Annotated in this window: 114 protein-coding genes, 1 tRNA gene, 1 other RNA gene and 4 pseudogenes (2 of these 120 cut by a window edge); 83 read left to right on the plus strand and 37 right to left on the minus strand. The window is 31.2% G+C overall.

Annotation, left to right across the window (positions count from 1 at the left end):
- The 5 genes from PG912_RS03275 to mdh all read left to right on the plus strand — a co-directional run.
- Nucleotides 1-3,435, plus strand: the 3' portion of a protein-coding gene (locus PG912_RS03275; RefSeq protein WP_275688464.1) for a pyruvate carboxylase. 18 nt of this gene lie to the left of the window's left edge; the window shows 3,435 of its 3,453 coding nt (coding positions 19-3,453); its start codon lies beyond the left edge, outside the window; its stop codon occupies nucleotides 3,433-3,435.
- Nucleotides 3,436-3,704: 269 nt separating this feature from the next.
- Entirely contained in the window at nucleotides 3,705-5,642 is a 1,938-nt protein-coding gene (gene gyrB, locus PG912_RS03280; RefSeq protein WP_275688465.1) for a DNA topoisomerase (ATP-hydrolyzing) subunit B, read from the plus strand.
- A gap of 86 nt (nucleotides 5,643-5,728) precedes the next feature.
- On the plus strand, nucleotides 5,729-6,328 hold the full coding sequence (locus PG912_RS03285) for a DUF6588 family protein (RefSeq protein ID WP_275688466.1): 600 nt from the start codon (nucleotides 5,729-5,731) through the stop codon (nucleotides 6,326-6,328).
- On the plus strand, nucleotides 6,313-6,768 hold the full coding sequence (locus PG912_RS03290; protein ID WP_275688467.1) for a DUF6588 family protein: 456 nt from the start codon (nucleotides 6,313-6,315) through the stop codon (nucleotides 6,766-6,768). Before PG912_RS03285 ends, PG912_RS03290 begins: the two co-directional genes overlap by 16 nt.
- 123 nt (nucleotides 6,769-6,891) lie before the next feature.
- Nucleotides 6,892-7,818, plus strand: a complete 927-nt coding sequence (gene mdh / locus PG912_RS03295; protein ID WP_275688468.1) for a malate dehydrogenase — start codon at nucleotides 6,892-6,894, stop codon at nucleotides 7,816-7,818.
- Between the two features lie 206 nt (nucleotides 7,819-8,024).
- Here mdh and PG912_RS03300 read toward each other — a convergent pair whose 3' ends face one another.
- Entirely contained in the window at nucleotides 8,025-8,708 is a 684-nt protein-coding gene (locus tag PG912_RS03300) for a cell division ATP-binding protein FtsE (protein WP_275688469.1), read from the minus strand.
- A 159-nt stretch (nucleotides 8,709-8,867) separates the two neighbouring features.
- Between PG912_RS03300 and PG912_RS03305 the strand changes: the two genes are divergently transcribed.
- From PG912_RS03305 to PG912_RS03350, 10 genes are all read left to right on the plus strand, one after another.
- The gene (locus PG912_RS03305) at nucleotides 8,868-11,855 is read left to right on the plus strand and encodes a tetratricopeptide repeat protein (RefSeq protein WP_275688470.1); all 2,988 of its coding nucleotides are present in this window, start codon (nucleotides 8,868-8,870) and stop codon (nucleotides 11,853-11,855) included.
- 27 nt (nucleotides 11,856-11,882) lie between these two features.
- Complete coding sequence (locus tag PG912_RS03310) at nucleotides 11,883-13,676, plus strand: hypothetical protein (protein ID WP_275688471.1); 1,794 nt, start codon at nucleotides 11,883-11,885, stop codon at nucleotides 13,674-13,676.
- Nucleotides 13,677-13,827: 151 nt separating this feature from the next.
- The gene (locus tag PG912_RS03315) at nucleotides 13,828-15,264 is read left to right on the plus strand and encodes a M20/M25/M40 family metallo-hydrolase (RefSeq protein ID WP_275688472.1); all 1,437 of its coding nucleotides are present in this window, start codon (nucleotides 13,828-13,830) and stop codon (nucleotides 15,262-15,264) included.
- Nucleotides 15,265-15,267: 3 nt separating this feature from the next.
- Entirely contained in the window at nucleotides 15,268-15,630 is a 363-nt protein-coding gene (locus PG912_RS03320; protein WP_275688473.1) for a DoxX family membrane protein, read from the plus strand.
- Entirely contained in the window at nucleotides 15,627-17,240 is a 1,614-nt protein-coding gene (locus tag PG912_RS03325) for an amidohydrolase (RefSeq protein WP_275688474.1), read from the plus strand. Before PG912_RS03320 ends, PG912_RS03325 begins: the two co-directional genes overlap by 4 nt.
- Nucleotides 17,241-17,562: 322 nt before the next feature.
- Nucleotides 17,563-18,102: a sigma-70 family RNA polymerase sigma factor gene (locus PG912_RS03330; RefSeq protein WP_275688475.1), complete on the plus strand. Its 540-nt coding sequence runs from the start codon at nucleotides 17,563-17,565 to the stop codon at nucleotides 18,100-18,102.
- A 254-nt stretch (nucleotides 18,103-18,356) separates the two neighbouring features.
- Nucleotides 18,357-19,394 (plus strand): hypothetical protein, encoded by a 1,038-nt coding sequence (locus tag PG912_RS03335; RefSeq protein WP_275688476.1) that lies wholly within the window; start codon nucleotides 18,357-18,359, stop codon nucleotides 19,392-19,394.
- A gap of 64 nt (nucleotides 19,395-19,458) precedes the next feature.
- On the plus strand, nucleotides 19,459-19,863 hold the full coding sequence (locus PG912_RS03340) for a hypothetical protein (protein ID WP_275688477.1): 405 nt from the start codon (nucleotides 19,459-19,461) through the stop codon (nucleotides 19,861-19,863).
- On the plus strand, nucleotides 19,817-22,630 hold the full coding sequence (locus tag PG912_RS03345; RefSeq protein WP_275688478.1) for a S41 family peptidase: 2,814 nt from the start codon (nucleotides 19,817-19,819) through the stop codon (nucleotides 22,628-22,630). The genes PG912_RS03340 and PG912_RS03345 overlap by 47 nt, the downstream gene beginning before the upstream one ends.
- A 181-nt stretch (nucleotides 22,631-22,811) precedes the next feature.
- Nucleotides 22,812-23,009, plus strand: coding sequence for a Lacal_2735 family protein (locus PG912_RS03350; RefSeq protein ID WP_260586200.1), 198 nt, complete (start codon nucleotides 22,812-22,814; stop codon nucleotides 23,007-23,009).
- Here PG912_RS03350 and PG912_RS03355 read toward each other — a convergent pair.
- Together PG912_RS03355 and pyrF are read right to left on the minus strand one after the other, a co-directional pair.
- Nucleotides 22,989-23,783, minus strand: coding sequence for an ABC transporter substrate-binding protein (locus PG912_RS03355; RefSeq protein ID WP_275688479.1), 795 nt, complete (start codon nucleotides 23,781-23,783; stop codon nucleotides 22,989-22,991). The two genes, PG912_RS03350 and PG912_RS03355, sit on opposite strands and share 21 nt — an antisense overlap.
- A 4-nt stretch (nucleotides 23,784-23,787) precedes the next feature.
- Entirely contained in the window at nucleotides 23,788-24,600 is an 813-nt protein-coding gene (gene pyrF, locus PG912_RS03360) for an orotidine-5'-phosphate decarboxylase (protein WP_275688480.1), read from the minus strand.
- Between the two features lie 63 nt (nucleotides 24,601-24,663).
- Between pyrF and PG912_RS03365 the strand changes: the two genes are divergently transcribed.
- The 9 genes from PG912_RS03365 (at nucleotide 24,664) to PG912_RS03405 (ending at nucleotide 31,923) form a co-directional block, all read left to right on the plus strand.
- Complete coding sequence (locus PG912_RS03365) at nucleotides 24,664-25,740, plus strand: ABC transporter permease (RefSeq protein ID WP_275688481.1); 1,077 nt, start codon at nucleotides 24,664-24,666, stop codon at nucleotides 25,738-25,740.
- A 1-nt stretch (nucleotide 25,741) separates the two neighbouring features.
- Nucleotides 25,742-26,224 carry a TlpA family protein disulfide reductase gene (locus tag PG912_RS03370; RefSeq protein WP_275688482.1) on the plus strand — a complete coding sequence of 161 codons (483 nt, stop codon included), beginning with the start codon at nucleotides 25,742-25,744 and terminating at the stop codon, nucleotides 26,222-26,224.
- 1 nt (nucleotide 26,225) lies between these two features.
- A complete protein-coding gene (locus tag PG912_RS03375; protein ID WP_275688483.1) occupies nucleotides 26,226-26,699 on the plus strand; it encodes a TlpA family protein disulfide reductase in 474 nt (157 codons plus the stop codon).
- Between the two features lie 54 nt (nucleotides 26,700-26,753).
- Entirely contained in the window at nucleotides 26,754-27,245 is a 492-nt protein-coding gene (locus PG912_RS03380; RefSeq protein ID WP_275688484.1) for a TlpA family protein disulfide reductase, read from the plus strand.
- Between the two features lie 24 nt (nucleotides 27,246-27,269).
- Nucleotides 27,270-28,028: a triose-phosphate isomerase gene (gene tpiA, locus PG912_RS03385; protein ID WP_275688485.1), complete on the plus strand. Its 759-nt coding sequence runs from the start codon at nucleotides 27,270-27,272 to the stop codon at nucleotides 28,026-28,028.
- On the plus strand, nucleotides 28,028-28,861 hold the full coding sequence (gene prmA, locus PG912_RS03390; protein ID WP_275688486.1) for a 50S ribosomal protein L11 methyltransferase: 834 nt from the start codon (nucleotides 28,028-28,030) through the stop codon (nucleotides 28,859-28,861). Before tpiA ends, prmA begins: the two co-directional genes overlap by 1 nt.
- A 5-nt stretch (nucleotides 28,862-28,866) precedes the next feature.
- Complete coding sequence (locus tag PG912_RS03395) at nucleotides 28,867-29,142, plus strand: ATP-dependent Clp protease adaptor ClpS (protein WP_260586191.1); 276 nt, start codon at nucleotides 28,867-28,869, stop codon at nucleotides 29,140-29,142.
- Between the two features lies 1 nt (nucleotide 29,143).
- Nucleotides 29,144-29,416, plus strand: coding sequence for a hypothetical protein (locus tag PG912_RS03400; protein ID WP_275688487.1), 273 nt, complete (start codon nucleotides 29,144-29,146; stop codon nucleotides 29,414-29,416).
- A 560-nt stretch (nucleotides 29,417-29,976) separates the two neighbouring features.
- Nucleotides 29,977-31,923 (plus strand): OmpA family protein, encoded by a 1,947-nt coding sequence (locus PG912_RS03405; protein WP_275688488.1) that lies wholly within the window; start codon nucleotides 29,977-29,979, stop codon nucleotides 31,921-31,923.
- 367 nt (nucleotides 31,924-32,290) lie between these two features.
- Here the strand turns inward: PG912_RS03405 and PG912_RS03410 are convergent, their stop codons facing one another.
- Complete coding sequence (locus PG912_RS03410) at nucleotides 32,291-34,063, minus strand: OmpA family protein (RefSeq protein WP_275688489.1); 1,773 nt, start codon at nucleotides 34,061-34,063, stop codon at nucleotides 32,291-32,293.
- Nucleotides 34,064-34,074: 11 nt separating this feature from the next.
- Complete coding sequence (locus PG912_RS03415; protein WP_275689008.1) at nucleotides 34,075-34,671, minus strand: PorP/SprF family type IX secretion system membrane protein; 597 nt, start codon at nucleotides 34,669-34,671, stop codon at nucleotides 34,075-34,077.
- Between the two features lie 25 nt (nucleotides 34,672-34,696).
- Here PG912_RS03415 and PG912_RS03420 point away from each other — a divergent pair.
- A pseudogene (locus tag PG912_RS03420) lies at nucleotides 34,697-35,089 on the plus strand (DUF6371 domain-containing protein); the annotation flags it as partial.
- Between the two features lie 484 nt (nucleotides 35,090-35,573).
- Here the strand turns inward: PG912_RS03420 and PG912_RS03425 are convergent.
- The 5 genes from PG912_RS03425 to PG912_RS03445 form a co-directional block, all read right to left on the minus strand.
- A tRNA-Arg gene (locus PG912_RS03425) sits at nucleotides 35,574-35,647 on the minus strand.
- A 77-nt stretch (nucleotides 35,648-35,724) separates the two neighbouring features.
- Entirely contained in the window at nucleotides 35,725-35,952 is a 228-nt protein-coding gene (locus tag PG912_RS03430) for a putative signal transducing protein (RefSeq protein WP_275688490.1), read from the minus strand.
- A gap of 12 nt (nucleotides 35,953-35,964) precedes the next feature.
- Complete coding sequence (locus PG912_RS03435; protein WP_260586183.1) at nucleotides 35,965-36,117, minus strand: SsrA-binding protein; 153 nt, start codon at nucleotides 36,115-36,117, stop codon at nucleotides 35,965-35,967.
- Nucleotides 36,118-36,212: 95 nt separating this feature from the next.
- The gene (locus PG912_RS03440) at nucleotides 36,213-36,431 is read right to left on the minus strand and encodes a hypothetical protein (RefSeq protein WP_275688491.1); all 219 of its coding nucleotides are present in this window, start codon (nucleotides 36,429-36,431) and stop codon (nucleotides 36,213-36,215) included.
- 383 nt (nucleotides 36,432-36,814) lie between these two features.
- Nucleotides 36,815-37,549, minus strand: a complete 735-nt coding sequence (locus PG912_RS03445) for a hypothetical protein (protein WP_275688492.1) — start codon at nucleotides 37,547-37,549, stop codon at nucleotides 36,815-36,817.
- A gap of 517 nt (nucleotides 37,550-38,066) precedes the next feature.
- Between PG912_RS03445 and PG912_RS03450 the strand changes: the two genes are divergently transcribed.
- Nucleotides 38,067-39,008, plus strand: coding sequence for a calcium/sodium antiporter (locus PG912_RS03450; protein WP_275688493.1), 942 nt, complete (start codon nucleotides 38,067-38,069; stop codon nucleotides 39,006-39,008).
- Between the two features lie 87 nt (nucleotides 39,009-39,095).
- Here the strand turns inward: PG912_RS03450 and PG912_RS03455 are convergent, their stop codons facing one another.
- On the minus strand, nucleotides 39,096-40,121 hold the full coding sequence (locus PG912_RS03455) for a glutamine synthetase beta-grasp domain-containing protein (protein ID WP_275688494.1): 1,026 nt from the start codon (nucleotides 40,119-40,121) through the stop codon (nucleotides 39,096-39,098).
- A 185-nt stretch (nucleotides 40,122-40,306) separates the two neighbouring features.
- Between PG912_RS03455 and PG912_RS03460 the strand changes: the two genes are divergently transcribed.
- The 8 genes from PG912_RS03460 to PG912_RS03495 all read left to right on the plus strand — a co-directional run bounded on the left by PG912_RS03460 (nucleotide 40,307) and on the right by PG912_RS03495 (nucleotide 49,711).
- Complete coding sequence (locus PG912_RS03460) at nucleotides 40,307-42,490, plus strand: glutamine synthetase III family protein (RefSeq protein WP_275688495.1); 2,184 nt, start codon at nucleotides 40,307-40,309, stop codon at nucleotides 42,488-42,490.
- A gap of 408 nt (nucleotides 42,491-42,898) precedes the next feature.
- Entirely contained in the window at nucleotides 42,899-43,897 is a 999-nt protein-coding gene (locus PG912_RS03465) for a hypothetical protein (RefSeq protein WP_275688496.1), read from the plus strand.
- A gap of 62 nt (nucleotides 43,898-43,959) precedes the next feature.
- Nucleotides 43,960-44,394 (plus strand): hypothetical protein, encoded by a 435-nt coding sequence (locus tag PG912_RS03470; RefSeq protein WP_275688497.1) that lies wholly within the window; start codon nucleotides 43,960-43,962, stop codon nucleotides 44,392-44,394.
- Between the two features lie 36 nt (nucleotides 44,395-44,430).
- Nucleotides 44,431-45,132 (plus strand): curli-like amyloid fiber formation chaperone CsgH, encoded by a 702-nt coding sequence (gene csgH, locus PG912_RS03475; protein WP_275688498.1) that lies wholly within the window; start codon nucleotides 44,431-44,433, stop codon nucleotides 45,130-45,132.
- 19 nt (nucleotides 45,133-45,151) lie between these two features.
- Complete coding sequence (locus PG912_RS03480) at nucleotides 45,152-45,559, plus strand: curli assembly protein CsgF (protein WP_275688499.1); 408 nt, start codon at nucleotides 45,152-45,154, stop codon at nucleotides 45,557-45,559.
- 7 nt (nucleotides 45,560-45,566) lie between these two features.
- Entirely contained in the window at nucleotides 45,567-46,907 is a 1,341-nt protein-coding gene (locus PG912_RS03485) for a CsgG/HfaB family protein (protein ID WP_275688500.1), read from the plus strand.
- 12 nt (nucleotides 46,908-46,919) lie between these two features.
- Entirely contained in the window at nucleotides 46,920-48,431 is a 1,512-nt protein-coding gene (locus PG912_RS03490; RefSeq protein WP_275688501.1) for a carboxypeptidase regulatory-like domain-containing protein, read from the plus strand.
- Nucleotides 48,432-48,532: 101 nt separating this feature from the next.
- The gene (locus PG912_RS03495) at nucleotides 48,533-49,711 is read left to right on the plus strand and encodes an AIR synthase related protein (protein ID WP_275688502.1); all 1,179 of its coding nucleotides are present in this window, start codon (nucleotides 48,533-48,535) and stop codon (nucleotides 49,709-49,711) included.
- Nucleotides 49,712-49,764: 53 nt separating this feature from the next.
- Here PG912_RS03495 and PG912_RS03500 read toward each other — a convergent pair whose 3' ends face one another.
- The gene (locus PG912_RS03500; protein ID WP_275688503.1) at nucleotides 49,765-50,352 is read right to left on the minus strand and encodes a hypothetical protein; all 588 of its coding nucleotides are present in this window, start codon (nucleotides 50,350-50,352) and stop codon (nucleotides 49,765-49,767) included.
- A gap of 56 nt (nucleotides 50,353-50,408) precedes the next feature.
- On the minus strand, nucleotides 50,409-50,987 hold the full coding sequence (locus tag PG912_RS03505; protein ID WP_275688504.1) for a hypothetical protein: 579 nt from the start codon (nucleotides 50,985-50,987) through the stop codon (nucleotides 50,409-50,411).
- Between the two features lie 159 nt (nucleotides 50,988-51,146).
- Here PG912_RS03505 and PG912_RS03510 point away from each other — a divergent pair, with 159 nt between their 5' ends.
- Nucleotides 51,147-52,013, plus strand: coding sequence for a winged helix-turn-helix domain-containing protein (locus PG912_RS03510; RefSeq protein ID WP_275688505.1), 867 nt, complete (start codon nucleotides 51,147-51,149; stop codon nucleotides 52,011-52,013).
- A gap of 124 nt (nucleotides 52,014-52,137) precedes the next feature.
- Here the strand turns inward: PG912_RS03510 and PG912_RS03515 are convergent, their stop codons facing one another.
- From PG912_RS03515 to PG912_RS03540, 6 genes are all read right to left on the minus strand, one after another.
- Nucleotides 52,138-52,731 carry a hypothetical protein gene (locus PG912_RS03515; RefSeq protein WP_275688506.1) on the minus strand — a complete coding sequence of 198 codons (594 nt, stop codon included), beginning with the start codon at nucleotides 52,729-52,731 and terminating at the stop codon, nucleotides 52,138-52,140.
- A 169-nt stretch (nucleotides 52,732-52,900) separates the two neighbouring features.
- On the minus strand, nucleotides 52,901-53,494 hold the full coding sequence (locus PG912_RS03520; RefSeq protein ID WP_275688507.1) for an NUDIX domain-containing protein: 594 nt from the start codon (nucleotides 53,492-53,494) through the stop codon (nucleotides 52,901-52,903).
- A 250-nt stretch (nucleotides 53,495-53,744) separates the two neighbouring features.
- Nucleotides 53,745-54,743: an NAD-dependent epimerase/dehydratase family protein gene (locus tag PG912_RS03525; protein ID WP_275688508.1), complete on the minus strand. Its 999-nt coding sequence runs from the start codon at nucleotides 54,741-54,743 to the stop codon at nucleotides 53,745-53,747.
- A gap of 64 nt (nucleotides 54,744-54,807) precedes the next feature.
- The gene (locus PG912_RS03530) at nucleotides 54,808-55,386 is read right to left on the minus strand and encodes a Crp/Fnr family transcriptional regulator (RefSeq protein ID WP_275688509.1); all 579 of its coding nucleotides are present in this window, start codon (nucleotides 55,384-55,386) and stop codon (nucleotides 54,808-54,810) included.
- A gap of 140 nt (nucleotides 55,387-55,526) precedes the next feature.
- On the minus strand, nucleotides 55,527-55,955 hold the full coding sequence (locus PG912_RS03535; RefSeq protein ID WP_275688510.1) for a DUF6265 family protein: 429 nt from the start codon (nucleotides 55,953-55,955) through the stop codon (nucleotides 55,527-55,529).
- Nucleotides 55,956-55,967: 12 nt separating this feature from the next.
- Nucleotides 55,968-56,624: an ATP-binding cassette domain-containing protein gene (locus PG912_RS03540; protein WP_275688511.1), complete on the minus strand. Its 657-nt coding sequence runs from the start codon at nucleotides 56,622-56,624 to the stop codon at nucleotides 55,968-55,970.
- A gap of 376 nt (nucleotides 56,625-57,000) precedes the next feature.
- Here PG912_RS03540 and prfA point away from each other — a divergent pair, with 376 nt between their 5' ends.
- A complete protein-coding gene (gene prfA / locus PG912_RS03545) occupies nucleotides 57,001-58,077 on the plus strand; it encodes a peptide chain release factor 1 (RefSeq protein ID WP_275688512.1) in 1,077 nt (358 codons plus the stop codon).
- 65 nt (nucleotides 58,078-58,142) lie between these two features.
- On the opposite strand, the gene ssrA is transcribed toward prfA, so the two are convergent.
- Nucleotides 58,143-58,537: a transfer-messenger RNA gene (ssrA, locus tag PG912_RS03550) on the minus strand.
- A 207-nt stretch (nucleotides 58,538-58,744) separates the two neighbouring features.
- Between ssrA and PG912_RS03555 the strand changes: the two genes are divergently transcribed.
- The 3 genes from PG912_RS03555 (at nucleotide 58,745) to PG912_RS03565 (ending at nucleotide 61,517) form a co-directional block, all read left to right on the plus strand.
- Nucleotides 58,745-59,953, plus strand: coding sequence for an NAD(P)-dependent oxidoreductase (locus PG912_RS03555; protein ID WP_275688513.1), 1,209 nt, complete (start codon nucleotides 58,745-58,747; stop codon nucleotides 59,951-59,953).
- Nucleotides 59,954-60,295: 342 nt separating this feature from the next.
- A complete protein-coding gene (locus tag PG912_RS03560) occupies nucleotides 60,296-61,279 on the plus strand; it encodes a mechanosensitive ion channel family protein (RefSeq protein ID WP_275688514.1) in 984 nt (327 codons plus the stop codon).
- Between the two features lie 16 nt (nucleotides 61,280-61,295).
- A complete protein-coding gene (locus PG912_RS03565) occupies nucleotides 61,296-61,517 on the plus strand; it encodes a DUF3820 family protein (RefSeq protein ID WP_275688515.1) in 222 nt (73 codons plus the stop codon).
- 44 nt (nucleotides 61,518-61,561) lie between these two features.
- Here PG912_RS03565 and PG912_RS03570 read toward each other — a convergent pair whose 3' ends face one another.
- From PG912_RS03570 to PG912_RS03590, 5 genes are all read right to left on the minus strand, one after another.
- Nucleotides 61,562-62,467, minus strand: a complete 906-nt coding sequence (locus tag PG912_RS03570) for a transporter (RefSeq protein ID WP_275688516.1) — start codon at nucleotides 62,465-62,467, stop codon at nucleotides 61,562-61,564.
- A 62-nt stretch (nucleotides 62,468-62,529) separates the two neighbouring features.
- A complete protein-coding gene (locus tag PG912_RS03575; protein WP_275688517.1) occupies nucleotides 62,530-62,892 on the minus strand; it encodes a ribosomal maturation YjgA family protein in 363 nt (120 codons plus the stop codon).
- Nucleotides 62,893-62,960: 68 nt separating this feature from the next.
- Nucleotides 62,961-64,343: a cell envelope integrity protein CreD gene (creD, locus tag PG912_RS03580; RefSeq protein ID WP_275688518.1), complete on the minus strand. Its 1,383-nt coding sequence runs from the start codon at nucleotides 64,341-64,343 to the stop codon at nucleotides 62,961-62,963.
- 60 nt (nucleotides 64,344-64,403) lie between these two features.
- Entirely contained in the window at nucleotides 64,404-64,700 is a 297-nt protein-coding gene (locus PG912_RS03585) for a winged helix-turn-helix domain-containing protein (RefSeq protein ID WP_275688519.1), read from the minus strand.
- Between the two features lie 2 nt (nucleotides 64,701-64,702).
- Entirely contained in the window at nucleotides 64,703-65,299 is a 597-nt protein-coding gene (locus PG912_RS03590; protein ID WP_275688520.1) for a hypothetical protein, read from the minus strand.
- A 78-nt stretch (nucleotides 65,300-65,377) separates the two neighbouring features.
- Between PG912_RS03590 and PG912_RS03595 the strand changes: the two genes are divergently transcribed.
- Entirely contained in the window at nucleotides 65,378-65,728 is a 351-nt protein-coding gene (locus PG912_RS03595) for a DUF1801 domain-containing protein (RefSeq protein WP_275688521.1), read from the plus strand.
- Between the two features lie 2 nt (nucleotides 65,729-65,730).
- On the opposite strand, the gene PG912_RS03600 is transcribed toward PG912_RS03595, so the two are convergent.
- On the minus strand, nucleotides 65,731-66,039 hold the full coding sequence (locus PG912_RS03600; protein WP_275688522.1) for a hypothetical protein: 309 nt from the start codon (nucleotides 66,037-66,039) through the stop codon (nucleotides 65,731-65,733).
- 23 nt (nucleotides 66,040-66,062) lie between these two features.
- Entirely contained in the window at nucleotides 66,063-66,683 is a 621-nt protein-coding gene (locus tag PG912_RS03605) for a transglutaminase domain-containing protein (protein WP_275688523.1), read from the minus strand.
- A 125-nt stretch (nucleotides 66,684-66,808) separates the two neighbouring features.
- Here PG912_RS03605 and PG912_RS03610 point away from each other — a divergent pair, with 125 nt between their 5' ends.
- The gene (locus PG912_RS03610) at nucleotides 66,809-67,801 is read left to right on the plus strand and encodes a M20/M25/M40 family metallo-hydrolase (protein ID WP_260584745.1); all 993 of its coding nucleotides are present in this window, start codon (nucleotides 66,809-66,811) and stop codon (nucleotides 67,799-67,801) included.
- A gap of 103 nt (nucleotides 67,802-67,904) precedes the next feature.
- Nucleotides 67,905-68,420: a DUF4136 domain-containing protein gene (locus PG912_RS03615; RefSeq protein ID WP_275688524.1), complete on the plus strand. Its 516-nt coding sequence runs from the start codon at nucleotides 67,905-67,907 to the stop codon at nucleotides 68,418-68,420.
- A gap of 62 nt (nucleotides 68,421-68,482) precedes the next feature.
- On the opposite strand, the gene PG912_RS03620 is transcribed toward PG912_RS03615, so the two are convergent.
- A complete protein-coding gene (locus PG912_RS03620) occupies nucleotides 68,483-68,938 on the minus strand; it encodes a hypothetical protein (protein WP_260584743.1) in 456 nt (151 codons plus the stop codon).
- A 46-nt stretch (nucleotides 68,939-68,984) separates the two neighbouring features.
- Entirely contained in the window at nucleotides 68,985-75,125 is a 6,141-nt protein-coding gene (locus PG912_RS03625; RefSeq protein WP_275688525.1) for an alpha-2-macroglobulin family protein, read from the minus strand.
- Between the two features lie 176 nt (nucleotides 75,126-75,301).
- On the opposite strand from PG912_RS03625, the gene PG912_RS03630 reads away from it, so the two are divergent.
- Nucleotides 75,302-76,654, plus strand: coding sequence for a UDP-N-acetylmuramate--L-alanine ligase (locus tag PG912_RS03630; protein ID WP_275688526.1), 1,353 nt, complete (start codon nucleotides 75,302-75,304; stop codon nucleotides 76,652-76,654).
- A gap of 53 nt (nucleotides 76,655-76,707) precedes the next feature.
- Here the strand turns inward: PG912_RS03630 and PG912_RS03635 are convergent.
- Nucleotides 76,708-78,206: pseudogene (locus tag PG912_RS03635) on the minus strand (TrkH family potassium uptake protein).
- Nucleotides 78,206-79,552, minus strand: a complete 1,347-nt coding sequence (trkA, locus tag PG912_RS03640) for a Trk system potassium transporter TrkA (RefSeq protein WP_275688527.1) — start codon at nucleotides 79,550-79,552, stop codon at nucleotides 78,206-78,208. The pseudogene PG912_RS03635 and the gene trkA overlap by 1 nt, the downstream one beginning before the upstream one ends.
- A gap of 97 nt (nucleotides 79,553-79,649) precedes the next feature.
- On the opposite strand from trkA, the gene radC reads away from it, so the two are divergent.
- The 5 genes from radC (at nucleotide 79,650) to PG912_RS03665 (ending at nucleotide 83,214) form a co-directional block, all read left to right on the plus strand.
- Nucleotides 79,650-80,336, plus strand: a complete 687-nt coding sequence (gene radC / locus PG912_RS03645) for a RadC family protein (protein ID WP_260584970.1) — start codon at nucleotides 79,650-79,652, stop codon at nucleotides 80,334-80,336.
- Between the two features lie 35 nt (nucleotides 80,337-80,371).
- Nucleotides 80,372-80,806, plus strand: a complete 435-nt coding sequence (locus PG912_RS03650; protein ID WP_275688528.1) for a DUF7033 domain-containing protein — start codon at nucleotides 80,372-80,374, stop codon at nucleotides 80,804-80,806.
- Between the two features lie 132 nt (nucleotides 80,807-80,938).
- Nucleotides 80,939-81,676, plus strand: coding sequence for a polysaccharide deacetylase family protein (locus PG912_RS03655; RefSeq protein ID WP_275688529.1), 738 nt, complete (start codon nucleotides 80,939-80,941; stop codon nucleotides 81,674-81,676).
- A 28-nt stretch (nucleotides 81,677-81,704) separates the two neighbouring features.
- Nucleotides 81,705-82,382 (plus strand): YjjG family noncanonical pyrimidine nucleotidase, encoded by a 678-nt coding sequence (locus PG912_RS03660; protein ID WP_275688530.1) that lies wholly within the window; start codon nucleotides 81,705-81,707, stop codon nucleotides 82,380-82,382.
- Between the two features lie 82 nt (nucleotides 82,383-82,464).
- Nucleotides 82,465-83,214: a hypothetical protein gene (locus PG912_RS03665; RefSeq protein ID WP_275688531.1), complete on the plus strand. Its 750-nt coding sequence runs from the start codon at nucleotides 82,465-82,467 to the stop codon at nucleotides 83,212-83,214.
- A gap of 47 nt (nucleotides 83,215-83,261) precedes the next feature.
- Here PG912_RS03665 and PG912_RS03670 read toward each other — a convergent pair whose 3' ends face one another.
- A complete protein-coding gene (locus PG912_RS03670) occupies nucleotides 83,262-84,533 on the minus strand; it encodes a replication-associated recombination protein A (protein ID WP_275688532.1) in 1,272 nt (423 codons plus the stop codon).
- 22 nt (nucleotides 84,534-84,555) lie between these two features.
- On the opposite strand from PG912_RS03670, the gene PG912_RS03675 reads away from it, so the two are divergent.
- The gene (locus PG912_RS03675) at nucleotides 84,556-85,314 is read left to right on the plus strand and encodes a rhomboid family intramembrane serine protease (protein ID WP_333780683.1); all 759 of its coding nucleotides are present in this window, start codon (nucleotides 84,556-84,558) and stop codon (nucleotides 85,312-85,314) included.
- Nucleotides 85,315-85,350: 36 nt separating this feature from the next.
- On the opposite strand, the gene rlmB is transcribed toward PG912_RS03675, so the two are convergent.
- The 5 genes from rlmB to PG912_RS03700 form a co-directional block, all read right to left on the minus strand.
- On the minus strand, nucleotides 85,351-86,088 hold the full coding sequence (gene rlmB, locus PG912_RS03680) for a 23S rRNA (guanosine(2251)-2'-O)-methyltransferase RlmB (protein ID WP_260584976.1): 738 nt from the start codon (nucleotides 86,086-86,088) through the stop codon (nucleotides 85,351-85,353).
- An 83-nt stretch (nucleotides 86,089-86,171) separates the two neighbouring features.
- Nucleotides 86,172-87,590, minus strand: a complete 1,419-nt coding sequence (locus tag PG912_RS03685) for a RagB/SusD family nutrient uptake outer membrane protein (RefSeq protein ID WP_275688533.1) — start codon at nucleotides 87,588-87,590, stop codon at nucleotides 86,172-86,174.
- An 11-nt stretch (nucleotides 87,591-87,601) separates the two neighbouring features.
- Entirely contained in the window at nucleotides 87,602-90,715 is a 3,114-nt protein-coding gene (locus PG912_RS03690) for a SusC/RagA family TonB-linked outer membrane protein (RefSeq protein WP_275688534.1), read from the minus strand.
- A 165-nt stretch (nucleotides 90,716-90,880) separates the two neighbouring features.
- The gene (locus PG912_RS03695) at nucleotides 90,881-92,341 is read right to left on the minus strand and encodes a RagB/SusD family nutrient uptake outer membrane protein (protein WP_275688535.1); all 1,461 of its coding nucleotides are present in this window, start codon (nucleotides 92,339-92,341) and stop codon (nucleotides 90,881-90,883) included.
- Between the two features lie 5 nt (nucleotides 92,342-92,346).
- Nucleotides 92,347-95,517: a SusC/RagA family TonB-linked outer membrane protein gene (locus PG912_RS03700; RefSeq protein WP_333780698.1), complete on the minus strand. Its 3,171-nt coding sequence runs from the start codon at nucleotides 95,515-95,517 to the stop codon at nucleotides 92,347-92,349.
- A gap of 220 nt (nucleotides 95,518-95,737) precedes the next feature.
- On the opposite strand from PG912_RS03700, the gene rpsL reads away from it, so the two are divergent.
- From rpsL to eno, 34 genes and pseudogenes are all read left to right on the plus strand, one after another.
- Complete coding sequence (rpsL, locus tag PG912_RS03705) at nucleotides 95,738-96,112, plus strand: 30S ribosomal protein S12 (protein ID WP_028887479.1); 375 nt, start codon at nucleotides 95,738-95,740, stop codon at nucleotides 96,110-96,112.
- A 32-nt stretch (nucleotides 96,113-96,144) separates the two neighbouring features.
- Nucleotides 96,145-96,621 (plus strand): 30S ribosomal protein S7, encoded by a 477-nt coding sequence (gene rpsG, locus PG912_RS03710; RefSeq protein WP_260584985.1) that lies wholly within the window; start codon nucleotides 96,145-96,147, stop codon nucleotides 96,619-96,621.
- A gap of 3 nt (nucleotides 96,622-96,624) precedes the next feature.
- On the plus strand, nucleotides 96,625-98,742 hold the full coding sequence (fusA, locus tag PG912_RS03715) for an elongation factor G (RefSeq protein WP_275688536.1): 2,118 nt from the start codon (nucleotides 96,625-96,627) through the stop codon (nucleotides 98,740-98,742).
- A gap of 12 nt (nucleotides 98,743-98,754) precedes the next feature.
- Nucleotides 98,755-99,060 carry a 30S ribosomal protein S10 gene (gene rpsJ / locus PG912_RS03720; RefSeq protein WP_275688537.1) on the plus strand — a complete coding sequence of 102 codons (306 nt, stop codon included), beginning with the start codon at nucleotides 98,755-98,757 and terminating at the stop codon, nucleotides 99,058-99,060.
- A 286-nt stretch (nucleotides 99,061-99,346) separates the two neighbouring features.
- Complete coding sequence (rplC, locus tag PG912_RS03725; protein WP_275688538.1) at nucleotides 99,347-99,964, plus strand: 50S ribosomal protein L3; 618 nt, start codon at nucleotides 99,347-99,349, stop codon at nucleotides 99,962-99,964.
- Nucleotides 99,964-100,593 (plus strand): 50S ribosomal protein L4, encoded by a 630-nt coding sequence (gene rplD / locus PG912_RS03730; RefSeq protein ID WP_260584998.1) that lies wholly within the window; start codon nucleotides 99,964-99,966, stop codon nucleotides 100,591-100,593. The genes rplC and rplD overlap by 1 nt, the downstream gene beginning before the upstream one ends.
- A gap of 8 nt (nucleotides 100,594-100,601) precedes the next feature.
- Entirely contained in the window at nucleotides 100,602-100,892 is a 291-nt protein-coding gene (gene rplW / locus PG912_RS03735) for a 50S ribosomal protein L23 (protein ID WP_260584999.1), read from the plus strand.
- An 11-nt stretch (nucleotides 100,893-100,903) separates the two neighbouring features.
- Nucleotides 100,904-101,728, plus strand: a complete 825-nt coding sequence (gene rplB / locus PG912_RS03740) for a 50S ribosomal protein L2 (RefSeq protein WP_260585001.1) — start codon at nucleotides 100,904-100,906, stop codon at nucleotides 101,726-101,728.
- A 3-nt stretch (nucleotides 101,729-101,731) separates the two neighbouring features.
- The gene (rpsS, locus tag PG912_RS03745) at nucleotides 101,732-102,010 is read left to right on the plus strand and encodes a 30S ribosomal protein S19 (protein ID WP_028887472.1); all 279 of its coding nucleotides are present in this window, start codon (nucleotides 101,732-101,734) and stop codon (nucleotides 102,008-102,010) included.
- Nucleotides 102,011-102,019: 9 nt separating this feature from the next.
- On the plus strand, nucleotides 102,020-102,424 hold the full coding sequence (gene rplV, locus PG912_RS03750) for a 50S ribosomal protein L22 (protein WP_260585003.1): 405 nt from the start codon (nucleotides 102,020-102,022) through the stop codon (nucleotides 102,422-102,424).
- A gap of 11 nt (nucleotides 102,425-102,435) precedes the next feature.
- Nucleotides 102,436-103,158, plus strand: coding sequence for a 30S ribosomal protein S3 (gene rpsC / locus PG912_RS03755; protein WP_260585004.1), 723 nt, complete (start codon nucleotides 102,436-102,438; stop codon nucleotides 103,156-103,158).
- 22 nt (nucleotides 103,159-103,180) lie between these two features.
- Nucleotides 103,181-103,612 (plus strand): 50S ribosomal protein L16, encoded by a 432-nt coding sequence (rplP, locus tag PG912_RS03760; RefSeq protein WP_218771188.1) that lies wholly within the window; start codon nucleotides 103,181-103,183, stop codon nucleotides 103,610-103,612.
- A gap of 11 nt (nucleotides 103,613-103,623) precedes the next feature.
- Complete coding sequence (gene rpmC, locus PG912_RS03765; protein ID WP_028887468.1) at nucleotides 103,624-103,815, plus strand: 50S ribosomal protein L29; 192 nt, start codon at nucleotides 103,624-103,626, stop codon at nucleotides 103,813-103,815.
- An 18-nt stretch (nucleotides 103,816-103,833) separates the two neighbouring features.
- On the plus strand, nucleotides 103,834-104,091 hold the full coding sequence (rpsQ, locus tag PG912_RS03770; protein WP_068703444.1) for a 30S ribosomal protein S17: 258 nt from the start codon (nucleotides 103,834-103,836) through the stop codon (nucleotides 104,089-104,091).
- 1 nt (nucleotide 104,092) lies between these two features.
- Nucleotides 104,093-104,461 (plus strand): 50S ribosomal protein L14, encoded by a 369-nt coding sequence (gene rplN, locus PG912_RS03775; RefSeq protein ID WP_275688539.1) that lies wholly within the window; start codon nucleotides 104,093-104,095, stop codon nucleotides 104,459-104,461.
- Between the two features lie 12 nt (nucleotides 104,462-104,473).
- A complete protein-coding gene (rplX, locus tag PG912_RS03780) occupies nucleotides 104,474-104,782 on the plus strand; it encodes a 50S ribosomal protein L24 (RefSeq protein ID WP_260585010.1) in 309 nt (102 codons plus the stop codon).
- 2 nt (nucleotides 104,783-104,784) lie between these two features.
- Nucleotides 104,785-105,330, plus strand: a pseudogene (gene rplE / locus PG912_RS03785) (50S ribosomal protein L5); the annotation flags it as partial.
- A 12-nt stretch (nucleotides 105,331-105,342) separates the two neighbouring features.
- A complete protein-coding gene (rpsN, locus tag PG912_RS03790) occupies nucleotides 105,343-105,612 on the plus strand; it encodes a 30S ribosomal protein S14 (protein WP_028887463.1) in 270 nt (89 codons plus the stop codon).
- Between the two features lie 363 nt (nucleotides 105,613-105,975).
- Complete coding sequence (gene rpsH, locus PG912_RS03795) at nucleotides 105,976-106,374, plus strand: 30S ribosomal protein S8 (protein WP_260585019.1); 399 nt, start codon at nucleotides 105,976-105,978, stop codon at nucleotides 106,372-106,374.
- Between the two features lie 12 nt (nucleotides 106,375-106,386).
- The gene (gene rplF / locus PG912_RS03800; protein ID WP_260585020.1) at nucleotides 106,387-106,932 is read left to right on the plus strand and encodes a 50S ribosomal protein L6; all 546 of its coding nucleotides are present in this window, start codon (nucleotides 106,387-106,389) and stop codon (nucleotides 106,930-106,932) included.
- An 18-nt stretch (nucleotides 106,933-106,950) separates the two neighbouring features.
- A complete protein-coding gene (gene rplR / locus PG912_RS03805; RefSeq protein WP_260585021.1) occupies nucleotides 106,951-107,301 on the plus strand; it encodes a 50S ribosomal protein L18 in 351 nt (116 codons plus the stop codon).
- 8 nt (nucleotides 107,302-107,309) lie between these two features.
- Nucleotides 107,310-107,834, plus strand: a complete 525-nt coding sequence (rpsE, locus tag PG912_RS03810; RefSeq protein WP_101903633.1) for a 30S ribosomal protein S5 — start codon at nucleotides 107,310-107,312, stop codon at nucleotides 107,832-107,834.
- Between the two features lie 11 nt (nucleotides 107,835-107,845).
- A complete protein-coding gene (gene rpmD, locus PG912_RS03815; RefSeq protein ID WP_260585025.1) occupies nucleotides 107,846-108,028 on the plus strand; it encodes a 50S ribosomal protein L30 in 183 nt (60 codons plus the stop codon).
- An 11-nt stretch (nucleotides 108,029-108,039) separates the two neighbouring features.
- Entirely contained in the window at nucleotides 108,040-108,489 is a 450-nt protein-coding gene (gene rplO, locus PG912_RS03820) for a 50S ribosomal protein L15 (RefSeq protein WP_260585026.1), read from the plus strand.
- A gap of 12 nt (nucleotides 108,490-108,501) precedes the next feature.
- Nucleotides 108,502-109,822 (plus strand): annotated as a pseudogene (gene secY, locus PG912_RS03825) (preprotein translocase subunit SecY).
- 1 nt (nucleotide 109,823) lies between these two features.
- Nucleotides 109,824-110,039 carry a translation initiation factor IF-1 gene (infA, locus tag PG912_RS03830; protein ID WP_104808455.1) on the plus strand — a complete coding sequence of 72 codons (216 nt, stop codon included), beginning with the start codon at nucleotides 109,824-109,826 and terminating at the stop codon, nucleotides 110,037-110,039.
- 12 nt (nucleotides 110,040-110,051) lie between these two features.
- Nucleotides 110,052-110,168, plus strand: coding sequence for a type B 50S ribosomal protein L36 (gene ykgO / locus PG912_RS03835; RefSeq protein WP_073316873.1), 117 nt, complete (start codon nucleotides 110,052-110,054; stop codon nucleotides 110,166-110,168).
- Entirely contained in the window at nucleotides 110,168-110,533 is a 366-nt protein-coding gene (gene rpsM, locus PG912_RS03840; protein WP_218771177.1) for a 30S ribosomal protein S13, read from the plus strand. Before ykgO ends, rpsM begins: the two co-directional genes overlap by 1 nt.
- Nucleotides 110,534-110,612: 79 nt before the next feature.
- On the plus strand, nucleotides 110,613-110,999 hold the full coding sequence (rpsK, locus tag PG912_RS03845; protein WP_028887452.1) for a 30S ribosomal protein S11: 387 nt from the start codon (nucleotides 110,613-110,615) through the stop codon (nucleotides 110,997-110,999).
- Nucleotides 111,000-111,132: 133 nt separating this feature from the next.
- Entirely contained in the window at nucleotides 111,133-111,738 is a 606-nt protein-coding gene (gene rpsD, locus PG912_RS03850) for a 30S ribosomal protein S4 (RefSeq protein WP_275688540.1), read from the plus strand.
- A gap of 95 nt (nucleotides 111,739-111,833) precedes the next feature.
- Entirely contained in the window at nucleotides 111,834-112,826 is a 993-nt protein-coding gene (locus PG912_RS03855; RefSeq protein ID WP_260585030.1) for a DNA-directed RNA polymerase subunit alpha, read from the plus strand.
- A gap of 60 nt (nucleotides 112,827-112,886) precedes the next feature.
- On the plus strand, nucleotides 112,887-113,360 hold the full coding sequence (gene rplQ, locus PG912_RS03860; RefSeq protein WP_218771174.1) for a 50S ribosomal protein L17: 474 nt from the start codon (nucleotides 112,887-112,889) through the stop codon (nucleotides 113,358-113,360).
- 98 nt (nucleotides 113,361-113,458) lie between these two features.
- Nucleotides 113,459-114,574 carry a glutamine-hydrolyzing carbamoyl-phosphate synthase small subunit gene (carA, locus tag PG912_RS03865; protein WP_275688541.1) on the plus strand — a complete coding sequence of 372 codons (1,116 nt, stop codon included), beginning with the start codon at nucleotides 113,459-113,461 and terminating at the stop codon, nucleotides 114,572-114,574.
- A 125-nt stretch (nucleotides 114,575-114,699) separates the two neighbouring features.
- A protein-coding gene (gene eno, locus PG912_RS03870) for a phosphopyruvate hydratase (protein WP_275688542.1) crosses the window boundary here: on the plus strand, nucleotides 114,700-115,343 show its 5' portion. It continues 646 nt past the right edge of the window; 644 of the gene's 1,290 nt are visible here — the first part of the coding sequence; its start codon is at nucleotides 114,700-114,702; the stop codon falls past the right edge of the window.

Below are 115,343 nucleotides of genomic sequence, written 5' to 3' on the forward strand. Positions count from 1 at the left end.
CTTGTCGCAAATAGAGGGGAAATTGCTATCAGAATTTTTAGAGCCTGTACAGAAATCAATGTTAAAACGGTAGGTGTTTACACCTTTGAAGATAGGTATTCATTACATAGATATAAAGCAGATGAGTCTTATCAAATAGGCGAAAATAATGCACCGCTGAAACCGTATTTAAATATTGACGAAATTATTAGGGTTGCATTAGAAAGTGGTGCCGATGCAGTGCATCCTGGTTATGGTTTTTTATCTGAAAATGCAGATCTTGCTCAGAAGTGTGAGGACAATGGTATTATTTTTATTGAATCCAAAGTATCTGTATTAAAATCTTTAGGAGATAAAATCACCGCAAAAGAAGTTGCTGTTGCAAATAATATTCCCGTAATAAGAAGTAACGAAAAGCCTTTAATAAATATTGATGTTGCTTTAAGTGAAGCTGAAATAATTGGATATCCGATTATGTTAAAAGCTGCTTCTGGTGGTGGCGGAAGGGGAATGCGTGTTATTAGAAAAGCCGACGAATTAAAAAGAGCTTTTAATGAAAGTAAACGTGAAGCGTTAAATGCTTTTGGTGATGACACTGTTTTTTTAGAGAAATTTGTAGAAAACCCGAAACACATAGAAATACAAATTGTTGCCGATAATTTCGGAAATACAGTACACCTTTTTGAGCGCGATTGCTCTGTGCAACGTCGTTATCAAAAAGTAATTGAATTTGCACCTTCATTCGATTTAAAGCAAGAAATAAAAGATGCGCTTTATAAATATGCAATCGATATTTGTAAAGCAGTTGATTATAATAATATTGGTACGGTAGAATTTTTGGTTGACGATGATGATTCTATCTATTTTATTGAAGTAAATCCAAGGGTTCAGGTAGAACACACGGTTACCGAAGTGGTAACAAACATCGATTTAATAAAAACTCAACTATTTATTGCTGGCGGATATAAACTAGCAGATCAACAAATAAAAATACCAAATCAAGAAGCTGTAAAAGTAAATGGTTATGCGCTACAATGTAGAATTACAACCGAAGATCCGCAGAACGATTTTAAACCGGATTACGGAGAAATTACCACTTACAGAAGTGCTTCTGGATTCGGAATTCGTTTAGATGCCGGTAGTGTTTATCAAGGTGCAGTTATTTCTCCATTTTTCGATTCGATGCTAGTAAAAGTTACTGCAAACAGCAGAACTCTTGATGGCGCCTGTAGAAAAGTTCGTAGAGCTTTGGCTGAATTTAGAATTAGAGGAGTAAAGACAAACATGCCTTTTCTTGATAACATTTTAAAGCACGAAACTTTTAGAAAAGGAGAAGTAACTGTTAATTTTATCAAAGAAACACCTGATTTATTTATTTTTAAAGCTCCTAGAAATAGAGCCACAAAATTAGTTACTTATTTAGGTGATGTTATTGTAAACGGAAATCCGGATGTAAAAAAAATAGACACAACAAAAACATTCGTAAAACCTATCGTTCCTAAGTTTGATGCAAATGCTAGTTTCCCTAAAGGAACAAAAGATTTATTAACAGAATTAGGACCAGAAAAATTTTCTCAGTGGTTAAAAAATGAAAAGAAAGTTCATTTTACAGATACCACAATGCGTGATGCTCACCAGAGTTTATTAGCTACCAGAATGCGAACTTTTGATATGTTAAAAGTAGCAGAAGGATACGCAAAAAACAATCCTGACATTTTTAGTATGGAAGTTTGGGGAGGCGCAACGTTTGATGTTTGTATGCGTTTTTTACAAGAAAATCCGTGGGAACGCTTACAATTATTGCGTAAATCAATGCCAAACGTATTACTTCAAATGTTAATTAGAGGTTCTAACGGAGTAGGATATACGGCTTATTCTGATAATTTAATTGAAAAATTTGTTGAGCAATCTTGGGAAAATGGAGTTGATATATTCAGAATTTTTGATTCTTTAAATTGGATGAAATCCATCGCTCCTTGTATCGAACATGTTCGTAATAAAACAAATGGTTTAGCCGAAGGATCAATCTGTTATACAAGCGATATTTTAAATCCGAAGAACAAAAAATACAATCTTAAATATTATACGCAATTAGCCAAAGATATTGAAAACGCTGGTGCACATATTCTTGCCATAAAAGACATGGCTGGTTTGTTAAAACCATACGCTGCTTTCGAATTAGTTTCGGCATTAAAACAGGAAATAAATATTCCAATTCATTTACATACACACGACACTTCATCTATTCAATCAGCCACCTATTTAAAAGCCATTGAAGCTGGGGTTGATGTGGTAGATGTCGCCCTTGGCGGATTATCAGGATTAACATCACAGCCTAATTTTAATTCGGTTGTAGAAATGATGAAATTTAATGACAGAGAAAGTAATTTAAATATTGATTCTTTAAATGAGTATTCTAATTACTGGGGAGCTGTTAGAGAATATTATTATCCGTTTGAATCTGGTTTAAAAGCAGGTTCAGGAGAAGTTTTTAAACATGAAATTCCGGGTGGTCAGTATTCAAACTTAAAACCACAAGCACAAGCATTAGGATTAGAAGATCGTTTTCATGAAATTACCAAAATGTATGGCGATGTAAATCATCTTTTTGGTGATATTGTTAAAGTAACTCCAAGTTCTAAAGTAGTTGGAGACATGGCGCAATATTTAGTAAGTAATAATTTAACGGTACAAGATGTTTTAGAGCGCGGTGATACAATTTCTTTTCCGCAATCTGTAGTTAGTTTCTTTAAAGGCGATTTAGGGCAGCCTGTTGGCGGATTCCCAAAAGATCTTCAGAAACTAATTTTAAAAGATCAAAAACCTTATACAGATAGACCAAACGCTCATATAGAACCTTTAAATATTGATAAAGAATACGCAGAGTTCAGAAAAATATTTGAGAACGATTTAAGTAGACCTATTGATATTACAGATTTTTTATCTTATAAGTTATATCCAAAAGTATTTACCGATGCTTTTAATAAACATTTAAAATATGATAGTTTATTAAACCTACCAACCAAAAATTTCTTCTATGGTATGGAAAGAGGCGAAGAAATTATTGTTGAACTAGACAAAGGAAAAACATTACTTATTTCTTTAGATTCTGTGGGACGACCAAATAACGACGGAATGGTAACGGTTTATTTTAAAGTGAATGGTCAAGGTAGATCTGTTCAAATAAAAGATGAATCCATAAAAATTGATAAAATCATTAACGCTAAAGCGGATAAAAGTAATTCAAAAGAAATAGGCGCTCCATTACAAGGAATGCTATCTGCTATTTTAGTAAAAGAAGGTGAAAAAGTTATAAAAAATCAACCTTTATTTATTATTGAAGCTATGAAAATGGAAACTACAATTACAGCTACTGAAGACTCAACAATAAAACAAATCGTTTTAAAAGGTGGAGTAATGGTAAATTCAGAAGATTTAGTTGTGAAACTGTCGTAAAAAAATAGAGCCTCAACAATAAAACCTCGCTTATGCGGGGTTTTATTGTTATTAATCATTTCAACTACCTTGCAAAAACACCAAAATCAACAATAAAGTGTTTTAACACTGTTTTAAAGCGTTTTTTATTTTTATCAAAAAACAATAAAAAAGCACTACTACTCTTTTAAACCCTTTTATTTCACCTTAAAAAAACGTAAGTTTGTTAAGTTAAACTTTCTTTATTTTAGGAAGTTTATTCAAATTAAAACTTAAATAATTCACTTATCATGAGCGAAGAAAATAAAAATAATTACGATGCTTCCAGTATTCAGGCATTAGAAGGAATGGAGCATGTAAGAATGCGTCCTTCAATGTATATTGGAGATGTTGGTGTTAGAGGTTTACACCATTTAGTATATGAAGTTGTAGATAACTCTATTGACGAAGCAATGGGAGGTCATTGTGACGCTATAGATGTTACAATTAATGAAGACAACTCTATTACAACAAAAGATAATGGTCGTGGTATTCCTGTAGGAATTCACAAAAAAGAAGGTGTTTCTGCATTACAGGTTGTAATGACAAAAATTGGTGCTGGTGGAAAATTCGATAAAGATTCTTATAAGGTTTCTGGTGGATTGCACGGTGTTGGTGTAAGTTGTGTGAATGCACTTTCAGACCTTTTAACAGCTACGGTTCATAAAGAAGGTAAAGTTTGGCAACAAGAATACTCTCAAGGAAAAGCTTTATACCCAGTTAAAACAATAGGAGAAACTGATTTTACGGGTACAATTGTAACCTTTTTACCAGATAAGTCAATTTTTAAGCAAACTACAGAATTTAATTACGATACATTGGCAACTCGTATGCGCGAGTTATCTTTCTTAAATAAAGGGATTACAATAACCTTAACAGATAAGAGAACAACAGATGATGAAGGTAATTTTATTTCAGAAACTTTTCATAGTGATGAAGGTTTACCAGAATTTATTAAATATTTAGATTCTACTCGCGAGCAACTTACAGCCACTGTAATTTCTATGGAAGGGGAGAAGAATGGTATCCCGGTAGAAGTTGCCATGGTTTATAATACCTCGTATTCAGAAAACTTACACTCGTATGTAAACAATATTAATACACACGAAGGAGGAACACATTTATCTGGATTTAGACGTGGTTTAACACATACATTAAAAAAGTATGCTGATGAATCAGGATTGTTAAAAAACGTAAAGTTCGAAATTGCTGGTGATGATTTCCGTGAAGGATTAACAGCTATTGTTTCTGTAAAAGTAGCAGAACCACAATTTGAAGGACAAACAAAAACAAAATTAGGAAATAGAGAAGTGTCTTCAGCTGTATCTCAAGCGGTTTCAGAAATGTTAACTGACTACTTAGAAGAAAATCCTAATGATGCAAAAATCATTGTTCAAAAAGTAATTTTAGCAGCCAATGCACGTCATGCAGCACGTAAAGCGCGTGAAATGGTACAGCGTAAAACTGTAATGAGTATTGGTGGTTTACCTGGTAAATTATCAGATTGTTCTGAAACTGATCCAGCACAATGTGAAATTTTCTTAGTTGAGGGAGATTCGGCAGGTGGAACAGCAAAACAAGGTCGAGATCGTAATTTTCAAGCAATTTTACCACTACGTGGGAAGATTTTAAATGTTGAAAAAGCGATGCAGCATAAAGTTTTTGAAAACGAAGAAATCAAAAATATGTTTACAGCTTTAGGAGTTTCTATCGGAACAGAAGAAGATCCAAGAGCATTAAACTTATCTAAAGTTCGTTACCATAAAGTAGTTATTATGTGTGATGCCGATGTAGATGGATCACATATTGCAACTTTAATTTTAACTTTTTTCTTTAGATACATGAAAGAAATGGTTGAACAAGGATATATTTATATTGCAACGCCACCTTTATATTTAGTTAAAAAAGGACAAAAAAGAGAATATGCTTGGGATGATAATCAACGTGATTTAATTGCTCAAAAACTAGGAGGAAACGTAAATATTCAACGTTATAAAGGTCTTGGGGAGATGAATGCAGAACAGTTGTGGGATACTACCATGAATCCAGAGTTTAGAACCTTACGTAAAGTAGTAATTGATAGTCCAACAGAAGCTGATAGAGTATTCTCTATGTTAATGGGAGATGAAGTACCACCACGTAGAGATTTTATTGAACGTAATGCAAAATATGCAAATATTGATGCGTAACAATCATAATTAAATAAAACTAAAAAGCTCAATCTAAAAAGGTTGAGCTTTTTTATTACATTTGTAGAAAATAAAAACCTAGTAAAATGAAAAAAATAATTTTATCATTAGTAGCAGTTTTCGCTTTAGCTTTTAATGCAAAAGCACAAGAATTAGAAACAATTCTTTTAGCAAAAGAAGATGCTTCTAAATTAACGAATGCTTATTTGAACCCGGCTATGAAAGGATTTATTTATAGTATGAATAATGGTTGGTATCACACCGCTAAAGTTCACAAAAAATTTGGTTTCGATATAACAATAGGAGCTAATATTTCTTTTGTTCCTTCAAAAGATGAAATTTTTAATATTGCTAAATTAAACCTATCAAATAACACAACAGTTACAAATGGGGTTACTTCATCTCCTACCGTTGTAGGGAGTGAAAATATTACACCCGCTGATTTAAGGTATGAAACTACAGTAAACGGACAAACAGTTTCTGCTGATTTCACAATGCCTAACGGAGTAAAAGAAGACTTACCTGCCAACGCTGTTCCTGCACCTTCTGTTCAAGTAGGTTTGGGGCTTCCTTTTAAATTAGAAGCAATGGTTCGTTATGTGCCAAAAGTTGGCTCTGACGATGTAAAGGGTAGCTTATTTGGTATTGGACTTAAAAAAGAAATTACTAGTTGGTTTGGCCTTTAGATAAACTGCCTTTACATGTTTCTTTACTAGCTGCATACACTAATATGAATGTAGATTACACTATCGGTGATGTTGATGGGGATATTGAAGTTAGAAATGGAGTTACTGAATTTAGATTAAACACATATACAGTACAAGCAATTGCGTCTATTAACTTTCCTATCATTAATTTTTATGGAGGAGTTGGGTACAACGGAGGGAGTACTGATTTAGATTTAAAAGGTGACAGCTTTGTTGCTAATTATGAATCTTCAACCATACCTTCAGTTGTTGTTAGAGAAGACCTTGGTAAAAACCCTTTATCTTTAAGTACAAGTACAGGTGGCTTTAACGCAACTATAGGTACACGTTTAAGTTTAGGTTTCTTTAAAATATTTGGAAGTTATACAATGCAAGAATATAATTCTGTAAATGCAGGTATTGCTTTTAGTTTTAGATAAAAAATAAATAACATAAAAACAAAACCTCATTGAAACTTCAATGAGGTTTTGTTTTTATATCCATAGCCAAATCGTTATTTTTGTGCAACTTAAATTAATCATCACAATTAAATATATAAAAAAATGAAAGTAACAGTTGTAGGAGCAGGTGCTGTAGGTGCAAGTTGTGCAGAGTACATTGCAATTAAAAATTTCGCATCAGAAGTTGTATTAGTAGATATTAAAGAAGGTTTTGCTGAAGGTAAAGCAATGGATTTAATGCAAACAGCTTCTTTAAATGGTTTTGATACTAAAATTACAGGTACTACTGGTGATTATAGTAAAACTGCAGAATCGGATGTTTGTGTAATTACTTCTGGTATTGCTCGTAAACCAGGTATGTCTCGTGACGAATTATTAGGTATCAATGCAGGTATCGTAAAAACGGTTGCAGCTAGTTTAGTAGCAGAGTCACCTAACACGATTATCATTGTGGTTTCTAACCCAATGGATACAATGACTTATTTAGTGCATAAAGCAACTGGATTACCTAAAAATAGAATTATTGGTATGGGTGGAGCTTTAGATTCTGCTCGTTTTAAATATCGTTTAGCAGAAGCTTTAGGAGCGCCTATTTCTGATGTAGACGGAATAGTTATCGGTGGTCACTCTGATAAAGGAATGGTACCTTTAACGCGTTTAGCGACTCGTAACTCTGTTCCTGTTTCTGAATTTTTATCAGAAGAAAGATTAGAACAAGTTATGCAAGATACTAAAGTTGGTGGAGCTACATTAACTGGTTTATTAGGTACTTCTGCTTGGTATGCGCCAGGTGCTGCAGTTTCTGGTATGGTACAAGCTATTGCTTGTGATACTAAAAAAATATTCCCTTGTTCTACTTTATTAGATGGTGAATACGGTTTAAACGATTTATGTATTGGAGTTCCTGTTGTTTTAGGTAAAAACGGAATTGAAAATATTGTTGAAATTAATTTATCAGCTGCTGAAAAAGAGCATTTAGCTGCTTCAGCTGAAGCTGTTAAAAATAACAATGCTGCTTTAAATTTATAAACAGTATTTAGTACAAATATTATAAAACCCCTGAATAATTTAATTATTCAGGGGTTTGTCTTTTTTTAATGTTAAAGTTGTAAGGTTCTTTAAAATGCAACGTCTTTATTATAGAGAAACATTAATAGTGTTTCTTTTTCATAGTTTTTCATAGCAATTTCCCGCTTCATTCGTGAAGTGGGTTATTTTTTATGAAAATTAATTTTTTATTGTTGTTGCTGTACAACTTCAAACAATTCTCCACCTTCACACTTAATTGTTTTTTGCTTAAATTTTACAATTAATTGATAATCATGAGTAGCCATTAAAATTGTTTTTCCGCTAATATGAATTTTATTTAAAAGTTGCATTACTTCTAACGAAGTTTTAGGGTCTAGATTACCAGTAGGTTCATCTGCTAAGATTAATTCAGGATCATTTAATAATGCTCTTGCAATAGCAACTCGCTGTTGCTCGCCTCCCGAAAGTTCGAATGTTTTCTTATAATACTTTTCTTTCATGCCGACCTTGTCTAAAACCTCATAGATTTTATCTTTCATATCGGTTTTGTTTTTCCAGCCAGTAGCTTTTAAAACAAACTCTAAATTTTCAAAAACATTTCGATCATTTAAAAGTTTAAAATCTTGAAAAACGATTCCTAGTTTTCTTCTTAAAAAAGGAATGTCATCTTCTTTCATTTTTTTTAAATCGAAACCAACAATTTCACCTAAACCACGTTGTAGGCGTAAATCACCATACAAGGTTTTTAGTAAGCTACTTTTTCCGCTTCCTGTTTTTCCTATCAAATAATAAAAATCACCTCTATTTAATTTGAAGTTAACTTTTGATAATACTAAATTATCTTGCTGATAAATATCAGCATTTTCAAGATGTAAAACAGGTCTTTCCATATATCGATTCGTTTTTACAAATCTAAAATTTTATTACTTAATTCTATAACATTTCTTACTTTTGATGCATCGTTTACCAACAAAAACAAAAAAAGAACGTTATAGTTCTTATATATCTAAAAAAACATGAGATTTATTTGTTATAATAAAAGCTGTTATTTGTTATTTTTAATAGTCTTTTCAACAACTATAATAGCACAAGAATCAGCTATTAATTCAGAAATTACATCCGATTATCATAAAGCAATAAAGCTTTATAATAACAAAGCTTATGCAGCCGCACAGGAGTTGTTTGTTGAGGTGTCTCAAAAATCAGGAGATCATAAAAATAGCAAAGCAGATGCCGACTATTATGATGCAATGTGCGCTATAAAACTGATTCAAGATAATGGAAATGATAAAGTGTTGGCGTTTGTAGAAAATCATCCATATAGTAACAAAAAAGAAAAGGCTTTTTTAAACGTAGGGAACTATTATTTTGCAAACAGAAAGGCGGCTCACGCATTAAAATGGTATCAAAAAGTAAATGAAAAACTATTAAGTCAGCCAGAAAGAGACGAGTTGAACTATAAAATGGGATATGCATTGTTGGTTTCTAATTATTTAAAAGATGCTAAGTCTCGATTTCAAACCTTATTAGGAAACCCTATTTATGGAAACGATGCGCGTTATTACTTCGGATATATTGCTTACAAACAAGAAAATTTTGGAGAAGCGGAGGATAATTTAAGTCAATTAGCAAATGATGCTACTTATCAAGCAAAAGCAAATTACTATATTTTAGATATCAGTTTTAAAGCCGGGCGTTTTGATAAATCAGTAAAAATTGGTGAAAAACTTTTAAAAGAATCAAAAGATGAAAAAGAGATATCTCAAATTTCTAAAATAGTTGGTGAGAGTTATTTCAATCTTAAAAAATATGACCAAGCAATTCCTTATTTAAAAGCTTATAAAGGTAAAAGAGGTAAGTTGACAAATACCGATTATTATTATTTAGGTTATGCTTATTATCAACAAAAAAACTACGAAGCAGCAATTGGTAATTTTAATAAAATTATAGGAGGTAACAATAAAGTAGCACAAAATGCTTACTACCATTTAGGAGAATGTTATTTAGAATTGCAGCAAAAACCAGCAGCTTTAAATGCATTTAAAAATGCGAGCGAGATGGAATTTGACCTTAAAATAACTGAAAGTGCATCGTTAAGTTATGCGAAATTAAGTTACGAGCAAGGAAATCCGTACGAAAGTGTTCCTGATGTTTTAAAAGGGTTTTTAGCAAAATATCCAAATTCACCAAATACTGCTGAAATAAACGAGTTGTTAATTACTTCTTATTTGCATCAGCAAGATTATCAAGGTGCTTTAGATTATTTAAATAGTGTTAAATCACCAGAAAACGAAAAGATAGCAAACGAAGTTTCGTTGTATAGAGGAATTCAGTTATTTAATGAAGGTAAATTATTAGCCGCGAAGCCTTATTTTTTACAGGCTACTTTATCAGAAAATAATATTGTTATTAATAAAGGAACTTTTTGGTTTGCAGAAACGGAATATTTATTAGGAAATTACAACGAAGCTTTAAAGAACTTTTTACTAATTACGGACACAAATTTAGAGGATACTAAAAAGTTAGAATACAACATTGCTTACACTTACTTTAAACAAAAGAAATATGAGGATGCAGCGAAACATTTTCAGCAGTTCTTAGATATTAAATATGATGATAATGATATAAATGATGATGCTTCAAACCGACTAGGTGATTCGTTTTATGCTTCCAAAAACTTTTCAAAAGCAATTAATTCATATAAAAAAGTAATTAATGAAGGTGGTGTTGGTGCAGATTATGCGCAATATCAAACTGGTATGAGTTACGGGTTTATGGGAGAAAACGAAACTAAAATCAAAAATTTAAAAACGCTAGTTAATAATTATGCGGATTCTCAATTACAAGATGATGCCTTGTTTCAGATAGCAACAACATATACAACGATAAATAACTCTAGCAAGGCGCAAGAAACTTACAATAGTTTGTTGTTAAAACACGCAAGTAGTAATTATGTACCTAATGTATTGTTACGTCAGGGTTTATTGTATTATAACAATAATAAAAACACAAAAGCTTTAGAGAAATATAAAGAGGTGGTAGCAAAACATCCAAATTCAAAAGAAGCAAAACAAGCGGTCACCAATATTAAAAATGTATATATAGATATTGGTAAAGTAGATGAGTATGCTGTATGGGTTAAGGGTGTGAAATTTATAAATGTTTCAGATGCCGAGTTAGATAATGCGACTTACCAATCTGCAGAGAATAAATTTTTAGAGAACAATAGCACTAAAGCAATCGAAGGTTTTAATAAATATCTTCAAACATTTCCTACTGGAATAAATGCTTTAAAAGCTCATTTTTATTTAGCACAATCGTATAATAATACACATCAATTTAAAAGTGCAGTTCCACATTATAGTTATGTAATTAGTCAAAATAAAAGTGAATTTTCAGAAGAATCGTTAACTAAATTGGCTAAAATTTATTTAGAAGAAGAAAACTGGGATAAGGGAATGCCTGTTTTAAAGCAACTTGAAAAAGAAGCTAACTATCCGCAGAATATCATTTTTGCTCAAAGTAATTTAATGAAAGGGTATTATAAAAAGAAAGAATATTCGAATGCGATTACCTATGCTGAAAAAGTTTTAGGAGCTGGTAAAATGGAAGCAAATATAACTGAGGATGCTAAAATAATTATGGCACGTGCGGCTTTTAAAACAAATGATTTTTTAACAGCTGAAGAGTTTTTTAACGAAGTTGGTAAAACAGCAACGGGCGAGTTAAAAGCAGAAACATTGTATTATAATGCTTTCTTTTTAAACGATTATAAAGATTACGAAACATCTAATAAAGCGGTGCAAAATTTAATAGCCAATTACTCATCATATAAATATTGGGGTGTTAAAAGTTATATTATAATGGCTAAAAATTATTACGCTTTAAAAGATGCATATCAGGCTACTTATATATTAGAAAATATTGTTAAGAATTTTACACAATATAAAGATGTTACCGAAGAAGCTACAAACGAACTTCGTTCGATAAAGAATAAAGAAGCAAAAACAAACGAATCAGTAAACACCCAAAACTAAAATTTGTTAAAAACAAAAAAGAGTTCAATGATTAAATCAATTAAAAAGCACATAGGTTTACTTGTTTTATTTGTAATTTCAATTGCAAATGCGCAAGAAAAAAAAGCACCCGAAAAAGCAAAGGATACCATTATAAAAACAGAAGTTGTTAATGTAGTTACTTCTTATGTTCCTAAAATTACCGATGCTTTTAAAATTAAGCAAAAACCAATAATAAAACACACCAAAGAAACGCAGAAAAAAGAATTAGAATATACTATTTTTTCAGTGCCTGTTGCTTCAACTTTTATACCTAAAAGTGGTGTGATGAAAAAGTTAGATTTAGGAAAAAAAGAAGCGTTATATGATAATTATTTTTCTTTAGGATTGGGGAATAAAATTAGCCCTTTTTTGGAAGCTCATATAAGAAGAAACGAAAGTTATAATAGTGAATTCGGAGCGCATTTAAAATTCTTGTTATCTGCAGATCCTGTTGAAAAAACACGTTTAAGCAGTACTTTTTATGATCTAAACTTAAGTTTGTTTTATGCGCAGCAAGAACGTTATTTAAGTTGGAAAGCAGGTTTAAAAGCTGAAAGAAATAAACACAATTGGTATGGTCTACCAACAAATATAAATTTCACTGATGCCACTGTTAGCGCCATAGAAGAAGAACAATCTTACAATTCGTTTACAATTTTCGGAAACATTAAATTCGAGGATTCTTATTTAGAAGAAGGAAATGCTGCCGTTTCGCTTTTAACCGATGCAATGAGTAGTAGTGAGTTTTTAATTGATGGAAATGCAAAATTTAAATTTCCTTTAAATAATTTTCACCGCGAATTAAATGATCTTTACATTAATACAACGTTAAGTTATTTAGGAACCAGTTTCGAAAATAGTTATAATACTAGAAGTGAGTTAAAACATAGTTTTTTTACTTTTGGTGCGCACCCAACATATAACTTTAGAGTACGAGATTTAGCGATAAAAATAGGGGCAAAAGCATATTTTTCTTTAGATATTCAAAATAAAAACAACAACTTTTTTATCTACCCAGATATAGAGGTTTCGTATCCTATTGTGAAAGATTTTGCGAATGTTTTTGTTGGAGTGTCGGGAGACCTAAAAACAAATACCTATAAATCATTATCAGATAAAAACCCTTACATTTCTCCAACTCAAAACATATTACAAACAAATAAAAAGTACAATGCTTTTGCGGGAATTAAAGGAAGGTTAGATTCTCAATTTAGCTATAATTTTAAAGCAAGTTATGCTGAGGTAGAAAACAATCCGTTTTTTGCATTGAATCAATCAAAATCAGACGGAAATAATAATGCAGGAACAGATGCCTTTTCTTTTTTCGGATATGATTATGGAAATTCTTTTAATACGGAATATGATGATATTAAATTAGTATCCTTTTTTGGTGAAGTTGCTTTTGATGGAATTAAAAATCTTAGTGTAGGTTTAAACGGACAGTTTAATAAATTTACGTTAACAAATGAATTAGAACCTTGGAATACTCCAAAAATTAAAGGGGAACTCTTTGGTACATACAAAACTAATAAATGGTTTGCTGGTGCTAACTTCTTTTTTGTAGGACAGCGAAAAGGAAAATTATATGATATTTTACCATTAGAAACTTTTTCAACGATTGATTTAGATGGTTATTTCGATATAAATTTTAATGGTGGTTATCATTTCAATGACTCATTTTCTGTGTTTTTAAATCTTAATAATGTATTAAATAATAGTTATCAGAGATTTAATAACTTTAATGTACAAGGATTTCAGGCCATGGGAGGTTTAACTTGGAAGTTTGATTCTATTTTCTAAAACAAGAATCTAAATATATGTACACGTAACTATTTATAAAGTATAGTTGCGCTTAATCCATAGCAAACGGGTTTAAATTAAAACCTTGGCTATCGGCTCTGATATTAAAATATAAAACTTACATTTATGGCACTTTAAAACAGTGTCATAAATGAAAAAACTATCATTACTACTAATTTCAGGACTATTTATAATTTCTTGTAAAACAGAAAACAAAGAAATATCTTTAACTTCTAAAGGTTTTTCTTCGGAAGAAAAAATAGATTCTACGCAAATAAAACACTTATTTAACGCTGCATTAACCGAGGGTAAATCCTACGAATGGTTACGAGATTTAACTACAAATGTTGGTAGCCGTTTATCTGGTTCAGAAGGAGCAGCGAAGTCAGTTATTTGGAGTGAAAAATTAATGAACGAAGTAGGGTTGGATTCAGTTTGGTTACAGCCGATCATGGTACCGCATTGGGTTCGTGGAGAAAAAGAAGTAGCTAATTATAATTTTAACGGCAAAGAAATTAACGTGCCTGTTTGTGCTATCGGAGGATCTATTGCAACACCAATTAACGGAATTACAGCCGAAGTTATTGAGGTAAAAAGTTTAAAAGAAGCTGAAAAATTAGGCGCCAAAGCACAAGGAAAAATAGTTTTTTTTAATGGAGCATTTGATAATACATTAATTCAAACATTTAAAGCCTACGGCGGATGTGTTGGTCAGCGTTTTGGCGGAGCAGCAGCAGTTGGTAAGTTCGGCGCGAAAGCAGTTATTGTTCGTTCTATGACAAATGGAATAGATGATTATCCGCATACAGGATCAATGGGATATGGAGATATTCCTAAATCAGAATATATTCCTTCAGCAGCAATTAGTTCTCGTGCTGCCGAAAATTTAAGTAAGCATTTAAAAGAGAATCCAACACTTAAATTTTATTTAAAACAAAGCTGTGAAACACTACCAGATGCACCTTCACACAATGTGGTTGGAGAAATTAAAGGAAGTGAAAATCCAGATAAAATTATGGTTATTGGTGGGCATTTAGATTCTTGGGATTTAGGTGATGGCGCTCATGACGACGGAACAGGAATTGTACAATCGTTAGAAGTAGCTTACTTATTAAAAAAGAACAATATCAAACCTAAAAATACCATTCGCATTGTCTTTTTTATGAATGAAGAAAATGGTTTGCGTGGTGCTACAGAATATGCGCGTTTGGCAAAATTAAATAAAGAACATCATATTGGTGCTCTAGAATCAGATGCAGGCGGACACACACCAAGAGGTTTTTCTATTGATGCAAATGATAAAAACAGAAAACTATTACAAAGCTGGAAAAAATTATTAGCCCCTTACGGATTGCATGATATTACTGCAGGCGGAAGTGGTGCGGATATTGATCCTTTAAAAGACGAACATGTTACTCTGGTTGGATATCGCCCAGATTCACAACGTTATTTTGATTACCATCATGCAGCTACTGATACTTTTGATAAGGTAAACAAACGCGAACTAGAATTAGGAAGCGCATCAATGGCAAGTATTGTGTATTTGATGGATAAATATTTATACAATAAAGAAACACTAAAGCCATAAATTATGGATATTTTAGTCTTAACACTCCGAATAATCTTCGGAGTGTTTTTAGGATATATAGGGGTTATGCATTTTGTAAAGCCACGTTTTTTTAACGGATTTATACCAAAGCCATTACCAAAGTTACTAGTAAATTATGCTGCTGGTTTTGTAGAATTTGTTATCGGAATAGGTCTTTTATTTAATGCAACAGTAAAAAATGCAGCCATCGGTTTTTTTATATTGATGGTTATTTTTTTACCATTACACATATGGGATTTATTTAAAGAAAAACCCGCAATTGGTTCTAAGAAAATTGCAATTATACGCTTGCCTATACAACTCTTACTTTTATATATCGCTTATTTAATACATTCAAACTCATGAAAAAATTATTATTACTTTTTGTAATTTCAATCGCTGTTGTTTCTTGTAAACAACAAGAAAAAGTAGACGCGATTGTAATTAACTCAAACACATATACCGTTAATTCTAATTTTGATAAAGCTGAAAGTTTTGCAATTAAAGATGGTAAATTTATAGCTATCGGAACTAATAAAGAGATACAAGATAAATACACATCATCAAAAATTATTGATGCTAAAAACAAAGCGGTATACCCTGGTTTTATAGATGGACATTGTCATTTTTACGGTTTAGGTTTGCAACAGCAAAAAGTGAACTTAGTAGGAACAAAAAGCTACGAAGAGGTATTAGAAAAGTTAGTTGCATTTCAAAAAGAAAAACACACAGCATTTATAACAGGCCGTGGTTGGGATCAAAATGATTGGGAGATTAAAGAGTTTCCTACCAAAGAAAAATTAGACGCATTGTTTCCTAATATTCCTGTAGCCGTTCGTAGAATTGACGGTCATGCAATGTTGGTAAATCAGGCGGCAATCAATTTAGCAGGTATTACAATTGATACTAAAATTGATGGAGGCGAAATTCTTATCAAAGACGGAAAACTTACGGGGGTGTTAATTGATAATGCAATGAATTTTATTAAAGTTCCAAAACCGAATAAACAAGAACAAATTCAGGCTTTAAAAGATGCTGAGAAAATTTGTTTTGATTTAGGATTAACAACTGTTGATGATGCGGGATTAGATAAGCAAGTTATTGAACTAATAGATAGTTTGCAGCAAACAGGCGATTTAAAAATCCGTATGTATGCAATGATTTCTAATAATAAAGAAAATCTAGATTATTATCTTAAAAAAGGAATTATTAAAACTGATAAGTTACATGTTCGTTCGGTAAAAGTATATGCAGATGGAGCTTTAGGTTCGAGAGGAGCTGCTTTAAAGGATGAATATGCTGATAAAAAAGGGCATTTTGGAGCTTTGGTAAATTCATATGATGATCTTCAGCGTTTAGCGAAACGAATCGAAGGTTCTGAATATCAAATGAATACGCACGCTATTGGTGATTCTGCAAATTATGTAATGCTTAATACGTATAACAAAGTATTGAAAAATAAAGAAAATCGTCGTTGGAGAATTGAACATGCTCAAATTGTAGATTTAAAAGACTTTTATCATTTTAAAAACATTTTACCATCAATTCAACCAACACACGCAACAAGCGATATGTACTGGGCAGAAGATCGTGTTGGGTCAGAAAGAATTAAAGGTGCTTATGCATATAAGGATTTACTAAAACAATACGGAAAAGTTGCTTTAGGAACAGATTTTCCTATTGAAAATGTGAGTCCGTTGTATACCTATTACGCTGCAACTATCAGAAAAGATTTAAAAGGATATCCAAAAGAAGGTTATCAAATGAATAATGCTTTATCTAGAGAAAATGCCTTAAAAGGAATGACTATTTGGAATGCCTACGCTAATTTTGAAGAAACCGAAAAAGGAAGTATTGAGGTAGGTAAAATAGCTGATTTTATCATTTTAGAGAATGATATTGTAACTGTTAAAGGTGATGAAATTCCGAATACAAAAGTTTTAGCAACGTATGTAAGCGGCGAAAAAGTAAATTAAAAGAAGAACTATAATGATATAAAAGTAGTAACTTTTTAAAACACGTTAAATAATTATTATTTAACGTGTTTTTTTATACTTAAAAACGCATCTTTTTTGATATTATAAAGTCTACTATATGAATTTAAAGATTAAATATCATGAAATATAAAAATCAATGTACGTGTAATTGTGATGGTTGTAAAACAGGAAATTGTTTAAATTGTACTTGCGAGAGCTGTTCATGTAACAATTGTAACTGTTAAACCACAAGTTTGTTAATTATAACAGAAATTATTCTTAACTTTATAAAGAATAATTTCTGTTTTTATTTCAATATAAAATGACAACAAATCAAGTTTGGAGAAAATATGCAGATGATGTTAAATACTTTATTTTAAGTAAGGTAAAAAATGTTGCAATAGCAGATGATATTTTGCAAGACACTTTTATAAAAATACACACCAAGTTACATACATTAAAAGATGTTACCAAGTTGAAGTCTTGGATTTTTACCATTGCTAGAAACGCTGTGATGGATTATTTTAAAAGCACAAATAAAACTTTTGAATTGGCTAGTTTCGAAACTGAAACAAAAATAGAAGAACAAGAGCACACTGAAAAAGATTGCTTACAAGGCATTTTGCAAAAATTACCTAAAATATATAGAGATCCTTTGTTTTTATCTGATATTAAAGGGTTGAAGCAGCAAGAAGTTGCCAATATTTTAAAACAAAGTTTACCAACAACAAAATCACAAATTCAACGTGCTCGTAAATTAATAGCAAAAGGGTTTATGGATTGTTGCGGTTTTGTATTAAATGAAGAAGGTAAACTTGTTGGTGAAATTCAAGACAAAGATGATTGTAAAGTTTGTGGGTAAAACCGTATATGATTCTTAACACATTTTCTGTTGATTTTGAGAATAGATTTATAATTTAATACTTTGGCAATAATTTTGATGTAGTGTTCTAAATTATAAATAATTAACCAGTTAATAAAATGAAAATAAAGTTCACTTCGTTTCTGTTTTTTATAACCTACATAAGTTTAGCACAATCTAAAGAGTTCGTAATTCTAGATAGTTTATCTAAAAAACCAATAGATTTAGTTCAAGTTTTTTATCCTGATATAGAAGTGGGAAGTGTTTCTAATGCAGATGGTAAAATAAAAATCCCCTTAAAAAATAATAGAATTGTTGTATCTCATATAAACTATATTGAAAGTGAGTTTGGTTTTGAAGACTACAAAAAGAAAGATACTTTGTTTCTTATTCCAAAAGCAAATCAATTAGAAGAAGTTGTGCTTTACAATCTAGATTTAAAACAAAAATTCACTGATATTTTAAAAAATAGTTACTTTGATAAATATTCTAAGAAAAAAATAACCCACAGTGCTACTTATAAAGAGACTTTTAGTGTTAATAACTCACTTACTAGGCTGTTTCAGATACAATTAGATTGGTACAGTAAGAACTCCCTTTTTAAAAGAGATATAGCTATTGATAAACAAAACACAGTTAACCTTGAGACTATTGATTTTTCTAAAAAAAGTAAAATAGAAAAAAATCTTATTAATTCTAATAGTGGATATGTTGAAAATAAAACGTTTTTTAAATTTTTACATCTAAATTTTCTTTTAGAAACCCTAATTTATTTAACTAATGATTATGAAATAGAGAGCATTGAAAAAAATAAGAATACTATTAATGTCTACTTTAATGCAACTTTGATTGAAAAAGATAAAAAAGTATTTGAACACAAGAATAGTTTAATAGTTTTTGAGAAAGATTACAAATCTATAAAGAGTTTGAAGCTAAATATGATTTATTCTAAAGGTTTTGAAGAAGCTCTAACTAACATAGATAAAATACCACATAAAAAGAAGACAAAAAGCCATGTTGTTAATCTGTCATTTAAAAAGTTAAGAAATAACAAATATTCAATAAATTATTTTATTTCAGAATTGAAAGGAATAATAAAAACAAAAAAATATACTGACACGATTATTTCTACACAAAGTTTATTTATTAATGAAAGTCGATTAGGTAAGAAAATAAAAAGAGGGAATTTTGATTTTAATAAACCTTTTTATGAAAATATACCTAATAATTTGAAAAAGACAAGCGAGAAAATTTTATTAACAGAAAAAGAGAAAGACTTCCTTAAAAGTTAAAAAGTCTTAAAATTTTCTAAAAATATTACGAATACTTTAACTTCGTTTGTATAAAATCAAACGGATGTCTAAAAAAAATATATTTCTACTCGCAATGCTATTTAGTTTTGGTATTGCAATTTCGCAAAATTCTTTAATTCGAAAACCTGCTATAAGTAATGATGGTTCAAAAATGGCCTTTAGTTATCATGGAGATATTTGGGTGTATAATTTGAATAATAAAGAATCAAAAAGGCTAACAATTCATAAAGGATATGAGAGTAATCCTGTTTGGAACTCAGACGATACCGAAATTGCATTTTCATCAAACAGAAAAGGAAATGATAACGTGTTTACAACGTTTCTTAATGGAGGTGTACCAAAACAATTAACATATTACCCAACGGCGAATATCCCTACAGATTGGACTTCAAAAGATGCCATTGTATTTACTACAGGAAGAGTTTATCGTGCATTCAGAATGGGATAAACAAATGTATACTGTAAATGAAAACGGCGGAACACCAGAGCGATTATTAACCGCTTATGGTGAGTTAGCCTCAGTTTCTCCTAACGGAAAATTAATAGCATTTACCAAAGGAGCTTGTCGTATTGCGCGTGAAGATTATTCGGGTTCTGCTCAAAGAGATATTTGGATTTATAATACAGATACTAAAAAATACAATCAAATTACCACAAGTAACAAAAACGACCATTCTCCTAAATGGGATGCTGCCGGAAACTTATATTATATCGGCGCAAAAAGCGGACGTTATAATGTGTACAAACAAGTAATTTCATCAAACGGAACAGCTAATGGAAATGCCACTCAATTAACATCAGAAAAAAAAGATGGAGTTAGAGAGTTCTCAGTAAGTAATAATGGAGCGTTTATTTACTTAAGCGGTGTAAATTTATTTAAAGTTGAAAATGGTTCGAAACAAAAATTAAACTTACATATTTCTTCGGATAATCGATTTGAGGAAGAAATAACAAAAACAGTTTCAAACGGAATTAGTAGTTACGCAGTTTCACCTAACGGAAAAAGTATTGCACTTGAAATTAACGGCGAAATTTTTGTAAAAGAAAACAATAAAGAAAAGAAGCATTCTAATAACGTAAGTAAGCACTTGTTTAGAGACCGTAATCCGCAATGGATAGATGATAAAACTGTTGTTTTTTCTTCGGATAGAGATGGTGTTTATCAATTATATAGTGCCGTTTCTACAGATACATTGGTTGGTTTACACCGTAGTTTAAAAACAAAGGTGACAAAACTAACGAATAATAAAGAAGATGTAATGGGATCGTTAGTATCTCCTGACGGAAAAAAAATAGCTTATCAAGTTGGTCGTGGAATTTTAATGATTGCCGATTTAAAAGATGGTAAAATTGTTAAATCGAAAGAATATTCAAATTCTTGGGCTGCTACCGAAGGCGTTTCTTGGAGTCCGGATAGTAAGTACATAGCGTATTCTCAAGAAGATTTAAATTTCGATAGTGAAATATTCATTCAGTCGATTGCTGATAAATATAAAAAGATGAATGTTTCTATGCATCCACGAAGTGATGCAAATCCTGTTTGGAGTGCAGATGGTAAAAAATTAGCATTTTTATCGAATAGAAGCGGAATGAACTATGATGTTTGGATGGTTTGGTTAGATAAAACCGATTGGGAAAAATCTAAAATAGATCACGAAGAAGGAAGTTATTATCCAGAAGAAAAAGAAAAAAAGGAAAGTAAATCTGATAAAAAAGATAAGAAAAAGAAGAAAAAAACTGTTGTTGTTAAAATTGATCAAGATAAAATTTACGACCGTTTGGTACAAGTAACTTCTTTACAGGATGATGAATACAGTCCGATGTTTAGTGCCGATAGTAAATTTATTTATTTTTCAGCAACAAATCCAGCAAATAAAAAAAGAAGCACTTATAAAGTAAAATGGGATGGAAGCAAACCAAAAGCAATTAAAAGTGTAAGCGGAGCAAGAGGAATATCAGAAAATAAAGGAAAAGTTTACTTTACATCAAGAGGAAGTTTAAATCAGTTAGATACAAAATCAGATAAAGTAACTAAATTACCACATTCGGCTACCTATACTAAAAATACTAAAAAAGAATACGAGCAGGTTTTTGAAGAGGGAATTAGAGTGTTAACAGCTGGTTTTTACGACCCAGAATTTCACGGTTATGATTGGAATGGTTTGGTAAAAAGATACAGACCTTGGGTGTTGTCAGCAACAACACATCAAGATTATACGTACATGTATAATTTATTATTAGGGCAGTTAAATGCGAGCCATATGGGGTATAGAGGTACTGCGCCTAGAAATATAAACGATAAAGTAGGTTTACTAGGTGTAGATGTAGTAAATACGAAAGGTGGCGTAAAAGTGAATTATATTTTACAAAACACGGTTGCAGATAAATCGAAAAGTACTTTAAAAGTAGGGGATGTTATTACTGCTGTAAATGGACAAGAAATAGCTAAAAATACTAATTTTTATCAACTATTAAAAAATACACAAGGTAACGAAGTGTTGTTAAGTTTAAAAAATGGTAAAGATGTGGTATTAAGACCACAACGATCTATTAGAAGTCAACAATATGAAGCTTGGATAACGTCTCGTAAAAAATTAGTAGCTAAATATTCAAACGGACAATTAGGTTACATTCATATTCAGGGAATGAATATGCCAAGTTTCGAGCGTTTTGAACGTGAGTTAAAAGCAAGTGGATATGGAAAAAAAGGAATTGTAATTGATGTACGCTATAACGGTGGTGGTTGGACAACCGACCGATTAATGGCTGTTTTAAATGTAGATCAACATGCGTATACGGTACCAAGAGGTGCTGCTAAAAGTTTAAAGAATAATAAAAAATTCAATAAAAATTATCCGTTTAACGAACGTGCAATTTTATCAGTAAATACAAAACCTGTAGTTGCTTTGTGTAATGAGAATAGTTATTCGAATGCTGAGATTTTTTCACATGCATTTAAAAACTTAGGTTTAGGTAAATTAGTAGGGCAACCAACATTTGGAGCCGTAGTTTCTACAGGATCTGCAAGATTACAAAACGGATCTATTCGTATGCCGTTTAGAGCTTGGTTTGTGAAAAAATCAGGAAAAAATATGGAGAATGAAGCACCTGCAGTTCCAGATTATTTAGTAAAAAATGCTCCGGGTTGGAAAGAAAGAGGAGAAGATGCTCAGTTGCAAAAAGCAGTTGAGGTTTTATTAAAAGATATAAAATAAGACGAATTTTAGTATTAAATAATTAAAAATCCCGAACAATGTTTTTGAAATTGTTCGGGTTTTATTTTATATGTGTCCTATTTAGAATAGGTAAAAACCTGTTTTTTATAAGTGAGTTATTTTTATAGCGTTGTAATTCAAATAATTATGTATATTTAGGTTCCGTAAAACTAAAGTAAGAATGTCAAGAATCAGTCAATTACATAGCTACAGAAAACACCTTGAGGAGAGGTATCGTAAATTGGTTGAAAGAGCAAGTGATTATAAGTATGAAGATGAATGTAAGAGTGATCGATCGGCATTTAAAGCAATGCAAGTGCTAGAAAAATTAAATAGAGTTAAATATTTAGATAAAGATTTATCTAATACTGTCGTGTAATTTTATAAAATAATCGAAAGCTTTTAATAATCTACTTCCGTACCAAGAAAACATTTCTCCATCAACTAAAATAGTTTTTGAACCTTTATAATAGGTTGATATTTCATTAATATGTTTTTCTTTAAAAGGATAAGGCTCAGAAGAAAGCAAAATAAAATCCAGCGCATCATTTTTAGATAACTTTTTTAAGTTAATTTCTGGGTAACGCTCTTTGTTACTATAAATATTTTTAAAGTTGTTGAGTTCTAAAAGATGATTGATAAAAGTATTTTTTCCGGCAACCATCCATGGATTTCTCCAAATAAAATAAGCTACTTTTTTTTCTTCAGTATTTTTAATAAATTGTTGAAATTTGACAAACTCATTGTCTAATTTTTCAACGATATTTTTCGCTTCTTTTTTACAAGAAAGAATTTCACCGTATTGCTTTATAAGTTCTATAGAATCATCAAGTGTAAAAATATCAGAAACATGAGTTGGTGCAATTTGTTCACAAGCTTCAACAATCTCTTTGGTGTTTTCTTCTTTGTTGCAAAGAATAATATCAGGATTTAAAGCCTTAATTTTATCAATATTTATGGTTTTTGTGCCACCAACAACTGTTTTAATTTTTCTTAGAGAAGATGGGTGAATACAAAACTTAGTAATACCAACAATAAGTTCTTCCAAACCTAAATCAACCAATAATTCAGTTTGACTAGGAACTAAAGAGATTATTCTTTTTGGAGTTTCGGGTAATTCAAAAACTCTATTCATTTGGTCTTTGAAATCCATGTAACTAGTTTAAGATAACACTCATTTGCAATTGTAACTCTGCTGCTTTTTTAGCAGCTTCACTTGCAAAGTTTTCGTTGTTAGATGCGTAAATAATTCCGCGAGATGAGTTAATAAGTAAACCTACGTTTTCGCTCATTCCATATTTACAAACATCTTGTAAATTTCCGCCTTGAGCACCAACACCAGGAACTAATAAAAAACTATCAGGAACAATTTTTCTGATTTCAGTAAAGTATTCGGCTTTGGTAGCGCCCACAACATACATTAGGTTTTCTGAATTTTTCCAAGATTTAGAGGTTTCTAAAACTTGTTTATATAACTCTTTACCGTCTACAGTTTTTGTTTGAAAATCGAATGCACCTTGGTTAGAGGTTAATGCCAACATAATGGTATGTTTATCATCAAAAGCTAAAAAAGGCTCTACAGAATCTTTTCCCATATATGGTGCCACGGTAACCGAATCGAATGCTAAATCTTCAAAAAAAGCTTTTGCATACATGGTTGAGGTATTTCCGATATCGCCACGTTTGGCATCTGCAATAGTAAAAATTTCAGGATGCTTTTCGTTTAAATATTTTATTGTTTTTGCTAAAGATTTCCAACCTTTAATTCCGTATGCTTCATAAAAAGCGGTGTTAGGCTTATAGGCAACACATAAATGATGAGTTGCATCAATAATTGCTTTGTTAAAAGCAAAAATAGGATCTTCTTCTTTTAATAAATGTTGCGGTATTTTAGTTAAATCGACATCTAAACCGATGCATAAAAACGATTTTTTTCTTTTAATTTCGTTAACTAATTGTTGTGTAGTCATGTGTTGTTGTAAAAGTTATACAAAAGTACACTTTTTTAACACTTTCTTTTATCTTTGTTATAGATGTTTCAATATATAATTAATAAAATTTTCTACGGATTCTTAACCTTGTTTGGAGTCGTTACTGTTATTTTCTTTTTGTTTAATGTGTTGCCAGGCGATCCGGCAAGAATGATGTTAGACCAGCGAGAAGATACTGAACAGCTTGAGAATATACGACAAAAGTATGGTTTTGATAAACCGATATTTACACAGTATTTGTATTATTTAAATGATGTTTCGCCGTTGTCGTTGCATAGTAATAATACTGATGATTATACTTTTTTATCCGAAGGAAAATATACTGCGCAAAAATTATTTTCAATCAGCGATATAAATTTGGTGATTAAATATCCGTATTTGCGACAATCATTTCAAAAAAATGGAAAGAATGTATCCGAAGTAATTTCAGAAACATTGCCCAATACAGCAGTTTTAGCAATTTTTGCAATTGTAATAGCGTTGTTATTAGGAATTGTTTTAGGAATTTTATCAGCCTTATATAAAGATACTTTTTTCGACAGAATTATAGCGCTAATTAGTACATTAGGTATGAGCGTTCCGTCTTTTTTCTCGGCAATTTTATTTGCTTGGTTTTTCGGATTTGTATTGCATGAATATACTGGTTTAGAAATGACAGGTAGCTTGTATGAAGTTGATGATTTCGGGGAAGGAATGCGCATTCAATGGAAAAACTTGTTGTTGCCAGCAATCGTGCTAGGTATTCGTCCGTTAGCAGTAGTAATTCAATTAATGCGGAACTCGTTGTTAGAAACGATGAATCAAGATTATATAAGAACCGCAAAAGCAAAAGGGTTAACAATGTATCAGGTAATTCGTAAACACGCCTTAAAAAATTCGTTAAACCCTGTGGTAACTGCTATTTCTGGTTGGTTTGCATCGATGTTGGCAGGAGCGGTTTTTGTTGAGTATATTTTTAATTGGAACGGTTTAGGTAAAGAAATAGTAAACTCACTAAACACGTTAGATTTACCTGTGATTATGGGAAGTGTGTTAGTTGTTGCAACATTATTTATATTGATAAATATATTGGTAGATGTTATTTATAGTTGGTTAGATCCACGAATAAAATTAAATTAAAATGAGAGTATTTTTATTTTTGATAGCCCTTTTAACGTTGAGTAGTTGTGCTGTTTTTCAACCAACATCTTTTACAAACGATGCTTTAGATGAGAAATTAGTTACAATTGATAGAGATTCAATTACGTTAAGAACAATTTTAGTAAATAATAAAGGAACGAAACAATTTGTACAAGTTTTTGCAACGTATTGTCCGGTAAGTCAAGATAGTTTTGATGATGTTATTGCATTTCAAAAGAAGAATCCGTCAATTAAATATGTTTTTTTGTCAGTTGATCATTCTTATTTCGACTGGAAAAGAGGACTTGAGAATATAAAAGTAAAAGGACAACATTATTACATTCCTAAAAAAGGAAAAGGGAAGCTAGGAGCGTTTTTAAAACTAAAAACAATTCCGAGGTTTATGATTTTGAGTAAAAAAGGAGAAATAGAACTTTTTAAATCATCAAGTGTATCTAATAAAATTAATAATAAGATTAAGTAAGATGAAAAAAAGTATAGTATTAATTTTCACTGCAATGTTATTGTTGCAATGTTCGGTTTACAGCCCCACAGAGTTTTCTAATGAAGCTTTAAATGATATTTTTATTTCTATAGAAGATGAAGAGATTACGTTCAAAGAAATTTTAGCGAATAATAGAGGGAAAAAAATAGTGATTGATGTTTGGGCATCTTGGTGTAAAGATTGCCTTGAAAGCTTACCTGAGATTAAAAAGCTGCAAGAAGAGAATCCGGAAATAACATATTTATATTTATCGTTAGATAGAGATTTGGACTCATGGAAAGCAGGAGTTGAAAGATTAAAAATAAAAGGGCAGCATTATTTTATGCAATCAGGTTGGGAAGGAAGCTTCGGTAAATTTCTTGGTTTAAGTTGGATCCCTCGTTATTTGGTAATTGATGAATCAGGAAAAATAATCGTTTTTAACGAAACTAAGGTTTCGCAGAAGTTAAGTTAGACTATTAAAAAAATAACGTACTTTTAACTGTTAAAAAAAATAAAAACCTAGTATATGAAAAAAACAATTTACTTATTCGCTTTCGTTTTATTTGTGTCTTGTAATTCAGAAAAACCTTTAGCTTTTCCACAGGAAGTTTTAAATGAGAAATTTTTAACTTTAAATGAAGAATCAATCACATTTAAAGAAATTTTAGCAAAGCATAAAGGAAAAAAAATAATGTTTGAGCTTTGTGCTTCGTGGTGTGCAGAATGTATTTCCGGAATACCAGCAATTAAAAAGTTGAAAGCAGAAAACCCTGATGTTGTTTTTGTTTTTTTATCAATAGATAAAACAATTCCGCAGTGGAAAAAAGGAATAGAGCGATTTTTTAATATAGAGGGTGAACATTATTTTTTACCAGCAGCTCTTAAAGGAGTATATGCAAAAGGTTTAGGAATAAAAGATGTGCCAAGTTATATGGTTGTAAATGAAAAAGGAATTACATCTTTGGCGCACGTAGCAGAATCTATAGATCCAAGATTAACAGCCGCATTAAAACAGTAGTAAGAATATAAAATTAACGTAATTTTGAGAAAAAAAATAGTTGCAGGTAACTGGAAGATGAATATGAACTTTGATGAAACTAAAAAGTTAATCAAAGGGATTAAGAAAGGAACAAAGAAAAAAGTAGGTAAAAACACTAGAGTAATTATCGCTCCAAGTTTTGTGAATTTACAAACGGCACTTAAAAGAACTAAGAAATCAAAAATTGAAGTAGCGTCTCAAAACATGCATCAATCTAAAAGTGGTGCTTTTACAGGAGAAATTTCTGCGGATATGTTAACTTCTTTAGGATTAGATCTAGTGATTCTTGGCCATTCTGAGCGTAGAGAGTATTTCGGAGAAACAGATGAAATCCTCGCGAAAAAAGTAACCACTGCGTTAGAAAACAAACTAGAAACAATTTTTTGTTTTGGTGAGGTTTTAGAAGATAGAAAGTCAGAAAATCATTTTAATGTAGTTGAAAGTCAATTGAAAAAAGGATTGTTTCACTTAAAGAAAGGCGATTTTTCTAAAATTGTTTTAGCATACGAGCCTGTTTGGGCAATAGGAACCGGAGAAACAGCATCGCCAGAACAAGCACAAGAAATGCATGCTTTTATTAGAGAGATTATTGCTAAAGAGTATGGAAGTGAAGTGGCAGAAAATATTTCAATTCTATATGGTGGAAGTGTAAAGCCAGCAAATGCTAAAGAGATTTTCTCTAAACCAGATGTTGACGGTGGATTAATTGGAGGAGCAGCCTTAAAAGCGGATGATTTTATAGCTATAATTAAATCAATTTAATGGATAATATTTATATAGAGTATATTTTTGAAGTAACACCAAAAGAACCAGCAACTGAAATTTTAATAGCTGAGTTAGGTGAAATTGGTTTTGAAAGTTTTGTGGAGAATGAAAACGGAGTTACCGCATATATTCAGAAAAACGATTGGAAAGAAAATTTATTAGACGCTGTTTTTATTTTAAAATCAGCAGCGTTTTCGATCAGTTTTCAGCACAATGAAATCGCCCAAACAAATTGGAATGCAGAGTGGGAAAAAAACTTTAATCAAATTCAAGTTGATGACTTGGTAAGTATTAGAGCGCCATTTCACGTGAATCCTAATTTAAAGTATGATATCGTTATAGAGCCAAAAATGAGTTTTGGCACAGGGCATCATGAAACCACTCATATGATGGTACAACATTTACTTAATTTAGATGTTGCCAACAAAAAAGTGTTGGACATGGGATGCGGAACGGGGATTTTAGCAATTTTTGCTGAAATGAAAGGAGCTAACCCAATAGATGCGATAGATATTGATGCTTGGTGTTACGAAAATTCGTTAGAAAATGTTCAAAGAAATAACTGTAAAAATATTACGGTTTACGAAGGAGATTCGTCTCTTTTAATGGATAAAAAATATGATATTATTATTGCAAATATTAACCGTAATATTTTATTGAGCGATATGAATATTTATACAAACTGCTTAAATGAAAACGGAGTTTTATTGTTAAGTGGATTTTATAAAGAAGACATTTCGATTATAGATGCAGCGGTTTCAAAGCACGGTTTAACATTAAATAAAACAATTAACAGAAATAATTGGGTAGCTTTGCAGTATCAAAAATAGTAAAAATGAGTACAATAGAGAAAATACAAGAAGAGCTAGATGTCTTGATTCAAGAAACAAAAAAGCACGAAATTATTTTACATAATGATGATGTAAATACTTTTGATCATGTAATTGATAGTTTGGTAGCTGTTTGTGATCATACCCTCGAACAAGCTGAGCAATGTTCTGTTTTAGTACACTATAAAGGTAAGTGTACCGTTAAAACGGGTGCTTATAAAGAGTTAGAGCCAAGGTGTTCTAAATTATTGCAATTAGGTTTATCAGCAGAGATCGTTTAATATGGAAAATGTTTTTAGGTATTACGAATTCTCTGATTTTATAAAGGATGAATCAACAGCTTTTTCAGGAAATGAAATTTGTTTTTGTGTTTTAAATGAAGTACATTTTTTAATTTTTGAAAAAAATAAAGAAGCTTATAATTTATATGTTTCAAAATATAAATCAAAAAAGGAAGTTGGTTTTAAGTTTCCTGAAATAGTAGAGTTACTGATTGAAAACTATGATAAATCAACACCTGAACATCGAATAATTTTAAGGGAATATTTAGATTAAAAACTCAAAAAAAACTTTTTTTTGAGTTTTTTTATACGCTTATGTGACCTTTTGAAAAAAAAGGTGTCATAAGAGTGTAAACAATGGAATAAATAATTGAATTAATTATAAAAGTACCCCTTAAATTTACTTCTCTGAGTAAAAATTTCCCCTTGTGTATTCCTTTTTTTAGGATGTTTTTTGAAAAGAGAAGTTTCTTGTAGAAGGCCTTAGAGGAATTAAAAATAGTAGTAGTTAGTTTTTATACTAAGTTTGGTTAAAAGGCCTTGAACATTTGTTTAAGGTCTTTTTTTTGTAAGAATTGTAAGTGATAAAAAAGATGTAGTATCTGTAAATTACTTAATAGTATTTTAACATACTGATTATTAGGTAGTTGTTTTTTTGTTAAAGTAAATATCTAATTTTAAATTTAAGAAGTTTACATTAAAAATGATACTTTTGTCGTTGATTATGTTTTTTTCAAAAAGACAAAAAGTTAGTCTTCTGAAAATCTGTGATTTGTGTTGTGTAAAATAAAAAGAGTATAATAAAATTATTAAGGTTTTATAAAATAATAACTTATGAAAAAAACAATACTATTTGTATTATTAATAACGAGCATTGTTGGTTTTGGACAACGACAATCTGCAGCAAATAAGTTTTTTGAAGAATTTGCATATAAAAAATCAGCAGAACTGTATGAGTTAATATATGAAAAAGGAGATACTTCGCAAGTAGTGTTAAGTAGATTAGCAGATTCATATTACTATAATGCAGAATTTGAAAAAGCTGAGAAATGGTATAAGAAATTGATGCAAAATTTTGAAAAGGAAGAAACTACACAGCACTTTTTTAGATATGCTCAAGTTCTTAAGAGCAACGGAAATGTAACGGAGTCGGATAAATGGCTACAGAAGTTAAAAGTTTTAAAAGAAACAGATAGTAGGGCAGTTGCGTTAGAAGAAAATGAAGATTATTTTGTAAAGTATACGAATAAGGAACAAATTTATGTTGATATCTATAATGTTTCTACCAATACAAAGTATTCTGATTTTGGTGGTTTTTTATATAACGATAGATTGTATTTTGCTTCAACAAAGCCTACAGGTTTAAAAAATGATGATAAAATATATGATTGGAATAAACAACCTTTTTTAAATATCTATAGTTCAGAATTAAAAGAAGTTGATGAAAATAGAGTTTTCGATGTTTCTGAAGCAGAAAAATTAGTCGATTTAAATACGCGTTATCACGAATCAAATATTATCATAACCAGTGATGGTAATACAATATATTTTACAAGAGATAATTATGATGGTAAGAAGTTAAGAAAAGATGAAGATCGTACAGTTCACTTAAAAATTTATAAAGCAAGAAAAGAAAATAATAAATGGGTTGATGTAAAAGAATTGTCATTTAATACAGATGATTATTCATGTGGCCATCCAGCATTAAGTCCTGATGAAAAGACGCTTTATTTTGTGTCTGACATGCCTGGTGGATTTGGAGAAACAGATATTTATAAAGTAGCTGTATTAGAAAATGACACCTATGGAGTTCCTGTAAACTTAGGAAAACAAATTAATACTGAAAGTAGAGAGATGTTTCCTTTTGTAGGAGCTGATAATACGTTTTATTTTGCTTCGGATGGTCATTTAGGTTTAGGCGCTTTAGATATCTTTGAATCAAAAATCAAAAATAAAGAATTTACAAATCCAATAAATTTAGGAGCGCCTGTAAATGGACCTAAAGATGATTTTTCTTTTGTTATCAATAAAGAAAAGAGCAAAGGATTCTTCTCGTCAAATAGAAAAAAAGGAAAAGGAGATGATGATATTTATAGTTTTTTAATTTATGATTGTAAACAAAATATTGCAGGTGTTGTAACAAATTCTATTACAGGTAAACCAATGCCAGATGTACAGGTGATGTTGATAGATGACCAAGGTAATCCTATTTCAGAGCAAGCAACGAAAGAAGATGGTAGCTATGTTTTTGAAACTATAGATTGTGAAAGGAAGTTTACGGTAACAGCGTCTAAAGAAGATTATAGAAAAGATCAAAAAGATACACAAACGTTAGATGTGAATAAAGAAACAGTGAAGACTAATTTACAATTGGAATCGTTAATTGTTGCAGATCAAATTGTGATTAATCCTATTTATTTTGATTTCGATTTAGCTAATATAAGAGAAGATGCTGAATATGAATTAGAGCACATTGTATCGGTAATGAAAAATCATCCAGAAATGGTTATTAAAATAGAATCTCACACAGATAGTAGAGGTACAAAAGGGTATAATAAAAGTTTATCAACCAATAGAGCTATCTCAACAAGAGATTATATAGTATCAAGAGGAATAGCATCAAATAGGATTAAAAGTGCCTTAGGTTTTGGCGAAAGTCAATTATTAAATGACTGTGATGATGCAAATAAAAATAAATGTACTAAAGAAGAGCACCAAAAGAATAGGCGTTCTTATTTTTATATTCTAGAAGGAAAAACAAACGTAAAAACAACTAATTAAAGTGTTTTAGTTTTATGAAAACCTCGAAGTAATTATAACTTCGAGGTTTTTTTATGCAATTAAGATAATGAGTTTATTGGTGTCCGGTTCGGTTTTAAAACCCTGTAAATTTATAGTAAAACTTCATTTATACGAGAACATGTAATTATAAGAATTAAGTTTTGTGCTCTATTTCAGGAATTGGAGTCGATTTTTATATGTCCTTAGTAAAATTAATCCTCGCATTTTAGTGTAAAGTGTTTGGTTGCTTTAGTCTGTTCGTTTTGGTGCGTAAATAAAGTTATTAGAGTTTTGTTAATTCTATATTAAGACAAAAAAAAGAGTTCCTTTATGGAACTCTTTTTAGTAATATAATCTGTAAGGGTGTTTAGTTTTCTGTTACTATAAATTCACTTCTACGGTTTGCTTGGTGCTCTTCTTTAGAACACTTTACACGATTCGCACATTTATTAGTTAACATTGTTTCTCCGTAACCTTTTCCTTTGATTCTGTCTTTAGAAATACCACCTTTGGTGATGATATAAGTTACAGTTGAGCTGTTTCTTCGAGCTGATAAAGCTAAATTGTAAGCGTCTCTACCACGAGAATCAGTGTGAGAACGTATATCAATTTTTACCTTCGGAAATTCTTTCATATAGGCGATAACCTTTTCTAATTCAATTTGAGCATCTGGTCTAATGTTCGATTTATCATAGTCAAACAAAATTGGTTTTAAATCTAAAAGCTTAAATAAATCAGCACCTACTTCAGCGGCCTTTGGTATTGGTGTTAAAGCTATTTCTAACTGAACAGGTTCATTGAAAACATTGTCTACAGCAAAAGAAATTTCAGTAGGATCGAAATCTAATTTAGAACCTACAACTTTATACGTTTGTTCTTTACATTTTAATTTAAAACTAAAGGCTCCTTGAGTATCTGAAACCAAAGTAGCAATAATTTGCTGTGCTGCATCGTATACTAAAACAGTAGCATTAGAAATAATTGCTTTTGTTGTAGCATCAGTAACTACACCACTAACCAATTGCTCGCAAGGATTTTTGGTAAAACTATAAATATCATCTACTTTAAAAATATCTAAACCTCCTAAACCTAAGTGACCGTTAGATGAAAAATATAATGTTCCTTTTTGACTGATGAACGGAAAGTTTTCACGACCTTCTGTATTAATTCCCTTACCTAGGTTTTTTACAGAACCGAAAGAACCATCACCAGCAATGTTTACTTTATAAATATCAGAAGCTCCTAAACCACCAGGCATATCAGAACTAAAATATAAAACAGTTCCGTTTTTGTTTAAAGCAGGGTGGCCTACATTATAATCATTGCTATTAAAAGGAAGTGCTTCAATGTTAGTCCACTCACCTTTAACTTTAGTTGCTTTGTATATTTTTAAAGTATGCGCATCGTCTTTATTTTTCTTGAATTTTCCTTTAAAATAATTGTTTCGAGTAAAGTACAAAGTGTTACCATCTTTTGTGATAACAGAAGATGATTCGTGGTATTTTGTGTTTACATCACTTCTTAATTCAGTAACTTCATTATCAGAATTTAATGTGTATAAATCTAAAAAAGGCTGTGCATTCCAATTGTAGGTTTTTCCTTCTTTTCTTGATGAAGCAAAAATTAATTTAGAATCGTTTAAAGCCGTACCGAAATCTGAATTTTCTGAATTGATACTTAAGTTTTCTAATTTAAAAGTATCAGAAAGTTTTTCAATTTGAGTTAAATAATCAGGTTGTGCTTTAAATGCTTTAGCTCTAGAGTCGTTAGGCTCTAATTCACAAAATTCACGCATCCATTTATCAGCTTCAGTATAGTTTTCTGTCGCTTTTAAACTTTGCACATATCTAAAGTAACTTTCAGTTTCGATAGCTTCTTTTTCTTCTGAAGCCATTAAAGTTTTGTATGTTTTCGCAGCCGATTCCATATCGCCTGTAAAATAATACGCATTTGCTAACTGTTGATGTTGATTAACGTTAGCGGTTCCGTTTTCTACTAACTGTAAGAGTGTTTTTGTAGTAGAAATGTAAGAGAATTTATTATAAGCTTTATCTGCCTTTTTTATTTTACCCGTTTGAGCAAAAGAGACATTAAAACTTAACACAGCTATGGCTGCAATTATGTGTATTCTTTTTTTCATTGTAATATCGTTTATAAGAATCTTGGAGAAAATATTTTACCTATTTTTTGCAATTCAAATCGAAGAAATAATTCGAAAGAACCATCGTTAAACTGCGCATTACCAAGCTCAGTTGTTTCACGATCATAAGCAAAACCAACTAAAAATTGATCATTTACTTGAAAACCAAGCATTCCACTAAAAGCTGCACTCCATCTATAAGCTGTTCCTAAAATAAATTTTTCATGCAACATAAAATTAGCTGATAAATCAACTTGTAAAGGAGCTCCAGAACCTGCTTTGGTTAAAAAAGCAGGTTTGAACTTTGTGTTTTCGCTTAAGTTAAATACGTAACCACCTGTTAGGTAAAAATTCATACGTTCTTTTGACGTAGATAGCGATTGATTATCTAAATGATCCGTTTCTAGCAAGCTAGGAACTGAAAAGCCTAAATACCAAGTATCAGCATGGCGATAGTACAATCCTAAACCTACGTTAGGAGAAAATTCATTAATGTTTTCGTTTAGTAAATTATCACCTGGGTTATAAATGTTTAATTTATTGTAATCTACATTTAATAAATGCGCAGTACCTTTAAGACCGAATGATAAATTGTATTGTCCTGGTATAAGTTGACCTAAAAAAAGGTCAACTTATACCAGGACAATACATAAAACAAGAAAACTAGAAAACTTTAATTTAGAGCAATGTTATTTTGGCGAACATTTATTAAATGAAGATAAAAACAAACCAGTAGCAATTTGCGAAAGCGAAAAAACAGCTATTATTTCAAGTATTTATTTACCTGAGTTTATTTGGTTAGCTTGTGGCAGTCTTAATAATTTGAATGAAGCTAAAACAAAGGTTTTAAAAGGTAGGAATGTAGTATTGTTTCCTGATTTAAAATGTTTTGATTTATGGAATAATAAAATACCTCAACTAACAAAAACAGCAACTTTTATAACTTCATCGCTTTTAGAAGATAAAGCAACCAAAGAAGAAAAAGAACAGGGTTTAGATATTGCCGATTATTTAACAACTCTATGAGAAACAAGGCTATTTATATTGAAGTTTTAGGACGTGTAAAAAAAGAAGCAATAAGGAGTTTTCGTACATTATAAAAAAAGGAACTAGTTTACATTATTAAGAGTATTTCGGCACTATAAAAGGAAGCATTATAGAAATATAAAGAGTTTTTTACACTATAAAAACTAAGTTTTGGACAATATAAAAAAGAAAGACCTAGACACTATAAAAAAGAAGCTAAGTTTTTTAATTATAATACAGTAAATGAGGTTTGATGGGTGGAGTAAATTAAAGTGTTCTCTTACATTATAAAAGAAGTTTTCGCGTATTTAATGCGAGGGCAGAAAAAAAGACTAAAGAAAATGCTATTTTAGTAGCTATGCCTAAATAAAAAACATTAAAATAGTTAATGAAGTTCTGTTTTAATTCTTGATTTGTGGGCAAATTGTGGGCAAATGAAAAACCAGTACTTACAAAATAACTTTGTAAGTACTGGTTTTATTAGTGACCTCGGCTGGATTCAAACCAGCAACCTCTTGAGCCGTAATCAAGTGCGCTATTCAGTTGCGCCACGAGGCCGTTTTGCGGGTGCAAATATACAGCTGTTTTTTGATTCTAAAAAATAAAAAAACACTTTTTTTAAAATAATTTTTTAATTATTCACCAAGTTCTTGCCTGAAGTCATTTATGGTTTTTTGAGCAGCCTCATAATCAGATTTATAGATAAATAATTCACAAGATGCTTCTGTGGTTCCAAATCCTGCTAATCGACCAGATTCTTTACTGTCTTTAATTAAGGTAGCTATTTTTGCTTCATCAAGTAAAAAAGCAAGCCTGTTTGTTAAAATTGTGGTTCCGGTGTATATTTTTATGTGTTCTTTCATAATTGTAAAATTTTAATCCAATGAATTTGTGGTTACAAAAGCGCGCCATCCAATAATTGCTAATTGAAATTTTGATGCTTTAGAAATATCTAGCTCCCTTTTTGTAAAAGAAGGAAATAGTGCTTTGTTTAATTTAGCTAAAAATTTAAAGAATTGTTTTTTCATTATAAGTTTGATTCTGTTTCAAAAATACTGAAAAATAATTTGTTAAAATAAGTGAAGTAAAAAGTATTACTTCACTTATTGTTATGAAAATGTGGTTATTTTTTATTTTCCATCATTTTTTTTGCAAGATCAGCACCAATTAACGATTGTAATAAATTTCCGTTATTCCCGTTTTTACTACCTTCAATATAGGTTTGAGGTAATTGTAAATCTTTTATTTGTTCTGCAACACCAACAGCTGTTTTGTAATTCCATTCTGCTTTTTCTTGCGGCGTTAAACCAGCGCTAACTAATTTTGAGTTTTCATAATACATAGCATCTGCAGCAACTTTTTTACTTTTAGCTTTGTATTGCTCTACTTCAAACTGTTTTTTCTCTTTTATTAAGTTGAATCCAGCTACCTTCGCTTCAGTTTCTGCTTCAATGGTTTGCTGAATTTGAATTTTCTCTAAACGAGCTCTTTCTTTCGCTTTTTCAGATTCTCCTTTAGCAACCTCTTTTTTAGCTCTATAATATTCGCGTTCTGCTTGTTGTTTTTCTAGTTGTGTTTGCGCAACTTCATTTTTTTGTAAATCTAAACGTTCATCAAAAGAAGCTTCCCAATCGATACCAGTTACTTGAGCTTGGTAAATTTTTAAACCATATTGCTTTAAAGTATTTGAATTGTCTCTAATAATGGTACCGTTTTCGTTTCTTTTTATTCTGAATTTTTTTGCTTACTAGATTTGCCAACTTTTATTTTTCTAATTGTTGTGGTGTCACCTACAATTTCGTTCATATTTTCAGCTTCGTAATATTGCTCTACTTGATACATTCCGTTTTCTAATTGATCTCTAAAGTATCTATCAAAATCAGATGCTTGACCAGAAATGTAATCCTGTGCATCCATTAATTTACAGGTGTTTTTAATAGCTGCGTCAATATTAGGTAAAACTCTTCCGTAAATCAATTTAGATTCACTTCTGTTTCTATCTGCCATATTCAAGAAAACCTCTTCATCATTAATGTTAACTCCAACAATTACAGAAGTACTTATTTCTGCTTTAATTGCGTCACTGAATTCCCATTTTTGAGCTTTTCTATTGTAAATTCCTCGGTCACTTTTTGGTAGTTCACTTTCGTCATCAACAATAATATCTTTTATTGATGTTTCATATGAAAGCGGAATAATTCTTCCCCACCATTTAAGTTTTAAACCTTGTGTGGTAATCATCTTGTCTCCACCAGACACATATTGTACTGCATAAGCTGTACCTGCATCAGCATAAAAAAACATTCCTGTTATGATGCTCATAAGAGCACCGAGTACCGTAAGTTGGATACTTCTTTGTAGGGTGAACCAATTTAATGTTTTATTGTTTTTAATAATTGAATTTAATACAATGGTAGTTAACCCTGTAATAATTAGTAATACTCCGATAAATGTTAGCATAGTTATAGTGTGATTTTAAAGTTGATTAATATAAAAGTGTTAGTATAGTTGCAATTTTAACTGCAATAGTAATTATTTTAAGAGTAATAGTGATCATAGATTTTAGTGTTTTTAATAGTTAATATTGGTTGATTCCGGAATTGTTTTATCAATATATATCAAAGTGAATCATACTTCCAAAAGGTTTCGTATGATTTAATTTATTTGTATTTAAGTTTTAAGTTTAAAAAGTATTTTTTGTTTTAAAGTAAAACATGTTTTACTTTGTTTGTGTTATTGATTGAAACTTATAGTTGATATAATAGTTTAAATATGTAATAAAATAAAGGGGTTTTTGTGATGAGTTTTTAAAACTAAAGGAAAATAGGTTTTGTAAATGTGCTTTTTTGCCTTTTTGATTTTTAATCAATCATAAAAAAAAGAGAAAATTTAAAAAAGAACCGCCTGTGTTTTTGATGTTTTTTAACGGTTGTATATTTTCATGTCAAAGTTCTATCTTCGCAAAAAATAATAATAGATGAGTATCATATATATAGTAGTAGGGTTGTTCTTGTTGGTTCTTGGTGGTAATTGGTTATTGAAAGCGGCAGTAGGCTTGTCTTTAAAATTAAATGTACCGAAGATTGTAATTGGTATGACCGTGGTTTCTTTCGCAACTTCAGCGCCTGAATTAATAGTGAGTATTAAATCGGCATTGAATGGTGCGACAGGTTTGGCTGTAGGAAATGTAATTGGTTCTAATATTGCAAACTTAGGATTGGTTTTAGGGATTACTTTGATTCTTTCGACAATAGAGGTTGAAAAGAGTTTTTATAAAACAGATTGGCCAGTAATGATGGTTGCATCTTTTTTGTTGTATTTATTTATTGCTTTTGATAATACAATTCAGCAATATGAAGGAATTATTATGTTTGGAATATTAGTGGTGTTTTTGATTTACTTATTACGTTTTCAAAAAACCGCAGTGGTAGATGAAATGCCAGAAGATGATGAAGCATTGCCGTTGTATAAAATTGTGTTTTTTTTAGCGATTGGAGGTTTTTGCTTATGGGCAGGATCTGAATTGTTGATAACAGGTTCAGTTGATTTAGCTAAAAATTTAGGTGTTAGTGATGCTGTTATTGGTGTTACAATCGTTTCTGTAGGAACAAGTGTTCCGGAATTAGCAGCTTCAATAATAGCGGTATTGAAGAAAGAAAAAGCAATTTCTTTAGGGAATTTAATAGGTTCGAATGTGTTTAATATTTTGGCTGTTTTAGGAATCACGGCAATGATTACACCGATAGAAATAAAGTCGGATGCGTTAAGTTTGATAAATAACGATATCTATTGGATGTTAGCAATTTCATTAGCGGTATTGCCATTGGTGTTTTTTCCTAGGAAATTAAGGTTAAATTGGAAAGATGGAATTATATTGTTAGTGTCTTACTTTGCGTTTATTTATTTAACCTTGAAGTAGTAAGTAGATCTAATAAATAAAAAAAAGCCTTTAAATTAATTTAAAGGCTTTTTAGTTGTTGTTAGTGTGTGTTGTTATGGAAATAATTTATTTGAATTGTTCGCTTACTGGTTTTACAGTTTTAATAATTCTGGCTGCAATTTTATAAGGATCACCGTTAGAAGCAGGTCTTCTGTCTTCTAGCCATCCTTTCCAACCTTTCTCAACTGTGATAATAGGAATACGAATTGAAGCTCCTCTATCAGAAACACCATAGCTAAAGTCGTTTATAGAGGCAGTTTCGTGTAAGCCTGTTAAACGCTCATTATTAAATGCTCCATATACCGCCATGTGTTCTTTTGTTACTGCTCTAAATGATTCACAAATAGTTTCATAAACTTCTTTAGAACCACAAGTTCTTAAAACTTCATTAGAGAAATTTGCATGCATTCCAGAACCATTCCAGTCTCCTTTTACAGGTTTAGGATGATATTCTATATAGTAACCAAATTTTTCTGTTAATCTATCTAATAAGTATCTAGAAATCCAAATTTCATCACCTGCTTTTTTTGCGCCTTGTGCGAATAATTGGTATTCCCATTGACCCGAAGCAACTTCTTGATTGATTCCTTCAAAATTTAATCCTGCTTCAATACATAAATCAGCATGTTCTTCAACAAAATCTCTACCGTGTGTGTTTTTTCCACCTACAGAGCAGTAATACATTCCTTGTGGTCCAGGGTATCCTCCAATAGGAAACCCTAAAGGTAGTTGAGTAGCTGTATCCATAATAAAATATTCTTGCTCAAAACCAAACCAAAAATCATTATCATCGTCATCAATAGTAGCTCTTCCGTTAGTTTCATGCGGAGTTCCATCAGCATTCATAACTTCTGTCATAACTAAATAGCCGTTGTCTCTTGCAGGATCTGGGTAGATTGCAACAGGAACAAGTAAGCAATCTGATGCTCCACCAGAAGCTTGTTTTGTAGAAGAACCATCAAAAGACCAGTTTCCTAACTCTTCAATTGTTCCTTGAAAATTCTCGTGTTCCTCAACCTTTGTTTTACTTCTTAGGTTTTGTGTTGGTTTATACCCATCTAACCAAATGTACTCTAACTTAATTTTTGCCATGATACTGTGTGAATCTATTTTAGGATTAAATTCATTGCAAAAATGAATATTTTATATTTAATATTAAAATTTATGGGGGTTAAAATTTAAAAATTAACTTTAATTTAATCTAACCCCCTATTTTATTTAGGGGTGTTACTTTAAATAAATTATGTATTTTTGACATTGAATTTATACCTTATATAATGTCAACTTTAAGATTTAACGCTTTAAAAGAAGCTTTACACAGAAAATCAATTTCTATAGAAGAAAAAGGACGTCGTTCTGAATTGTTTGGGGAAAATGTTTTTAATGAACAAGCAATGCGTCAGTATATGACAAAAGATGCGTATAAAAGTGTGATGGATGCAGTTGAATTCGGAAATAAAATTGATCGAAAAATAGCAGATCAAATTGCGGTGAGTATGAAAGACTGGGCGCTATCTAAAGGAGCTACTCATTATACACATTGGTTTCAGCCATTAACAGGTGCAACAGCAGAAAAACACGATGCTTTTTTTGAAACGATTGAGGGTGGTGGAGCAATGGAACGTTTTGATGGCGGACAATTAGTACAGCAAGAACCAGATGCTTCGAGTTTTCCGCATGGCGGAATTAGAAATACTTTCGAAGCTCGCGGTTATACTGCTTGGGATCCTACATCGCCAGCCTTTATATATGGTACAACATTATGTATTCCAACGATTTTTGTAGCCTATACCGGTGAGGCACTGGATAATAAAGCACCTTTGTTAAGAGCTTTGCAAGCTGTAGATACGGCGGCAACAGCAGTTTGTAAATATTTCGATAAAAATGTATCAAAAGTAAATGCAACTTTAGGATGGGAGCAGGAGTATTTTTTAATTGATACCGCTTTGGTATCTGCACGTCCTGATTTAATGATGACTGGAAGAACATTATTAGGACATTCATCAGCAAAAGGGCAACAATTAGACGATCATTATTTTGGGTCGATTCCTGATAGAGTGATGAGTTTTATGCGTGATCTGGAGCAAGAATGTATGTTGTTAGGAGTTCCTGTAAAAACACGTCATAATGAAGTTGCACCGAATCAGTTTGAGTTAGCGCCAATTTTTGAGGAAGCAAATTTAGCAGTAGATCACAACTCATTATTAATGGATGTGATGGAGAAAGTATCGCAACGTCATCAATTTAAAGTATTATTTCATGAAAAGCCATTTGCAGGAATTAATGGGTCGGGAAAACATAATAATTGGTCATTGGCAACAAATACTGGAGTTAATTTATTGAGCCCCGGGAAAACGCCGATGAAAAATTTACAGTTCTTAGCTTTTTTTGTAAATACGATTAAAGCAGTTCATGATTATGAAGCGTTAATTCGTGCTTCAATGGCAAGTGCAAGTAACGATCATCGTTTAGGAACAAATGAAGCACCACCAGCAATTATTTCTGTATTTATAGGCTCGCAATTATCCGAAGTGTTAGATGAGTTGGAAAATGTAACGAAAGGAAAGTTATCCCCTCAAGAAAAAACAGATTTAAAATTAAATATTGTAGGTAAAATTCCGGAAATATTATTAGATAATACCGATAGAAATAGAACATCTCCTTTTGCTTTTACAGGAAATAAATTCGAATTACGAGCTGTTGGGTCTTGGTCTAATTGTGCAGATTCTATGACGGTTTTAAATACTATTATAGCTAAGCAATTAAAAGAATTTAAAATAGAAGTTGATAAGTTAATTGATGTTAAAAATCTTAAAAAAGATGAAGCTGTCTTTAATGTATTAAGAGAGTATATTAAAGCATCGAAGAAAATTAGATTTGAAGGAGATGGTTATGGTGCTGAATGGGAGAAGGAAGCTGAAAAAAGAGGATTGAGTAATCATAAAACGACTCCAGAAGCATTGAAGGCAAAGATTTCTGAAAAAACAATTTCGCTTTTTGAAGAAATGAGTGTAATGAATAAAGTGGAAGTTGCAGCCCGCCATGAAATTGAATTAGAAGAGTACTCTAAACGTATTCAAATAGAGAGTAGAGTTTTAGGAGATATCGCAAGAAATCACGTGATTCCTACTGCAATTCAGTATCAAAATACATTAATAGAAAATGTAAAAGGATTAAAAGAAATCTTCGGGAAAGATTTTGAGCAATACGCAAAAGAACAAATCGATTTGATTAAGAGAATTTCTGGACATATTGCAGAAATAAACTCTAAAATTGAGAAAATGACAGAAGAGCGTAAAAAAGCAAATAAGTTAATAGGACAAGAGAATGCAACTACTTATTGTATTAAAGTAAAACCTTATTTTGAGGAGATTCGTTACCATTGCGATAAGTTAGAATTACTTGTAGATGACAATTTATGGCCTTTAACAAAATACAGAGAATTATTATTTACTAGATAATAAATACTCTTTTTAACAGAAGAAATATCTTTAAAAAAGGGGGTGTTTTCCTCCTTTTTTTATTTTAAAAAAAACAATTAAAAAGAATGTAACTCCCTTTGTTTCTCTTCTTTTTTTTGCATTTTACAGATTAATAAATGTTTGTTGATTATAATTATCTTTTTAAATAGAGATGAATAGTTTGTATATTAGCTATGTTTAAACACGCAAACTATATATAGTTTTTATAACTGCCTTTTTTAAGGTTGATGAAAATGAAAAATGACGCTCCTTAGTCATTCATTTTACCCTAGTAATTTTATTTTACCCTGCATTTTAATGGTACCCCAGTTTTATATTTCGTTAAGAGTATAGATGTAACTGTGTTGTGCTAAAAACTAATTAATCGTATTTTAAAATTATTTTATTATGAAAAAATTATTAATAGTAGCTGCTTTTTTAGCTACAGGAATCGCGTTTTCTCAAACGCAAAATGTTGAAACATATACAGGTAACACTGGTGTAATAGGAAAAACAGTATTCTCAACTGCTCATGCAGAGGAGCGTGTTAATAGTGAGAGGCCTGCATGTGCAGATTGTGAAGTTGAGCAAGCACAAATGCCTAGTAATTTTATTACAATAGGAAAAAATAAAGTAGACATTCAGCAGGTTGGAGATAGTAATGAGGCGAAAGGAACTCAAAACGGAAACAGCAATATGTCTTTAATAAGACAAGATAACTCAAACTTTATTCCTGGAGGGGATGGTAATTTAGCGTCTACTGATCAAGCAGGTTATAGAAACGGAGCGGATATTAAGCAGTTTGGTAATGACAACAAAGCTCGTATTTGGCAAAGAGGTGATGACAACTATGCGAGACAAGATGTAGGTGTTGGTCAGGCAGAAGGGAATGAAACATACGCGTCACAAATAGGAAATGGAAACAAATCATACCAAAAACAACGATATGATAATAACCAAGCTTCTTTGTATCAAACAGGTGACAATAACTCAGTTGTTCAAAAGCAAACGAGTGGACCTAATCAATCTAGTGGTAGTGAATCTTTTGCTAACCAAGTAGGTGATGATAATGCAGTGGAACAAGATCAAACAGGTAGCCATAATTTTGCTTCGGTTTATCAAACAGGTAATGGAAATAGCTCAAATGAAACTCAAGTAACAACTACCGATGATGCGTCAATTTGTAATATATCTACTGTAAATCAAGTAGGAGATGATAATAAATCATGTGTAGATCAATATTCAAACGAAGGTAATAACTGTAGTTTAGTAAATCAAATAGGTAATAACAACCAATCTAAGGTTAATCAAGATGCTTATGCTAATGGAAACAATGCTTCGTGTGTATTACAAGTAGGTAATATGAATAAAGCACAAGTAGTTCAATCTGGATCAGGTAGTATTTAACAGTTTAAAATGGAGTGAGAATACTATTCTCACTCCATTTTTTTAATTAAAAATATAAAGCGATGAAGTTAATTAAAGGAATTCTTATTGTTTTTGTATTGCTTTTTTCAGTTTTAGTTAAAGCACAAGATGAAAAATTACCAAGTTATTTTTCGAGTGATAAACAATTAAGCACGTTGCAATTATTTGAAAGTACCACAGGTAGTTTCTCAAATAGACAGCAAGAGGAGGTTAGTACAATTTCGTTAAAACAAATAGGAGATAAAAATGTGGCAAACATCAACGATAAATTTTCTAAAGGAACGCATAAAGTGTATCAAATAGGGGATAAAAATAATTATCAATTTTTAAACTATAGAAATACACAGTCGATGAATTTAGGAGTGCTACAAACAGGAAATTCAAATTTATTAAAAATAAAAGGAACCAATTCGTTGTTTGAAAATTTGAAAATAGCTCAGTTTGGTGGAGCAAAAATGAGTATCATTAATTATTAAATAACTGTTTAAAATGAAAAAAAGCATACATTTTTTTTGATTTTTGGAATTGTTATGATGTTTTATTCTCACGCCCAAGAATTTGATGCGTATAAAATTAAAGGGAAAATAAATTTAGCAAGAACAGATGATTTTTTAACGCTAAGAGCTCAGGTTGTAAATGCAGAATCGTTTTTTATAAATGAGTTGAATTATAATTTTGTGGTATTAAAAAAAGGAAGTTCGGGAAATATTTCAAAAAACAATCAATCTGATGATTTTTCATTGAAGCCAAAAGAAGAAAAACAGTTGTCTACAATTAAAGTAAATATTAAAAAAGACGATGAACTAAGGGTTTATTTATTTATAAAACACAAAGGTAAATTAATTAATAGGGATACATTATTTCTCTTACCTAAAGAAAAAGTAAAAACAAAAAAAATAGTAGATGAAGAACAGTTTTTAATTAAAGGAATTGTTATAGATGAAGCAATGACTAAGATTGGTAAAGATTATCATGATTTTTTTTATAAAGAGTATTTAGTTACTGGAAAAAATTATCCATTTATTATAAAAATAGTAGAAAAACCAGCAATGGGTCGTAGTAGTATGTTGTCTGTAGAGGTTGATAGAAAGAAGATTCATGAGTTTTTTGCTAGGCCAGAAGAAGAGTATTTAAAGATAAATGTTGTAAGAGCAATGAGGAATTTAAGAGTATATAATCAAAGAAAAAAAACCACCTTTCAAAATAAAATATAACAACTAAAAACTACCCGTTATGAAGCGTAAACTACTATTTATTTTAATTCTTATTTCTAGTTTTGTGTATTCGCAAGATTTGGTATATAAACCAATAAGTCCATTTTTTGGAGGAGATGCATTTAATTATCAGCAAATAATAGCATCAGTTACAGCTCAGAATGAATTTACAGAAGAGGAAGATACTCAGAGAGATGTGCCAACTGCTTTAGAAAACTTTACCAATAGTTTAAATAATAGATTACTTAGTTCGCTGTCGCAGAGTTTATTTCAGCAGCAGTTAGGTGATACTAATTTAACAGTAGGTACTTATACTTTTGGCGATTTAATTGTTGAAATAACACCAGGAACAAATGGTTTAAATGTAAGTATACTAAATATTACAAATGGTGAACAAACTCAAATAACAATCCCTGGGGGCAATTAAAATTACTATGAAAAAAAAAATAAGTATTATTTACTTGTTAACACTTACTATGTTAACGGGGTGCGGAGCCTATTTTAATCAGCCATTTACGCAAACAAAAGCTAGGATAGGAGAAAGTACTTCTCCTGAATTTTTAGCTAAAAGTTTTCTTCCATCAGAAAAAATTGTTGTAGGAGTATATAAATTTAGAGATCAAACAGGGCAGTATAAACCGGTACAAAACGGATCTACGTTTAGTACAGCAATAACACAAGGAGGAACTACTATTTTATTAAAATCGCTGGAAGAATCGGGCTGGTTTAGACCTATTGAAAGAGAAAATATAGGGAATCTTTTAAATGAACGACAAATAATAAGAAATACACGTCAGGAATATGCAAACGGAAAAAAGGTAACAATGCCACCTTTACTTTTTGCAGGAACTATTATAGAAGGAGGCGTTGTTTCATATGATTCAAATATTATAACAGGAGGTTCTGGTTTACGTTATTTCGGTGTTGGTGCGTCAAATCAATATCGACAAGATAGAATTACAGTTTATTTAAGAATAGTATCAACATCTACAGGAGAAATATTAAAGAACGTATATGTTTCAAAAACTATTTTATCACAAGGAATTTCAGCAAATTTATATCGTTATGTAGCTTTAAGAAGGTTGTTAGAGGTTGAAACTGGGGTTACTAAAAATGAACCGGCACAATTAGCCGTAAAAGAAGCGATAGATAAAGCTGTAGATTTATTAATCGTTGAAGGAATTGTTGATGGAGTGTGGCAACCTAAAGGAGGTAAGCCTGCGATAGATTATGTAACAAAAGCTTATGAGAAAGAGAAAATTGAAGCAGATAAAACAAAACTATACGATCGAAAACAAGAAAGCCGAAGAGCTAAGTATGCAATAGGTGCAGGCGTAGGAGTATCTAGTATAAGAGGAGATTATGCGAATTCAACTTATCAGTTTGGTTTTGATTTTAAGTTCAAATACACATTTGATGATCCTAAATTTAATTTTTGGGGAACTGTGGGACGGTTTGAGTTAGATAATAAAGGCGTTTTTCATGAAGCTTTTATAACTTCAGGACTCAATATTGAATATACTATTTTACCATATGAGAAGTTCACGCCATATATTTATGGAGGTGTTGGTTCAATATCTAGAAAAAATTTAGAGGATACTTTTTTTAAACTTCAAGGAGGTTTAGGTGTTGAGTATTTAATAACAAATAAGGTTGGTTTTTTTATAAACGGCGAGTATAATATGTTGTTAAGTGATAATTTAGATAGGCAAATTGTAGGAGAGAAAAACGACTTAGTTTGGCGTTTCGGAGCAGGAATTAATGTATATTTTTAAACGAAAATAAAAATGAAAAAAGTTATAAAAACAATAAGTATACTATTAATTACCATCTTTTTTATTAATTGTGAAGAAGATGGAACAATAGGTTTGGTAGAATTTGGTGATTTAACTGGTAAAGTTGTTAAGAAAGAAGATTTTACACCGTTAGAAAATGTAAAAGTTACTATTTCGCCTAGTAATAATACGGTATTTACTGATGCTGAAGGTAATTTTAATTTCGAAGAAATTGAAGTACATGAATATTCGATACAGGCAACAAAAGAGGGATATTTAGATACGTTTGAAGGGGCTACAGTGAGTAAAGATGGTGTGGTAAATATTGTTTTAGAAATGGAGATTTCAACAGCTTTAAATAAACCACCAACACAACCAGTATTATTAACACCAGAAGATGGAACTATCGATTTATTAAATGAAGTTGAGTTATCTTGGGAGTCAACAGATCCTGATGAGGATGAATTAACATTCACAATTGAAATTAGAAATGATTTTAATAACGCTGTAACTAGAATCACAGATGTAAAAGAGCAAATATATACACTTTCGGATTTAAAATATGGAGCAAAATATTTCTGGAGCATAGAAGTAACAGATGGTATTAATGAAGATGTAATAAGTAGTACTCGCTCTTTTACAATTAAACAAGACCCAGGGAATAGGTATTTTTATGTTAAAAATATAGCAAGTAATAATATAATTTATTCATCGAGTTTTAATGATGACAATGGAGTCGTTTCTAATTCTGTAGCACTAACAAATTCAAATTTAAACTCATGGAGACCTAGAAAAAATAATGTAACCAACTTAATAGCTTTTTTAAGAATAGATAATAACGAAGCACATATATATACGATGAAGACAAATGGTGGCGATATAAAAAAAGTAACATCTACGATTCCTGTAGCAGGTTTTAACTTAAATGAGTTAGATTTTTCATGGTCACCAGATGGTAGTAAACTATTATATCCTTATTTTAATAAATTATATGCAATAAATAAAGACGGAAGTGGCTTAGAAGAAATATATGAAACTGCAGATGGTAGCTTAATTTCAGAATGTGATTGGAGTAGCGATGGATTAAAAATAGCTTTAAAAACAAACGATGCAAATGGTTATAACGGATCAATTTTAATGATCAATTTAAACGGGGATATTTTAAATACCGTGATCTCTGGAGTGCAAGGTGCTTTAGGGGGATTAAATTTATCAGCCTCTGGTAGTAAATTATTATTTACAAGAGATGCTTCTAATCATCAAGCTACAAATTATAGGCAATTAGACACTAGAATATTTATTTATGATTTTACTGATATGACTTTTACAGATGTTTCTGAAGATGATAAAGATAGTGGAACAAATGATTTGGATCCCAGATTTTCACCAAACGAAGCAGATGTTATTTTTGTAAATACCTCTAACGATGGTATTTCTCAGCAAAACGTTGTAAAAACTAATTTATCTGGAAATATAGAAAGAGTAACTTTATTTACAAATGCAACAATGCCAGATTGGGAATAATGTATTTTAAATCAATAAAAAAGCGAACGTTAAAAAACGTTCGCTTTTTTATTGATTTAAAATTTAGATAAACTAAATTTGCAGTAACAACAACACAACAAATGAGTCAAGAAATTTCTAAACGCTACGCACAACGCGGAGTATCAGCATCTAAAGAAGATGTGCACAATGCAATTAAAAACATTGATAAAGGATTGTTTCCAAAAGCATTCTGTAAAATTGTACCCGATTATTTAACAAATGATGATAATTATTGTTTGATAATGCACGCAGATGGTGCTGGAACAAAATCGTCTTTAGCATATATGTACTGGAAAGAAACAGGAGATATTTCTGTTTGGAAAGGAATTGCTCAAGATGCATTAATTATGAATATTGATGATTTATTATGTGTAGGAGCTACCGATAACATAATGTTGTCATCAACCATTGGACGTAATAAAAGTAAAATTCCTGGAGAAGTTTTATCAGCAATTATTAACGGAACAGAGGAGTTAATTGATGATTTAAAAAAATTCGGAGTTACCATTCATTCAACAGGTGGTGAAACTGCTGATGTTGGAGATTTAGTGCGTACAATTATTGTAGATTCTACCGTAACTGCACGTATGAAACGTAGTGATGTTATTGATAACGCAAACATAAAAGCAGGTGATGTAATTGTTGGTTTAGAGTCTTTTGGTCAAGCGAATTACGAAACTGAATATAACGGAGGAATGGGTTCTAACGGGTTAACATCTGCGCGTCATGATGTTTTTCATAAATATTTAGCCGATAAATATCCGGAGAGTTTTGATGCTTCGGTACCTTCGGATTTAGTGTATTCAGGAAACACAAAATTAACAGACAAAGTTGAAGATTCACCTATCGATGCAGGTAAATTGGTATTGTCACCAACAAGAACATATGCACCAATTATTAAAGAAATTTTATCAAAATTTTCTTCGGATGAGGTACACGGAATGATTCATTGTTCTGGAGGAGCGCAAACTAAAATTTTACATTTTATTGATAATTTGCATATTGTAAAAGATAATATGTTTCCAATTCCGCCATTGTTTAAATTGATTCAAGAGCAATCTAAAACAGATTGGAAAGAAATGTATCAGGTATTTAATTGTGGACACAGAATGGAATTGTATGTTTCTCCATCAGTAGCTGAAGATATTATTTCTATTTCAAAATCGTTTAATGTGGATGCTAAAATTATTGGTCGTGTAGAAGATGCTTCTAATAAAAAGTTAACTATAAAAAGTGAATACGGTACTTTTGAGTATTAGTAGGTAAAAATAAATTTTTAAAAAAAAGCCTCAGAATTTTCTGAGGCTTTTTTTTAGTTACATAAATCTGAGAGCAATTTTATATCGTTCAATGTTGCCCAAGTTTTATGTGTAAAATATTTCGGTGAAAATTTAAATAATAGTATTGTTTTTTCATTCTTTTTACAATGAAAGTTTTCAATTAAAACATTTAGTGTAATCATTTTTTTAGTAGCAAAACGATCAAATATTTTTACAGATCCTTTATAATAAGTTACAGATTTTTGTTTTTTAATTTTTGATATTACAGCTGATGAATATTTTTCATCCGCTTTAGCGTTCATATCAATCTTATTTAAGCTATTAAAGTATTTTACTAAATCCATCTCTAATTCTTTAGCAGGGATTTTCCTATTAACATCTATAGACCAAGCATAGGTGTACGACCAAAAGAAATCGTGTTTAGGTTTAATCCAACCTCTTTTAGGAGGAAATCTAACTTCACCAACTCCTATATAATCCATATGCCTTGCAGGAAAACGAATGACTTCTTGCCCCCAAGTAGTATCTAATTTGATTAAACTAAATTCATTCTTTTGAGAAAAACTGTTTATAGAGCAAAGCAGCAATAAAATAATAATTGCGATGATTTTATTTTTCATTGTGTTAGTTTTTTATTGAATATAATATCTGTTTTTATATGTTTCATATGTCTAGATTAACAACCAAATAGTTCAATTCTCATTTTACTATTTTCATATTTTATAATAAAAGGAATTTTCTCTAAAGTACATTTTGGTTCAATAGTAAATTGAATATACCCTTTTACTTGAAAACTCTCGTTATTAGTTCGTTTTATTTTTTGATGATACACCGTGTTTTCTCGTACCCAATTAACAGTTCCGTTTACAAAAGGATGTTCATCATATTCTTCTGTAGAAAGAGGAATTTCAATAAGCTTGTCTAATAGCCTAAATTTATCAGTAGTGTCAAAAACTACTTTAAATTTTCCTTTAAATTTACGTTTAGCATTCGGAGATATGAAATGAGCATTGTCAAATAATTCCATTGAGATTGATAGATCATATTCATTATTTTGTAATTTTTTTGAAGCTAATTTTAATTTGTAAGGCTCAGTATTTTTTCTTTTTTGATTATCAAAATAGTTTAAAGAAGTTTGTGAAGTTGTATATTGACTTGCTATATTGTTGACGGCAGTTAAATTTGTATCCTTAATATTTTGTTTCTTACAGCTTATGGTAAAAATAAGGCAGTAACATATTATTACATTTTTCATTTTATAGAGATTTAAGAGTTATTATTGAGTTGAGATTCATCTATTGTTTTAGGAGCATGATAAAATTAAGGTTAGCAACTCCAAAGAGTGTCAAAAAAATGTAAAAGAAGTGTCAACTGTTGTAAAAAGTCATAAAAATGTAGGTTATTTACGGTAATTATGAGCAGAAATAAAATTTATATATACAGTGTTCTAGTACTCCTTCTTTTTTTAAGTTGGATATTTTCTCCGTCGAGTAAAAAGAATGAAGACTTTTCGGAAAGGGTAAAAGTTTCTTTGCGTGATGTTGGTAATCAATTATTACTTTCTAATAAAGATGCTACCTCTTTAATATTGCCGGTAACTAAGTTTGATGGTTTTACATATAAAATATCGTTTCAAAATCAGCTTTCTTTTGAACCTAGTAATTTAGTTGCTATAGTAGATAGTAGTTTTAAAAAAGCAGCACTATCTAATTATTATAGAGTAGAAGTTTTGCAATGTTCAGATAATGAAGTAGCGTATAGCTTTGAAATAAAAAATAAAATAGAAAAGGATATTGTTCCTTGTAAGGGAAGAATTTTACCAAAGAGTTGTTACATTATAAAGTTAAAATTTACAAATAGAACAATAGTACCTTTTAATAAAAACCTCTTTTTAATTGTTTTTGTTTTGCTTTTAGTTGTTTTTTTATTCGATTATAAACTCTCTAAGAAAAAAATAAAAGAACTACCTACGGATGATAAAAATGAAGCAACTAAAATAGGAAGTTTTCAATTTTATCCAGAGCAAAATAAATTAGTAAAACAAGCAACAGAGATAAATCTTTCTAAAAAAGAGTGTGAATTATTAGCAATTTTTGTTGCAAGCCCAAATCAAATTATAAAACGAGATGAGCTAACAAAAAAGGTTTGGGAAGATAACGGTGTTTTTGTAGGTAGAAGTTTAGATACATATATTTCTAAACTGCGTAAAAAACTAAAAGAAGACAGTTCTGTAAAATTAACCAACATACATGGTGTTGGTTATAAATTAGAGTTAAACTAACAGTTTTATAGTTTAATTATCAGGAAAAACAGTTAATCCAAGTATTGTAAACATCATTCCAATCACAACTAATGAACTAATGTTGTTCCTTTATTTTTTTTCATTATTTTACTGTAAAATGTTTTTATTTCAGCGTTGTAAGTAAAATTCCTTCATGAGCATCATCCCACTCTTCCTCATAGTTTGAACTATAATATATGGGAATTGGTTGTTTTATTTCCCATTCTATCAATTTTTCTAATGAAAGATATTCTTTCAAGCAGATTTTCAGTAATTTATCAATATCATCCAGTAGATCTTCAATTAAGTAATGTCCATTTTCACCAGCTTCATTCAAAGCCTCAGAGCAACCAATTTGCGCTAAACAATCCACCGTAATATCTGCTACATCATCATAATTCTTTTCGCTCTCAAATTTATATAAAGTAAGCCATCCTTCATATCGGCTAATTCGTATACTAAAGGATATGATTTTTTCAGTATCCTGAACCTTTTTTGGAAATAACTCAGAAACTAAAAGCTTTCCTAATGTATTATCTGCAATACTTTGAATGAAACTTTCAAGCTGAGCTAATAATTTTTCCTCTTTTATTATTTCTCCTAGTTCTTCATTTTCATATTTAAGAAAAACCTTTGTTATTTTATCATATATCGTAATGATTTGAAGTTTAGAGTTTTCTGTTAAACTTGAGGTGTTGATTATTTTTTTAATGTCCATTTTGATTGATTTTATTAATAATGTACAACTTGTTATATGAAGAATAGAGGTTCTTTTATCGTGTTTGTATATGGTTTGTTGCGTGGTTTAGGTAACTAATTTAGTAAGTAGGCGAGAACAGCAATAAATTATATAGGTGTTGCCATTTCGTTGTTTTTTTAGGTTCAGGTTATTCGACTAAATTCAGTTTCAGTTTTTCAACAAACCGATGCATATGTGGGTCAAATCTAGATATTGGCATTGATAATATTTTATTAAAATCTAACCAATGATAATCTTCAAACTCTTTCTTAAATTCACTCGTTTCATTATTTATATCCTTAGTTGAATCTCCTTTAAACAAAAACCACAATGAAACATCAGTATGCTTTTCGCTTATGCCAACTGTTTGTGTCACGGTAGCGAAAAATGGTATTGCTTTATTTTTTAAAATTGGTTCTAATGATAATTCCAATTCCTCATAGAGCTCCCTTTTAGCAGTTTCAAATGGCATTTCGTTTATATCTATATGACCTCCGCTTGGAAGCATTAATAATGCTTTTTTGTGGTCTAAAAGCATTATTTTTTGTTTTTCTAAATCAATTACAACTGAATAACTGACAAGGTGTTTTGGAGGTATTGCATCTTTTTTTATTCTAAAAATATTCACTCCACTTGAAATCCATTCAATAATGTCTTTTATGTGTTCCTCCTCTAATTTATCGTAGGGTATGATTGATTTTACAATATTTAATATATCACTTTTGATTAATTCATTTTCCATAAATAAAGTCAATGGATTTTTTTAATTTAGAGTATTGGATTCAATGTTGTAACGGTTTGTATAATAATAGTAAGAGATTAAAAGATACTTACTTTTCAGTTGATACTTAGCCAAATTTACAATTTTAGTTTTAATTTATTTTTTAAAATCTTACAAATTGTAAATTTGGCGGGCTTTGTTAAAAAGCACTCTGTTTTAGTTTGACACTTAACCCCTTATTATTTTTATACGTTGTTACCTACTGGATTTTTTACATTATGGTTTTATTTTCATTCAAAAACTTTAAAGCATTTTTAATCGCAATTTTAGGTTCAGTTGGTTTATAGCCTAATTCTGTTTCAGATTTACTTATATCCATATCTTGATGTAAGTTAAAATACATCCTAACTTGATTTTTCTGTAGCATTGGCTCTTTTCCATTAAACCTTGACATGATTTCAAAGGAAAAAGCACTTAAATCTAACATCCATTTGGGCATTTTAAATGGAGTCTTTATTTGTTGTTCAGGAAATAACTCTTGAGCAAGGTGAATTATTTCTGTTAAACCAATTGCTTTGGAAGTTCCTAATCCATAACGTTCTCCATTTCTGCCATTTAGAGCTGCCAAGTAACATCCTTCAGCAACATCCTTAACATTAACCCAATTAATATAAAATTGACTATCTGCAAATATTTCTTTGTTTAATACCATTCGTAACATATTGTGGGAAGGTGTTAATTTTGTGCAATTCTCTCCAATCATAGCAGATGGGCAAACACTTATCATTTTTATATTATGCTTTTGGGCTATTTTCCAAGCTAATTTTTCACTATCAATTTTTGACCTGTAGTATATATTCTCTTTCTCATCATTGAAAGTATTGGGATTCATTGGTATAGTTTCTCTGCCAATTGCAGCAATAGAACTCACATAAATTATTTTTTTGATATTCATTTCAGCTGCAGCTTCCATAATGTTTTTAGTAGCTAACATGTTGACTTCATAAATATCCTTTTCAGAATTTTTTGCCCATAATTTGAATACAGCTGCTACTTGGTATAATATATCTATTCCTTCTAACACTTTAAGCAATGATGCTTTATCGGTTAAGTCTGCATAGGTTGGTGTAAAATCTAAACCTCGGAAAGGTTCTTTGTTATTTATGTTTCTTACTGTGCCTTTTACATTAATTCCTTTTGAAAGTAAGTTTCTCAAAAGATTGTTCCCTAAATGTCCATTGACACCTGTTATAAGTGATGTTTCTTGCATTTCTATATTGTTTAAATTAGACAACAAAGAAACTTAGTCCAAAATACATAAAAGATAACAATTGTTAGGAAATGATAGTTTGACTTCTTAAACGACTTAAAGATTCGGGTTTTATACCCAAATATGACGCGATATAAATTATTGGAACATTTTGAATAATATTTGGCTTTTCAGATATTAATTTTTGATAACGTTCATTTGCCTTAAGTTTTGAAAAGCCTCTTATTCTTTCCTCTTTTTTTAAAATGTCATTTTTCAAGAATTTCATTCCAAGCTGAAACCACTGTGGGTTTTCGGTACATAATTTTTCAAATGTTTTTTCAGATATTATACATACCAGACAGTCACCAATACATTGACTGTTTTCAAATGTTTTTTCATTTTTTAATAGACTGTACATAGAGCATACTAACTCTCCGTTCTCCAATATTTCAGTTGTTATTTCTTCCCCTTGTTCAGAAATATGAAATGTTCTAACATAACCTTCTAGAATTAGAAAGAAATCTGATGATTTTGTATTTTCTTGTATTAAGAAATCTTTTTTCTTGTACTTTTTTATTACAAAATATTTCTGAAGTAATTCATCATCGTTAGAGTCAAAATTAAAGTAGTCTAGTAAATATGTTTTTAATTGGTTCGTCATTTTTAGCTTGCTGGCAACTCGCTATATAAGAACAAAAGGTTCTTTTAACTCGAAAATAGAGTATTATATAATAAGTCGAGTTGTTAGGTATTGCATTTTTGTTTAAATATATAAAAAATGTTTCTAGTGGAGGTGTTTGTTTATTCAGTTCTATCAAAAACAAAATCTATAGAAAACTCCTCATTAGATATTTTACATTTTAATTGCTGTTTGTCTAAAAAATAATGAATTTTTTTAGGAAACTCATTCTTTTGGTTTTCGCATACAAAAGAAGTATCAGTTTGTTGGGTAAACTTAAATAAAGTAGGTTTTTCGTTTACACCTTCAACTTTTAAATGTAACGTGTCTTTAATAGTTACGATACTCATTATTTCTTTAAAAATAGTATCCGAATTTTTTAGCGTAAAACCGATAGCTGTTAAATCTTTATTCCAAAAATCGAAAGTGCTTTTATCCGGTTTTTCATTTACACGTTCCCATTTACCAACGAGCCAATTTGGTCGCGTTTTTTGTGCTGTTTTACAAGAAAATAATGAAATTATAAAGAATAAAAGAAAGTAGTTTTTCATAAGTTTGGATTTTTATAAGGCATTTACATAGTTGTATTGAATCAATTTTTCGGGAGATTTTAATAACTTGCTCCAGCCATCTTTTAGTAAATACAAGGTATCAGAAATGTCTAAAATATCTTTATATAAATGATCGGTAATAATAATTATTTTGTGTTTTTTTTCAGTTTGTAGCACTTCTTTTAGTTTTTTAATATAAAGCGGCGCTAAATGAGAAAAAGGTTCATCAAACAATATAATTTTTGCATCAGATTTTAAGATGATGTACGTTTCTATTAATCTTTTTTCTCCTCCAGAAAACTCCGAAAAATAATGATATTTTTGTGATTTAAAATGAGGGAAATCAATTAAAAAATCATCAAAAGAGGCATTAAAAAAAGTAAATCCATTTTTTAAAGAAATATTTTCAGGAATAATATGAAATTGCGGTAAGTATCTTATGTATCCTTTTTTATATAAAGCTGTTAAAATAGGTTTGCTATCAATTCTAAGTAATTTTGTTTTTGGTTTTAATTCGCCAAATATTATTCTTAATAAAGATGTTTTTCCTGACCCGTTACTTCCCAATATTCCTGTAATTTTTCCTTTTTCAGCTTTAAAATAAATAGCTTTTAAAATTTCGGTAGCGCCAAAATTTAGTTCGATATTATCAATTTCTAAACAATCCATTTTAGGCAAGTATTTAGTGTTATGGAAATAATTAGGTTGATAATAAAAACAAAAGTATATAGGCTTAGTTCTGTAATTCCTAAATTGTAGTAAAAATATAGTTTTTCTTTTTTTGGATCACTAATAAAATTCTGATAAAACCAAACTAATAAAGAAGCTGTAAATAAGGCAAGTACAGCCAATGGCATCATTCTATATTTTAGCACAACAAAAAGAGTAAGCGCTAAGGGAAGGAAAAACGTAGTTTTATAAAAAAGAAAATAAAGCTGCAATGTTTTCATTATTAATAAATCGGTTTTAAATCAAATATAGTTAATTGAATTTTAAAAATAATTCCGATAAAAAACGTAAATTCGCAAACTAGAAAAGTTAGAAGATGTTAGATAAAATTAGAATTATAAAACAACGTTATGATGAGGTTTCGGATTTAATTATCCAACCAGATATTATAATGGATCAAAAACGTTACGCTAAATTAAGTAAAGAATATAAAGATTTAGGTAAGGTTGTAGAAAAAGGTAATGAATATAAAAGTCTAACTGATTCAATTGAAGAGGCTAAGGAAATTATTGCAGACGGAAGTGATACAGAAATGACTGAAATGGCTAAAATGGAAATGGATGAGGCTAAAAAGCGTATTCCGGTTTTAGAAGATGAAATAAAATTCATGCTAATACCTAAAGACCCTGAAGATGCTAAGAATGCCGTTGTAGAATTGAGAGCTGGAGCAGGTGGTGATGAAGCAAGTATTTTTGCAGGTGAGTTGTTTAGAATGTATACTAAATACTGTGAAGGTAGAGGTTGGAAAGTGAGTACAGTAGATTATTCTGAAGGAACCAATGGTGGATTTAAAGAAATTCAGTTTGAAGTTTCTGGAGATGATGTTTACGGAACTTTAAAGTTTGAGGCAGGTGTGCACCGTGTGCAACGTGTACCGCAAACAGAAACACAAGGTCGTGTGCATACATCGGCAGCTACTTGTATGGTTTTTCCGGAAGCAGAAGAATTTGATGTAGAGATAAACCCAAAAGAAGTACGTATCGATTTTTTCTGTTCTTCAGGTCCAGGAGGTCAGTCGGTAAATACAACGTATTCGGCAGTACGATTAACGCACATTCCTACTGGTTTAGTAGCGCAATGTCAAGATCAGAAATCGCAACATAAAAATAAAGAAAAAGCTTTTAAAGTATTACGTTCTCGTTTATACGAAATGGAATTGGCTAAGAAAAATGCTGAAGATGCTTTAAAAAGAGGTACCATGGTTACATCTGGAGATAGATCTGCTAAGATTAGAACGTATAACTTTCCACAAGGTCGTATGACTGATCACAGAATCGGATTAACATTATATGATTTATCGAATATTATAAATGGTGATATTCAGAAAATTATTGATGAGTTAATGATGGCTGAAAATACCTCTAAACTAAAAGAATTAGGAGAATCTATTTAAGAGTTTCCTGTTTAAATTTTGAATAAATAAAAAAAGCAACCAAATTTGGTTGCTTTTTTTTGTTTTTGTGGAGACGCCGGGAATCGAACCCGAGTCCAAACAAGCAGTTCAAATGCTTTCTACATACTTATTTCTTTCTTAATTTTCGACTTATAACTGATTAAGAACAATCTGTTAAAAGCTTATCTTCTTTAGTTTCAAAAACCTGTCGAAGCAGCAAGTTTTCTATATTTACTTTTACGATATCCAAAAGTGAAGCGCCGTAAATCAAGGCTATCCGTGGACATAAAGCTTGCACACCTTGTGTGCCTAGGCCAATCCTACTATGATTCGGATTAAGCAGCTAAAGCGTAGTTATTCTCGCCGTTTAAAAAGGTTGAAAAAAGTTTAACGAGTAATCTCTTCACTCCTCGGTATGCTTACATTATCACTGGTCTCGCTGTCAAAACCAGTCGTCCCCATTATGTCAAATAATCAGTCAAAAACTATGCCGATTATTAGGGCGTTCGGGCGGGCTTTCGCTACTCACTTTTTGTTCGTACCTCACAAAAGAGTTCAAACAAACCGCTCAATCCCTAACGCGGGCGACAAAGATAATAAAAACAGTGTTGTACAAACCTATAAAAAACAGTAAATTCGCAGGGCTTCAAAAAAATAAAATATAAGTATGAAATTTGCAATCATAAAAGAACGTAAAAATCCACCAGATAGGAGAGTAGTATTTTCACCAGAAAAATTACAAGAATTTAAGCAACAATTTCCGCAAGCCGAAATAGTTGTAGAAAGTTCAGATATCAGAATTTTTACAGATCAAGAATATCAGAAAGCAGGATTTGAAGTAGTAACCGACGTTTCAGATTGTGATGTTTTATTAGGTGTAAAAGAAGTTCCTTTAGAAAATTTGATTCCAAATAAAAAATACTTTTACTTTAGTCATACCATCAAAAAACAACCTTACAATCGTAAGTTGTTAAAAGCAATGTTAGCTAAAAACATTGAAATGTATGACCACGAAACCATTGTAAAAGAAAACGGAGCAAGATTAATCGGTTTTGGTCGTTATGCTGGTTTAGTTGGCGCTTATAACGGATTTAGAGCCATCGGATTAAAAGAAGAAATTTTTAACTTACCAAAAGTAGAAACTTTAGCAGATTTAGATGCTGTAAAAGCAGAGTTAGATAAAATTAAACTGCCGAATTTAAAAATATTGTTAACCGGAACAGGAAAAGTTGCTTACGGAGCTAAAGAAATTTTAGACCATTTAGGAATCAAACAAGTTTCTGACGCCTTGTATTTAACATCAACATTTACCGAGCCTGTATATTGTATGGCAGATGTTATGGAATACGCAAAACGTAAAGATGGAAAAGTAGGTGATAAATATGCTTTTTATAAAGATCCTACAGATTATGAAAGTAATTTTATGCCTTACGCAAAAGTTACAGATTACTTTATAGCAGGTCATTTTTATGGAAATAAAGCGCCTTATTTATTTACTAGAGAAGATGCAAAGTTAGCAGAATTTAACATAAAATACGTGGCTGATGTTTCGTGTGATGTTGATGGACCTGTGGCATCAACAATAAAAGCATCAACAATTGCCGATCCTATTTATGGTTATGATCCGCAAACAGAAAAAGAAGTCGATTTTAAAAATGAAGATGTAATAACTGTAATGGCAGTTGATAATTTACCTTGTGAATTACCTAAAGATGCTAGTGAAGGTTTTGGTGAAATGTTTTTAGAGCATGTAATTGCTGCTTTTTATAATAATGATAAAGACGGAATTTTAGCACGAGCAAAAATGACAACTAACGAAGGAGAATTAGCAGAGCGATATTCGTATTTACAGCAATATGTAGACGGAAAAGAATAATTAAAATCTCGCACTTAGCGGGGTTTTTAGTTTCTATAAAACTGCGAGAATATAAAAGGGTTTATACTGTCTTTTTTAAAATATTCTTCTTTACATATAACACTTTTTAATAACATGATTTTAAGCTATACATATTTCGGGATATCTATTTTAGGAATTTTCCTGTTTTTTTACCTTCTAAAAAAACTCTTCAACTGGTTTCAATCTAAATTAGATAAGCTAGATAGAAATTTATTTTTTAAAAGAATTGAATTAGTTAATTTTTTTAAATTTATAACACCAAGAAGAGAAAAGCATATCTTAAAGTTTATAACAAAAAGTTTAAGGTATGCGATAAGTATTTTGTTTTTAATCTTTTACTTACCGCTTGTTTTTAGTTTTATACCAGAAACAAAAGAATATGCTAAAAAAGTTTTTGAATATATTCTGAAACCTGTATACTTTATAATTGAAGGAGTTTTAGATTTTATACCAGGCTTGTTCTTTATAATTGTAATTTTTTATGGTACCAAATACCTTTTAAAGTTTTTAAAGTATCTAACAAGTGAGTTAGAGCGAGAAGCAGTAAAATTAGATGGTTTTTATGCTGATTGGGCAAAACCAACCTTTAATTTATTAAGAGTTGTAATAATTGCTTTTGCAGTAATAATTTGTTGGCCATACATACCAGGTTCTCAATCTGACGGATTTAAAGGTGTTTCTATATTTTTTGGAGTATTGTTTTCTTTAGGTTCAACAGCAGCAATATCTAATATTGTTGCTGGTATTGTAATTACTTATATGCGTCCTTTTAAAGTTGGTGATCGTGTAGAAATTGGAACTACTATTGGCGATGTTACCGAAAGAAGTTTACTGGTTACAAGAGTTAAAACAATTAAAAATATTGATGTTACGATTCCTAATTCATCAATCTTAGGAAATCATATTATCAATTTTAGTAAAAATGCCACAGAAGATGTTGGTGTAATTTTACATACTTCAGTAACTATTGGTTACGATGTGCCTAGTGGAGAGGTAATAAAGTCTTTAGTTGAAGGAGCAAAAAATACTCCGATGATTTTAGATACTCCTGTGCCTTTTGTGCTAGTGAAAAGTTTAGATGATTTTTATATCAATTATGAAATTAATTGTCACACTAAAAATCCAGAAAAAGCTGCTGTAATATATTCTCATTTACACGAAAGTATTAAAAATGAGTTGCACAAAGCAGGTATAGAAATACTATCTCCACATTACAATGCTGTTAGAGACGGAAATGTATTAACGGTTCCACCAGAAAACGTGCCTAAAGGATATGTGAAACCAGGTTTTAAGATTGATAATTAATTTTTAATAATATTAAATGTTACCAGACAGACAGTTTTTAATTGATACCGCTAAAATGCGAATGCCTTTTGGCAAGTACAAAGGAATTTATTTAGTCGATATCCCAGAGTATTATTTGGTATGGTACAAAAATAAAGGTTTTCCAGCAGGAAAACTAGGTAAAATGATGGGGTTGGTTTACGAATTACAATTAAATGGTTTAGAAGATATTTTAAGGAAAGTTAAATCAAATTTTTAATTAGATAAAATTTCATCTAATTAAAAATTTGATATTTACTAGTATTATTTTAATGATACGTTGTATGTTAAACCTGCTGAAAAAGTAGTAGATTCACCTACATTTCTTCCGTCTAAGACTTTACCAAATCCTAAACTAACACCTAATTTAGGCATAACGTTTTTGTATACTGTAAGTCCAACTCTACTGTAATCAACATTTGTTTCTGGGAAATTACCTCTAAAACCAGGCTCTCCAATATCTACACCTTCTTCAGAATTAAAAATATCAGCCCAAGCTTCAACATAAATAAATTTACTTGCGTATCCAATTTTTCCTGTAGTAACAAAAGCATTTGGTACTCCAAATTCTCCACCAGGAGTTAAATTATTTTCAGCATCATCTCTAAGGTTATATGCTGCTAAAAGCGTAGAAAAGAAACCACTATCTGTATTTAAATGCAAGCCTGCTGTTACATCAACACCAAAAGCACCACTACCTAGAGATAAAATTCCATTTGGTTCGTATCCTGTAGGAATAATAACTGTAAAACCTGTTATAATATTTAAATTTGCTTTTTTAAAATTAAATTTATGAGCATTTAATTTTAAAGCGATTGAAATGTCTTGTAATTCAGATATCGAATTTTTTTCATTTATAGGATCATCCGCACCACTTGTATTATCTGCAGAAATGAAAGGCACATTTATTACAGCTGATAAACGATCTGTAATACCATATTTAGCATAAAGAGAAATTATATTTTGATTTATTTCACCATGAACAGGAACTCCTTCATTTTTAACATTAGCAACATAAAAAGCGTCATATTTACTCAGAGAGAAAGAAGTTGTTAATGATAAATCGCCTTTTTTAGATGTAAATCCATCTAATAACCCTTGTGCATTTGAGGTAGAATACATGGCTGTGATTGCAATAATAGATAATCCTATTTGTTTTTTTATTTTCATTTTTTTATAAATTTGATTTATCTATTTGTCGAAATTAAAATCAAAAATTACATTAAAATTAATTATTCTTTTAAACGGTTGTTTTCTATATAATATACTGTGATTACACCTAATAAATAAGCTATTAAATCACCATAGCTAAAGGTGTTTCCTATAATAATACTTGCTACTTTGTTGTGTTCTAAACCTAGTGTTTTTACTAAATTATAGTTTTGTAATATTTCAATAGTAAAAGAGAAAATTAAAATTGATAACGCTAATTTTTTAGGTGAAATATAAAAAAATGATTTCACTAAAAAATAGAGCAAAATTACGACTAGAAAATCGCCAACTGTATGACGAATAAAACCCGATGTTTGTGCAATAATAACTTCTGTTAAAAATAATAATATAAAGGTTTTAAAACTTTTAAAATTGAATTTCATAGGTGTATTTTTAAAGAGTAAAACCTCTTTTTTATTGAAGTTTTACTCTTGAATTATAAAAAAGATAGTTATCCGTTTTGCCAATCAATTTTTCTAGAAGCATACATTACTGATGCTAAAATTGCAAATAAACCAGCGCTTCCTACTAATAAAGCATAATTTTCTAATTGAATTATTATAAAAATAAAAGCATATAATGCGGTTAAAGAGAGTGCTATAAAAAACGGAAATTTTAATCCTTTTAAAATAGATTTTGAATAAAGTGATATCAAACCAATAACGGCAATGCCTGCAATTATATAAGCCTTTAAAAAACTACTATGTTCAGATATTGAAATAAGCAACGCGTAAAACATTGTTAAGGCAACCCCAATCATTAAATATTGAAAAGGATGAATAGAAATTTTACTCATTGTTTGAATCAAAAAGAAAACCAAAAATGTTAACCCAATAACTAAAAAACCATATTTTGTAGAGCGTTCACTTTTTTGGTATTCATCAACAGGAATCATAAAGTTTACACCAAAAGCATATTTTTTTAAGTTAGGTATTCCGTTAAAAGATTGTTGCGGAAAAGGTCTGTTAATATCTAATATTTTCCATTTAGCATCAAAACCTTCTTCAGAAACTTTATCAGAATTATAAGGTAAATATTCGCCTAAGAAATTTGCCGTTTTCCAATTAGAATTTATCGCCACATTAGTTTCTTTTCCGATAGGAATAAATCTAATTTGTTTGCTACCATTTATTGTTACATTTAAGCTAAAATCAACATCATTTTTAAATGGAATGTCTTCTTTTTTTATGAATTTACTTTCAAGTTTATGCAAATCAATAGTGTTATTATAGTTTCTGTCAGAATTTCTGTTTTTATATTTTGAAGTAAAAGGATACGTGTTTTTATGTAGTTTAATAGCTACTAAACTATTAACTCCTTTTAGGTTTGATGTTTCTATAATCAGTCGTGCCTTATCCCATAAAATAGCATCTTCTTTTATATCCATTTCGCTAAAATCGGGCTGTGTAAAGCTTCCTGTAATATTGATGTTGCTTTTGTAAACAGCCGTTTTATAAATACCTCGTTTCTTTTCTTCGGGATTTATGGTTGAATTGATGTCTAATGTTTTAGGAAAAAAATATCCGTATTTTATCTCTTCAACCATTTCGGTTTGTACTTCTTTTGTTTTCTGATTTACAATCGATTTTTTATGATATGTTTTGTAAGGAATCTTTAAAATAGGATCATATAAAAGTACTTCTTTACCCCACTTTTTATTTATTTCCTGAACAACTTCTTGTTGCCGATTCATGCGTTCGTAAATTAAACCCTCAATGAATGATAACGGAATTAATAGAATCAATATTAAAAAACCAACCATAAGCATTCTGGCAGTGATTGACGTTTTAACCCATTTTCCGAATTTTCCGTTTTGTTTGTTTGATGTTTCCATAACTTTTGTTTTTGTTATTTAAAAGAACTTTGAATTTCAAAGTAGATGTATAAAAAAATATTATTTATTTTTAATGAGCTTTTCTAAAGCTTCAATGTGTTTCTTAAATTCTTGTTTACCAGTATCAGTTGCATAATATCGCGTATTTGGTTTTCGTCCAATAAATTGTTTTTCTATTCTAATAAATTCAACTTTATCTAAAGCTTTGGTGTGGCTAGCTAAATTACCATCTGTAGCACCCAATAATTCTTTTAAAGTGGTAAATTCAGCATATTCATTTACCATAAGAATAGACATGATTCCGAGTCGTATTCTATGGTCAAAAGCTTTGTTAATATGTAAAATAATGTTTTTCACAATTATTTTTTATCGTATTTAAAATACATTAAAGCCCCATAAATTATGTGTATAACACCAAAACCTAATACCCAAAACCAAAAGCCATAACCAATAAAGTATGATGAAAGTAAACCTAAAACTATTTCTGTATAACCTAAATATTTAATATCACCGTAGGTATGTTTAGAAGCGTTTATTAAAGCTAATCCATAAAAAAGTAACATTAATCCACCAGTTTGTCCATAACGACCTTGACTTAAAATAATGATTATATAAATTCCACCAGCAATTAAAGGCGCAACAAAGCTTACTAATAAACGTTTTGTTGTTGTATCCCAGATTTTTACTTTATTTTTTTTTGCTTTTTTAGTGGTTAAAAAAACAGCAGTTCCAACACTTGCAACTAATACGATGAGTAAATCTAATAAAGCAACCCTAAAAACCCAGCCGTCTAATAATAATTTACCATACGAATGATTGTTTACCAACCAATACGCAAAAGCTGATCCAATAAGTGCGTATATACCAGAAAGACCACTTAAAGAAATAAACCGAGATGATTTATTCATTAAGTTTTTAATTTCTGATATGTCTTTTAAATAATCTTGTGAATTCATTTTTAAAGAACTTTGAAATACAAAGTAAAAGTTTTTATATTTCACTGGCAAGTAAAATATTTAATTTATTTTTATAGGATGAAACCAGCTGAACAATATATATTAAAACAAGAAGAACCATTTCGGTCTATTTTATTACATCTTCAGGTTTTAATTGAGGTAAATTTCGCTGAAACAGAGTTGTTATATAAATGGAAACTTCCTTTTTATTATCTAAAAAACAAACCACTTTGTTATTTTAACGCAACTAAAAAAGGATATGTTGATGTAGGTTTTTATTCTAAAACAGTACTTGAAAAACACAATGAGTTTTTGGTCTCAGAAAAAAGAAAAGCTGTAAAGTCTCTTCGGTATTATCATTTAGAAGAGATTAATGAAGAAATATTAGTTTCAGTTTTAATGGAGGCATATAAAATACGAGGACAATAATATTATTGTATTAAAAACTCCAATACTACTTCTTTGTCAATAATTAAATACGCTACCTTACTGTTTTTAGGAGGAATTATATTAATGGTTACAGTGTTTTTGTTAAAAGTTGTTTTTGGTTTTTTAGCGTATTTATAGCCTGTAAATCCACAATAAATAGACTGACTAGCGCTTACATTTTTAATTGTAAAAGAAATCGTACCATCAGTTTTTCTGTGTACTATTCCAGATGTAGGTTTTAGTAGTTTGTATTCTTTTTTAAGAAATAAAGAAGTGTATATAGGTTGTTTAAAAAAGGTAGCTAAAGGCATTCGTTTTACACGTATTTGCCATGTTACATCTTCAGGAAAGTGCGTAAAAAAATATTTTTCTTTAGGAATGTTAAAAAAATAGTCATTAAAAGAACGTTTCCATTTTCCGTTGGTAACAGCTCCTGCGGCCAAGTAGCATCAATATATAGCCACTTATTATTTATTTTTACAGCATTCCAAGCATGGTTTGTACGGTTTTTTATTTTGCCAATATCATTATAAGAATTTCGAACATAGCCTTTTATAACTTCGTTTTCAATATTTAAAAGTGAACATATTTTACTAAAAGTTTGTGCATAACCCTCGCAAACCCCTTTTCTTTTTAACAGTGTTTCTTTAACAATATTATCCTTTATTGCTTTAATTTTAATTTGTTTGTCAGCTTCATCTTTATAGCGAAAACGAATCCTTTTTTGCTTCGGATTGTAAAAATCTTCTAAATCATAACGAATATTGAAGGAAAGCCAAGTAAATATAGCCCTAACTTTTTCTTCATCAGAATTAAAATCGATAGCAATTTTTGATGCTAACTTATCGGCAGTAATTAATTTAGGATATGTTTTTATCTTACTATCAATAGCCAAATAATTTTGAGCCGATATTGAAGTGATTGTAAATAGTAATAGAAAAAATAGTTGTTTCATATAGTAGTTATAAGAATTATGTCTTTCAAAAATTGTGCCTTTAAAGTAATTATTTCATTAGTAATGAACAAAAAATAAATTGGTTATATTTAGCATTTCAAATTAAAAAAAATAAATAGAATTAGATGAAAAAAGTAATATATGTATCGGCTTTTATAACAATGGCTATGTTATCTTGTAAAAGCGTACAAAACGAGAATAAAAAGGTTGCAGCTACCGAAGTTTCAACAAAAAATAAAAGTAACGTAATTAATATTGATTCCACTCTTGTTAGAAAGCACTTATATACGTTAGCTTCTGATGATATGGGAGGTAGAAAGCCAGGGACAGCAGGAATTGAGAAAGCAGCGCAGTATATTGAAAATGAATTCGAAAAAATCGGATTAAAAAAATACAATTCATTACCAACTTTTCGTCAGAACTTTGAATACAAAGGAATTAAAATGTTCAATGTAATTGGAGTTTTAGAAGGGAAGAGTAAAAAGGATGAATATGTAGTAGTTTCTGCACATTACGATCATTTAGGAACAAAAAAAACAGGAGAAGGAGATTTAATTTTTAACGGAGCAAATGATGATGCATCGGGAGTAACGGGAGTTTTAGCATTGGCAAAGTATTTTAAAAATAAAGGACAAAACGAAAGAACAATTGTTTTTGTTGCTTTTACAGCTGAAGAAATGGGCTTAATAGGTTCTACACATTTTGGAAAAGGCATTGATGCAACTAAATTTGTAGCCGGAATTAATTTAGAAATGATTGGTAAGACACCTAGTTTTGGTCCAAATACTGCTTGGTTAACCGGTTTTGAGCGTTCTGATTTTGGAAAAATTATTCAAAAAAACTTAGTAGGTACCGGGTATCAGTTATTTCCTGATCCATATAAGAAATTCAATTTATTTTTTAGATCAGACAATGCTTCTTTGGCGCGTTTAGGTGTTCCTTCACACACATTTTCTACTACGCCAATTGATGTAGATAAAGATTATCATAAAGTTTCGGATGAAGCCGAAACTTTAAATATGACTATAATTACACAAACAATACAGGCGGTTGCTAAAGGAACCGAAAGTATTATTAATGGTAAGGATACGCCAACAAGAGTGGTTCTTGATAAATAATTCAAAAAAACAACTAACTAATTTCATAAGACCTCGATTATTCGAGGTTTTTTGTATTTTTATAAGATGTGATTATTGAGGTAACATTTTAAATTTTTTATTTATGAAACAATTAAAATATCTTTTTGTATTATTTATTATAGGCTGTTCTTCTACTAAAGTAGTGTATGATTATGATAGTAAAACTGCTTTTGAAGTTTACAAAACATTCAATTTTTTTGAAGACGCAGGTAAAGGTTTAAATGAATTAGATGTAAAGAGAATTACAAATGAATTAACAAAAGGGTTAGAGCAAAAGGGAATGGTCTTATCAGAAAATCCAGATATGTATATCAATATTTTATCAAAAGAAAGTAAATCTATTAGTAGAAATACGATTGGTTTAGGTATAGGTGGTGGTCGAAATGTTGGCTTTGGAATTTCTGGCGGAATACCTATCGGACGGAAAAAATTAAATCAAGAATTAACTATTGATTTTGTAGCAAGTAAAAATGATGAATTGTTATGGCAGGGAATTGCTAACGGAGTGATAAACGAAAAAACAAAACCAGCAGAACGGTTAGTGCATTATAAAGAGGTGATTGAAAAAATATTAGAGAATTATCCTCCTAAAAAATAAATGAAGCATAAAAAAAACCTCCATTATTTGGAGGTTTTCTGTATTGTTAAATCCTAAATGTTTTAGAATTGGTAACGAAGTCCTAATCCGAAATCAGATTGAAATCCGTCGTAAAAACCACTAAAACCAATTTCAGGTCTGTAATCTAAAGAAATTACTAAAGGAATGTCGAAGTTATATTCAATACCAACTACACCTGCACCAAAAATAGCACTATTACCACTAGCAGAAACAAGTCCTCCACCGGCACCAGCATACCAATTAAATTGATTTTCTAATTCCCATACCCATTGGTACAATCCTGTAGCTTTGAAAGAACTAAATCCAGAATCATTTCTAATACCTAAGTCGATTTCTAGTCTGTTATTATCACCTAAAGCTCTTTGGTAAGAAACTTCACCACCAAAGCCGTTATTTCCACCAAAACGGATACCAATAGCATTTTCTGCAATATCTTGTGCATTAGCCGTTAAAACTGATATGGTTAAAAAACCAATAAATAAAAATAGTTTTCTCATAATTTTAATTATTTAAATAGTATTACTTTTAAATTTGGTGGCTAAATTACTTAATTATTAATCTATTTCCTTTCGAATGACTGTTAAATTCTGGAGCGTACATACTTTGTATTGTCGTAATTCCGTTACTAAAACTTCCTGAGTTATTTACTCGTACATCATATTCGAAAATATAAACTCCTTTAGATAAACGATCAAAAAAGAAATTTGTTGCAGCATCTTTGGTTGCTTGATAATAGCCTAAACCATCTTGCCATTTGTATTGCGAAAGTACATTTATAGGTTCTACACCAGATGCTCTCATGTCTTTCATATGAATAAACTCCATATCTCTGTCAGAGCGAAGTTCAATTCTTACGGTAATTAAATCACCAACTTTTAAATCCGTTGTATCAGTAATTTCAATAAGTTCTTTACCTGCATCAGTATTTATCTTTTTAAATAGTTTTTTCTTTAATTTTAACGGAGTTTCAGCTGATGTAATTTTATCTAAATTTTCAAAATATTGCCAATACAATCCTCCCCAAGCAATACCGTTTCCTTTTTTAGAAATCGTTACTTCTGCCATAGTTGGTTTTATATCATTTTCATTCCATGAAGTTTTAAAATAACCTGTTCCAGCTTCAATTTTTACGTTTTCTAGCTTAGCGGGTTCAATTTTTTGATTTCCGATTTTAATAGCAACCATATCAGTAATTGAAAGCCAATCATTTCCATTTAACAATAAAGCATATACCGCTTCTGTAGTTGCTTTGGTTGTTTTCCAACGATTGGTTTGCTTGTTTTTAAGCAACCATATTTTTAGGTTATCAATTGTTTTGGTATCATTTTCAATTTCAGAAAAAGTTTCAATTAATAAAGCTTGCGTTTCAATAGGTGCTTCGTGATTATAATAGCCTGCAACGTTCGTTTTCCAATACATACCTAATTCATCAGAAGTAATACTATTTTCTTTTAATGATTTAAGAATTTTTGTTGAAATAGATTGATTATCAGCTCTAAATTGAATTAAAGCTATTTGCCCTTTAGCGTATAAGTTATAAGTATTCCAATAAGCAGCAGTTTGGTTTTTATAATATTTAATTGCGTTTTTAGTCGTGTTTGAAAATGTAATTTCAGGATAAAAACTACGCATGTATAAATACTGAATCGTAAAATAACTTAAATGATTTTTCTTTAGATATTCATCAGATTTAACAACACCTTTTGTGGCTTTTATTTTTGCAGCTTGTTTTAATAAATCACTGTATTGTGCTACAATTTCTTCATCTAAAAATCGAATTGCTTTTTGAAGCATTTCATTTGTTGAAGCATCAAAATTTTTAATACCTAATTTTTTTAAATGACCAAATCCACTAACAATGTGTTGCGTTATATATGTATTAGCATAATCACTTCCTTTAAACCAAGGAAAACCACCAGTATTCAATTGCATGTTTTTTAGTTTATGGATGCTTTTTTGCTGCTCACTTTTCATTTTATTCAAATCGAATAATAATGCAATACGCTTTTTTTGTTCACTTTCAGATTGCGCATCACGTAACCAAGGGGTTTCTTGAATAATCAATGATTTTAATTCCTGGTTTTTTTCTAAGTTACTTATTAAAGCATCTGAAGATTGCCATTGTTTAAAAACTACTTGAATCCTTGGATTTGAATTAGCAATATGACTCGCCAATGTATTGGCATAATAACGCGCAAAAGTTTGTTCGCTGCATTCATACGGATACTCCATTAAATACGGCAACGCTTGTACAGCATACCAAGCCGGATTTGATGTAACTTCTAACGTTAGTTTGTGATGTTTTAAGCTTGTTGAGGTATTGTTTTTTAGTTTATCTAACGTAAATGTTTTTGTTTGATTAGAACGCACCCACATTGGCAGCGATTCTGTAACCAACATTCGATTAGATAAAACCGGTAAAACATTTTGTTCTCCGTCAGAAAAATCGCCGGCTTTGGCTATTATTTTATATTGAATGGCTTGCACAGTATCCGGAATTGCTAAATTCCAAGAAACATTTGTATTTCCGTTTGTATCAACTTTAAAAGATTGATTTTTTGTTGCGTTTTCTAGTAGATGAATCTCTTTGCCTGTAATAGCATCTGTTAAAATTAATTGAGATATCCCTTGCAGGTTTTTAGCTGATAGATTCGAAATTTTAGCACTCAACGTTATTTTATCACCTTCTCTTAAAAAACGAGGAGTATTTGGTATAACCATCAACTCTTTTTGAGTTACAGCCGTTAATGTTTTTGTAGCGGATTGCGCTTTTTTAGTATGTGCTAATAATTGCAATTTCCATTTAGTTAACGCTTCGGGAGTTGTAAAACTAAAGGTAATATCTCCGTTTTTATCGGTAGTTAAATGCGGATAGAAGAAAGCCGTTTCTTGTAAGTTTTTACGGATTTGAATTCCTTTTAAAGATGTTTTTTCTTGGTTTTTTTGATTTTCATTACCTAAACCTGTTACTACAACTTCCTCTAATGAATCACTTTCGCTAAATGCCAAGACAGTTTCTTCAACTTCCATTTCATCTTCAACGATTTCAATTCTTTCAGGAGCAGGTGGAGCATTCGTTTTAGCTCTTCTACTCATCATCATTGTTCTTGTATAATTATTACCAAAACTAAACCCAAACCAGTTAAATTGATCATATTGTTGAGGTTGATAAAGGTTGTTCGAGTAACTACGGTTAAAAATTCTAAAACTATAATTACCAAAACTATGTTGTGCATTTGCGGTATTTCCATACGAATAATAACTAGAAGTTGTTATTGGGTTGAATTGCCAATTATGAGGTTTAAACTCATCTAAAGAAGCATCGTACATACTTGCTAAAACTTCGGCAGTTACTTTATTTTTTTGATCATTTTTAATGGTGAAACTCCATTTTTCAGAAGTACCTGGTTTTAGTTTATCTCTAAAAGTAGTAGTTTCAATAGTAATAAGTTCTTCTTTTTTAGGAACCGAAATAGTAAGAACACCACTGCTAAAAGAATTATAATTTACAAAGTAGTATTTAACTGCAAATCCGCCAATATCTTTTTTATTTACAGGGGTTTCAATTGATTTTACGTTATTATTTAAATGAATTAATTGCGTATCTACAATTTTATGATTTTTTTCAATCTGAATAACTACCGTAATATCTTTGGATGCAGATGCGAGCTCTAAACAAACCATATCGTTCACCGAATAATTAGTTTTATCAGTGCTAATAAAAAATAAATTATTATCAGCAATCTTTTTTTCAGTAGTACTGGTAACGGTAAAATGAGCTTTGTCGGTTACTTGCTGATTAAATTTATCTTGTGTTGTTAAAACGGCAATATATTGACCAGAAGTCCATTTTTTAATGTTTTTTAAAGCAAGTTCTTTTGATTTTTTAGTATCAAATTTTTTATCAAAAACCAATTTCCCTTTCTTCCAAGAAACCGCATTTTGTTCTTGTTTAGTATAAGCATCATGCGGAAACAATTTTCTAAACTCATGTTCTGAAATATCTTGATAATCGGGAGTGTTCCAAGGTCTTTTTCGTAACGGATTTTCAGGAGCTTGTAACTTATAGATTTTTACAGTTCCGCTAGCAGCTACAAACTCGTTATTTAAGTTTTCAGTGTTAATTTTTATTTGATGTTGCTTATCTTCTTTATTAACAATCGGACTTATTTGTAAAGAAGCCGTTAATGCATGATAACCTACTTTTACGATTGTGGTAGCACTTCTTGTTTCTCCATTAATATCGGTAACATCAGCCGTAATTTCATAATTAAAAACGGGTAAATCTTCTTTGGAAACACTCTCATCAGGAAATGCTTTAAATTTGATAGAAAAATTACCTGCTGTATCGGTAATGCTTTCTCCGTGGGTAATTTCTTGCGCTTCAGACGCTGAATTTGGTCTGCGCCAATACCACCAATTAGGATATTGTACTTTTCTATGAACACGATATACCACTTTAGCATCGGTAATATTTGCTCCAGAAAAAGCTTTTGCAAATCCGTTTACGGTAATACTATCATTCAGTTTAAAAGTTTCGGTAACTGGTTTAAAATCGGTTTCAAATTTCGGTCGCTTGTATTCTTCTACCGAAATAGTAGTAATGTAATCATCTCTTTCAAAATCGAAATCAACACTATTGTAAAAAGTACTTTCTTCTTTTTTACTTTCATCAATATTAAAAGAATATTCGCCAGTTAAACCATTATTAGGTAATACAATTTCGCTAGATGCAGATCCGAATTCATTTAGTTTTAAATCTAACTTTTTAACTTCCTGTCCGTTTACATCATTTAAAGTAATTTCAACATATTTATTAGTGAAAGGAGTAGATTTATCGTCCTTTTTTTGAATGAAAATAGTTTTAAAATAAACAGTTTGTCCAGGTCGATAAATGCTTCTATCAGTAAAAATAAACGGTTTTATTTTGATGCTTTCATTTTGCGTATTTACAGTTGGTTTTTGATGCTTGTATAAATAATAATTGCCAAAAATAGCACTGTTATTATCTGTACTAACAGTAATAGATACGTTGTAATATGTATGGTTACTTTTATAAGAAGCAAATCCGTTTTTATCAGTAATTAATTTCTGATTGATGTTTTTTCTGTTTCGATACTCTTTGTTTTTTAATAATAATTGAGCGTTTTTAATAGGTTTTCCAGAGTTTCTATCAACTACTTGATATGTTTTTATGTTGTTATCTGTACTTTCAATTAAGGCTAAATTACTTACCTGAATATTTGCAGTAGCCAATAAATCAGTCGTATTTAAAGTTTCGTTTTCATGGGCAACAATTAAATAATTTCCTTGAGCAAGTTTTGGAATAACAACCTCGGTTGAGTGTGATAAATAATCAGATTCGTTTCTTAATTTATTGTTCCATGATGTTGCTATTGTTAGCTTTTTTATAAAATTGATACGCTCATTTTCCTTATAAAGAGCAGCTAGTTTTTCAATTTGAGTTCTATTAATTTTATAAGCTGTAAAATATAAATGATCAATATTATTATAAGTAATTAATAAACGAGAAGCAGTATTTATTGGGCTAAATTTTTCTGATAAAATTGAAAGCGTTTTTGTTTTTATTTGCTGTTTTAAAGCTTTACATTTTTTTGCACCAACACTTTTAGGAAACTGTGTAATTACACGATTACAAATGGCAAGTGCTTCTTTGTTTTTAAAACGAAAAGTTTCATTTTTGTTTGAATTGTAGCTGTTTGCTTGTTGTTTATAAATTTCAGCAATTTTATAACTATACAATCCAGCAATTTCTTGTTTTTTATAGTTGTTTTCAGCTGATTTTAATGTTCGTAAAAGCAACTGCTCTTTATCATTAAAAGTAGCATGTTGATTCACAAAATTTAATCGTTCTAAATCTACCGTAGCCAAAGCTTTTAAATTGTTGCCTTTTAAATGAAAACTTAGTAGTTCTTGATAAATTTTCAACGCATTTAGTTGAAGCGAAACAGTATCTTTTGACGTTAAGTTGATAGTAGAAAAACTGCCTGTATCACTTATCAATTTAGGATTGTCAATTTTAAATTGATACGCAGGTTTTGTAATGTTTGTTTCAGATGTTTTATAAAACTTTAGCGCATTATGTGCTAAGAAGTCGAACAATGTAGGGCGGTATTCTTTTGAGCCTTTAGCGATATGTAAAATATCACTAAATTCAGAAACATCTGTTTGTTGCAATAGTAATCCGTTTGCTAATGATTTCTGATAATAGCTGTGAATTTCTGCGAATAAAGTATCTAAATCCCAAGTTCTAAAATCGTTTTCATCAATTTTTTCGGATGTTTTGGTACGTTGATAAAACTTCCACCTATTTTGATTAAAATATTGCCAATACAAATTGGCTAAAACATTTTCTAAAACGTTTTTTGTAGGGAAACTACTTTTATCAATCTGTTCTTTAAACTGATTGATGATTTTTAGTTGTGCATCTTCTTCTAAAGTTAACGAAAACTTACTTTTATAAAACAATGCTTTAATAATTTGTGGAGAATTCTTAGCAACTTCCGCTTTAGCGTAAATAATATTTACAACTTTTAATGCAGATTTTGGAAGATTGTCTTTTTCAAATTTCTGAACTTCATCCCAAAGATTTTTATAATTTTCTTGGGCATGGATAATAGATGAAAATAAAATTAATAGTAAAAAAGGAGTGATTTTTTTCATAGCAGTATTCGTTTTATATCTTCAAAGGACTTAAATAATTATAAATAAGACAACCAAAACTTTGTGAAATTAGTATTTGAATGCGTGAACATAACTTTTCAATGAGTTTCGATTTAAAGATACTTAAATTTTAACAGGGTTTTGTATTTTTGCTTTATACTAGAGATACCTAAAACATGAAAATTCATTTTATAGCCATCGGTGGTAGCGCAATGCACAATTTAGCAATTGCTTTACACCAAAAAGGATACCAAATTACAGGAAGCGACGATACAATTCACGATCCATCTAAATCGCGTTTAGCAAAACGAGGATTATTACCAGAAGAGTTTGGTTGGTTTCCAGAAAAAATCAATACTGATTTAGATGCTATAATTTTAGGAATGCACGCCAAGAAAGATAATGTTGAGTTATTGAAAGCACAAGAGTTAGGTGTTAAAATATATTCATATCCAGAGTTTTTATACGAGCAATCTAAAGATAAAACACGTGTTGTTATCGGTGGTTCTCACGGAAAAACTACTATTACTTCAATGATTTTACATGTGTTAAATTATCATGAAAGAGAAGTAGATTATATGGTAGGAGCACAGTTAGATGGTTTTGACACTATGGTGCATTTAACCGAGGAAAATGAATTTATTGTTTTAGAAGGAGATGAGTATTTAAGTTCTCCGATAGATATGCGCCCGAAGTTTCATTTATATAAGCCAAATATTGCGCTGTTAACAGGTATTTCTTGGGATCACATTAATGTATTTCCTACGTTTGATAATTATGTAGCGCAGTTTAAGATCTTTACAGATTCGCTTACTAATGGCGGAATAATGGTATACAATGAAGAGGATGCTATTTTAAAAGAGGTTGTAGAGAATTCGAATCATCCAATAAAAAAGTACCCTTACAAAACACCTACCTGTTTTATAGATAACGGAATTACATATTTAGATACTCCAGATGGAGATTTACCTTTAGAGATTTTTGGGGATCATAATTTACAAAATTTAGCAGGAGCAAAGTGGATTTGCCAACACATGGGTGTTGATGAAGATGATTTTTATGAGGCAATTGCTAGTTTTAAAGGAGCAAGCAAGCGTTTAGAGAAAATTGCAGAAAACAAATCATCAGTAATTTTTAAAGATTTTGCTCACAGTCCTAGTAAAGTATCAGCAACTACTACAGCTGTAAAAAAACAATATTCAGAAAGAACAGTTTTAGCATGTTTAGAATTGCATACATACTCTAGTTTAAACGCAGAGTTTTTAGCAGAATATAAAGGTGCTTTAGATAAAGCAGACAAAGCAGTAGTGTTTTATTCGCCACACGCAGTAAAAATTAAACAATTAGAAGAGGTTACAGCACAACAAATTGCGGATGCTTTTAAACGTGATGATTTAATCATTTATACGAATCCTGCTGAGTTTAAGGAATACCTATTTAATCAGAATATAGAAAATACCGCCTTATTACTAATGAGTTCTGGTAATTATGGAGGATTGGATTTTGATGAAGTTAAGAAGTTGGTTTAACTTTATTGCAGTAAATAATTGATGTATATATAAAACTAGTATTATTTTAAATACTAGTTTTTACGCCAAAAGAAAGGAGTGAATAAAATTAATACAGTAAACAATTCTAAACGACCAATCAACATTAAAAAAGAACAAAACCATTTTGCACCAGTTGATAAATGATTAAAATTACTTACAGGACTAACTGTTCCTATTGCTGGACCAATATTTCCTATAGAAGAAGCACAGGCTCCTAAGGCAGAATATAAATCTAATCCGAAAAAAGTTAGTATTACAGTTCCTATAATAAAAATTAACATGTATAAAACAAAGAAAGAGAGTATGTTAAAAACAATTTTTTGTTTTACCGCTTTACCATCGTAACGAACAGGTACAATAGCATTAGGATGTAGTGATTTTTTAAACTCTAAAAAACTACTTTTAAGCATTACAATATGTCGAACAATTTTTACACCTCCAGAAGTAGATCCTGCAGAACCGCCTAAGAAAAATAATGAGAAAAACATTGCTGTTACAAAAAAGCTCCACATCGTAAAATCAGCACTTACAAATCCGGTTGTTGTAACTACTGAAATTACAGAAAACAAAGAGTGTCTTATAGCGCTTTCGGTTGCTCCCCATACCATTGGATGTTGAATAGATGTTTGTAATGCTGGATCTTGATAAAAAAGGATCATTATTGCAATAATCGCAGCAATGATTACTGTACCGAAGAAATAATATTTAAATTCTTCACTCTGAATTACTTTACGAACTTTTCCTTTTAAAGCAAAGTAGGTAAGTACAAAGTTGGTACCTGCTACAAACATAAAAAATATAATAATGTATTGTATCATTGGTGTTCCGTTCCAATGGGCAACACTTGCATTTTTTGTTGAAAAACCACCGGTACTAACAGTTGCCATAGCATGATTAATGGCATCAAACCAATTCATACCTGCTACTTTTAAAAGCAAAAACTGAACAACGGTAAGTAATACATAGATCTGCCACAATCGTTTAGCGGTATCTGTAATACGCGGGTGTAATTTATCTGCTGATGGCCAGGAGCTTCTGCCATAAACAACTGCATGCCTCCAATACCCAATAAAGGTAATATTGCGATGGTAAGTACAATAATTCCCATACCACCAATCCAATGTGTAGCACTACGCCAAAAGAGGATTCCTTTAGGCATAGATTCTATATCTGTTAAGATAGAGGATCCGGTTGTTGAATAGCCAGAAATAGTTTCAAAAAAGGCATTTGTTATTGAAGGAATACTGCCAGATAAAAGATAAGGAAGCATTCCTGTAATTGATAAAATAAGCCATCCGAAGGTAACAATAAGATAACCTTCTTTTTTTTGAATTTTTTTATTGTCAGGTTTGTTAAAAAAATAAAGAATTAAACCAATAGCTATTGTAATAATACCGGCGTTTAAGATTCCCCATTTAGAAATTTCATCATAATAAAAACTAAAAGGTAACGAAAACCACATAAACAACCCATTAAGAATAGCTGTTATTCCTAAAAATCGATAAATTAATTTTAGATTAAGGTTTTCCATTAGTTGAATAAATCTTCTACAATTGATATTGCTTCTGGCAAACAAAAAACAATTGCTTTATCACCACTTTGTAGTTGAAAACTACCAAAAGACATGTGTGGTTTTCCATCTCTAATTACTCCACCAAAAACAGCTTCTCTAGGAAAACGTAACTCTTTAATAGGTTTTAAAGTTACTTTAGCATTTTCTTGTACTTCAAACTCAAAAACTTCAGCATCAATATTATGTAAGTTGGCTAATGCTAAAATTTCTCCTTTACGAATGTGGCGAAAAATATTACTAGCGGCAATTAATTTTTTATTAATAAGCGTATTGATTCCTATTGTTTGAGAAATATTGATGTAATCCATATTTTCAACTAAAGCGATCGTTTTTTTAACGCCTTTAGATTTAGCAACTAAGCAAGACATGATATTGGTTTCAGAATCACCAGTTACGGCAATAAAAGCATCCATCTCTCTAATATTTTCTTCTTCTAAAAGTTCTAAATCTCTACCATCACCATGAATCACTAATGTATCCATTAAATCTTCAGCAAGGTTTAACGCTTTTTCTTTTTTACGCTCAATTAACTTTACCTTAAAATTATCTTTACAAAGGCTTCTAGCAGTTTTTCTACCTATACTACTACCACCAAGAATCATTACATTTTTAATATTTATTTGCTCTTTACCAACAATAGGGTAGAGCTTAGAAATGCTATAACTTGGAACAGAAAAATAAACTTGATCGTTCATTTTATAAACGGTATCTCCACGAGGAATTATAGTTTGCGCAGTTCCTTCTCGTTTTATAGCGATGGTAATAAAATCAACTAAACTAAATTTATCTTTTGCTTCTTTAACGGTTAAATCTAATATTGGAGATTTATATCCAAGCGTTGTTCCCATGATGTTAAATACACCATTTTCAAAAGCTACGGTATCGTTAAAGGAAGATTGATTTAATAATAATTTTATTTCTTCAGCAGCCAAAGCTTCTGGAGAAATCATAAAATCTACTCCGAAATCTTTAAAATTGATGCTATCATTTTTTAAAAACTCAGGATTGTTAATTCTAGCAATTGTTTTTTTTACGCCTAAAGCTTTCCCTATAACAGAGATCGTAAAATTGGTATTTTGACTTTCGGTAACGGCCAATAATAAATCGGCAGAACCAATTCCAATTTCTTTTAATAATTTAATAGAGGTAGCATCTCCTTTTTTAGTTATAACATCTAAATGATTATTGATATAGTTTAGCTTTTCGCCATCAAAATCAATCACATAAGTATCTTGTGATTCGTAAGAAAGGAGTTTAGCCAAATGAAAACCTACGTCTCCAGCCCCGGCTATAATAATTTTCATATATAAAATTGAAAAGGATAGAATGCAAAGATACTGTGCTTCTTTGGGTTGTGCAAAAAATGAATTATATTTATATCTGATTAAGAAACAGGAGGCTATGAATAAAATATCAATTAAATCTTGGGCATTAGATGATAGGCCGCGTGAAAAACTGATGTTGAAAGGTAAATCAGTTTTGTCAGATGCTGAGTTAGTTGCCATTCTTATAGGATCTGGAAATAGAGAAGAGAGTGCAGTTGCCCTTTCTCAGAGAATATTAAAATCAGTAAATAATGATTTAAATGCATTGGCGAAATTATCGATAGAAGAGTTAATGATGTTTAAAGGAATAGGAGAGGCAAAGGCGATTTCGATAATCACTGCTTTAGAATTCGGAAAAAGAAGACAGTTTGAAGAAAGAGAGGTTGTTTCAAAAATAAAGAGCTCGCTAGATGCTGTTACCATATTACAACCTTTATTGGGCGATTTAGAGCATGAAGAATTTTGGGTGTTATATTTAAATAATTCAAATAAAGTATTGGCAAAACATCAATTAAGTAAAGGAGGTTTTACGGCAACACTAGTTGATGTGCGATTATTGTATCAAAAAGCATTAAAATTATCAGCAGTTGGTGTGATTGTGTCACATAATCATCCGTCAGGAAAAATGAAACCAAGTAGCTCTGATATTGAACTTACTAATAAAATAAAAGAAGCCGGTGTTACTTTAGATATAAAACTCTTAGACCATTTAATAATTACCGAAAAAGCGTATTTTAGCTTTGCAGATGAAGGGATTTTATAGTCGTTTATATTTTGCTACAATTTTTATTATAGACTATGATACTTATTTATACTCATAAAATTACGCCTCGTGTTCGTTATGTTTTTAAACATGTTTTTACACGGGTTTTAAAAATACCGATTAATTTTACAGGTAAAGTAGAAGAGTTTGTAGCCTATAATGAGCCTAAATTTTCGTATACGAATGTAGCTTTAGGAAAAGAATTTTTTGTAAAAAGTAACGAATTGTTATTTCAACAAGGAATTAAAAATTTCGAAATAAATGTAAAAAAATGGGATAACCTTCCTTGCTTTTTTTCAACAGATGAGCAATCAGAAATTCCGTTCGATATTTTTGCTGCAAGTTTTTATCTAATTTCTAGGTATGAAGAATATTTACCACATGTAAAAGATGTACATACTCGTTTTATGGCAACGGAAAGTATCGCTTTTAAATCTGGGTTTTTAGAAAAACCTATTATTGACATTTGAGCCTATAAATTTTTAGAAATATTAAAAATTAAGTTCCCAGACTATGAACACGCTACCAGAAAATATAAATACATTTCTACAATTGATGTAGACAATGCTTTTGCCTACAAATACAAGAGTTTTGTACGAACAATGGGCGGGTTTTTAAAAGATGGATCACAATTTAAAATAATTACAATTTGGGATCGATTTGCAGTTTTATTCAATATAAAGCGAGATCCGTTTAATACTTTTAAATCTATTGTAGAATTAAAAAAGATATATGAAGTTAGAACTATTTTTTTCTTTTTAATAGGAGATTATACCACTTTTGATACAAACGTATCAGCCTCAAAAGGAAAATTTAAGTTGCTAATAAAAGACATGGTTGATTATGCGCGAGTAGGCTTGCATCCATCGTATTATACAAGAGAAAATAATATATTGTTAAAAAAAGAGAAAGAACGATTAGAAAATATTATCAATATGCCGATTAAACGTTCTCGTCAGCATTATTTACGATTATCACTACCAAAAACATATCAGAATTTAATCGATTTAGAAATAGAAGAAGATTACTCGATGGGGTATGCAAGTCATACCGGTTTTAGAGCAAGCACTTGTACGCCGTTTTATTTTTATGATTTAGAATTTGAAATTCAAACACCCTTAAAAATATTTCCTTTTGCTTTAATTGACACCACTTTAAACGATTATATGAAACTAACACCAAAACAATCGTTAGGTAAAATTAGAGATTTAAAGAATGAGGTTAAAGCTGTTAACGGTGTTTTTATCACTGTTTTTCATAATGAAAGTTTAAGTAATTATCAAAGATGGCGCGGATGGAAACGAGTATATAGCTCGATGTTGAAAATAGTTAGACATTAATTAAATTTAGTAAGCATTATATTTTTATATGAATATAGAACACATTTTTTTTGATTTAGATCATACACTTTGGGATTTTGATAAAAATTCAAAACTAACTTTCCAACAAATTTTTAAAGAACAAGATATTCAATTAGAAATAGTGGAGTTTTTAGAAGTATATATGCCTATAAACCTTGAGTATTGGCGATTGTATAGAGAAGATAAAGTTACAAAATCGGTATTAAGATACAGTAGATTAAAGGATGCTTTTAACGCTGTAAATTATAAAATTTCTGATACTTTAATCAATACAATTTCTGAAGATTACATAAAGTATTTACCTAATCACAATCATTTATTTGAAGGTGCTATTGAGGTTTTAGAATATTTAAAACAAAAATATGAATTGCATATAATTACAAATGGTTTTGAAGAAGTTCAAATTTTGAAGATGCAAAAATCAGGAATAGCTAAATACTTTAAAGAAGTTATTACGTCGGAAAGTGTGGGCGTAAAAAAACCAAACCCTAAAGTTTTCGAGTTTGCTTTAATGAAGGCAAAAACAACTCCAAAAAATTCTTTAATGATAGGAGATAGTTATGAAGCTGATGTTATGGGCGCATTAAAAATTGGGATGTTAGCTATTCATTTTACGAACGGTTCAAATACTAAACAAGGCATTTTAAGTGTTGAATCATTACTAGCATTAAAAAAATATGTATAATACGATTTATAGTTTATTAAAAATAACCGATATTGCTGATACTTATACTATCATTTTAAGTTTAAATTAATTAAGAATTATAATGAAGAAAATATTTTTGATTTTACTGATGTTAACGACATCAATTTTTGCGCAAAAAAAAGTGAATAATTATAAATACGTAATTGTACCCAATAAATTTGATTTTTTTAATAAGAAAGATCAATATCAAACAAGTTCATTAACTAAGTTTTTATTTAATAAATATGGTTTTATAGCTGTTTTGGAAGATGAAAAATTACCGAATGATTTAGCTAAAGACAGGTGTTTGGCATTAACAGGAGTCATAAAGAAAGAATCTGGTATGTTTTCAACGAAAACATTTGTAGAATTACGAGATTGTTTTAACAATGTTGTTTATTCATCTGTAGTTGGAAAGAGTAAATTAAAAGATTATAAAAAAGCATATAATGAATCGATTCGTAATGCATTTAAAACTATTGAAAAATTAAATTATAAATACACACCTCTCAAAAAAGAAAAAGTTGAGGTTGTTAATGAAAATATACCAGCGGTAGTTGCTTTACCCAAAATAGTTGTTAATAAACCTGTTTCTGTAAACACAAATAAAGAGGTTGAAATAGCAAATTTATATGCGCAATCAACTGCTAACGGATATCAATTAGTAAATACGAAACCCGAAGTTGTTTTTCAATTATTGAAAACGAATATAAAAGATGTTTTTGTTATCAAAAATAAAAACGGAATCCTTTATAAAAAGAATGCAATTTGGATTGCTGAATATTATAAAGAGAACGTACAAGTAATTAAAAAATATCAAATAAAATTTTAATTTGATATTAAATGAATTAAAAAAGCGAGCTGTATAGCTCGCTTTTTTTAATAGTTATATTTATCCTTCCAACGTTTTTTTAATAATTCTCTGAATTGATTTTCACGAGTATTATTACCTGGTTCGTATAATTTTGTGTTTTTAATTTCGTCAGGTAAAAACTCTTGATCTACAAAGTTACCGGCATAATTATGTGAATATTGATAATCTTTACCATAATCCAAATCTTTCATTAATTTGGTTGGTGCATTTCTTAAATGCAACGGAATTGATAAGTCACCTGTTGTTTTAACTAAGTTTTGAGCTTCGCCAATAGCTATATATGAGGCATTGCTTTTTGCTGAATTAGCTAAATATACAGCACACTGACTTAAGATAATTCTAGATTCTGGATACCCAATTACAGATACTGCCTGAAATGTATTATTAGCCATAATAAAAGCGGTAGGATTTGCATTTCCTATATCTTCAGATGCCGCGATAAGCATTCTCCTTGCTATAAACTTAACATCCTCACCACCTTCAATCATTCTAGCCAACCAATATACAGCACCATTTGGGTCGCTACCTCTTATCGATTTTATAAAAGCAGATACAATATCATAATGTTGTTCACCTGTTTTATCATAACGAACGGTGTTTTTTTGAATTTTAGATAAAACAAGCTCATTAGTTATCTCTATTTCATTGTCTGCGGCAACTAATAATTCAAAAACGTTTAATAATTTACGAGCATCACCACCAGAGACTTGTAATAAAGCTTCAGTTTCTTTTAAGTGTATTTTTTTTTGTGAAATAAATTCATCTTTTTCTATTGCTCGATGCAATAACGCAATTAAGTCATCCTTGTCGAATGAATTTAAAATATAGACTTGGCAACGTGAGAGTAGGGCAGGAATCACCTCAAAACTTGGGTTTTCGGTGGTTGCTCCTACTAAGGTAACCCAGCCTTTTTCTACAGCAGCGAGTAATGAATCTTGTTGAGATTTACTAAAACGATGGATTTCATCAATAAATAAAATTGGATTCTTTTGCGTAAACAAACCGCCGCTTTTTTTTGCTTTTTCAATAACTTCTCGAACATCTTTTACACCCGAACTTATGGCACTTAACGTATAAAAAGGACGGTCAGATTCATTGGCTATAATATTTGCTAATGTTGTTTTACCGATTCCAGGAGGTCCCCAAAGAATTAAAGAAGGAATAATACCTTGTTTAATATGATTGGTTAAAATTCCGTTTTCGCCCACCAAGTGTTGTTGACTTATATAGTCTGATAAATTTTGTGGACGTATTCTTTCTGCCAAAGGTTCATTCATACGGTAAAAATATAAAAGATTTATGACAGATCTTCCGAAATTGTTGTTTGGATTTATTTTTGTTATTTTCATGATGATGAAAACAATTACTCAATTAGAATTTTCGAACCGTATTTTTAGTGTTCCGTTCCTTTTCGTTTTTTTGATTTGGTTTACTTATTGGATAGAAATTACCTTTGGATTCAATTTTAATAAATACGGAGTATCACCCAGAAATTTAGGTGGTTTAAAAGGTGTTTTAATGGCTCCTTTTATTCATGGTGATACGAATCACCTTTTTAATAATTCGGTTCCTTTGTTTGTGCTCTTATCATGTCTTTTTTATTTTTATAATAAGGTTGCAGTAAGAGTTTTATTATTTGGAGGATTTTTTACCGGTTTTTTAACATGGATTATTGCCAGTAAATCCTATCATATTGGAGCTAGTGGAATTGTTTACCTGCTTTTTAGTTTTATTTTTTTTAGCGGTATTATCAAAAAACATTATCGATTAGTAGCAGTTTCACTAATAACTATATTTTTATATGGAAGCATGATTTGGTATGTATTACCAATTAAAGAAGGAATGTCTTGGGAGGGGCATTTATCTGGATTGATAGCCGGATTTGTTTTAGCAATAGTTTACAGAAAAAGAGGTATTGTAAAAGAAAAACATGAGTTTTCTAAAACTGAATTTGATGATATGTTTGATGAAAACGGAAATTACATTCCGCCAGTAATAAACGAAGAGAAAGATTTACCAGAAATCAGTTACACCTATTTTTATAAAGAAGAGGAATAAAAAATCCTGCAAAAAGCAGGATTTTTAAAAATTATATTATTGTCTTTGTCTTAGTGTTTCATACAAAAATACTCCACAGGCAACAGAAACATTTAAAGATTCAATTTCACCAAGTAAAGGCAATTTAGCTTTGTAATCTACCATTTTTAAAACAGAAGTACTTACACCTTTGTGCTCAGAACCCATTACAATTGCCATTGGTTGATTAAAATCAACATCAAAAACAGCATCTTCTGTTTTTTCGGTAGCAGCTACCATTTTTATATCGGCAGCTTGTAATTGAAACATGGCATCTTTAATATGATCTACTTTACAAATAGGAATTTTAAAAGCTGCACCAGCTGATGTCTTTATCGTTTCAGCATTTACAGGAGCACTACCACTTTTTTGAATGATAATTCCGTTAACACCCGTACATTCAGCTGTTCTAATAATGGCACCAAAATTTCGTACATCAGATACTTGATCTAATAATAAAAACAAAGGCATTTTATCAGAGGCTATAGTCGTTTCAATTAATGTTTCTAAATCATGAAAATCTACAGGAGAAATTTTTGCTACTGCTCCTTGGTGATTACTGTGTTTTGATAATCTATCAAGTTTTTCTGTAGGAACTACACTAGTTGATACTTTGTTTTTTCTTAATAATTTATCCAATTCAAAAAACAACTCACCTCTAAGTCCTTTTTGTAAATATACTTTGTTAATTGATGCATTACTTTCAATAGCTTCAATAATTGCTCTAATACCAAAAATAGTCGTGTTTTCTTCCATGCTGCAAATGTACTAGAATTTATGGTATAAAAAAACCACCTCGTTAGAGGTGGTTTAAAATACTAATAGATTAAAATATTATTTTATCTATTAGTATTAACACTTTCATCGATGTTAGGGTTAGCATCAATTTCTCTTTGTGGTATTTTTAAGAAAAATTTCTTATCATCTGCAGTTAAGTCAGAATTAATTAGTCTATGAGCTCCAGTTCTAGGAAGCGCTCTTCTTAATCTTTTAGCATCAAACCATTCTACACCAATTTCAGCATACAATTCTTTTCTTCTTTCAAGTAAAATTTCTTCTAAAAGATCATTACCTGTATTAGTAGATCTTGTCGCTAACATATCCCTGTTCTCTTGTAATTTAAACAGTAAATCATGTGCATCAGCTTCTGATTGTCTAGCTTTAGCCTCAGCTTCGATTAGAATCATTTCAGCTGTTCTCATTAAAGGCATGTCAGAGTCAAAAGCAAAAATAAACTTTGTAGTCGTATAACGTCTCCAATCACCGGGTGTTGATAAGTAAGGACTATCAAATAATTTTCTAACATCAGTATTAGAAAATTCAGCAACAAACTCTTCATTGATGTAAGTACCATTATAAGGACCATTAGCATGATCAGAAAATACATGAGGAGCAATATAGTAGTAATTAGTTTGGTCTTCAGTTTGCGGGTTACCCCAAATCCATTCAATATTATTAATGTCGTCAAATCCTTTATTGTAAGATGTGGCATCCAAAACAGCATTAACATCACCTCCATATGCATCATGAGCTGCTTGTTCAGCACCTGACCAGTTTTCCATAACTAAATATACACGAGCTAAAATACCATTAGCTACATTTTGATTGATGTAAGACTTTCCTAGTCTACTCCCGTCTAATGAATTTACAGCATCTTGTAAATCATTAACAATTAAGTCATACATTAGGTCTAAAGTAGACATCGGTTTACCTTCTAAAGATAAAGCTGTATATATAGGAGGAGCTGGCAGTGTAGAGTCATATGTATAAGTATGTTGAAACTCCATGGCTAATTGAAAGTAGAAAAAAGCTCTTATTGTTTTACCCTGAGCAATCAATTCTTCTTTATCAACATCAGATAAAGAACTTGCGGTCACTCCATTTATTAATATGTTAGCTTGATTAATCATGTAATATGGAAATTCCCATGAAAAATTAACCCTAGTATAAGTAGGTTCTCTATTATCATTGTCATAGTCAAAATTGAACCATGAGTTTTGTACAATATCATTACCTTTTACGATCCTAGCAAAATACATAGAGTAAATACCTCCAGAGTCAGTACGTGTAAATTGTGATCTGAATTGTCTATGAATTCCAGATAGAAAAGCTTCAACACCTTCTCTTGTATCAAAGACAACTACATCAGTAACAGAACTGGTTGGTTGTGGGTCGTTTAGAAAGTCCTCACTACAAGCTGTTAATGATAGAACAGCTAGTAATAGTACTACTTTTATTTTTAATATATTATTTTTCATTTTTTTTTATTTTAAAATTCTAAGTTAACACCGAAAGATAATATTCTTTGGTTGAAAGAACGATTATTAGTAGTTCCTGATAAGCTTTGTTCTGGGTCTATCCCTTCATGGCTTTGAAAAGTAAGTAAATTATCTGCTTGAAAATACAACCTAGCTTTAGATAATCCTGTGCTATTAATTACATTAGATGGTATAGTATAACCTAAAGTTAAAGCTTTTAATCTTAAATAATTATTTTTAAATAAAAATCTATCAGAACTAGAAGAAAAATCGTTTTGAGAAGCAAGTAGAAGAGGTATATCTGTTTCGTCTCCTGGTTTTTGCCATCTATCTATTAAATCAACAGAACCTGGCTGTCCAACACGACTCATACCTGACATTAATGAAGCATAACTACTATCATAAACATAAGCACCATAACTAAAGTTCATTAAAATATTTAAATCAAAATCACGATATTTAAGAGTATTTCTTAAACCACCAATAACATCAGGTAAAGAAGATTTGTCTGAATAGTATCTAGTGGCTGTAGCATAATCGTCAGATTTAATACGTTCACCTGTAGGATTACCACTTCCATCCACTACGTCTTTATACCAAAGACCATAACCAGTAGCAGGGTCTACTCCAGCCCATTCTCTTAAGTAAAATTCATAAATAGATTTACCAACTTCCCATCTCTTAGATCCATTGATAAAAGATTCTTGAGTTAATTCAGTAATCTCATTTTTATCAAAAGAGAAATTTAATCCAGCACTCCAACTAAAATCATTCTTGTTTATAATATCTGCATTTAATATAACTTCAATACCACTGTTTTTAATACTACCAGTATTAGTTCTAATAGATGTATTACCTGTAGATGAAGCAAGAGGCTTGTCATAAATTAAATCAATTGATTCTTTGTTGTAGTATTCTACAGAACCATCAATAATGTTATTGAATAATCTAAAATCTAAACCAATATTAGATAATCTTGATTTTTCCCAAGTTAAAATAGGGTCAGTAACACCTCCAGAAACAACACCGGTGTTTGTTAATTCATTGAAACCTGTTTCAAAAACAGCTAAATAAGGAAAGTATCCAATACCTCTATTGTTTCCTAGTTCACCAAAAGATGCTCTTAATTTAAGGAAGTTAACAGTGTTACTCTCTGCTAAAAATTTTTCGTCAGAGATCACCCATGACCCACCTATAGAATAGAAGTTACCCCATCTAACGTCTTGATCGAATTTACTAGACCCATCAGTTCTGAAAGATCCTTCTAAAAAATATTTGTCTTTAAAGCTATAACCAACTCTACCTAAATATGAAACTAATGTTTCATCAGTAAAAGAACCACTTACACTTTCAGGTGTTGTACTTCCATTTAGAACTCTTACATTTGGTAAATAACCAACACCTTGTGCTCCTAAATTATCATTAGTTCTTTCGAAAGCTTCATGAATTACATCAACATTGATTGAATGATCATTAAATGTATTCTTGTAGTTTATAGAGTTAATTATATTTTTAGTAGTAACAAAATCTCTATCTTGAGAAACACGACCACCTACACTTGCAGCATAACCATATTCATTGTGTACATATTGATATGAATCATAAAGATATTTTTCATAAGAAAATTGTGTCTTAAAACTTAAATTTTCATTGAAATTAATTTTAGCGTATGTGTTTGCTGTAATGTTATCTCTTTTGTAATTTGTAACATAGTTATATAAAGAACCTACTGTGTTTTCAGAGTTAAAAAGAGGTCTAGTTGCATTTACAGGTTGCCCTCCTGCATCACCATAATCATAAAGTTTATTTCCTTTAGGGTCAAGAATAAGTTGTCCATTCGCATCTCTCCTGTAAACAGGGTAAAAAGATGAAACATTATTTATCCACTGAATAATACTCGTAAAAGAGGTACCGCTTTGACTAGGGTAGTTTTGAGTAGAAGTAGAATAAGAAAGGTTTAATCCCGTATTTAACCAATCATTAATCTTAGAATCAATATTTATTCTTGTAGCAACTCTTTCAAAATTAGATGTTTTAATAGATCCTTCTTGGTTTAGATAGTTCGCTGAAAAAATATAAGTAGTATTTTCACTACCTCCAGAAACAGATAAATTATGTTCTTTTCTAACAGCAGCATCATTCTCTAAATGATCTATCCAGTTAGTATTCCATAATTTATCGGTTGAAACTAGTTTTCCGTCAAGACCAACAGGATTGTTTATTCCATATGGATTGTACTGTAGGGTAGGTATAAGTTGATCTGTCGCACGAGCTGCTGCTGCTGCTGCACTCTCACCATCTTCATATTGAAAGTTATTTCTCATAGCTTCCCAAGTGTATTCTGTAAAAGTATCTGTGCTAGTTAACTTATGTCTTTTAACAGCATTACTTGAAACTCCCATAGTAGAACGTAAACTAATAGTTGTTGGAGAGTTAATACGACCTTTTTTTGTTGTAATTATGATTACCCCATTAGCACCACGAGAACCGTATAATGATGTTGAAGAAGCATCTTTCAACACAGTCATACTTTCAACCTGGTCAGCACTGATTGTGTTTATATTACCGTTAAAAGGTGCACCATCTAAAATTACTAAAGGTTCGGCAGAAGCATTGATAGAACCAATACCTCTAATTCTGATTGTTGCATTGTCTCCAGGTTGTCCTCCTGCAGAAATAATGTTAACACCAGGCACACTACCTTGTAAAGCACTAGTAACAGATGCTACTTGTTGGTTTTCGATAACATCTGAACTTACAACAGTAATAGCTCCTACAACAGATTTTTTGTTTTGTGTACCATAAGCAACTACAATTACTTCATCTAATAAATTATTTCCTTCCATAATAAAAGAAATATTATTGGATGAACCTACTGTTCTTTCAGTAGTTTTCATACCAACAAAACTAAATACTAAAACGTCTCCAGTTTTAGCTTTAATAGAGTAATTTCCATCAAAATCTGTTTCAGTACCTATTGTAGTACCCTTTTTTAACACCGTAACACCAGGCAATGATCCAGATTCATCTGAAACTGTACCTGAAATTGTTTTGTCTTGTGCAAATGAAATTTGCACGACTAACGCTAGTAACAGCGTTAAAATCCCATTAAACTTTGTCTTCATTGTATAATTATTTGAATTAATTAGCTGCTAAAGTCTTAATTTTATCCCAATTAAACAATTTTTTAACAAAAAAGAATGTGTAAATATTTTTTAGCTACTCTTTAAAAAGCAAATAAAGCTCAAGGAGTTCTAATTCCTTAAGCTTTATTTTTGTTAATAGTTTAGTTATATTTCCCAACCCCCGTTTGAGTAATCTATATCAGGTGTTCCTGTAGTTCCACCAAAAGTGTAAACTGGTAAAGGAACAGCGTTTAAAGATTTTCCAGGTACAGGGTAATGTAAAAAAGTGCCTTTTTGAAGTAATCCTTCTTTTCTCATTTCAAAAAAAGGTAAAGCCATACCAGTTAAAGGAAACTCAATAATTCTTTCATAATGTATAGCATTTGCAATTGCAATTGCATCAGTTGAAGAAACATCTGGTAAATTACCACGAGTCTTTCTTGTACCCATGTTTAATACAGTAGCAGCCCCAGTTAAATCGCTAGTTCTTAACATCGCTTCTGCTTTGTACATATCATTTTCAGATACAGTATAGTCAGGCATGCTTTCTGCTTCAGTAGCTAAAAAGAAGTCATATCTTTTGTATCTGTATGAGCTATAATGATAATCACCTCTTGCAGGGTTAAAATCTTGACTAGTTAGATATTCATAATCACTTAAGAGCCTAGCGTCTGCACTAGTTGATTCAGCTATGGTTACTGTTCCTGATGGCCATACACTTGGTGTGTTTGGATCCATTAAGTTTATTGCATACATATCTGTTCTTGCCCAACCAAATTGACATAAAACCCATTTGTAATCATCCCAAATAGTATCAGCATTTGTCGTCACTTCAAAATCTCTAGAAATCCCTTTATTTGCGTAACCTAATACTTTAGTCCAGTTTATTGCATCTCTCTCTGTAGTATTACGAGCATTCATTGTTAACATTCTAGCTCCCATAGAGTTCATAAAAGAAGCTAAATCTACACTGTTATATGTTTGCCCAGGTATTGTGTTTGCTGCTAAGTCGAAATTATTTGCTTCAGCTATTGAGATAGCTAAATCTAGTTTTTCTAAAGCGAAAACCATAGCATCTTTATAATCCACCGGGTTTCCGTTGTTTAAAGCACCGTTTTCATCTGATAACCAAGCCTGGTCGTATACTAAAGCTGCATAACCAACAGAAAGAGCTTGACCAAAACGACCAATTGCTTCAATTCTCTTAGGGTCTTCAAAAGCCGTTCCATTGTTTACAGCTTGTATTAATGTATTTGAATCGTTAAGAATAGAATAGATTGCATTAAAAAAAGTTTCATTAAAACCTGCGTTACCATAACTAGCTTGATTGTTGTAAGCTACTCTAGGTTGGCTAGATAAATCTCTCATTCCTGCATTACCCCAAGAGCAAGTTGCTGCATCTGACATTGTAGTTAAAGCAATACCTAAATTTGAATATTGATGATTAGCATTCCACCAATTAAAAATAACAGTGGTTGATAAAGCTTCAAGAGCTGATACATCAGTCGTTAAAGTTGCTGTGTCAGGGTTCTCAGAATTTTGTACTTCTAAATCAGTTTCAAAATTCTCGCATCCTATAAAAAGGAATATGGCAACAATAGAAACTATGTGTTTTATATTTTTCATTATATTTAAAATTTTAATTGAACTGCAAGTGAATAAGATCTTGATACAGGATACACTCCATAATCTACAGAAAAGTATTGTTGAGTATCAGTACTAAAAGTGCTTACTTCTGGATCCCACCCTTTGTAATCTGTAAAAGTCAATAAGTTTTGACCTGATAAAGTTAATTTTAACGATTTAAAAAATCCTTTAGCAATCTTGTTAAGTTGTGATTCATTAAATGAGTACGCTATAGAAGCTTCTCGTAATTTTACATAACTACCGTCTTCTACCCAGAATGCATTACTATTATTTGTGTCATACAGACTTTCATAATATGGAATTGTTTTCTTGTTAGCAGCATTTTTGCCAGCTTGGTCAACCATAGCACTTCTTCCGTCAATAGTAATCCATTGATTATTACGATTGTATACGTCACCACCTTTTTTCCAGTCCCAAAGCATGTAGAATTTGAAACCTTTATATTTTAAACTAGAATTTAAACCTAAATTAAAATCTGCATTTTGGTTCCCTATTTTTTCACTAACAGCTGTTCCGTTAGCGTCAACTAATGCAGTTGCAGCTTCAGTAGTTGTACCAATAGAAGATTTTAAGACAACTATGCCATCTGAATTAACAGAGTAATCTGTGATTGAATTACCTGTAGGGAGTTGTTGAGCCATTTGATCTAATGTAGTAACAAATTTTCTACCATACATAGAGCCAAATTCTTCACCTTCTTTTATTAAAAATAAATCATTTGGATCAACTTTTTGTTGAGAGACGTTTAATGCGGTTATTTCATTATTTGACATAGAAAAGTTTACGCCAACATCCCATGATAAATCGTCTGTTTTTATTACGTTAGCATTTAAGGTAGCTTCAATTGTATTAAAATCTACTGTACCTACATTTTGCCATTGTTGATTGAAACCAGCATTTGCAGGTGAAAATAAATCAACTAACATAAATTGATCTTCTGTTTTTGATTTTGAGTATACAGCTTCAAGATTAAATTTATCTAAAAAACTAGCGTTTAAACCTAATTCTAATTCGGTAGTTTTTGATGGTTTTAAATTGGGGTTACCCTTGGTTCTGTCTGTTGATAGAATACCATCGCTAATTCCAACTTGTTCATATTGCCAATTAAATCCAGGTCTTTGTCCTGAAGTTCCGTAAGCAGAGTGTACTTTTAATTCTTGGACTCCTGGAATGTCAATATCTTTGGTTATACGATATGCACCCGAAACTCTATAATAACTAGCCCATTGATTATTTTCACCAAATAAAGAAGAACCATCTCGTCTATACATAGCATCAAAAATGTATCTATCTTTATAATCAAGACCTACAATAGCAAAAAAGTTTTTTGCTCTTTCATCAGTCTTATCAGACCCAGAAGAAACATTAGAAGGATCGGAATTGTCAAGAGAAGGTATACCTGGGTATAAAAAATCAATTCCATTAGCTTCAAAAAATTCATATTTACCATCTTCTATTAAGTAACTAATTTTACTTTTTACATTAAGGTCATTCCAGCTCTTCTTGAAATTAAGAGTAAGCTGTGCTTTTTGAGTCAAGCGATTAGAGAATGATTCATATAAACCTCCTTTTGAGTACCCAAACCCAACAGGGTCAGCTGTTTTTGTGAATGAAGTATAAGGGTTAAGTTGACTTAATTTACTGTCAATATTTTCAAAAGCATATTCACCATCTAAATCTAAATAATCATTTAATTTGATGTTTAATTTATAACTACCAGTAAATTTTCTAGTTCTTCTAGTTCTTTCTGTGCTGTAAAGATCGTATAAAGGGTTTGTTAATTCAGATTGCCATTGATCAGGAAAGTAGTAATAAGGTTGACCATCAGGGTTTTGTTCAAATACATAAACATCAGGGTTTAATCTAATAGCAGATCTATAAAGATCGTCGTCATTTGGAGGGGTATTATCGACAGTAGATATGAGGTTATTACTAGTATTGAAACTTAGCCAGTCATTGATTTCAAAATCACCATTAAATCTAAAGCTATTCCTGTCGTATCCTTTTGTTTCAACCAATATACCTTCTACATTGCTGTTTTCATATGAAAATAGTAGTCTAGCTTTTTCTGAACCGCTAGAAACAGAGGTGTATAATGTTCTGTTAAAGCCTTTTCTGAAAAAATCGTCTTGAAAATCAGAATATTTACCGTAAGGATTATCAGCGTATTGATCAGTATCTAGAGATCTACCCCCGATAACAGCTGAGTTTCTAATACCATTATAGTTTGCAGGATATGTAACACCATCGTATTTTGTGTATACTCCTTTAGCAGATTCCCAATCTGAAGCTAAGGTGTATGCATGAGATTTATTTAAATCCATTTTGTTACCTAATTCTTGAAAACCAATAGAGGATCTAATTGTAACTTCAGTCTTACCAACTTTACCTCTTTTAGTAGAAATAACAATAACTCCGTTACCAGCCCTAGAGCCATATAAGGCAGACGCAGATGCACCTTTTACAATTTCAAAAGAAGCAATATCGTCAACGTTCATATCTGAAAGTCCTCCTTCAACAAAAGCTCCATCAACTATGTATAGTGGTTCTTGAGAGTCATATAGATTTTTAGCGCCTCTTAATATGATGTTAGCACCTTGACCAGGCTGCCCTAAGTTTGTAACGGAAACACCGGCAACTTTACCTTGTAGAGCACTAACTGCAGAGTTTACAGGGACATCTTCTAGTCTATTAGCACTAACTTTAGCAACAGATACAGAAAGTTTTTTTCTAGAGGTTCCACCTGCAACACCAGAGACAATGATTTCATTTAAAACGTTGTCGCTTGTCATGAAGATGTTAATAGAATTTGACGTGTTAACTGTTTTTGTGGTAGTTTTCATACCTACAAAACTAAAAATCAAGACATCTCCAGTTTTAGCTTTAATAGTGTATTTTCCATCAAAATTAGTTTCCGCACTTACATTTGTGCCTTTTTTTAATACCATTGCTCCTGGTAGTAGTCCTGACTCGTCAGAAATAATACCTGAGATTGTTTTTCCCTGCGCAAACGTTATTTGAACCAGTAGCGCTAAGAAGAGTGTTAAAACTCCATTAAACTTTGTTTTTATTTTGTAATTATTTGAATTAGTTTCGTCAAAACTCTTAAAAAAACAACAAATTCTTTGATTATTTATTAAATTATTAAATTTTATTCATTTTTTTAACACATAATGAATGGTTAATTTAATCTCTATAATGTGTTCTTGGGAGGTTTGTAGTGAATTAGGTTCTTGAAAAATTACTCTATAATAGATAGGTTGTTCTGTTTAAAAATAACTTACTGGTATTTGAATAATTAGAAATTAATTGTATATTTGCACACTCTTTTTAAAAGAGTAATGTTAGTACAAATTAAAAACAAGTAATAATAGTATGCCAACTATTCAACAATTAGTTCGTAAAGGAAGAACCAAAATAACTAAGAAGAGTAAATCGGCTGCATTACAAGCTTGTCCTCAGAGACGTGGAGTTTGTACGCGTGTGTATACCACTACACCTAAGAAACCTAACTCAGCGATGAGAAAGGTTGCAAGGGTAAGATTAACAAATGGTAACGAAATTAACGCGTATATTCCAGGAGAAGGGCACAACTTGCAAGAGCACTCGATAGTATTAGTTAGAGGTGGAAGGGTAAAAGATTTGCCAGGAGTTAAGTATCACGTAGTACGTGGTGCATTAGATACTGCAGGAGTTGAGGGTAGAACCCAACGTAGGTCTAAGTACGGTGCAAAACGCCCAAAGAAGTAAAAACAATCAATTAACTTTTTTAATGTAAAGACATGAGAAAAAGAAAAGCGAAAAAAAGAGTTCTTTTACCAGATCCAAGGTTTAATGACCAATTAGTAACACGTTTTGTGAATAACTTAATGTGGGACGGTAAAAAATCTGTAGCTTTTAAAGTATTTTACGATGCAATGGATATCGTAAACGAAAAGAAGACTGACGAGGAAAAAACAGCCTTAGAGGTTTGGAAAGATGGTTTGTCAAATGTAATGCCACACGTAGAAGTTCGTTCTCGTCGTGTAGGTGGAGCAACATTCCAAATCCCAATGCAAATTCGCCCAGACCGTAAAGTGTCTATGGCAATTAAATGGATGATTACTTATACGCGTAAGCGTAATGAGAAAACAATGGCACAGCGTTTAGCTGCTGAGATCTTAGCTGCGGCTAAAGAAGAAGGAGCTGCTGTTAAAAAGCGTACAGACACTCATAAGATGGCTGAAGCTAACAAAGCATTCTCACACTTTAGATTCTAAGAAATGGCTAGAGATTTAAAATTTACTAGAAATATTGGTATTGCTGCGCATATTGATGCAGGTAAAACCACTACGACAGAACGTGTATTGTATTATACAGGTGTTAGTCATAAAATAGGTGAGGTGCATGATGGTGCCGCAACTATGGACTGGATGGAGCAAGAGCAAGAAAGAGGTATTACAATTACTTCTGCTGCTACTACTTGTGAGTGGAAATTCCCATTAAACAATGGTGAGTCTACAGATGAAACAAAAGGATATCACTTTAATATTATTGATACTCCAGGTCACGTTGATTTTACAGTAGAAGTAAACCGTTCGTTAAGAGTACTTGATGGATTAGTTTTCTTATTTAGTGCAGTTGATGGTGTTGAGCCTCAATCTGAAACTAACTGGAGACTTGCTGATAACTATAAAGTACCACGTATCGGTTTCGTTAATAAAATGGACCGTCAAGGATCTAACTTTATGGCAGTATGTCAGCAGGTTAAGGATATGTTAAAGTCAAACGCAGTGCCAATTGTTATGAACATTGGTGATGAAGATGAGTTTAAAGGTATTGTAGATTTAGTGAAGAACCGTGCTATAGTATGGCATGATGCTACACAAGGTGCTACTTTCGATATCGTAGATATACCAGAAGAATTAAAAGAAGAAGCTGCTGAATTAAGAGGTAAACTTATTGAAGAAGTTGCTGCTTATGATGAGAATCTTTTAGAGAAATTTATGGAGGATGAAGACTCTATTACTGAAGAAGAAGTGCATGCTGCGCTTCGTGCTGCAGTTATGGATATGTCTATCATTCCTATGATTTGTGGATCAGCGTTTAAAAATAAAGGTGTACAGTTCTTATTAGATGCTGTTTGTCGTTATTTACCTTCTCCTTTAGATAAGGAAGCAATCGTTGGTACTAACCCAGATAATGGTGAAGAGATTTCTCGTAAGCCAGATGTAAAGGAGCCTTTCGCTGCTTTAGCATTTAAAATTGCTACCGATCCTTTCGTAGGTCGTTTAGCATTCTTTAGAACATATTCTGGTCGTTTAGATGCAGGTTCTTATGTTTTAAATAACCGTTCAGGTAAAAAAGAACGTATTTCTCGAATCTACCAAATGCACGCTAACAAGCAAAACGCTATCCCTTTCATTGAAGCAGGAGATATCGGTGCAGCAGTAGGTTTTAAATCTATTAAAACAGGAGATACTTTATCTGATGAAAAGCATCCTATTGTTTTAGAATCTATGGACTTCCCAGATCCAGTAATTGGTATTGCGGTTGAGCCTAAAACTAAAGCAGATGTAGATAAATTAGGAATGGCTTTAGCTAAATTAGCAGAAGAAGATCCTACATTTACTGTAAGAACAGATGAAGCTTCAGGGCAAACTATTATCTCAGGAATGGGAGAGTTACACTTAGATATTATTGTTGATCGTTTAAAACGTGAATTCAAAGTAGAGGTTAACGAAGGTCAGCCTCAGGTAGAATATAAGGAAGCAATTACAGCAGCAGCTGAACATAGAGAAGTTTTCAAAAAGCAATCTGGTGGACGTGGTAAATTTGCTGATATAGCATTTACTATGGAGCCTGCTGATGAAGGGGTTCAAGGTTTAGTATTTGAGTCTGTAATTAAAGGTGGTAACGTTCCTAAAGAATTTGTTCCTTCTGTAGAGAAAGGATTCAAAGAAGCTATGAAGAACGATCCTTTAGCTGGATATGAAATGGATTCAATGAAAGTAACTTTAAGAGATGGATCTTTCCACCCTGTGGATTCTGATGCATTATCTTTTGAGTTAGCTGCAAAAATGGGTTATAAAGCTGCTGCAAAAGCTGCTAAAGCCAGAATTATGGAGCCATTAATGAAAGTTGAAGTGTTAACTCCTGAAGAAAACATGGGAGATATCGTAGGAGATTTAAACAGAAGAAGAGGTCAGGTTAACGACATGAGTGATCGTGCCGGATCTAAAGTTGTAAAAGCATTAGTTCCATTATCTGAAATGTTCGGATATGTAACTGCTTTAAGAACAATGTCTTCTGGTAGAGCTACTTCTACTATGGAATTTTCTCACTACGCAGAAACTCCATCAAATGTTTCTGAAGATGTAATAGCAAAATCTAAAGGTTAATAAGATATTAAGATGAGCCAAAAAATTAGAATTAAATTAAAATCTTACGATTATAACTTAGTAGATAAATCTGCTGAAAAAATCGTAAAGACAGTAAAGTCAACAGGAGCTGTAGTTAACGATCCTATTCCTTTACCAACAAATAAAAAGATTTTTACAGTATTACGTTCACCACACGTAAACAAAAAATCTAGAGAACAATTTCAATTATCTGCTTACAAAAGATTATTAGACATTTATAGTTCTTCTTCGAAAACTATTGATGCTTTAATGAAACTTGAGTTACCAAGTGGAGTTGAAGTTGAGATTAAAGTATAAGTAAATAACTAACTTTCGGTTTAATTTTTTTAAACCGAAAGTTAGTTATACTTTTGCGCACCGGAATTAACGTTCTGCGGTGTAAAAATGCTGATTTATTCAGTATTTAACATGTCCTGAGGGTTTCGCGAAGGAAAAATGGTAAAAACAAATTCAGAGTGAAGATGTTTTTCGCTCTTTTTTTTGTGTGAAATTTAAAGGGAAAAACTGAAACATTTGTTTCAAAATAATTATTATTAATAGACGCGCTGGATAAATAAAATCTATCGTCTTAAAATTAACAAGTATGTCTGGGTTAATAGGTAGAAAAGTAGGTATGACCAGCTTATTCGATGAGAACGGGAAGAATATTCCTTGTACTGTAATCGAAGCAGAGCTATGCGTGGTTACCCAAGTCAGAACCGAAGAGGTAGACGGCTATAGTGCGTTACAACTTGGTTTCGATGACAAAAAAGCAAAAAGCTCTAATAAAGCTTTAGATGGACACTTTAAAAAAGCTGGTACATCTGCTAAGAAAAAAGTCATTGAATTTCAAGGGTTTGACGGAGAGTATAAATTAGGTGATTCAATTACTGTTGAGCACTTTACTGAAGGAGAATTCGTAGATGTTTCTGGTGTTTCTAAAGGTAAAGGTTTTCAAGGTGTTGTTAAGCGTCATGGATTTGCCGGTGTTGGTCAAGCAACGCACGGTCAACATAACCGTTTAAGAGCTCCTGGTTCGATTGGTGCTGCATCATATCCTGCAAGAGTATTCAAAGGAATGCGAATGGCAGGTCGTATGGGTGGAGACAAAGTAAAAGTTCAAAATTTAAAAGTATTAAAAGTGGTTGCTGATAAGAATCTTATCGTAGTAAAAGGAGCAATTCCTGGTCACAAGAATACTTTTGTAACTATCGAAAAATAATGAAAGTAGCAGTTTTAGATATTACAGGAAAAGATACCGGTAGAAAAGTTGAACTTTCTAACGAGGTATTTGGTATTGAACCAAACGATCACGCAATTTATTTAGATGTAAAGCAGTACTTGGCGAATCAAAGACAAGGAACTCACAAGTCTAAAGAAAGAGCTGAAATCGCTGGTAGTACAAGAAAGATTAAGAAGCAAAAAGGAACAGGTACAGCACGTGCGGGTTCAATCAAATCTGGAGTTTTCAGAGGTGGTGGACGTATGTTTGGACCAAGACCAAGAAGTTATTCTTTTAAGTTAAATAAAAACTTAAAGCGTTTAGCGCGTAAGTCTGCTTTAAGTATTCAAGCAAAAGATAGTAATTTAGTAATTGTTGAAGATTTCAATTTTGAAACTCCAAAAACTAAAGAATTTATCAATGTTTTAAAAGCTTTAGAGTTAGATACTAAAAAATCTTTATTCGTATTAGGAGACGAAAGTAACAATGTTTACTTATCATCTCGTAACATAAAAGGATCTAAAGTAGTAAATGCTACAGGAGTTAATACTTACAGTGTTTTAAACGCTAATAAAGTAGTTATTTCTGAAAGCTCTTTAGAAGGAATTCAAATTAACTTAAGTAAATAGGGAAAGATATGAGTATTTTAATTAAACCTATTATTACGGAAAAAGCAACAAAAGATAGCGAGGTATTTAATCGTTATGCATTTGTTGTGAATAGTAAGGCTAATAAATTAGAAATCAGAGGAGCTGTAGAAGCTACTTATGGTGTAACAATTAAGTCTGTTAAAACCATGAACTATCCTCTTCAAAGAAATACTAAGCACACTAAAAAAGGTTTAGTAACAGGGATAACTAGTGGATACAAAAAGGCAATCGTTCAGTTAGCTGAAGGAGAGACTATTGATTTTTATAACAATCTTTAAGAAAAGACAAAATGTCAGTTAGAAAATTAAAACCAATAACACCAGGTCAGCGTTTTAGAGTTGTAAATGGGTTCGACACCATAACAACTGATAAGCCGGAGAAAAGTTTACTTGCTCCGAAAAAACGATCTGGAGGTCGAAACAACCAGGGTAGAATGACAACACGTAACATTGGTGGTGGTCATAAACAAAAATACCGTATTATTGATTTCAAAAGAAATAAACAAGGTATCCCTGCAACAGTAAAAACTATAGAGTACGATCCAAATCGTACTGCATTTATTGCTTTACTTAGTTATGCTGATGGTGAGAAGCGTTATGTAATTGCACAAAACGGTTTAAAAGTAGGTCAAGTAATCGTTTCAGGTAAAGGATTAGCTCCAGAAGTGGGGAATGCTTTATATTTAAGCGAAATTCCTTTAGGTACTACAATTTCTTGTATTGAGTTACACCCAGGTCAAGGAGCTGTTATGGCTCGTTCTGCAGGTTCATTTGCTCAATTAATGGCAAGAGATGGTAAGTATGCAACAGTTAAGTTACCTTCAGGTGAAACAAGATTAATCTTGTTAACTTGTATGGCAACAATCGGGGTTGTATCTAATTCAGATCACCAATTACTAGTTTCTGGTAAAGCTGGTAGATCTAGATGGTTAGGTAGAAGACCAAGAGTTAACGCTGTACGTATGAATCCAGTTGATCACCCAATGGGTGGTGGTGAAGGACGTTCTTCAGGAGGACATCCAAGATCAAGAAACGGTATTCCAGCTAAAGGGTTTAAGACTAGATCTAAAACTAAAGCTAGTAATAAGTATATTATAGAACGTAGAAAGAAATAAACCATGGCAAGATCATTAAAAAAAGGACCTTTCGTTCACTATAAGTTAGAGAAAAAAGTGTTAACTAACGTTGAAACTGAGAGCAAATCAGTTATCAAAACTTGGTCAAGAGCAAGTATGATTACTCCAGATTTCGTTGGGCAAACAATAGCTGTTCATAACGGACGTCAGTTTGTACCAGTTTACGTTACTGAAAACATGGTAGGTCATAAATTAGGCGAATTTTCACCAACACGTTCTTTTAGAGGGCACGCTGGTGCAAAAAATAAAGGTAAAAAATAGTAGGAAATTATGGGAAGTCGTAAACATAACATGGCAACACAGTTAAAAGAAGCAAGAAAGTCTAAAGCTTTCGCTAAAATAACTAATTGTCCTACATCACCAAGAAAAATGCGTTTGGTAGCAGATTTAGTAAGAGGAGTAGAGGTTGAAAAGGCTTTACAAATCTTAAAGTTTAGTTCAAAAGAAGCATCAAGAAACTTAGAGAAATTGTTAATGTCTGCAATAGCAAACTGGCAAGCTAAGAATGAAGATGCAAGTATCGAAGATGCTGGATTATTCGTTAAGTCTATTTTTGTAGATAGCGCAGGTATGTTAAAAAGATTAAGACCAGCTCCACAGGGGCGTGCACATAGAATTCGTAAGCGTTCTAATCACGTTACTTTAGAGTTAGGAGCTAAAAATAAAAGTAATTAATCAAAGTAGAAATGGGACAAAAAACAAATCCAATAGGAAATCGTTTAGGAATTATCAGAGGATGGGAATCTAACTGGTATGGTGGAAATGACTACGGAGATAAATTAGCTGAAGATGACAAAATAAGAAAGTATATTAATGCTAGATTATTTAAAGCAAGTGTATCAAGAGTAATTATTGAGCGTACGCTTAAACTTGTAACCGTTACTATCACTACTGCACGTCCAGGTATCATTATTGGTAAAGGAGGTCAAGAGGTAGACAAGTTAAAAGAAGAACTTAAGAAAATTACAGGAAAAGAAGTTCAAATTAACATTTTTGAAATTAAGCGTCCAGAATTAGATGCTAAATTAGTAGCAGCTAGTATTGCTCGTCAAATTGAAAATAGAATTTCTTACAAGCGTGCTACTAAAATGGCTATTACTGCAGCAATGAGAATGAATTCAGAAGGGATTAAAGTCCAAATTTCTGGTCGTTTAAATGGAGCAGAAATGGCACGTTCTGAGCATTATAAAGAAGGAAGAATTCCTCTTTCTACTTTTAGAGCAGACATTGATTACGCACTTGTTGAGGCACATACACAATACGGAAGATTAGGTATTAAGGTATGGATCATGAAAGGTGAGGTTTATGGAAAACGTGAATTATCTCCATTAGTAGGATTATCTAAACAAAAAGGTGGTGCTAATAAAGGTGGTGGAAACAAACGTCAACAACCTCGCAGAAGAAAATAATTTTTAAAATTAGAAATTAAAAATGTTACAGCCAAAAAGAGTAAAATACCGTAAGGTACAGAAGGCGAAAGGAAATATGAAAGGTAACTCTGGTAGAGGTGCTCAACTTTCTAACGGAATGTTTGGTATCAAATCATTAGATCAGAATTTACTTACCTCTCGCCAAATAGAGGCAGCTCGTATTGCGGCAACTCGTCACATGAAGAGAGAAGGACAGCTTTGGATTAAGATATTTCCAGACAAGCCTATTACTAAGAAGCCATTAGAAGTACGTATGGGTAAAGGTAAAGGTGCTCCTGACCATTTTGTGTCAGTTATTAAACCAGGTAGAATTTTGTTTGAAATTGGTGGAGTACCAATGGATGTGGCAAAAGAAGCTTTACGTTTAGCTGCACAGAAACTTCCAGTGAAAACGAAGTTTGTTATTGCAAGAGATTTTGATTTTAACGCTTAATTCTATATACAATGAAACAATCAGAAATTAAAGAATTAACCACTACCGACTTACAAGGAAGGTTAGTGACGTTAAAGAAAAATTATACGGATCTTAAGATGGCTCACGCCATAACTCCATTGGAAAACCCAATGCAGATTAAAAGCTTAAGAAAAACTGTAGCAAGAATTGCTACAGAGTTAACTAAAAGAGAATTACAATAATTCTAGTCAGTTTTAAAGATGGAAAAAAGAAATCTTAGAAAAGAGAGAATAGGTGTAGTATCTAGTAGCAAAATGGAGAAATCTATTGTTGTTAATGAGGTAAAAAGAACCAAGCACCCAATGTATGGTAAATTCGTATTAAAGACGAAAAAGTACGTTGCACATGACGAGAATAACGACTGCAACGAAGGAGATACAGTTAGGATAATGGAAACACGTCCTATGAGTAAATCTAAACGTTGGAGATTAGTAGAAATCTTAGAAAGAGCTAAATAATATGTTACAGACAGAATCAAGATTAAGAGTCGCAGATAACACTGGAGCAAAAGAAGTTTTAGTGATAAGAGTTTTAGGAGGAACAAGAAAGCGTTACGCTAGCGTTGGAGATAAAATTGTAGTAACTGTAAAGTCTACATCTCCAAACGGAAGTGTTAAAAAAGGTCAAGTATCTCGCGCAGTTGTTGTTCGTACTAAAAAGGAAATTAGACGTAAAGACGGATCATACATCAGATTTGATGATAATGCTTGTGTACTTTTAAATCCTACAGAGGAAATGAGAGGAACTCGTGTATTTGATCCTGTTGCCCGTGAATTACGTGATAAGCAATTTATGAAGATAGTATCATTAGCACCTGAAGTGCTTTAAATCGACATTAAGATGAAGAAGTTCAAAATTAAATCAGGAGATACTGTTAGAGTATTAGCAGGAGATCACAAAGGATCGGAAGGGAAAGTTTTACAAATCCTTAGAGATAAGGACAGAGTGTTAGTAGAAGGTGTTAATATGGTGTCTAAACACACTAAGCCAAGTGCTGCTAGTCCTCAAGGAGGAATTGTAAAAAAAGAAGCTTCTTTACATATATCAAACTTAGCGTTAATCGAAAACGGTGAAGCTGTAAAAGTTGGTTATAAAGTAGAAGGAGATAAGAAAGTTAGATTTTCAAAAAAATCAGATAAAGCAATATAACAATGAGTTACGTACCAAGATTAAAAGAAGAGTACAAGAGCAGGGTTATAAGTGCTCTTACTGAAGAATTCGGTTATAGTAATGTAATGCAAGTACCTAAATTACAAAAGATTGTTGTAAGTAAAGGTGTTGGTGCAGCTATAGCAGATAAGAAATTAATTGAATACGCTATTGATGAGTTAACTACAATTACAGGTCAAAAAGCAGTTTCAACGATATCTAAGAAAGATGTTGCAAACTTTAAATTACGTAAGGGTATGCCAATTGGTGCAAAAGTTACGTTAAGAGGAGTTAAAATGTACGAATTTTTAGATAGATTGGTTACCGCTTCTTTACCACGTGTAAGAGATTTTAACGGAATCAAAGCGAATGGTTTTGATGGTAGAGGTAATTACAATTTAGGAATTACTGAACAAATCATTTACCCTGAAATTAATATTGATCAAGTAAAAAAGATTAGTGGTATGGATATTACTTTTGTAACATCTGCAAACACTGATAAAGAAGCTAAATCATTATTAGGAGAATTAGGTTTACCATTTAAAAAAGAACTAAGAGACATGGCTAAAGAATCAATGAAAGCGCGTGAGCGCAAAAGAGCTAAAACGGTTGCTAAATATGCTGAAAAAAGAAAAGCTTTAAAAGAAGCTGGAGATTATGAAGCATTACAGAAGTTACCAAAAAATGCTTCTCCGGTAAGAATGCATAACCGTTGTAAGTTAACGGGACGTCCTAAAGGATATATGCGTCAGTTCGGAGTTTCACGTGTTACTTTTCGTGAAATGGCTAACCAAGGATTAATTCCAGGTGTTAAAAAAGCGAGCTGGTAAACAGCCCTTTTATTATAATTTTAAAAAGCATATCGCAATTTTGTGATATGCTTTTTTTTATGTTTTAAAAAGTGAATTTATAGTAGTTTATTAAACTTTAATCTCAGCATATTAGTCAATAAATTAAGACTCAAAATGATAAGACTTTAAAATGATGGATTTCTAATAAATTTATGTATATTTGCATTCTGTTTTTATAGGGTAAATTATGCCTTGTAAGTAAATACTACTAAAAAGTATAATGCTTATGAGATTTACTTAAAAAACAAAAAATGAATATTAACTGGTTTCAGGTTTGATAATTGCTGATTTTCATACTGTAAATAGCGTTTATTGAATACCAAAACCGAAATTTAATTAATTATGTATACAGATCCAATCGCGGATTTTCTTACTCGAGTTAGAAATGCTATCGCAGCAAATCACCGAGTAGTCGAGATTCCTGCTTCAAAATTGAAGAAGGAAATGACGAAAATTTTGTTCGATCAAGGTTATGTTTTAAGCTACCAGTTCAATGACGATAAAGTTCAGGGAACAATCAAGATAGCTTTAAAATATGATCGTGATACGAAAGAATCAGTAATCAGAAAAATTCAAAGAATTTCAACACCAGGTTTACGTAAGTACGTTGGCTCGAAAGAGATGCCAAGAGTATTAAACGGTTTAGGTATTGCTATTGTTTCTACATCTAGAGGTGTAATGACAAACAAAAAAGCTAAACAAGAAAACGTTGGTGGTGAAGTATTATGTTACGTTTATTAATCACTTTGTACGATGAGTAGAATAGGAAAAAATCCAATCGCATTACCACAAGGTGTTGAAGTTAAAGTAGACGGAAATGTGGTTACAGTAAAAGGTAAATTAGGAGAATTAACTCAAGAGTTAAAATCTGAAATTACTGCAAAAATTGAAGATGGTGTTTTAACAGTTGAAAGAACATCAGATAGTAAAGATCATAGAGCAGCACACGGTTTATATCGTGCTTTAATCAGTAACATGATTGAAGGTGTTTCTAATGGTTATACTAAGGAATTAGAATTAGTAGGTGTAGGTTATAGAGCATCTAACCAAGGGCAAAAATTAGATTTAGCTTTAGGTTTTTCTCATAACATTGTTTTAAATTTAGCAAAAGAAGTTAAGGTTGAAACAATATCTGAAAAAGGTAAAAATCCAATCATTAAATTATCTTCATTTGATAAGCAATTAGTTGGTCAAGTTGCAGCTAAAATTCGTTCTTTCCGTGCTCCAGAGCCATATAAAGGAAAAGGAATTAAGTTTGTAGGAGAAGTATTAAGAAGAAAAGCAGGTAAATCTGCATAATAAATAAGAGAAATTATTATGGCATTATCAAAGCTTGAAAGAAGACAACGAATTAAGTATAGAATTAGAAAAATCGTTACAGGAACAGCTGCTAAACCTAGGTTATCAGTTTTTAGAAGTAACAAAGAAATCTATGCTCAATTAATTGATGACGTTGCTGGTGTAACATTAGCATCTGCATCATCAAGAGATAAAGAAATTACATCTGGTTCTAAAACAGAAGCTGCTACTGCAGTAGGTAAAGCAATTGCTGAAAAAGCTGCTGGTAAAGGTGTTGAAACTATTTCTTTCGATAGAAATGGGTTTTTATATCACGGTAGAATTAAAGTATTAGCAGAAGCTGCTAGAGAAGCTGGTTTAAAATTTTAAGAAATTATATTATGTTAGGATATAAAAACGTAGAAAGAGTAAAACCAAGCGGATTAGAGCTTGTAGATAAATTAGTAGGTGTACAGCGTGTTACCAAAGTAACTAAAGGTGGTAGAGCATTTGGTTTCTCTGCAATTGTAATAGTTGGAGATGGTAACGGAGTTGTAGGTCATGGATTAGGAAAATCTAAAGATGTTGCTTCTGCAATTGCTAAGGCAATAGAAGACGCTAAGAAGAGTTTAGTAAGAATTCCTCTTTTAGATGGAACTTTACCTCACGAACAAAAAGGTAAATTTGGTGGTGCGAAAGTATTTATCAAGCCAGCCTCACATGGTACGGGAGTTATCGCCGGTGGTGCAGTACGTTCAGTATTGGAATCAGTTGGTGTTAAAGACGTATTATCAAAGTCTCAGGGATCATCAAACCCTCACAATGTTGTAAAAGCAACTTTTGATGCTTTATTACAATTACGTAATGCTGCAACTATTGCTAAGCAAAGAGGTATTTCTTTAGAGAAAGTTTTTAACGGTTAAAATTTAAGACGATGAGTAAAATTAAAGTTACACAAGTAAGAAGTAAAATTGGTCGCCTTAAAAGTCAAAAATTAACCTTAAAGGCGTTAGGTTTACGTAAAATGAATCATACTGTAGAACACAATGCAACAGCATCTATTTTAGGTATGGTAAAAACAGTTTCACACTTAGTTTCTGTAGAAGAAATTAAATAAGACAATATAAGATGAGTTTACACAACTTAAAACCTGCAGTAGGATCGACAAAGAGCGGTAAAAGAATCGCTCGTGGAGAAGGTTCTGGACACGGAGGTACCTCTACAAGAGGTCATAATGGTCAGAAGTCTCGTTCTGGTTATTCTCGTAAAATAGGATTTGAAGGAGGACAAATGCCACTTCAAAGACGTGTACCTAAATTTGGTTTCACAAACATTAATCGTAAAGAGTATGTTGGTGTTAATTTAGATAAGTTACAAGGATTAGTAGAAAACGGAAAAATTACAGATACAGTTACTTTAGAGGTTTTAGTAGAAAACCGTTTAGCTCGTAAAAACGATTTAGTAAAAATACTAGGTGGTGGTGAGTTAAAAGCTAAATTAAACATAACTGTACATAAATTTACTGCAACAGCAAAAGCGGCTATTGAAGCTGCCGGTGGTGAAGTAGTTACATTATAAGAATTGTAAATGATGAATTTTATAAATACATTAAAAGACATTTGGAAGATAGAAGAGTTAAAGGAGAAATTACTTTTAACTTTAGGTTTAATTGCTGTATACCGTTTTATGGCGGCAGTTCCATTACCTGGAATTGACCCAACTCAGTTATCAGCTTTACAAGACAGTACTTCTAGTGGACTTTTAGGTTTATTAAACGCATTTACAGGAGGAGCATTTGCTAGAGCGTCAGTAATGGCACTAGGTATAATGCCTTATATTTCTGCATCTATTGTAGTTCAGTTAATGGGTATTGCGGTACCATATTTACAAAAATTACAAAAAGATGGAGAAAGTGGACGTAAGAAAATTACGCAAATAACAAGATGGCTTACAATTGCTATTACTTTGTTTCAAGCACCAACCTATATTGGAATTATTCAAAACCAAATGGGATTAGGACTCTGAAGCATTTTTAGTAACAGGAGCAACATTTTGGGTGTCATCAATAATCCTTTTAACTGCAGGAACAATTTTTGCAATGTGGTTAGGAGAGCGTATTACAGACAAAGGAGTTGGTAATGGAATTTCATTATTAATTACTGTAGGTATTATCGCTAACTTCCCCGCTGCTTTTATTCAAGAAATTGTTTCTAAGAATTCAGCAGGAGCAGGAGGTGTTATGATGATTTTAATCGAATTAATAGTTTGGTTTGTAGTAATTTTGTTAACCGTATTATTAGTTACAGCAGTACGTAAAGTAGCAGTACAGTATGCACGTCGTACAGCAGTTACTGATATTAAAGATGTTGATGGAGCTCGCCAGTACATTCCTTTAAAATTGAATGCATCTGGGGTAATGCCAATTATTTTTGCACAAGCTATTATGTTTTTACCAGTAGCTTTAGGTCAAAAATTTCCAGCATTAAATAGCTTAACTGATAATTTCGGGTTATGGTATAACGTTATATTTGCTATCTTAATTATTATCTTTAGTTATTTTTATACGGCGATTACTATCCCAACTAATAAAATGGCTGAAGACTTAAAGAGAAGCAATGGTTTCGTTCCAGGATATAAACCAGGAGAAGAGACTGCAAATTATTTAGACGCTGTGTTATCTAAGATAACTTTTCCAGGGTCTTTATTCTTAGCAGCTTTATCTATTTTGCCTGCAATAATTGTAAAGTTTGGAGTTACTCAAAACTGGGCAATGTTTTTTGGAGGTACCTCTTTAATCATTATGGTAGGAGTAGCAATAGATACTATTCAGCAAATTAACTCGTATTTATTAAACAGTCGTTACGATGGTTTAATGAAAACAGGTAACAGTAACAGAAAATCATTAAAATAATATGGCTAAGCAATCAGCAATTCAACAAGATGGAACAATTACAGAAGCATTATCTAATGCAATGTTCCGTGTAGAATTAGAGAACGGCCATGTTGTTACGGCGCACATTTCAGGTAAAATGCGTATGCATTATATCAAATTATTACCAGGAGATAAGGTAAAGTTAGAAATGAGTCCATATGATTTATCAAAGGCAAGAATTACTTACAGATACTAAAAACACACACTGATGAAAGTAAGAGCATCATTAAAGAAAAGAAGCGCCGAGTGCAAGATTGTACGTAGAAAGGGCAGATTATATGTAATTAACAAAAAGAATCCTAGATTTAAACAAAGACAAGGGTAATGGCAAGAATAGCAGGTATTGATATTCCAAAGAATAAAAGAGGTGTTATCGCTTTAACTTACATCTTTGGTATAGGGAACAGCAGATCTAAAGAAATTTTAGCAACTGCAAAAGTAGACGAGAGTATCAAAGTTCAAGATTGGACTGATGATCAAATTGCAGCGATTCGTGAGCAAGCAGGAACATTTACTATTGAAGGTGAATTACGTTCAGAAGTTCAATTAAGCATCAAACGTTTAATGGACATCGGATGTCAAAGAGGTATTCGTCACAGATTAGGTTTACCTTTAAGAGGTCAAAGAACTAAGAATAACTCTCGTACTAGAAAAGGTAAGAGAAAAACTGTAGCTAACAAGAAAAAATAAGTTAGATAAGTAATAAAGATCTAATAGTAGTTGTAAAACTATAATGTTAGAAAACTAAATTACTAAAACTATAATAATCATGGCAAAGTCTAAAATAACAAAAAAACGTAAAGTTGTAATAGAATCAGTAGGTGAAGCTCACGTTACTGCATCATTCAACAACATTATTATTTCTTTAACAAACAAAAAAGGTGACGTTATTTCTTGGTCATCTGCAGGTAAAATGGGTTTCAGAGGTTCTAAAAAGAACACTCCGTATGCAGCTCAATTAGCCGCAGAAGATTGTGCTAACGTAGCAAAAGAAGCAGGTTTACGTAAAGTAAAAGTGTATGTTAAAGGACCTGGTAACGGTAGAGAATCTGCAATCAGATCTATCCACAATGCTGGAATTGAAGTAACTGAAATCATTGATGTTACACCTATTCCTCATAACGGATGTCGTCCACCTAAAAGAAGAAGAGTATAAGTTGAATTAATTTTCAACTTATATTTTTATTTTGTGTACTTTTGTGCGCGGAAAAAAATATTTTAACTAAAGTAGGAACTAGGTTATCGAAGGAGTAAGCCTTAATTCATAACCCCTGCTAAAACAATAAGAAATGGCAAGATATACAGGATCAAAAACTAAAATTGCTCGTAAGTTTGGCGAGGCAATTTTCGGAGATGATAAAAACTTCGAAAAGAGAAATTACCCTCCAGGACAGCATGGAAATGCAAGAAGAAGAGGTAAGAAATCTGAATATGCAACTCAGTTAATGGAGAAGCAAAAAGCGAAATACATGTATGGTATTTTAGAGCGTCAATTCCGTAACTTATTCAAAAGCGCTCAAGCTGCTGGAGGTGTTACTGGTGAGGTTTTATTACAATTATGTGAATCTCGTTTAGACAACGTAGTATACAGATTAGGTGTTGCAAACTCTCGTAGTGGAGCACGTCAATTAGTATCTCACCGTCACATTACTGTAAACGGAGAAATAGTAAATATTCCTTCTTACAGTGTGCAAGCTGGTGATGTTGTTGCAGTAAGAGAAAAATCTAAATCATTAATAGCTATTGAAGATGCTTTAGCATCAAACAGTAACGTTTACGAATGGTTAAGCTGGAACTCTGATTTAAAATCTGGAACTTTTATTAAAGCACCAGAGAGATTACAAATTCCTGAAAATATTAAGGAACAGTTAATCGTAGAATTATATTCTAAATAATAAATTATTCATATTGGTATTTAGCCAAAGGGTTTGTATGTACATCTTCGAACTAATAAACCGCGCAACTAAATAACAATTAAAAAGAAGATACAATGGCAATTTTAAATTTTCAGAAGCCTGATAAAGTAATAATGATTGAATCTACTGATTTTACAGGTAGATTTGAGTTCAGACCTCTTGAACCAGGTTTTGGATTAACAGTAGGAAACGCTTTAAGAAGAGTATTATTATCTTCATTAGAAGGGTTTGCAATTACATCATTACGTGTTGACGGTGTAGACCATGAGTTCTCAACAATTCAAGGAGTTGTAGAAGATGTAACAGAAATCATCTTAAACTTAAAACAAGTTCGTTTTAAGAAACAAATTGAAGAGACTGATAGAGAAACAGTATCTATATCAGTATCAGGTCAAGAACAATTGACTGCAGGAGATTTACAGAAATTTACCTCAGGTTTTCAAGTATTAAATCCAGATTTAGTATTATGTAACTTAGATAAATCTGTAAGTTTTAATGCTGAAATCACTATCGAAAAAGGTAGAGGTTTCGTACCAGCAGAAGAAAATAAAAGAGCAGGTGCACCTTTAGGAACAATTTTTACAGATTCTATTTACACTCCTATAAAGAATGTAAAGTATGCTGTTGAAAATTTTCGTGTAGAGCAAAAGACAGATTACGAAAAGTTAGTTTTCGATATCGATACTGACGGTTCTATCAACCCTAAGGATGCCTTAACAGAAGCAGCTAAAATTTTAATCCATCACTTTATGTTATTCTCTGATGAGCGTATCACTTTAGAGGCAGATGAAATTGCTCAAACTGAAACATATGATGAGGAATCATTACATATGCGTCAGTTATTAAAGACGAAATTAGTTGATATGGATTTATCAGTTCGTGCTTTAAACTGTTTAAAAGCTGCAGAAGTTGATACTTTAGGAGATTTAGTATCATTCAACAAAAGCGATTTAATGAAATTTAGAAATTTCGGTAAAAAATCATTAACTGAATTAGATGAGTTAGTGGCAAATAAGAGCCTTAATTTTGGAATGGACTTAAGCAAATACAAATTAGATAGAGATTAACCTTTCATATTTTGCTCCCCAGAATGGGTTGTAGCAAGATGAAAGCCAAAACCAAATGTCATGAGACACGGAAAGAAATTTAATCATTTAGGAAGACAAACAGCGCATAGAAAGGCGATGTTAGCAAATATGGGTTGTTCTTTAATTGAACACAAACGTATAAACACTACAGTTGCTAAAGCGAAAGCTTTTCGTACGTTTATCGAGCCTATAATTACGAAGTCTAAAACAGATACTACTCATAATCGCCGTACAGTATTTAGCTATTTACGTAGTAAAGATGCAGTAACGGAATTATTTAAGGAAATTTCTGTGAAAATAGCTGATAGACCAGGAGGTTATGTTCGTATTATCAAGTTAGGAAACCGTCAGGGAGATAATGCTCCTATGGCAATGGTAGAATTAGTTGATTACAACGAATTATACAACCCGAAAGGAAATAAAGCTAAGAAAAACACTCGTCGTAGCCGTCGTGGTGGAGCTAAAACTACTGATGCAGCAGTTGAGACTCAAACTTCACAAGAAGAAGAATAAAAATGAAAATTTTTATATTTTATATCAAAGGGATAAACATTTAATGTTTATCCCTTTTTTTATATATTTTTGCAAACAAACTACACAACACACACTAAATGAAATATCAACAACGTAAAAAAGCATTAGTTCTTTTAGCAGACGGAACCATTTTCTACGGTAAGTCTATTGGAATAGAAGGAACTTCAACAGGAGAAATTTGTTTTAATACCGGTATGACTGGTTATCAAGAAGTATTTACTGATCCTTCTTATTTCGGACAATTAATGGTAACTACCAACGCGCATATTGGTAATTATGGAGTAAATAAAGAGGAAGTAGAGTCTGAAGGCATTAAAATATCAGGATTAATTTGTCGTAATTTTAGTTTTACACATTCTCGTGCAGATTCTGACGGAAATTTATTCGACTGGTTCAAAGAACATAATTTAGTAGCAATTTCTGATGTTGATACGCGTGCATTAGTTGCTTATATTAGAGATAATGGAGCAATGAATGCTATTATTTCTACTGAAGTTGATAATATTGAAGCTCTTAAAAAAGAACTAGCAGCGACTCCAAATATGGAAGGCCTAGAACTAGCATCTAAAGTATCAACTAAAGAGCCTTATTTTATAGGAGATGAAAATGCGGCAATTAAAGTATCTGCCTTAGATATCGGTATTAAAAAGAATATTTTAAGAAACTTAGTAAAAAGAGGAGCCTACATAAAGGTATATCCTTACAATGCTACTTTCGAGCAAATGAGTGATTTTAATCCTGATGGTTATTTTATATCAAATGGTCCTGGTGATCCAGAACCTTTAGTTGACGCTCAAAATACCGCAAAAGAAATCATTAAAAGAAATTTACCATTATTTGGTATCTGTTTAGGACACCAAGTTATTGCATTGGCAAACGGAATTTCTACGTATAAAATGCACAATGGTCATAGAGGAATCAACCATCCTGTTAAGAATTTAATTACAGGAAAAGGAGAAATTACTTCTCAGAATCATGGGTTTGCTATTAATCGTGAAGAAACTGAAGCGCATGCAGATGTTGAAATTTCACACGTTCACTTAAACGATCATACAGTAGCAGGTATTAGAATGAAATCTAAAAATGTATTTTCTGTTCAGTATCATCCAGAAGCAAGTCCTGGATCGCACGATGCAGAATATCTATTTGATGAGTTTATAGAAAACATCAAAAAAGCAAGAGTTAAAGCGTAATCGTTTTCGTAATTAATTATTGATAAACATTACTAAATCAACCACAATTAGTAAATTAGCAACTATATAAATTAGTATTCCCGTGAGTTTAAATTCACGGGATTCTATATTAAAAATAAACAACTATGAGTATTATAATCAACATTCACGCACGTCAAATTTTTGATTCAAGAGGTAATCCAACTGTAGAAGTAGATGTAACTACAGAAAACGGAGTTATGGGAAGAGCAGCAGTTCCTTCAGGAGCTTCTACTGGAGAACATGAAGCTGTTGAGTTACGTGACGGCGGAAAAGATTATATGGGTAAAGGCGTATTAAATGCGGTTAAAAATGTAAATACTTTAATTGCGCAAGAATTATTAGGCGTTTCTGTTTTTGAACAAAATATGATTGATCAAATTATGATTGATTTAGACGGTACAGCTAATAAATCGGTATTAGGCGCAAATGCTATTTTAGGAGTTTCTTTAGCTACAGCAAAAGCAGCAGCAAATGAGTTAGGTTTACCTTTATATAGATATGTTGGTGGAGTATCAGCAAACACCTTACCAGTACCGATGATGAATATCATTAACGGAGGTTCACATTCTGATGCACCAATTGCATTTCAAGAATTTATGGTAATGCCAGTAAAGGCAAAAAACTTTACAGAAGCAATGCAAGTTGGTTCTGAAATATTTCATAATTTAAAAAAGGTTTTACACGATCGTAATTTATCAACAGCTGTAGGAGATGAAGGAGGTTTTGCACCAACTTTAGATGGTACTGA

The organism is Tenacibaculum retecalamus (assembly GCF_027941755.1).
Lineage (GTDB): Bacteria > Bacteroidota > Bacteroidia > Flavobacteriales > Flavobacteriaceae > Polaribacter > Polaribacter haliotis_B.

What these genes read in the sequence shown, in the direction of transcription:
- PG912_RS03320 (WP_275688473.1), top strand. Translation starts at nt 15,268, where the DNA reads ATGGATATTTTAGTCTTAACACTCCGAATAATCTTCGGAGTGTTTTTA.
- rplQ (WP_218771174.1), top strand. Translation starts at nt 112,887, where the DNA reads ATGAGACACGGAAAGAAATTTAATCATTTAGGAAGACAAACAGCGCAT.
- PG912_RS03600 (WP_275688522.1), bottom strand. Translation starts at nt 66,039, where the DNA reads ATGCCTTTAGCTACCTTTTTTAAACAACCTATATACACTTCTTTATTT.
- rplB (WP_260585001.1), top strand. Translation starts at nt 100,904, where the DNA reads ATGTCAGTTAGAAAATTAAAACCAATAACACCAGGTCAGCGTTTTAGA.
- PG912_RS03530 (WP_275688509.1), bottom strand. Translation starts at nt 55,386, where the DNA reads ATGACGAACCAATTAAAAACATATTTACTAGACTACTTTAATTTTGAC.
- rpmC (WP_028887468.1), top strand. Translation starts at nt 103,624, where the DNA reads ATGAAACAATCAGAAATTAAAGAATTAACCACTACCGACTTACAAGGA.
- ykgO (WP_073316873.1), top strand. Translation starts at nt 110,052, where the DNA reads ATGAAAGTAAGAGCATCATTAAAGAAAAGAAGCGCCGAGTGCAAGATT.
- PG912_RS03325 (WP_275688474.1), top strand. Translation starts at nt 15,627, where the DNA reads ATGAAAAAATTATTATTACTTTTTGTAATTTCAATCGCTGTTGTTTCT.
- rplF (WP_260585020.1), top strand. Translation starts at nt 106,387, where the DNA reads ATGAGTAGAATAGGAAAAAATCCAATCGCATTACCACAAGGTGTTGAA.
- pyrF (WP_275688480.1), bottom strand. Translation starts at nt 24,600, where the DNA reads ATGACTACACAACAATTAGTTAACGAAATTAAAAGAAAAAAATCGTTT.
- PG912_RS03620 (WP_260584743.1), bottom strand. Translation starts at nt 68,938, where the DNA reads ATGAGAAAACTATTTTTATTTATTGGTTTTTTAACCATATCAGTTTTA.
- prmA (WP_275688486.1), top strand. Translation starts at nt 28,028, where the DNA reads ATGGATAATATTTATATAGAGTATATTTTTGAAGTAACACCAAAAGAA.
- PG912_RS03440 (WP_275688491.1), bottom strand. Translation starts at nt 36,431, where the DNA reads ATGTATTATGAAAACTCAAAATTAGTTAGCGCTGGTTTAACGCCGCAA.
- PG912_RS03410 (WP_275688489.1), bottom strand. Translation starts at nt 34,063, where the DNA reads ATGAAAAAAAGAATACACATAATTGCAGCCATAGCTGTGTTAAGTTTT.
- PG912_RS03695 (WP_275688535.1), bottom strand. Translation starts at nt 92,341, where the DNA reads ATGAAAAATATAAAACACATAGTTTCTATTGTTGCCATATTCCTTTTT.
- PG912_RS03430 (WP_275688490.1), bottom strand. Translation starts at nt 35,952, where the DNA reads ATGAAAGAACACATAAAAATATACACCGGAACCACAATTTTAACAAAC.
- PG912_RS03630 (WP_275688526.1), top strand. Translation starts at nt 75,302, where the DNA reads ATGAAAATTCATTTTATAGCCATCGGTGGTAGCGCAATGCACAATTTA.
- PG912_RS03490 (WP_275688501.1), top strand. Translation starts at nt 46,920, where the DNA reads ATGAAAAAAGTTATAAAAACAATAAGTATACTATTAATTACCATCTTT.
- PG912_RS03350 (WP_260586200.1), top strand. Translation starts at nt 22,812, where the DNA reads ATGTCAAGAATCAGTCAATTACATAGCTACAGAAAACACCTTGAGGAG.
- rpsN (WP_028887463.1), top strand. Translation starts at nt 105,343, where the DNA reads ATGGCTAAAGAATCAATGAAAGCGCGTGAGCGCAAAAGAGCTAAAACG.
- rplV (WP_260585003.1), top strand. Translation starts at nt 102,020, where the DNA reads ATGGGAAGTCGTAAACATAACATGGCAACACAGTTAAAAGAAGCAAGA.
- PG912_RS03405 (WP_275688488.1), top strand. Translation starts at nt 29,977, where the DNA reads ATGAAAAAAACAATACTATTTGTATTATTAATAACGAGCATTGTTGGT.
- PG912_RS03400 (WP_275688487.1), top strand. Translation starts at nt 29,144, where the DNA reads ATGGAAAATGTTTTTAGGTATTACGAATTCTCTGATTTTATAAAGGAT.
- rpsM (WP_218771177.1), top strand. Translation starts at nt 110,168, where the DNA reads ATGGCAAGAATAGCAGGTATTGATATTCCAAAGAATAAAAGAGGTGTT.
- rpmD (WP_260585025.1), top strand. Translation starts at nt 107,846, where the DNA reads ATGAGTAAAATTAAAGTTACACAAGTAAGAAGTAAAATTGGTCGCCTT.
- PG912_RS03535 (WP_275688510.1), bottom strand. Translation starts at nt 55,955, where the DNA reads ATGAAAAACTACTTTCTTTTATTCTTTATAATTTCATTATTTTCTTGT.
- rpsS (WP_028887472.1), top strand. Translation starts at nt 101,732, where the DNA reads ATGGCAAGATCATTAAAAAAAGGACCTTTCGTTCACTATAAGTTAGAG.
- PG912_RS03470 (WP_275688497.1), top strand. Translation starts at nt 43,960, where the DNA reads ATGAAGTTAATTAAAGGAATTCTTATTGTTTTTGTATTGCTTTTTTCA.
- PG912_RS03605 (WP_275688523.1), bottom strand. Translation starts at nt 66,683, where the DNA reads ATGAAACAACTATTTTTTCTATTACTATTTACAATCACTTCAATATCG.
- PG912_RS03650 (WP_275688528.1), top strand. Translation starts at nt 80,372, where the DNA reads ATGATACTTATTTATACTCATAAAATTACGCCTCGTGTTCGTTATGTT.
- PG912_RS03450 (WP_275688493.1), top strand. Translation starts at nt 38,067, where the DNA reads ATGAGTATCATATATATAGTAGTAGGGTTGTTCTTGTTGGTTCTTGGT.
- PG912_RS03395 (WP_260586191.1), top strand. Translation starts at nt 28,867, where the DNA reads ATGAGTACAATAGAGAAAATACAAGAAGAGCTAGATGTCTTGATTCAA.
- PG912_RS03670 (WP_275688532.1), bottom strand. Translation starts at nt 84,533, where the DNA reads ATGAATGAACCTTTGGCAGAAAGAATACGTCCACAAAATTTATCAGAC.
- gyrB (WP_275688465.1), top strand. Translation starts at nt 3,705, where the DNA reads ATGAGCGAAGAAAATAAAAATAATTACGATGCTTCCAGTATTCAGGCA.
- PG912_RS03855 (WP_260585030.1), top strand. Translation starts at nt 111,834, where the DNA reads ATGGCAATTTTAAATTTTCAGAAGCCTGATAAAGTAATAATGATTGAA.
- PG912_RS03540 (WP_275688511.1), bottom strand. Translation starts at nt 56,624, where the DNA reads ATGGATTGTTTAGAAATTGATAATATCGAACTAAATTTTGGCGCTACC.
- prfA (WP_275688512.1), top strand. Translation starts at nt 57,001, where the DNA reads ATGTTAGATAAAATTAGAATTATAAAACAACGTTATGATGAGGTTTCG.
- PG912_RS03625 (WP_275688525.1), bottom strand. Translation starts at nt 75,125, where the DNA reads ATGAAAAAAATCACTCCTTTTTTACTATTAATTTTATTTTCATCTATT.
- PG912_RS03690 (WP_275688534.1), bottom strand. Translation starts at nt 90,715, where the DNA reads ATGAAGACAAAGTTTAATGGGATTTTAACGCTGTTACTAGCGTTAGTC.
- rpsH (WP_260585019.1), top strand. Translation starts at nt 105,976, where the DNA reads ATGTATACAGATCCAATCGCGGATTTTCTTACTCGAGTTAGAAATGCT.
- PG912_RS03500 (WP_275688503.1), bottom strand. Translation starts at nt 50,352, where the DNA reads ATGAAAAATAAAATCATCGCAATTATTATTTTATTGCTGCTTTGCTCT.
- PG912_RS03365 (WP_275688481.1), top strand. Translation starts at nt 24,664, where the DNA reads ATGTTTCAATATATAATTAATAAAATTTTCTACGGATTCTTAACCTTG.
- rpsL (WP_028887479.1), top strand. Translation starts at nt 95,738, where the DNA reads ATGCCAACTATTCAACAATTAGTTCGTAAAGGAAGAACCAAAATAACT.
- PG912_RS03685 (WP_275688533.1), bottom strand. Translation starts at nt 87,590, where the DNA reads ATGAAAAATAATATATTAAAAATAAAAGTAGTACTATTACTAGCTGTT.
- PG912_RS03555 (WP_275688513.1), top strand. Translation starts at nt 58,745, where the DNA reads ATGAAATTTGCAATCATAAAAGAACGTAAAAATCCACCAGATAGGAGA.
- PG912_RS03525 (WP_275688508.1), bottom strand. Translation starts at nt 54,743, where the DNA reads ATGCAAGAAACATCACTTATAACAGGTGTCAATGGACATTTAGGGAAC.
- mdh (WP_275688468.1), top strand. Translation starts at nt 6,892, where the DNA reads ATGAAAGTAACAGTTGTAGGAGCAGGTGCTGTAGGTGCAAGTTGTGCA.
- rplD (WP_260584998.1), top strand. Translation starts at nt 99,964, where the DNA reads ATGAAAGTAGCAGTTTTAGATATTACAGGAAAAGATACCGGTAGAAAA.
- rplN (WP_275688539.1), top strand. Translation starts at nt 104,093, where the DNA reads ATGTTACAGACAGAATCAAGATTAAGAGTCGCAGATAACACTGGAGCA.
- rpsK (WP_028887452.1), top strand. Translation starts at nt 110,613, where the DNA reads ATGGCAAAGTCTAAAATAACAAAAAAACGTAAAGTTGTAATAGAATCA.
- infA (WP_104808455.1), top strand. Translation starts at nt 109,824, where the DNA reads ATGGCTAAGCAATCAGCAATTCAACAAGATGGAACAATTACAGAAGCA.
- PG912_RS03565 (WP_275688515.1), top strand. Translation starts at nt 61,296, where the DNA reads ATGTTACCAGACAGACAGTTTTTAATTGATACCGCTAAAATGCGAATG.
- PG912_RS03355 (WP_275688479.1), bottom strand. Translation starts at nt 23,783, where the DNA reads ATGGATTTCAAAGACCAAATGAATAGAGTTTTTGAATTACCCGAAACT.
- PG912_RS03610 (WP_260584745.1), top strand. Translation starts at nt 66,809, where the DNA reads ATGAAAAAAGTAATATATGTATCGGCTTTTATAACAATGGCTATGTTA.
- PG912_RS03445 (WP_275688492.1), bottom strand. Translation starts at nt 37,549, where the DNA reads ATGCTAACATTTATCGGAGTATTACTAATTATTACAGGGTTAACTACC.
- PG912_RS03300 (WP_275688469.1), bottom strand. Translation starts at nt 8,708, where the DNA reads ATGGAAAGACCTGTTTTACATCTTGAAAATGCTGATATTTATCAGCAA.
- creD (WP_275688518.1), bottom strand. Translation starts at nt 64,343, where the DNA reads ATGGAAACATCAAACAAACAAAACGGAAAATTCGGAAAATGGGTTAAA.
- rpsC (WP_260585004.1), top strand. Translation starts at nt 102,436, where the DNA reads ATGGGACAAAAAACAAATCCAATAGGAAATCGTTTAGGAATTATCAGA.
- PG912_RS03465 (WP_275688496.1), top strand. Translation starts at nt 42,899, where the DNA reads ATGAAAAAATTATTAATAGTAGCTGCTTTTTTAGCTACAGGAATCGCG.
- fusA (WP_275688536.1), top strand. Translation starts at nt 96,625, where the DNA reads ATGGCTAGAGATTTAAAATTTACTAGAAATATTGGTATTGCTGCGCAT.
- PG912_RS03315 (WP_275688472.1), top strand. Translation starts at nt 13,828, where the DNA reads ATGAAAAAACTATCATTACTACTAATTTCAGGACTATTTATAATTTCT.
- rplP (WP_218771188.1), top strand. Translation starts at nt 103,181, where the DNA reads ATGTTACAGCCAAAAAGAGTAAAATACCGTAAGGTACAGAAGGCGAAA.
- PG912_RS03515 (WP_275688506.1), bottom strand. Translation starts at nt 52,731, where the DNA reads ATGGACATTAAAAAAATAATCAACACCTCAAGTTTAACAGAAAACTCT.
- rplW (WP_260584999.1), top strand. Translation starts at nt 100,602, where the DNA reads ATGAGTATTTTAATTAAACCTATTATTACGGAAAAAGCAACAAAAGAT.
- PG912_RS03285 (WP_275688466.1), top strand. Translation starts at nt 5,729, where the DNA reads ATGAAAAAAATAATTTTATCATTAGTAGCAGTTTTCGCTTTAGCTTTT.
- PG912_RS03520 (WP_275688507.1), bottom strand. Translation starts at nt 53,494, where the DNA reads ATGGAAAATGAATTAATCAAAAGTGATATATTAAATATTGTAAAATCA.
- PG912_RS03375 (WP_275688483.1), top strand. Translation starts at nt 26,226, where the DNA reads ATGAAAAAAAGTATAGTATTAATTTTCACTGCAATGTTATTGTTGCAA.
- PG912_RS03455 (WP_275688494.1), bottom strand. Translation starts at nt 40,121, where the DNA reads ATGGCAAAAATTAAGTTAGAGTACATTTGGTTAGATGGGTATAAACCA.
- PG912_RS03480 (WP_275688499.1), top strand. Translation starts at nt 45,152, where the DNA reads ATGAAGCGTAAACTACTATTTATTTTAATTCTTATTTCTAGTTTTGTG.
- carA (WP_275688541.1), top strand. Translation starts at nt 113,459, where the DNA reads ATGAAATATCAACAACGTAAAAAAGCATTAGTTCTTTTAGCAGACGGA.
- PG912_RS03495 (WP_275688502.1), top strand. Translation starts at nt 48,533, where the DNA reads ATGAGTCAAGAAATTTCTAAACGCTACGCACAACGCGGAGTATCAGCA.
- PG912_RS03485 (WP_275688500.1), top strand. Translation starts at nt 45,567, where the DNA reads ATGAAAAAAAAAATAAGTATTATTTACTTGTTAACACTTACTATGTTA.
- PG912_RS03665 (WP_275688531.1), top strand. Translation starts at nt 82,465, where the DNA reads ATGAAGAAAATATTTTTGATTTTACTGATGTTAACGACATCAATTTTT.
- rpsQ (WP_068703444.1), top strand. Translation starts at nt 103,834, where the DNA reads ATGGAAAAAAGAAATCTTAGAAAAGAGAGAATAGGTGTAGTATCTAGT.
- PG912_RS03615 (WP_275688524.1), top strand. Translation starts at nt 67,905, where the DNA reads ATGAAACAATTAAAATATCTTTTTGTATTATTTATTATAGGCTGTTCT.
- PG912_RS03370 (WP_275688482.1), top strand. Translation starts at nt 25,742, where the DNA reads ATGAGAGTATTTTTATTTTTGATAGCCCTTTTAACGTTGAGTAGTTGT.
- rpsJ (WP_275688537.1), top strand. Translation starts at nt 98,755, where the DNA reads ATGAGCCAAAAAATTAGAATTAAATTAAAATCTTACGATTATAACTTA.
- PG912_RS03380 (WP_275688484.1), top strand. Translation starts at nt 26,754, where the DNA reads ATGAAAAAAACAATTTACTTATTCGCTTTCGTTTTATTTGTGTCTTGT.
- rplC (WP_275688538.1), top strand. Translation starts at nt 99,347, where the DNA reads ATGTCTGGGTTAATAGGTAGAAAAGTAGGTATGACCAGCTTATTCGAT.
- rplR (WP_260585021.1), top strand. Translation starts at nt 106,951, where the DNA reads ATGGCATTATCAAAGCTTGAAAGAAGACAACGAATTAAGTATAGAATT.
- rlmB (WP_260584976.1), bottom strand. Translation starts at nt 86,088, where the DNA reads ATGGAAGAAAACACGACTATTTTTGGTATTAGAGCAATTATTGAAGCT.
- rpsG (WP_260584985.1), top strand. Translation starts at nt 96,145, where the DNA reads ATGAGAAAAAGAAAAGCGAAAAAAAGAGTTCTTTTACCAGATCCAAGG.
- PG912_RS03660 (WP_275688530.1), top strand. Translation starts at nt 81,705, where the DNA reads ATGAATATAGAACACATTTTTTTTGATTTAGATCATACACTTTGGGAT.
- PG912_RS03435 (WP_260586183.1), bottom strand. Translation starts at nt 36,117, where the DNA reads ATGAAAAAACAATTCTTTAAATTTTTAGCTAAATTAAACAAAGCACTA.
- PG912_RS03340 (WP_275688477.1), top strand. Translation starts at nt 19,459, where the DNA reads ATGTCTAAAAAAAATATATTTCTACTCGCAATGCTATTTAGTTTTGGT.
- PG912_RS03590 (WP_275688520.1), bottom strand. Translation starts at nt 65,299, where the DNA reads ATGAATTCACAAGATTATTTAAAAGACATATCAGAAATTAAAAACTTA.
- PG912_RS03510 (WP_275688505.1), top strand. Translation starts at nt 51,147, where the DNA reads ATGAGCAGAAATAAAATTTATATATACAGTGTTCTAGTACTCCTTCTT.
- PG912_RS03655 (WP_275688529.1), top strand. Translation starts at nt 80,939, where the DNA reads ATGGGCGGGTTTTTAAAAGATGGATCACAATTTAAAATAATTACAATT.
- rpsD (WP_275688540.1), top strand. Translation starts at nt 111,133, where the DNA reads ATGGCAAGATATACAGGATCAAAAACTAAAATTGCTCGTAAGTTTGGC.
- PG912_RS03310 (WP_275688471.1), top strand. Translation starts at nt 11,883, where the DNA reads ATGATTAAATCAATTAAAAAGCACATAGGTTTACTTGTTTTATTTGTA.
- PG912_RS03595 (WP_275688521.1), top strand. Translation starts at nt 65,378, where the DNA reads ATGAAACCAGCTGAACAATATATATTAAAACAAGAAGAACCATTTCGG.
- PG912_RS03570 (WP_275688516.1), bottom strand. Translation starts at nt 62,467, where the DNA reads ATGAAAATAAAAAAACAAATAGGATTATCTATTATTGCAATCACAGCC.
- PG912_RS03505 (WP_275688504.1), bottom strand. Translation starts at nt 50,987, where the DNA reads ATGAAAAATGTAATAATATGTTACTGCCTTATTTTTACCATAAGCTGT.
- PG912_RS03575 (WP_275688517.1), bottom strand. Translation starts at nt 62,892, where the DNA reads ATGAAATTCAATTTTAAAAGTTTTAAAACCTTTATATTATTATTTTTA.
- rplX (WP_260585010.1), top strand. Translation starts at nt 104,474, where the DNA reads ATGAAGAAGTTCAAAATTAAATCAGGAGATACTGTTAGAGTATTAGCA.
- radC (WP_260584970.1), top strand. Translation starts at nt 79,650, where the DNA reads ATGAATAAAATATCAATTAAATCTTGGGCATTAGATGATAGGCCGCGT.
- PG912_RS03330 (WP_275688475.1), top strand. Translation starts at nt 17,563, where the DNA reads ATGACAACAAATCAAGTTTGGAGAAAATATGCAGATGATGTTAAATAC.
- trkA (WP_275688527.1), bottom strand. Translation starts at nt 79,552, where the DNA reads ATGAAAATTATTATAGCCGGGGCTGGAGACGTAGGTTTTCATTTGGCT.
- PG912_RS03675 (WP_333780683.1), top strand. Translation starts at nt 84,556, where the DNA reads ATGACAGATCTTCCGAAATTGTTGTTTGGATTTATTTTTGTTATTTTC.
- PG912_RS03460 (WP_275688495.1), top strand. Translation starts at nt 40,307, where the DNA reads ATGTCAACTTTAAGATTTAACGCTTTAAAAGAAGCTTTACACAGAAAA.
- rplO (WP_260585026.1), top strand. Translation starts at nt 108,040, where the DNA reads ATGAGTTTACACAACTTAAAACCTGCAGTAGGATCGACAAAGAGCGGT.